Origin of the sequence: Erwinia sp. MMLR14_017, from assembly GCF_033657285.1 — a bacterium.
GTDB lineage: Bacteria > Pseudomonadota > Gammaproteobacteria > Enterobacterales > Enterobacteriaceae > Erwinia.
Window position 1 is genome coordinate 1 of sequence record NZ_JAWVWP010000012.1, and the last position, 115,343, is coordinate 115,343.

The window sequence follows — 115,343 nt, forward strand, 5'->3', positions numbered from 1 at the left end:
TGAAACCGTCCCAGGTTTTGCGTTAAATTCCGATTTGAACGCTTTATGTGAAAAAGCGATTGTGATGGGCCGGGCTGTCCGAAACGGTCTGCCTGCCACCGGCTTTACCACGCCAGAAATCCTGATGCTGGCCGAAAAGTATATTCACTGTTCAGCTAACTGGAACAGCGTGGTGCGGGATGGTCGGGGTCTGGTCAGCGGTGCGGTCAAACCGGCGAAGCTGGTGACGTACACCAACCGGCCGGACGAGCGCTGGCAGCATACTGTTTACGATATGGACGGAAATAAAATATGGAAATAACCCGCGTGACCTGGCTTATTCTTTTACTGAGCCTGACGGCCTGTCAGGACAACTCTTTGTCCGACACTGCCGTTCAAAACGCTGTACCAACAGAGTGGACCTTTGATTTTTTCACGCCCAAAGCGCTGCCGGCACTGGTGACGTTCGCCGTTGTTCAGGATGCAGATGGTAAGGTATATGAGTTTAATACCCTGAACCGTACATCCAATCTACCCGGGATAGTTGGCGGCTGGAATGACAAAGATCGTGCCTCTGGTGGCTACTGGAATCATGTTAAACGTCCCCTCAGACCTTTTATTTTTTGCTGGGACTCGATTATTGATAAAAGGGTGTATGAAACCCATCTGACTATCACTAAACCTGTACTTGAGAAAATGCTCAGGCCGGGTGAGTACAGGGATTATCGGGGAAGAACTGCGTATTGCGACAGAGTGCAAATTGGTCTGGCTCCAGAGGAGAAAGTGGCCGTCTGGTTACAGAGAAGTGGTTCTGAGCCTAATTACCGCATCATCCAGTCAATTCTGAAAACCGTATCAGGGGATAAATTAGATATTTGCAAAGGGGTAATGCGGTTTTCTAACGGCCAGGAGTACGGAAAAGAGACTGAGGACTTTATCAAAGGGAAAAAATACCCTTACGGTAGTTGGTAACCTACCTCTTAAACCCTAAGGGATCTTGCCGGGATTCTTTGGGGCTTGATGGTCATTTATAGCCTTAACTTACAATAATTTTTGATATCCAAACTGAACCTTAAATTTTTACTCGCGGTATAAATAACCAGCGGTACGACCTTTCCTGGGTGTGTTGGTACGCCAGGCGGATAACCTTTCATCGTCCGGTCGCTGCTGGCAAGCACAAAGCGACGGCATGACGTTGCTGCTACGGCTTCAGGAAAATAATTGACGTAAAATATTAACAGGCAGCGGCTGCGCGCAGGCGGCATCAGCAATGCCCGCCAGATAAATCACTCTCACCGCAACCTCCGGCCATAATAACGGCTTCTTATGTTACGAATTAATTGTGAAGATCAAACAAGCGCAGATGCCAGGCTGAAGAAATTGAGCAAGATTAAATCAAAAAATAATATTATTTTCATATAACGATAATATTTTGGTTTCTGATTAGCCGGAAAAAAATAGTGCTGGAGGGGGAGAGAAGGGTAAAAAGCTAAAAACCCGCACAAGGCGGGTTTTTAGTTTCACTGGAAGTCGTTGCTCAGGCCGGAGCCATCATCGCTAACGTCATTCTCAGTAAGGTCTGACTTACAGCGCTACTACATTAGCAGCTGAAGGACCTTTAGCACCGTTTTCAATGGTGAATTCAACAGTTTGACCTTCGTCCAGCGTTTTGTAATCAGTACCCTGGATTGCAGAGAAATGTACGAATACATCTTTGCTGCCGTCCTGAGGAGAGATAAAGCCGAAACCTTTTTCAGGGTTAAACCATTTTACTAAACCAGTCATTTTGTTAGACATAAATATTTCCTGTTATTTTCTGAGCCACTCAGTGTGGCGATTGAAACCTGATTTGAAGAGATTTTCTTATTGGGCACTTAGGAGGAGGCTCATGAGAAAGGATATCTATGGATAGCACTTAAACGAGGACTGCTTTACTAAAACTGCTTTCATAAGGTCTGTGTTCCAAACCGATGACCTATAAAAACACGCCAGCTAAAATAATGCAAGGCCTAATAAACTTTAAGGCTGAAGAGAATGATTATCCCGAATAATTCAGCAGCCCTTTTTCCAGCAGCAGCAGGTTTTTTTCTTTCAGGCTCTTTTCCTGCCAGACCAGATAATAGGTCAGCGATCCGCAATTAACAGCATACTCTTCCATCGCCATCAGCGACCCATCTTCAAGCTCTCTTTCCACCAGTACGCGCTGTGCCAGCGCCATACCCTGGCCTTCAAGAGCCGCCTGATACGCCAGCGCGGAGCTTTCCAGATCTCGCCAGGCTGGAAAATCAGCAAGGTTCAGGTGCCAGGCTTCAGCCCAGAGCCGCCAGTCGTCTGGCCTTCCCCGAACGCGAAGCAGCGTTTGCTTTGGCAAATCGTGCAAATTCAGCATGGTTTTTCTCTCTGGCGTGGGACGACAGACCGGCAGCAGAATATTTTCAACAAGAGGAGTGGCGTGCATCTGCGGCCAGTCACCGTTGCCCAGACGAATAGCCGCGTCATAGTGGGTGGCGTCATCCCAGTCAGAAGCCGTGGTCAGCCTGATATCAATGTCCGGATTCGCCAGCTGGAACGCCGTCAGGCGTGGGATCAACCAGCGGGTGGCAAAAGTTGTAAAGGAATGCAGGCGGATCACAGATCTGCCTGCGGTGCGGTGTAGTACCTGTCCCGCCAGCCGCAGCCCTTCAACATGTTCCCGGATCTGCTGGTAGTAGGCATTCCCTGCATCTGTTAACAGCAACCCGCGACCATGACGTTGAAAAAGTGAGGTGCCGAAGTGTTCTTCAAGCAGGCGTAACTGGCGGCTTACCGCGCCCGAGGTCACCGACAGGGCATCTGCCGCAGCATGGACGCTGCCGGTGCGGGCAACCGTTTCAAAAGCCAGCAAAGCATTCAGGGGAGGCAGATCGCGCATAGATATAACCGTTTAGTTTTTCTCAATGTTTGCGTAATTTTAATCGATTGTGCCGGTAAAGCTATCATTGCAAGCTGTTCCCTACACAAAATACTCAGGACCGTTCTGAGAAGGGTAACACTCCAGATAGTGAGAAAACTTATGATTACCGTATTTAATCCCGCAGACGGCTCTGTAGTCGGTGAAACACCTTTAATGGCCGCTGAGGAAGTGGCTGCTGCCATCAACCGCACCTGTGAAGCTTTTCCCGCCTGGTCAGCTAAGCCCGCAAAAGAGCGTAGCGATCGCCTGCGCCGTTGGTATGATCTGGTTCGTGCCGACAGGCGCGTGTTTGCAGAGTTGATGGTGAAAGAGAATGGCAAATGTTTAACGGAAGCGCTGGGGGAAATTGAGTATGGCTTAGGGTTTATTGAATGGTACGCCGAGGAAGCGAAACGCGTAAATGGAGAAACCCTTCCTTCTCATGCGCCGGATGCTTCCGTGCTGGTGATGAAAGAGCCTGTGGGGCCGACGGCCGCCATTACGCCCTGGAACTTTCCTTTTATGATGATTGCAAGAAAAGTGGCAACCGCCCTGGCTGCGGGCTGTACGATGGTGATCAAACCTGCTGAAGAAACGCCGTTAACGGCCTGGAAGCTGCTGGAGTACGCCCGTGAAGCGGGCATTCCCCAGGGCGTCTTTGAAATGGTCACGGGAGACCCGAAAGCCATTGGCGAGGCTTTTACCAGCGATGAGCGGATCCGTAAAATCTCCTTCACCGGATCGACGCGTGTGGGCAAACTCCTGGCCAGCAACTGCGGCGCCCAGCTCAAGAAAATGACTCTCGAGCTGGGCGGAAACGCGCCCTTTATTGTCTTCGACGACGCCACACTCACCGATGCCGTTAACGGGCTGGTTAGCGCCAAATTACGCAACTCAGGGCAGGTCTGTATTTCCCCCAACCGGATCTTCGTTCAGGAGGGGATCTATGAGGACTTTGTGGCGCAGCTCACGACGGCCGTTGCAAAAATCAGTGTGGATCAGGGGATGCAGGATGAATTCGTTGTCGGGCCGCTGATCAATCAGCAGGCCGTGGAAAAAGTAACCTCGCTGGTCAGCGATGCCATATCCCAGGGCGCTACCGTGCGGCTTGGGGGAAAACTGGCAGATCGGGGCGGGTTATTTTATCAACCGACCATACTGTGTGATATGCGTGATAGCTTTGCCATGCATAACACGGAGATCTTCGGACCCGTATTTGCTCTTTATCGTTTTAAAACTGAAGAAGAGGCGATCCGCCGGGCCAATAATACCGAATATGGTCTGGTCAGCTATGCCTGGACGACCGATCTGGGACGCGCGTTCCGGCTGTCCAGATCGCTTGAGGCAGGGATGGTGATTATCAATTCGGGTTCGGTGGGAACAGCGTCGGTGCCGTTTGGCGGGATTAAGCACTCCGGCTATGGGCGTGAAGGCGGGCACTACGGCATTGAAGAGTACGTTCAGGTAAAATATGTGCTGATGGCGGGACAGCAGCGCTAACCGTGAGGGGACGCTGAAGCTTTAAGGAACAACTCAGTCCCAGGCCAGGTAAAAAAGGGCGGAGAATAAAGGGCATCCCGTCGGAGGCGCTGCCACTCTGATGGGTGCTCTTGAGTTATTCCGCCCTTAACAGAGCTGGCGACAGGTGTTACTCCGTTATACTTTCACCACCTTCAGCAGATGATCCGCCAGCCGCAGACTTAATGCGGCACCGGTCAGCGTAGGGTTCATGCAAGAAGCCGATGGCATCACGCTGGTTCCGGCGATAAACAGGTTGGGATGATCGTGCGTCTGGCAGTGGCGGTTCACCACCGAGTTGCTGGCATCATCTCCCATAATAGTGGTACCCATAATGTGCTGACGATCCTGATACCCCGTATCGATTTTCGAAACGTCGGCGTTGAGCAAGCGCGCAAAATTATCGAAATCCTTCAGTCCCTCTGCTTTTCCGGCGTGCCAGTAATCGGTCACGCTGTAGTAGATTTCGGGCACCGGAAGGCCAATCGCATCTTTTTTGGTTTTACTCGGGACAATTCTGTTTTCCGCCAGGGGCAACGTCTCGAAATCGATGGCGAAATTCAGCGATCTTGCGGACATCCTGCGCAGCTCTTCATCCAGTTTTGAACCCAACACGCCTTTTTTGATAAGACCAGCAGCATAGTCCGCAGTAGGAACGGTGTTGCGCACTTTAATTTTGTAGCTCGGAAACGTCTTGCGGAACTCACCGTCACGGTTATTCAGATACACCAGCAGCTCAGTTGGTCCCTGTCCCGGCCAGACATCCTCTCGCATCATCACATTCATACTGATGCCGGTATGCCCCATCAGATTGCGACCTACCTGATCGGAGCTGTTGGCGATGCCGTTGGGATAACGTTCTGAAGTGGACATCAGCAGCAGCTTGGGAGACTCGATTCCGTAGGCCGCCAGCACAAAGTACTTTGCCGTCAGGTGATGTTCTGAACCGTCCGGTTTCTTATACCAGATGCCGGTAATGTTGCCGTCATCGCCTGCTTCAAGGCGACAGACCACCGAATTATCCAGCAACTTCGCGCCGTGCCGTTCTGCCTCATCGATATGCATCGATCCATCATATTTCGCGGCAATGGGACAAACCGGATTGCAGTTATTGTTGCCCGCGCATACCGGACGCTTGCCATAAGGACGGGTAGCCCGGCCATTCGGCTCCATCACCGGGTTATAGCCGCCTGCAGCAAGCAGCGTGGAGAGGCGTTTAAACAGGTAGCTTGGTTCCAGCCCTTCCATCGGGAAGGGGGTGGAGCGGGGTGGCCAGGCCTCACCGCCATGCCCGCTTTCATCCTGACCCGCCATCCCGGAGACGCCCAGCTCCCGCTCCGCTTCGCCATACCAGCTTTCCAGCTCGTTATAGCCAAACGGCCAGTCACGTCCGCGTCCGTAGAGGCTTTGCAGCTTAAAGTCATTAGGGATCATCCGCCACAGGGCCGATCCAAAGTGCCAGGTTGTCCCGCCCACCACGCGCAGATACTTGGTGGGATATTTTACTGGCCCGGTTTGTTGCAGGTAATCACCATAGGTGGAGGGCACATGCGGCAGATCGGGATAGGGCGAACCCACCCCCTGAAGCTTCATGTTGGTCAGCGACATTTTAAACGGCGAGTTGCGGAACCTCTCCACAATGTCCTGACGTTTAATGCGCGGGCCAGCTTCAACAATAATCACCGATTTACCCGCTTTAGCCAGCTGGGTCGCCACCAGACCGCCCATGACACCCGATCCGATAATGATCACATCAGCATCAACGCTGTTCATGCCGTCACTCCTTTATTTGTCTGCCGACTGGCAGGTTTACTGCCCCATGAATCGGGGCCGCCGCCGTAGCTGGGCACCACCAGAATGCCTTTGGTCGGCAGATACATCATGGCGTCTGAGTAGGCGATAAGTTCACTTTCCGCCCCTTCACCGACAACGCCCGTGTACCAGCTACCGATAATCAGTGCGGCAGTCTGCCTGAGCGGATCGTTATCGCCCACCGCCTGTAAAAAGCTATCGACATGCGTAAAGGCGTGCGCAGCAAGATAGTCGTCCAGGGCTGAGAGACGCTGGGGGAAATCCTTAAAGTGACGTTGTAACGCCTGATAATAGCGCTGGCTCAATACCGGACTGACCGGACGACTCACTAAAAAGGCGGAGACGGCAGAAAAATTGCTTTCAACGCCTTCACGCGCCTGAGCCATCTCCACTGGAAACAGCGTGGCGCAGGCGGCACTCAGGGATAGCACCGCCATGCCTTGCAGTAAACGGCGGCGGCTTAACGACCGGGGAGAGGAATTAACGGCTGACATGCTGCCTCCTTTTACGGCTGAGAGAGATAAATGCCGCGATTATCAACAGCAGAACGACTGCACCCACACCCAGAATCCATGGGCGTGTGAGGCTGACCAACAGCGGCTTTTCTCCGCCCTCGCGCAGGGCTTTAACTTGTTCTTCGCTGACGCTGAGTTGGGGATTGCCATAGTGCTTCAGCACATAATTGCTGACGTCGGCGATCTCTCTGTCACTGAGCCGTGTAGTGAAATCTGCGTCAGGGCCAAAAGCAGGCATGGCGATCGTTTCACCATTCACCGTGCGCTGTACACCATAGAGGATGGCTGAGACCAGATTATCCGGGTTATCCGCGCCGGTTGCGGTGTTGTGGAACAGTGACGGATAGCGGGTATTGCCCTGGCCGTCAGGCTGATGGCAGTTAGCACAACTGCCGCTGAAGACCTTCCAGCCAGCGTCCTGTTGCTCTTTATCCCCACGGAGCTGCTGTTCCGAAGTTGAAGGCTGACCGTAACTCTCGCGGGGCATGACCGCACCCGTATTGACGGCAGGAACCTGACGCAGATAGGCCACCATCGCCTGAATATCCTCTTCAGAGAGATGTTGAAAACTGTGCTCAACGGCTTCCGCCATCGGTCCCGCGGCCTGGGCTTTACCTGCTACATGACCGGACTTAAGATAGGTCGCCAGTTCATCTGCGCTCCAGTTGCCGATGCCGGATTGCGGATCTGGCGTGATGTTGGGCGCATACCAGCTGCCAAGGCTGCCGCCGGAGAAGGCGCGATCGTCCTGCTGGCCCATCAGTATGTTACGCGGCGTATGGCAGGTATCGCAGTGCGCCAGCGCATTCACCAGATAATCGCCACGGTTGAGTGATTCAGACCGGGAGGCATCGGGCGTAAAGGGCTTCGCCTGTGAAAAGAGCCAGTTCCAGACGGCCATCGAGCTGCGGATACTGAACGGGAAGGGTAATGCTGTTTTCGGCGGGTCGGACTCTACCGGCGCAACGCCCTGCATAAAGTAAACATATAAGGCATGCATATCCTCATCGCTGATCCTGGCGTAAGAGGGATAGGGCATTGCCGGATAAAGATGCTCGCCCTGTTTATTGATGCCTTGCCGTACCGCACGGGAGAACTCTTCTTCGCTGTAATCTCCGATGCCATGCCGTCTGGAAGGCGTGATATTGCTGGCAAAAATGGTGCCCATTGGGGAAGAGATCGCGTATCCGCCCGCCATGGGTTCGCCCTGATGGGGTGAAGTGTGGCAGGCCCCGCAGTCGGCTGCGGTTGCAAGGTATTTTCCTTTCGCTATCAGCGCCTGCGCTTCCTGCGGCGCAGAAGCAGCAACGCTTCCGGCCGTGAAAAGGCTCAGACTGATGGCGAAAGGCAGACAGAGTCGTCTCAACTGACATGCTCCTGTAAAAAGAAAAAAGGACGTTTATAGGGTAAAAAGGCGCTTCTGCGTGCGCTTCTTGACACAAATACAGCCCCGCTTCCTGAGGAAGCGGGGAAAAAATCAGAGGAGGATCAAAGCAGTTCGTAGTCGTTGAACACCAGAGGCGTTTCGCCGCCGTTGGTCAGCTCGATTTTATCCGCCTGCGTCAGGAAAGCGTCGCCGCGATGTATCCACTGCTCTTTATTACGGTTAGGCTGACCCGGTACAGAGGTCAGCAATCTTCCCTCGGTAAAGAACACCCTGACGCCAGGCCCATGCTGGGTATAGAGGGTGGTGCTCTCGCCAGGTTGCAGCGTGACTTTCCAGCCTTTTACCGTTTTCTCATCCAGAACCAGTTGGAATGGCGGAATAGCCGGGCGCGTGGCCCCGCCGAAATTAAGCGGGCCATGCTGTTTAATCTCAAAAGAGACCTGATGATTCAGCGTGGTGCCAGTATTGGTAACCTTGTCGGTTTCAGACTTGCCCTGATGCGCGCCAAATTTGACGTTGCCGCTTTTCATCTCGTGATCTTTAGCCGGTTTATCCGGGTAAGAGATATGGACCATGCTGCCATTCACATGGGTGTTGACGTAATCCAGATGCTGTTCATGGAACATCGTGGACTGACCTGGCCGGAGCATTACCCGCATCACCGTCACATACTCATTTTCCAGAATCACGTGGTGCAACGGCTCCAGGTTGGTAGCAATCACCTGTTCAGCAGCCTGGGTGGCGGGGGCAGCGCTCAGCGCCAGGAAACCTGCGCTCAGCAGGCAGGGCAGCAGTTTACTTTTCATAATAACTCCAGTTAGCAGAGTGGCAGCCCGGTACAAAGCCATATATCGGGCCTCAAAAAACGTTACCTTTCAACCATCGAGATCCAGTTCGCGCCTTTGCCTGTCGGATAGCGTCCCACCAGCGTCAGCGCACCGGTGTTGCCGTTGATGGTGTAGAGAGAAAGCTGCGTGGATTTCTGTCCGGACTCGATCAGAAAACGGCCGCTGTTATCAATGGCGAAACCACGCGGCTGCTGTTCGGTCCTGATACTGGTGAGATAAGTTAAATGCCCGTCATTGGGGTCAACCGAGAAGGAGGAGAGGGTGCTGCTGGTGCGTTCCGTCGAATAGAGATAACGGCCATCTGGCGTCAGATGCAGGTCTGCCTGCCAGATGCGGGGTTTGTGTGAAGGCGGAAGATCGTCATCGCCGGTTAACGGACGGGCTTCGCCCCGCTGCATATCCTCTTTCGGCGAGACTGAATTTACCACTTCAGCGGGGGTGGCAGTGCCATCCTTGTTCAGCGTCAGGCGGCTGATATTGCCCGCCATCTCGGTAAGGATATAGAGTGAACGCTTGCCCTGTTTATCCAGTTTTGGCGCAATAACAAAGTGGCGGGGGCCGGTTGCCGCTTCGCTCTGAATATTGATAAATGGCGGATCGTTTGGCGTAACCTGCCCGGTCGAGGCGTTGAAATGGTACTGAAGCAGCTGATCGGCACCCAGCAGCGTCACGTAGAGCGAGCGGTTATCCGGGCTGACCTGTATGGCGTGCGCCCGTTTACCGGTATGCACCACCTGCACCGGTTTTGCCTCGACTTCGCCCCGGCTGTTGATGCGGTTAATACTGAAAAGATCGCCGCCGTAGGAGGCGCTCAGCAGAAAGTGCCCCTGCCTGTCCATCGACAGATAAGCCATGCTTTCCGGCAACGGTGACTGGCTGGTTTTCACCAGCTTGCCATCTGGCTGAATATCATAGACCATCACGCTGTATGGCTTACTGCGCACCGAGACATAGAGTTTTTTCTTGTCGGGTGAAACTACCGAAGACATCGCCTTGCTCCCCGCCGGGAAATCCCCCAAAGGGAGCAGCGTTATCTTCTCTTTATCCAGTTGATAGCCGGTCAGGGTACCGCTGTCGGCGTTGGAAACGTAGAGCAGACTTTGCGCCTGCGCGCCAGCAGACAACATCATCACTGACGCTACCATGCCTGCATAAATACTTTTTTTCATTGTTATATCCTTGCTGTAGGGAAGAGATGTTTACCAGCGGGTAGAAAAAACCTCGCAAAGTTCCTGTACCGCCTCCTCGCTGAGCGGTTGCGGTTTGGTCGCGGCCAGCAGCCATAATCTGGCGGTCTCTTCCAACTCTTCTAAAGCTGCGCAGGCGGTGGAAACGGTGGGTCCCCAGATAACCGGGCCAAGACGCTCAAGCATCACTCCGCGCACTTTGCAGGCTAATTCAGCCACCTGTTCAGCCACTTCTGGCGCCCCAGGGCGACGGTAGCTGATAAGCGGAATGCGGCCCACTTTCATCACCTGATAAGGCGTGATGGGCGGCAGAATGCTCTCTGGCTGCCAGACTCCCGCCAGCGTCAGTCCGACAAGATGAGTGGAGTGGGTGTGAACCACGCCGTTTACCTGCGGATTGTGGTCATAGGCCTGCCGATGAAGCTGCAGCGTTTTCGACGGTTTATCACCGGAAACCCATTCGCCACTGGCAGAGACTTTGGCAATGCTGGCCGGGTCAAGACGACCCAGACAGGCATCCGTTGGCGTAATCAGCCAGCCATCTTCCAGCCTGGCGCTGATATTGCCCGCCGTTCCCACGGTATAACCCCGGTTAAACAGGCTGCTTCCTGCCTGGCAAATTTCTTCACGCAGCTGGTTTTCGTTTTTCATCAACATCCTCACAAACAACTTAACGATCGGCGGTGGCTACTTCATTCACCGACTGCGCATTTTTGATATCAAGCGGCTCAACTTTGCCCATGATGAACAGGAAGTTGAACGCGCCAAACAGACAGATCCCACCAGCAACCAGCAAGGGCACCACAAAAGAGCCGTGGCTCAGGGTCAGCATCAGCCCGGTAAAGGAGGCCGTTACAATTCCGGCCAGGTTTCCGGCAAAGTTTTGAATACCGCCCAGCGTGCCCACGTAGCCAGAGCTGGGCGCAACGTCTGCGGGCAGAGTCCAGATATTGGCTGCGGTAAAGGCCAGGCCGGCATAGGTCAGAGAGAAGAGGGTGAGGATCACGGCAATGCTGTCAGTAAAGGCGGCGAAAGCAATCACTGACGAGAGCAGCATTCCGGCAATCAGACAGGTTTTTCTGGCGGTAGTGAGCGAGAAGCCTTTGCGGTACATCCAGTCCGAGGCCATGCCGCCCAACAGACTACCAGGGATCCCCATCAGTGCAGGAATGGCCCCCAGCGTGCCCAGCTCTTTCAGTGAAAAGCCATGCGCCATGGTGAGGTAGGTTGGGAACCAGGTGACAAAGAAATAGGTGGCGAAGTTCATGCAGAAGAAGCCGATCATCATGCCCCATACCGTTCTGTAGCGGAACAGGGGAGCAATGCGCACTTTTTCTGTTTTATCCACCACGTGAACGCTGCGATCTTCCAGCAGATTCTGCCGCTCCTGCGCGTCCAGATTCTTCATCTCTTCGGGTTCACGGTAAAACGCCAGCCAGACGACAACCCAAATCAGACCCAACGCGCCGGTCACAATAAAAGAGGTTTCCCAGTTCCAGGTGCTGATCAGCCAGGCGACCAGCGGTAAAGCGAGCGCGCTACCGGCACGTGGGCCTGCATCAAAGATCCCGCTGGCGGTACCACGCTCCTTTTTGGCAAACCAGGAGTAAACCACTTTGGCGCAGCCAGGATAGCCGCCGGATTCACCCAGGCCCAGCATCAGACGTGAAGCGAAAATCGAAGTAAATCCTTTGCCGAAGGCAGTGAAAACGGTGAAAAGCGACCACCATCCCACGGCAATAGCCAGTCCGGCGCGGGCGCCTAACCGGTCAATCAGGCGGCCGGCGGGGATCTGCATCAGCGCATAGGTCCAGAAAAATGCGCCGAGAATAAGGCCCATACTGGTGTCATCCAGCCCCAAATCCGCCTTAATGTGTGGCGCAGCGATGGCCAGATTAATACGATCTATATAGTTAATGGCGATGGCGAGGAAACAGAACGCAATCATCAGCCAGCGAACCCTCGGGTATCTACGCATGGTGAATTCCTTTATTATCTCGGTGTTTGAGGGCGGGGTAACTGCGAGATAATCTCACTGCTATCCGCTTCTTTGTTATCAATTAGTGATGTGGTGGGCTACTTTTGATAATATGATGTTAAAAGTAAGCGATTACAAAAATCAGTCAAGTCAAAAGTAAGCGCTTTCAAAACGAAGCTTTGGTTGTCTGCAAATTTTGTGGGCGATATCACTAAATTTAGCCTGGAGTTCGATCATGTCCGATAAGCCTTCTCCCTCTTCACGAGTTTCTCTGGAAGATGTTGCCCTGCGATCGGGCGTATCGACGGCAACGGTTTCCAGAGTGCTCAATGGCAGCACGACGGTGCGACAGTCGAGGCGTGAGGCCGTTGAACGTGCCTGCGAGGAGCTGGGTTATGTGATTAACCGGGCTGCCCGCACCCTGGCATCGCGACGTAGCATGTCTATCGGTGCCGTGGTGCCCACCCTTGCCACCGAGACCTTCTCCCGCCCGCTGGCCACTTTCCAGCAGAAGATCCACCACTCCGGCTATACGCTGCTGCTGGCAAATTCAAACTTCGATCCTGACACTGAGCTGAAAGAGGTGAACAAACTGGTGGAGTACGGAATTGATGCCCTGATGCTGGTGGGGAATTCACACCATCCCAAACTGTGGGAGCGGATAACCCGGCAGGGCATACCCTGTATCCAGACCTTTTCCGTGGATCGGCGCTATCCCAGCGTGGGGTACGATAATGAACAGGCTGCCGCAGAAATGACCTCGCATTTGCTGGCGCTGGGCCACACTAATTTTGCCATTATCGTAGGTACGCCGCCGTCAAACGACCGCGTTTCAGACCGTATTACCGGCACAAAACAGGCGCTGGCCGCAGCCGGGCTGACGCTGGATGAGAATCAGTTGATTAACAGCGCCTTTACCATGAACGATGCGCGCCAGGCGATGTTTAAACTGCTGGAGAGGCCCAACCCGCCGACTGCGGTGATTTGCGGTAACGATTTGCTGGCATTTGGGGCGATGCGGGGCGCCAGTGAACGCTATCTGCGCATACCCACCGATATTTCAATCACCGGCTTTAATGATTATGAGTATGCGGAACACCTTGAGCATCCACTGACCACCATGCGGGTTGAACTGGATTCGATAGGCCTTTGCGCTGCGGAATTCCTGCTTGCAGAGCTGAATGGTGAAGAGGCTGCCCGCCAGACGGTGTTAAAACCGCAGCTGATTGTGCGGGGCAGCACAGGTTCGGCTCCCCGTATACCGCGTGGTTAAACGCGCCACTGTAGCCCGAACGCTTCAAATGCGCTGCGGGCCTGCTCTGAGCGCAGTGATTGCAGCAGTAACGCTGCCCCTTCAGGATCCACTGCCTGCCTGAAAATCCCGCCGGAAAAAGAGGTCACTTTTTGCACCGCTTCCGGCAGCGGGCCGATCACTTTTATACCTTCCACCATCAGCAGTTCGCTGATCTGCTGCACGGCAATATCCGCGTTACCTGCTGTCAACTGGCTGGCCGTAAAACCTTCAGGGATCGTGGTGGCGCGCGCCATAATCTGCTCTTTAATGCCCAGTTTTTCCAGCAGCGTCAGAAAGTAGATCCCACTTGCCCCGCCCAGGGTAATAGCTACCGAGCGGGCATGCAACAATGCCGCGGTTAAGGCCTCCACGCTGCTGATATCGGGCGCTTCAGCGTCGGGGAGCATCGCCAGCCCTACCTGGGAGTCCACCAGCTCAACGCGGCTCGCGGGATCGATCAGTCCTTCGGCAATCAGCCTGTCCATCACCGGCACGGTAAGGATCACTGCATCTGCCTGTTCGCCGCTGGCGATTTTCTTTTCAATGACCGTGGTGGGATTCCACTCTATCGCCAGCGCTTTCTCCGGGTGCTGTCGGCCCCATTCTGCCTCAAGCTCAATGAATGGCGCGCGAATGGCTAAAGCGCTGAACACGCGAATTGGGTGTTGATGACTCATTTTTACTCTCCTGTGGGGTCAGAACATGCGTTTAAGATAACTGCTGTCCAGCTCCGATGGGGTTCTGACACCAATCAGCGCCAGATCGCGATCTATCTCATCGCGTAAAATATGCATGGCATGCTCAACGCCAGCCTGGCCGCCAATCACTGCGCCGTAGAGGAAAGGGCGCCCGAGGAAAACAAAATCTGCGCCCAGCGCCATCGCTTTCATCACATCGGTACCGCGACGAATGCCGCTGTCGATAATCACCTTCATTGACCCTTTCTTCTCTGCGATTTCCGGCAGGGAGTAAAGCGGAGGAATAGTGTGATCCAGCTGACGGCCGCCGTGGTTGGAGAGGATCACCGCGTCTGCGCCCAAATCGCGGGCAATAAAGGCATCTTCCGGGGACATCAGACCTTTGATGACCAGATTACCTTTCCATTTTTTGCGGATCGCCTCTACATGTTTCCAGTTCAGCTTGTCACGCGCCTGCGTGTTACGGACTTTGCTGGACATCATCGGAGGGCCGCGCTCCGCGTCGGTATTTTCAAAATGGGGCGCGCCATGACGTAGGAAGGTTTGCGCTACGGTGCCCAGCAGCCAGCGGGGGCTTATGGCGCTTTCAAATGCAACCTTCGGCGTGATTTTGATCGGCATACTGAAGCCGCTACGCGTGTTGTGCTCGCGGTTGCCCAGCATTGGCGTGTCACCTGTGACAACCAGCGTCTGGTAACCCGCAGCGGCAACGCGGTCGACCAGACGGTCAATACGCGGCTGATCGCCAGCCAGATATGCCTGGAACCAGGCATCCGGGTTAGCGGCATGCACATCCTCCAGCTTCACCAGCGACGAGGCGCTGAGGATCATCGGAACGTTCATTTCCCGCGCGGCCCGCGCCATCGCCACATCCGCCTGATAAGCCACAAACGAAGCGCCGCCCAGGGGAGCGACGCCAAAAGGATGATGCCAGGTATGGCCAAACAGGGTGGTGCCCTGGTCACGTCCGGAGACATCGCGGAACATGCGCGGGATAAAGGTATAGCGCTGGTAGGCTTCGAAATTACCGGCGATGCCGCGTCCGGTTTCCACTCCTCCGGCGACGTACTGATAGATCATGTTAGGTAATCTGCGGCGGGCATGGCGTTCAAAATCGTCCAGCGCCAGCAGGTCACGAAACTGCCTGGGTAATGTTTTTACCGCCGGGCTGGTCACGGTCTGTCCGGGGCTGGAAGCCACGGCTTGAGATAAAGAAGAGTTGGCAGGGGATGTCATAAGGCGTTCTCACACTCCGTAAGTAATTAGCGCCAGGGCGTACCGTAAAAGAGGTCATGGCGGATTAAATTTTGTAAGCGCTTTCAATTCTGGTCAATCATCGCTAACATTTCAATAACAACCAGGCGTTACCAATACGATTTTATGTGATCTGGTTCACTTTACAGAGACAATTGTAAGCCCTTACATTTAAGGGGTGCCTTCCGCCTGCATATTTATCCGCTGCGCGAGTGCGACCCGACACCCATTGCCAGGAGTTAATAATGACTGTTCGAATAGTCCTACTGCATGCCACCCCGGTTGCGATGGCACCCATTCATGCCGCTTTTAATGAAGTCTGGCCCGAGGCTGAGCTGGTTAATTTACTGGATGATGGACTCTCTCTTGATCGCGCAAGAGAGCCGGATCTTAGCCCGGCCATGATTGGACGGTTTGTCCGCTTCGGCCAGTACGCTTATGAGATGCAGGCGGACGGCATCCTGGTGACATGCTCCGCTTTTGGGCCAGCGATTGACCAGCTTGCCGCAAAGCTGCCCGTGCCGGTGCTGAAACCCAATGAAGCGATGTTCCATGAGGCGGTAGCGCAGGGGAAGAACATCGGCATGCTTGCCACCTTTGGCCCGGCGGTTGAAACCATGACCGAAGAGTTCAACGACTATATTGCTCAGCATAATTCTCAGGCCACGCTGACCACCATTCTGGTGGCAGATGCGATCGATCTGCTGAAAAAAGGCGATGCGGAGAGCCATAACCGGCTTGTTGCCGCCAGGGCCAGAGACCTTGCTCATTGCGACGTCATTATGCTGGCGCATTTTTCTACCTCCCGCGCCGCCGATGCCGTGCGCCAACAGGTCTCCATCCCGGTGCTGACCGCGCCTCACGCGGCGGTAAAACGCATCAAAGCCAGCGTACTGGCCGGACATCAGGAGTAAGCCATGTTAATTGGAGTGATAGCGGATGATTTTACCGGGGCCAGCGACATCGCTGTTACGCTCTCGAAAGGCTTGAAAGGGGAAGGTGGCCTCTGCACTACGCAATATCTTGGCCTTCCCTCCCGGCCCGCCACGGCTGAGGTGGAAGCGGGCGTGATCGCCCTTAAAAGCCGCTCTGTCCCCGCAGATCAGGCCGTGGCTCAGTCGCTTGCTGCCTGCCGCTGGTTACTGGACCAGGGTTGCGAGCAGATTATCTTTAAGTACTGCTCAACCTTTGATTCAACGGATGAAGGCAATATAGGCCCGGTCACTGATGCGCTGGCTGAAATGCTGCAAGCCAGCAGCGTGGTGGTCTGCCCGGCTTTTCCGGCTATGGGGCGTACGGTTTATCAGGGACATCTGTTTGTTCATGATCGGCTGCTCAACGAATCGGGAATGGAGCATCATCCGCTGACACCGATGAAAGATGCCGATTTGCGTCGGGTTTTAGCCCGCCAGAGCAGAAACCGCGTGGCGCATATTGGCTGGAATAGTGTGGTGCAGGGGAGCCAGGCGTTGCGGGAAGTTCTTCAGCAGCAGGCTGAAGAGGGGCGCACGCTGGTCATTGTTGATGCTGTCAGCGAGCACGATCTGGTGGCAATTGGCCGTGCCTGCCAGGGCGCTGCGCTGGTAACTGGTGGGTCGGGCATTGCGATGGCGTTGCCGCACAATTTTATTGCCGCCGGACGGGCAAAAGGCAAGGCGGCCAGCGTTCCCCAGATTACAGGGCCAGAGGCCATTCTGGTGGGAAGCTGCTCAGGCGCTACCCGCCAGCAAATAGCAGAGCACCAGAAGCATTATCCGGTGATGATGGTTGAAGTGAAGGATGTGCTCAGCGGCAAAACCGGCGCTGAGGAACTGGTGGCCTTTATTCAGGCTAACCAGGGCAGATTGCCGCTGGTCTACTCATCGGGCGATCCGGAATCGGTGAAACAGACTCAGCAGCAATATGGTCGCGAGAAAGTCGCTGAAGCACTGGATACGCTGTTTGGCAGTACGGCACAAAAACTGGTCGCGGCTGGCGTGCGGCGGCTGGTGGTAGGCGGCGGAGAAACTTCCGGTGCGGTAGTCAGCGCGCTGGATCTGGGGGCTTTAACCATCGGCGAAGAGATTGATGTGGGCGTACCTGCTCTGGTTTCGCAGGGGGAAAGTCCCATCGCGCTGGCGCTGAAGTCTGGCAACTTCGGCGGCAAAGACTTCTTCGCCCGCGCCGTTAACACGCTCAGCGGCTGACGGAGCACGACGAACAGGGGCAAATGGGTCTGCTTCAACAAGCCGAAATGGCTGATGCGGCAAACGCGAGCTTCAGCCATTTCGGCTTATGAGGTAAAGATGAGCGGATTACGTTTTTGTGCCAATCTGAAGTGGCTGTTTACCGAGCTGCCTTTTACAGAACGCTTTGCCGCGGCAGCAGAGGCGGGCTTCACGGCGGTGGAGTATGCTTCTCCTTATGCTTTTTCACCCGCCTTTCTGCAGGATCTGCTGCAGGACAACGGCCTGAAGCAGATCCTGATCAATACGCCAACCGGCGCACCGGACTCGCCCTTAAGAGCCGGTGCGGCTTGCCATCCTGACTTTCGGCCCGCTTTTCAGGCCGCTATGCTACAGGCGCTGGAGTATGCCGCAGCATTAAGCTGTCCGTTCATCCATTTGCAGGCAGGCATAGAGCCGGAAGGGGTTTCGCCCGAGCGTGCGCTACGCCAGTTTGAAGAGAACATCTGCTGGTCGGTTGAAAAGGCGGAAAAGCAGGGCGTTATCCTGCTGCTGGAAGCGATTAATTTACGCGATATCCCCGGCTTCTTTCTGCATGATTATTATCTGGCCGCAGAGATTGTGCGCCGAATCAACCATCCCTCACTACGCCTGATGCTGGATCTCTACCATTGCCAGGTTTTGCATGGCGATATCAGCCATAACCTCAGCCGCCTGTTACCTCTTACTGAGCATATACAGATTGCCGACGTTCCCACGCGCAGCGAGCCGGGCAGCGGGGAGCTGCACTGGCCGTTTATCTTCCGGCAGCTGGAGCAGCAGGGCTACAGGGGATGGATTGGCTGCGAATATCGCCCTTTACACCACAGCAGTGAGAGTTTTAATTGGCTCAGGCAATATCAAAATCAACAGGGCAGCTAACGTATTTCGCAGCTAAAACGCAGGGCGAACGGCCATTCAAAGCAGGCCTGTCGAATCCGGTTACGGATGATATCGACAAATAGCAGAAGTGCATGTTGGGAAGGGACACTATCGGAAATATTGTTGGGGCTATGCAGCCGCCGTCCATTCAGACTGCGACTGCATGTTTTATTACCAGCTAAGCTGTTTGCCAGCGTAGTCCAGATAATGGTGACCGCCTTTGCCGGACCAGAGCTCCAGCTGATCGGCAATGCCTTTGGTGCTCTGCTCAACGGTCAGCGTGGCGTTTTCCCCGCCCATATCGGTTTGCACCCAGCCAGGATGGACATTCAGCAGCGTCTGGTTTGGGGCTAAACGCCCGCTCAGCCCACGTGAAAGCATATTCAGCGCGCTCTTGCTGGCGGAATAGAGCGGGTGAGTGGCGGAAGGATTTTCATTCAGGCTCGCCAGCTGTGAAGTCATTAAAGCCAGCACGCCATGCATCGGGGAAAGCAGAGGCAACAGCTCTGTCGCGCAGCGAACCGGTGAGATAGCATTGGTCAGGAACAGGGCGCTTAACTCTTCATCTTTTGCCTGCTCAATATCCTGATGGTCAGGGCCAAAAATGCCTGCATTGATGAAGATCAGATCGAAAAGCCGCTCTTCAATCTCATTTTTCAGGGTTTGCCGTTGTGTCGGCTCGTTAATATCTACCGTCAGCCAGTGGATAGCAGAATCAGAAACGGGCGAGGAGTGACGGCTGGTCGCGAAGACTTTCCAGCCACGGTGCGCCAGGGTGTTTGCCAGGCCCAGGCCCAGCCCGCGAGAGGCACCAATAATCAGCGCTTGTTTTTGGGTTTCCATAAGCTTTCCTTTGGTGAAAGAATAAAAAGAGTCGTTAACACTGTAACCGATCGGCCAGCGTTCTACGTCGGAATCCCAGATTTTTCCGTCCCCCGTAGCACTCCGTAACCAAATTTCCGTGTCGCTGTTATTTTCCTGGTTAGCTTCTTTCTGCTGACTTTGGCGACTACGGCGCGTATCTGGTGATAAGATTCAGTCCGATGCCGGAAGCGATGGATATTACATTCCACTCGCTAATCACGCAGAGACAATAGTCAGTAGTTTATGCCCGAAATTGAAATAACCAGATAAACGCTGTAGACGCATATACCCCTGATGGTCAACTGCGCTCTGAAGGAATAAGGCTTCATAAAATGGGCTGGGAAAAAATTAAATTAATGAAGTAAAGCTACATCGCCCTTCCTTAAGTGTTCAAATTTTGATCAGTGTCATTTTATCAGCAGAACTAAGGATATAAATTGCTAAAAAAAATTACATTTACTAAAGAAAATGAAAATTGGAATTTATTGCACCGTTAGTAAAGACGAGTTGAAGCTTGCTCTGGCCACCTTGAATTTTGCCGGATTATCTGACTATGTTTTTAAGATAGCAGTCCTGATAACTGAAGTTAGACCAGAGATGCCGAAAAAACTCACAGAAAAAATCACGGTCTACAGTCAGGATTTCGGGGCTGGCTATAACCTGGCTGTCGCGACTGGAGGATATGACCAGATCGCTGCAAGAAATTTTTTGATCGAAAAACTTAATGTTACTGAAGTCGACTGGCTCATGATGCATGATGCAGATGACCTCTATGATCCAGATTATTATCGCTATATTTCAGAACAATGTGGAATGGCAGATGCAGTGACCTGTTCCTGTTTTTCATTGAGGCCTGGCCCAGAAATATGCGTTCCAATGGGAAAAGCAAGGAGTATTAAGGGCCGAACGCTATATGATCCTCATACACGGATCTGGAAAAAAAACTTGGGCTTAAAATATGAGAAATCAGTGGGTATTGAAAAGATTTTTGCCAATCACAGCCGACATTGCGGTGTTAAATTTTCTGAGCATATGAATATTTTCTCTACTGACGGATTATATCATTTCCATTTGCATGGATTACTTAACAAGCGACACAGCAAGAAAATTTCAACCTATTCAAGTCATAATTGTATTCTTCCGGAAAGTATTGGATGTTTTCTTAAAAAAAATAATTGGCTTTTTTCTTCATCATAGGCAGGTCTCTTATGGATGAGAAAGTAAATACTGAAATGTATTACTTTAATGGTGATGATGGTTTTATATACCTGCATTTCCCTATTCGGGGATATGCACTGAAAACACATCAGGATAATGAGCTATTAGTCAAAAAACTCGCACAGGGAGGTACTCTCACTGAATGGGAATATAATCATCCTCTTGCTATCGGATTGAGACAAAAAACATTATTGGGGAATGAATTAAATCCCCCACTGGTCATGCAGGACCTGGCAGATTTCAAACCCATTGAGGCAACTCTTCTCCTGACCGAGAGCTGTAATCTTGCCTGCAACTACTGTTATGCAAAAGCAACTACACACAAATCTTCTCCAATGCCCAGGGAGATCGTAAAAGGTGCCATCGATCAGGTGATCGAAAATGCCAAAAGACATAAACACAAAACCGCCGAATTTCGTTTTCTTGGCGGTGGTGAACCTACGCTTGAATGGGATTTAATCGTTTGGCCCACACATTATATTCGTTATCGGGCGGATGAAGCGGGCGTAAATCACTGGATCCGCCTGATCACTAACGGTGTGTTAATCAATGATGAAAAAGCTCGCTGGATTGCAAAAAATATTCACTACGTGACGCTTTCCTGCGACATTCTTCCAGAGTTGCAGGTTAACCGCTCATTCCCGAATGGAAAAAACTCGCATAAAGCCGTTATGCGTGCGGCTCAACTGCTATGTAATCACGGCGTACCCTGTCATTTCCGCACAACCATTTATTTTACGGCTTCTGAACGACTGCGAGAGATGGTGGAATACACCCATAAATACACCGGAGTTAAAACCATACGCTTCGAACCAATGGCGGAAATTGGCCGCGCCAATGACACTGAGATGAATAAACCGATACAGCAGGATTTCGTTGATGCATTTATAGCAGCCTATGGGCTTGGGAAGAAATATGGAATACTGGTTACCTGCAAAATGATGACCAATATTCAACGCCGCTCAAACCGCTTCTGTAATATTGAATTTTCTATTACCTCTGAGGGTAACGTCGTGGGATGCCACCGATACAGCCGAAAAAATAATAGCGATTTCGACTTTTATCATGTCGGGGCCTGGAATGGCCGAAAGTTTAATTTTGATATCAAAAAAATCAACTATTTGCGTCGGGTGAACACCCGAACATTCCAACAGTGCCAGAATTGTTTCGCCAGGTGGAGCTGTGCGTCAGGTTGCCTTTCTGCCCGTCTGCAGAACGGTGAAATTAGCCAGACCGGACCACTGTGCCATCTGACACGGGAGTTGCTGAAGTTCAGCATCAAGGAAGCATTGCGAGCATAACATTGCGCACAATGCAGTCATTATGGCTTTATTGGAGTGATTCGTTATGAAGAAAGAAAAGCTGGAAGACGTAAAAAAAACACCAGTCAATGCGGATAAAGACATTGACTCGGTGAAGTTTATTTCTACGGATGAAGACGAAAAAGAGGGGAATTTCGAGTTCCTTTGTTGCCGTGGCGGTAGTATGACTGGCAACTCCCGTGGGGGAGGGGGTAGATGGTAATGAAAACCATGTTGTAGCTGTCGAAGCTTATAATGATGGCAACTCCGGTTGCCATCATTATTTCCCGTGAAGGAAAATATATGTGCGAAAACCTGTTCCGTTTTTTTGAAAATTTACTTAATCCCTTTCAGGATAAGGATGCTGCTTTTCAGCAGCACAAGCAGGGACTCTGGTATTTCATCAAAAAAATTAAAGTTATTGTATTGCTGGTTGCTCTGGCCGGATTGATTAAAGCAGTTGTAGATGTCGGTGTGATCTATACCGTGGGTCTGGTTATTGACTCCCTGAACGGCACGCTGTCATCTGCCCTTGTTTATCAGGTCACACAGAACCAGCTACTGATGATGGCCGCGTTGCTGTTTCTTGTCGTTCGTCCGATCACATCATTAAGTCTGGGGTTACTTTGCGATCAGTGTCTCCGTGCCCGTTTCAGCCCGATGGTCCGGTGGATGTTTTACACTAAGGCCGTCAATAATGACCTGGATTTTTTTAACCGTAATCATGCCGGAAAAATCGCGTCATCGGTCTGGCAGGCCGGGCAGGCGGTAACCGAGTTTTTACTCAGCGCACTGCAAATGATATGGGCGAATGTGGCTTACGTCATTCTGACTCTGGGATTTATGAGTACTATCAATATCTGGTTTGCGGTAGTGATCATGTTCTGGCTGGTGCTTTACCTCTGCCTTTCGGTGAAATATGCCCCGGAGATCAAAAGGCGCTCCCGTAAATCAGCCGATGCTTCAAACGTGATTAATGGTCATCTTGTCGACATTTTCACCAATATTATTAATGTGAAATCTCTGTCACCACACGGCGACGATCGCGAATTTGTCCGTGAGAAACTGAGCGATTTTATTGGAAAAAATGAACGCTTCCTACGGACAATAACTACCGCCGAAACTCTCCTGCTGCTGACCAGTTCCACTGCGATGGTGGCAACCGGATATATTGCTATTTTCTCATGGCACGCGGGTTTGCTCTCGGTGGGCGAAATTTCGGTGGTCTTCGGGCTTGTTTTTCGCCTTGAGGGCCAACTGACCGTTCTGATGGAACAACTCACTGGCGCGATGCGCGCGCTGGGGCTGTTTAATGCCTCCATTGAAACGGTACATCACCAGAATCAGATGATCGAAGGAAATACCCCAACGTCCAGGGATGGCGCCACAGGTGACATCAAACTTTGTGATCTGCGCTTTCAGTATGAAGCCGGAAAACCGGTGATCCGGGGAGTGAATATACATATCCGGCCAGGAGAAAAAGTCGCTATCGTGGGAGAATCGGGTTCCGGAAAATCTACGCTAATCAGCCTGCTGATGCGGTTTTACGATCCTACCGAAGGAAAAATCATGCTGGATGGTACGGATATCCGGCAAGTATCCCTGAGTGACCTTCGTCATCAGTTCAGCATAGTTACTCAGGATAATGTGCTGTTTAATCGTACTATTTATGAAAATATTACTTTTGGTTGCCGCAACTTCAGCGAAGAAGATGTTCGGGCTGCGGCACAAAAAGCTAAGGCACTGGATTTTATCCTTCAGGCAACAGACGGCACCCATACAGGATTTGAGACCCTGATCGGCGACAGAGGTGTCAGATTGTCTGGAGGGCAGCGGCAGCGGCTCAGCATCTGCCGGGCCATCTTGCGCAATGCCCCTTTACTGATTCTGGACGAAGCCACCTCTGCGCTCGACTCGCTGACGGAGGCTGAAATCCGTGATTCACTGAACGAGGCGATGGCGGGTAAAACAGTGATAGCGATCGCGCACCGATTGTCATCAGTGATCGGTATGGACAGGATTATTGTGCTGCAGAAAGGTCTTGTGGAGGAAGAGGGTACTCACAATGAGCTGGTTCAACAGGGAGGTAGCTACTACTCCCTGTGGAAAGAGCAGGCCCGTTTATGACGGCACATCCATTTAAACTGCCCCCGGAACTTCTGGCTTCTTTCGCCTATCAGTCACAGTGGCATCTGCACGGACGCACGGTAGACGGCCAATGCTGTCGCTCAGTGAATGCAGAACAGGCGTGGTGTCATCTGAATGGCTATGGCCGTGAGGAAATCATCATCGCGTTTGCGGATGATGGTTGTCAGATGGACGTTGTCGCCTCAAGAGCTGACAATAAATTTGCGGCAGCCGCCTTCCTGGAGCAGGGCAGACTGATTTATGCCACTCCGCAAGAGATTAAAACGCAGATGTTTATTCCTGGCTACCGCCACGGAACCGCACTTGCCGGGCTGATCGCTGGCGCTGTGAATGCAGATCGTCCGGTGGGGGTTGCTCCGGGATGTCGTTTGTTGCCTGTGCGCTGGGAGTACGACAAACGATTTCACATCACCTTGCAGGGTTTTCACACTATTCTTACGGCGCTGGAAGATAAAATAGATATTTTTATCAACACTTGGGCCAGCCTGCCACATATGAAATTCCCGGATAAGACTATCAGTCTGATACGTGAATTGTCCCGGTGCGGAGGTCGGCGCGGCAAGGGCATCCTTTTTATCTGGGCGGCTGGAAATTCGGGATGTCCTATCCACTTTCAGGCAGACTCGCCTGTACCTTATGCAGGGTATGTGGAGAATAACGTATTCTGTGATGGGCGGTATTCCGCTGTATTTACACACTCCTTGTGTAATATTGAAAATGTGCTGACTGTTGCGGCTGTTAATCTTTATGGTCGCCGCGCTCACTACTCAAGTTACGGACCAGGCATTGCCCTGTGTGCTCCCTCAAACAACCGACACTGCTTTGATGCATTTCCTTTCAGTGAGCCGGGCTTAACTACACGCTCAGGTGATATCGGGGGGTACACCCATAATTTTAAAGGCACTTCCGGCGCAGCCGGACTGGTAGCCGGGGTTGCAGCACTGACGTTAAGCGCGAACCCACAACTAAATGCCTGTGAACTGGCTGACATACTGCGTTGCACTGCAGCCAGGGATCTTGACTGCCGGCCTTATGAGGAACACCGTTATCCTGCACCAGGCTCTGCCGCTGGTGAGGTAACAGATTTGCCTCTGTTTCCGTTCCGACATGGGGGATTCGATTCCTGTGGATGGAGCCCCTGGTTCGGCTACGGTCTGGTTGATGCCGAACAAGCGGTCACTGCAGCGCTGGCTATGGATAAACGTTAGTAGGGTACCATAGCTTACCCATACCAACATGGCCTGCTGGATAACTCTTTATAAATTAAATCCTTAGCTTGTACCACTTGGGACAGAGCTAAAGGTTATCTGGACTTTGGCAGCCTGACTTTTGTCGCAGGCCATTTGCAGCGCGCTGACCACCTCCTGCTGCGGGTAGACGGCAGAGAGCAGGGGCAGCGGGTTGATGCGGCCGCTTTCCAGCCAGCGCACCGCAATGGCAAACTCGTTGATAAAACGGAAGGAGCCAGCCAGCTCAATCTCCTTCACCAGCAACAGACCGAGCGGAAAGTCGAGAGAAGCCGCACCCATCCCCAGCTGCACAATGCGGCCTTTCGGACGGGTGAAACCTACAGTGGAGGCGATGGCAGCAGGCGCGCCAGAGGCTTCAAAACAGAGATCAAAATAGCCGCCATTCTCCTGCCATTTGCCGGTAGTCTCCCCATCCGTGGGATCAACAGCCTTTGAGGCGCCCATAGCAAGCGCCAGCGTGCGGCAGCGTTCGCTCATGTCGGTGGCAACAATCTCAGAGGCGCCAGCGGCAAAAGCGGAAGCGATCACCAGGCAGCCGATAGGGCCGGAACCGGTCACCAGCACTCTCTTGCCCACCAAATTCCCCGCCTGATGCACGGCGTGAAGAGCAACGGCCAGAGGTTCGGCAAAGGCGATAACTCTGGCATCGGCCTCTTCAGCATAAGGAACACACTGCTCAGGACGGACAGCAACGTAGCTGGCAAAGCCGCCCTGAACATGCGGGAAGAACTGTGCGCTCCCCATAAACTTCATGGTGCGGCAGTGATTCTGTTTACCGGCCAGACAAAATTCGCAGTGATTACAGGGGCTGGAGGGATTAATGGCTACGCGCTGGCCAATTTTCAGCGTACTGTTCGCTGGCGCTTCCGCAACCTGGCCGATGAATTCATGGCCGAGGATCATCGGCTCTTTCAGAACGGACATACCTGCGCGGCCGTGCTGGTAATAGTGAATATCTGATCCACAGATCCCGCCGCGCTCCACTTTTACCAGCACCTGATCGTCAGAGTATTCCAGCGTTCGCGACTGATTGCTGACTTCCAGCGCCGCGCTGACCACGGTGGCAGTGACTTGTTGCTGCTTCATGACTCCTCCTCAGGGCTTAAACGGTTCCTGCTCTACCTGAAAGCGTAGTCGAGGTAACAGGAAGCGTGGTATCACCTGCACCCAGCGTACACTGCATCATGACAGTATCCAGCCAGCGGCCATGCTTGAAGCCAACCGACTTCAACACGCCGGTCAACTGGAATCCGAGCGCGCGGTGCAGTGCCAGGGATGCCGCATTTTCGCTGTTGCCAATAATGGCCACCACCTGACGAAAACCGTCAGCTTCCGCAAGGTTAAGCGCTTTACCCAGCAGTGCACGCCCGATACCGCGACCGGCTGCCCCCGGATGCAAATAGATGGAGTCTTCAAGGGTAAATCGGTAAGCGTAGCGGGGACGGTAGGGCGCAAGGTAGCAGTACCCCAGCACCCGATCTGCTTCCAGCGCGACCAGCCAGTAGCCGCCGCTCTGCAAAACGTTGCTCAGCCTCAACTGCATCTCTTCTGCCGTTGGCGGCTCTGTTTCAAACGTGGCCAGGCCGTGTTCAACGTGCCAGGCATAAATCTCTGCTATTCCTGCAATATGATCCGGGTGCGCCTGCGTTATTTCCATTATTTTCTCGTAGTTGGTGATGCTATGCCTCTCCTGCCGCTGAATCATTCAGAGCAGGTATGGCCGTTGGTCTTTCGGCTAATGTGTTGTGACGGGCGTGACTTTTATCCCCTCAGCAGGCAGCCAATGATTCCACATTTCCCAGAACACCTCTGCAACGACTTCCTTGAGAGCTTGAGGACGGAACTCAATACCTTTATATGCCGAACCTATCTTTGCATCAATCCGCGCATCGCGTTCATTGGTGCCGAGATTCATAATAAAAAAATCACAATTCATCGTTAACCAGATGATCCTGCCGCAGGTGCAGGAGGAGGGGTTGTGAAGCGTAATGTCTGCTGTAGTGATGTTCATAGTAAGGTTATCCCGGTAATTAAAAGGGAGATAAGGCCGACGATGCACCGGCCTGTATTTATCGACGCAACCCGCTATTTCAGGATCAGAACCGCCATCCTGCTGCTGATTTCGCCAGGCTACTTTTGCGGGCTAAGCTGTAGCGTTTAGCTTAATTTCTTTGAGCATACTGAATGCCAGCTTTAAATGGTCTTCACTGACCACAAAGGCCCGGAAGATGTCGTTTCTGTCATATCCTTTTGCGATAAGGCCAGCGGGAGATATCGCTATCTCCCATCGGTAAGCAGGATTAGCCGGGTCGCCTGCAAGATGAAGAGGCAGATCGGGCGTTTTAACGTTAATAAGCAGGGTGGGCAGGGTGAGCTTTGCTGCACTACCGGTCAGGTTCCTGGCAAGGGTCATCGCTGCGAGTGTGGCCGGTTGCAGATAGGGCATCAGTTTTCCCCCGATTTCTGCACAGTCACCCAATGCATAAACATCGGCAGCCGATGTTGCGAGCGTCTCATCGACGACAATGCCATGACGCACCTCAATGCCCGCAGCGCGCGCAAGCGTAAGATCCGGGCGTAAGCCGATGGCACACACAACGGCATCAAAAGTTCTCTTCAGCCCATTGCTGAATGAAGCCTGCAGGGCGTCCTGATGTCGGGAAAGTTCACTGAGTTCATTTCTGAAGACGAACTCAACACCGTTGTTCATTAAACGGTTCTGCAGACGGGCAGCGATCTCCGGCGGCAGCAGCGCCGACAACAGACTACTGCTGCGATCCACTACCGTCACAGATTTACCCGCGCGGCTAAAGTCCATCGCAAGTTCTGTTCCGATAAGTCCACCGCCGATCATCAGTACCCGCTTAGCCTCAGCCAGCCCGGCCTGGTACCTGCGGTATTCCTGCTGACTGTTCAGCGTGCAGATTAAATCACTGCCCTTTACGGTCGGAACGATAGCCTGAGCACCGGTGGCCAGCACCAGCTTGTCATAGCGGAAGTCGCCAGCGGAGGTTTTGACGACATGCGCTGCGGTATCAATTGCACTTACAACGGTATAAGGGTGCAACATGATGCGCTGACTTTCAGCCCACTCTGCCGCCGTCTGCCGCGTCAGTGCATCAGCATCACAACCCCTGGTGAAAACATGACTTAGCTCGGGCTTACTGTATTCATCACAGCTGTCGGCAGCGAAGAGACGAACCGGCACGTTTTTATCCAGAGAGCGTAAGTTTTTGATCAGCTGCCGGGCCGCGAAGCCGGAGCCAATAACAACAATTTCTGCTGACACAACGTTAGCCCTCGCAGGGATCGAACACGGATTTACCCAGCGCGCATCCGGGACATAAGAAATCATCGGGAACTTCTTCCCACGGGGTTCCTGGCGCGACGTTCTGATCTGGCTCGCCCTCTGCCGGATCGTAAACCCACTGGCAGACCGTACAGATCATTTTCTGCCCGAGTGCTTCGCCCGCTTCAACCACGCTAACTCCATTACCGTTAGCGGGCGCAGCGGCTGCCATAGCGGCGGCGCTGTTATCTGCTATCGGGACTGGCGCAGGAAGTGGCGATAGCGCCCAGTCACGGGCGATTTTACGGCCATGCTCCCGGCACGTTTCCAGAGCGGAAAGATCGGGGCGCCACTTGGTTTTGAGGGCGATGGTCATATCAAAACCGGCATCCTGCAGACGGGTCGCCACACGATCTACCGCACCGCCCGTCCAGCCATAAGAGCCGAAGGCAGAGGCGCGTTTATTGCGGAATTTCAGGCCGGTCATCTCTTCAAGCATCCCCGCAATTTTTGGCATCATCACGTTATTCATGGTGGATGATCCCACCAGGATGCCTTTAGAGCGGAAGCAGGAGGTGATAATTTCGTTTTTGTCATGGCTTGAGACGTTGTAAACCTTCACGGCGACACGCGGGTCGATTTCCCGGATACCCTGGGCAATCGCTTCTGCCATCCTGCGCGTATTGTCAGACATGGCATCATAGAAAAGGGTGATTCGGTCTTCCTGGTAATCGGCAGCCCATTTCAGGTAAAGCTCAATAATCTGTGCAGGATTATCGCGCCACACAACGCCGTGGGAGGTAGCAATCATGCTGACCGGCAGGTTGAAACCGAGAATTTCGTTAATTTTCGGCGTAACCAGGCGGGCAAAAGGGGTAAGAATATTGGCAAAGTAGCGCTGACACTGGTCAAACAATTCGTTCTGGTCAACTTCATCGTTGAACAGATGTTCATCGCAATAGTGCTGGCCAAAAGCGTCATTACTGAACAGCACGGCATCTTCAGTGATGTAGGTCATCATGCTGTCAGGCCAGTGCAGCATCGGCGTTTCAACGAAGATAAGCTTTTTACCGTTACCGATATCGAGTGAATCACCGGTTTTAACAACGTTGAAATTCCATTCAGGATGATGATGATGCCCGTTGATGGAGTCGACGCCGTTTGCCGTGCAGTAAACCGGGGTTCCCGGGATCAGCGCCAGCAGTTCAGCAAGTGCGCCAGCATGATCTTCTTCCGCATGGTTAATCACGATGGCATCAATGGTTTTAAGATCGATTTCTTCCGCCAGATTGTTAACGAAATCGGTGCGGAATCTGAGATCAACGGTATCGATAAGGACATTTTTTTCTTCGCGGATCAGGTAGCTGTTATAACTCGTCCCGCGCTGCATTTTGTATTCTTTACCGTGAAAATGCTCAACTTCCCAGTCTCTTTTACCTACCCAATAAATGTTTTTTTTAACGTGAATATTCATCTGATGCCCTTTTAGCGTAAATTGATTTCACGTAAGGGTTTGCATTAAGTGTGCCAGTTTTTAATTAGTTGATTTATATGCAATTTCACAAAATTAATTGTCTGTTTAACAAAGATTATTTTTGTTATAAATACAATGCTTTGTTTTAATGACAATGATTGCTGCATAAAAAAACCCGCCGAAGCGGGCATCCTTCATGCGGTTGTTATTATGATGCCGGGATATTGACTTCTCGTTCAAATCCCTCTCCCTCCAGTATTTCATCCGGAGCGGCAAAAAAATCGATATTGAAGTAGGTGTCATCACTCTGAAGCTTGATGTAATGCCAGTATTGCGGCGGGCTGATGCCAAATTCTCCTGCCATGATGGTAAGTTCTGTTTCGTGCTGCTGATCGTGTTCACTGGCGAAACCATAATATGTTACGGCGCCGCGCATAACTGAAAGCCTGCCGTAAACGCCTTTTTTAGTGTTGTGATGCTTCAGGAGCGCTTTTGGCACGCTCTCTTTATTCCAGAAAGGGGTTGAACGGGTATGGATAAAATTTTCAGGGATGTGATAAGTCATTACAGATCTCCTGTTAACGAATGATGCCGCCGTGGGTAAGCCAGTTACGGCGCTGTTCGGCCAGCTCTTCTTTCTCGCTGGTGTGTCTGAAAACGGCCAGACGCAGGCGTTGTTGCTGCTCAAATCGCTGCTCACGCGTGAGCCTGTGATCGTCGCTCAGCTCACACAAAAGCACATTCATATCGCGGATCACATTCTTCCGGATGGCGGCATTCACCGCTTCAACGATTTCATCTATGTGTGTCATCTTTTACCCTTGAGTATGTAGCTGTTGCAAAATAAGCGCGCCGGCGACCAGCAGAGATAAAGGCGTGTAGGGGATATCCAGTTCCACCCAGGCTTTTCGTCCCTGATATTCAGTTTCGAAACGGAGGCGATCCGGCGCGCCTTGTTTATATTTCAGGGCTGGACCCCGGCGGTAACCGCCAAAGGCCGCCCACCTCAGCGCCCTGGCGGCACAGGCAATTTGGTCCGCATTAAGCGATGCAGCGGTTTTGGGATTGAACATTTTCATGCTCCTCAAGTGGATTATCTGACCAGATACTGCATATTACGTGCCATTGATTAAGTTATTGATCTTTATCAGCAGCACCAAAGGTAAGTTGTTATATATACAATATCGTTATTGTTATAAAAACAATTCATGTAAAGGTGACAATATGACGTTATCTGTCGGGACGCTGGCTTCACTTGCTGTCGATATTCAGAATGGTGTGCGCGGCCGCGATCGTTTTATGCGGATGATTAACAGTATCCACAGCGCGTTAGGCTGTGATGCGACTGCGCTTTTACGTTATGAAAATCAACAATTCCGGCCACTGGCCACAGCGGGTCTGGCACCGGATGTGCTGGGCCGACGGTTCAGCCTTGAAGCCCATCCGCGGCTTGAAGCCATTGCGCGCGCCGGCGATGTGGTGCGCTTTCCCGCTGAGAGTGATTTACCCGATCCCTATGACGGACTTATTCCTGAACAGGGCGATTTGCATGTCCATGCGTGCGTTGGCATGCCTCTTTTTTCGGGACAAACGCTGATCGGCGCTCTGACCCTGGACGGCATGAACGCCACCCAGTTTGATAATTACAGCGATGAAGAATTACGGGTTCTGGCAAGCCTCACTGCGGGCGCGCTGAACAACGCATTACTTGTTGAACAGCTGGAAAAACCAGCCTCTTCATTTACTCCACAGCCACACCGGCCGGAAGAAAATGAGGAGGTTGAAATTATCGGGAAGTCAGCGGCATTAACTCATCTGAAAAAAGAAATAAGTGTAGTCGCCCCCTCTGATTTAAGCGTACTGATAATGGGCGAAACCGGCACCGGCAAAGAACTTATCGCCCAGGCTGTTCACCGACAATCACACCGCGCTGCACAGCCCATGATCTATCTGAATTGCGCAGCGTTGCCGGAAAGCGTGGCGGAAAGTGAACTGTTTGGCCACGTTAAGGGGGCTTTCACCGGGGCTATACATGACCGGCCAGGAAAGTTTGAGCTGGCGGATAAAGGGACGCTATTTCTGGACGAGATAGGGGAGTTGCCGCTGGCTCTTCAGGCCAAACTGTTACGCGTGCTGCAGTATGGCGATCTACAACGGGTTGGTGAAGATAAGCCACTTACTGTAGATGTGCGGATTATCGCAGCCACTAACCTGAATATGCGCATGGCCGTTACGGAGGGTAAATTCAGGGCCGATCTCTATCACCGACTGAGCGTCTTCCCTCTGTTTGTACCGTCGCTTAATGAACGTCGCGACGATATTGTGTTACTGGCTGGCTACTTCTGTGAAAAGTGTCGGGTTAAATTTGGCCTGATTAGCGTCGCGCTTAGCCCTGCCTTCAGCGCTATGCTTGAAGCAGCAGAGTGGCCGGGAAATATTCGCGAGCTGGAACATACCCTCTATCGCGCGGTAATCATCGCGCAGGCAGAGTCGCACAGCGGTGAAATCATTCTGCTTCCCCATCATTTCAATTCAGAGGGCGGCAAGACTGTTTATTCCGCGCCGGTCAATTCACAAAAGAGAATGCCAGAGATGAGCTTGCATGATGCGACCCGTCAGTTTCAGTACGATTACATCAAACAAGCGTATGAGAGCAGCGGTCGGGTGTGGGTCAGAGCTGCGCGGAAGCTTGAAGTTGATCCTGGCAATCTCCACAGGCTGGCCGTGAAACTTGGTCTCAAATAAACACAGAAGAATTACCTGATACGTGGAGTAGTATTGCTCTTATCCCGGTTGATAAATGCTGTTCTGACCTTGAGGCTTGCTGGTTAGCCATCTTATATTTTGCTTGCCGGAACAGCGCCTGGCTACGGCAAATCTGCGAAAGCGTGTATCCCGTTGCGTCTGCCGTTTCACGGATAGTGCGTTTCCTTACCTGCCCACGCTGCCCGCATGTTCTGAGCTAAATATCCCTGCTTTCGTCTTTGTGTCATACACTATAAGTCACCTCGTTTTACCGCAAGACCTGAATGTTACCAGCGGCTTAAGATGATGCTTATCTTCGCACTTTTACAGACTCCGCTGGCGACCCGTACTACGAACGAAATTAAAAAGAGATCAGCCCTGTGAAACTGTCGATGCTTGATGCGGTAAAAGGAAAATTAATCGTCTCCTGTCAGGCGCTGGAAGAGGAGCCTCTGCACAGCGACTTTATTATGAGCCGGATGGCGCTTGCCGCCCAGGCTGGCGGCGCGGCTGGTATTCGCGCCAACAGTCCAGTGGATATCAGGGCGATAAAACAGAGTGTTGATCTGCCGGTTATTGGGATTCTGAAACGCAACTATCCCGACTGTGATGTCTATATCACCGCCACGATGCGGGAAGTGGATGAACTGACGATCGCCGAACCGGAAGCGATCGCCCTGGATGCCACTTCTCACGCCAGGCCGGATGGCGTATCGCTCTCTCATCTGGTAATGCAGATCCGCCAGCGCTATCCCCGGCTGTTACTGATGGCCGATATTGCTACCGTGGCTGAGGCAGAAACAGCTTCTTCACTGGGTTTTGACTGCATTGGCACCACGCTTTATGGCTATACCCGTGAAACGGCAGGCAAACTGCTGCCGGATGATGATTTTGCTTTTCTTCGCGCGGTACTAAGCGTGGTGAATAAGCCAGTTATTGCCGAAGGCAATATCAGCACCCCGGCGATGATGGCGCGCTGCCTGCAACTTGGCGCGCATGCGGTGGTGGTAGGCGGCGCGATAACGCGTCCACAGCAAATTACCGCCCGCTTTGTTGAAGCGTTACCCTCACAAACCTGAATTCATCCGGCAGAAATCGCAGGCTGCTTAAAGACATAAAAAAGCCCCCCATTCGGGAGGCTCTCTTTCAGACTGCCAGTGAGATTCACGGATTACAGCGTGCCTGTGCCGCCATCGGTGCACCAAACCTGCCCGGAAGTGTAGCTGCTCTCGGTAGAAGCCAGCGTCACGTAGAGCGGGGCGATTTCTGCAGGCTGTCCGGGGCGGCCCAGCGGGGCAGAGGCACCAAACTGTTTTACTTTTTCCTGAGGCTGACCGCCGCTTGACTGCAACGGTGTCCAGAATGGGCCTGGCGCTACCGCATTAACACGAATGCCTTCTTCACCCAACTGTTGCGCCAGGGATTTAGTGAAGGCAACGATACAGGCTTTAGTTTGCGCATAATCCAGCAGAATATCGCTGGGCTGATAAGCCTGGACGGAAGAAGTATTAATTATGGAGGCACCGCGCGGTAAATAATCTACTGCTGCTTTAGTGATCCAGAACATGGCGTAAACATTGGTTTTAAATGTCGCATCAAAATCTTCAGTGCTTAAGGTACGGATAGATTCATTAAACTGCTGACGGCCGGCGTTATTAACCAGAATATCCAGACCGCCCAGCCTGGTTGCCGCTTCTTTTACCAGGGTCTGGCAGAAAGCTTCGGTACGAATATCGCCCGGAATGGCAAAAGCTTTACGTCCTTCAGCTTCAATCAGCTTAATAACTTCAGCCGCATCAGACTCTTCTTCAGGAAGATAATTAATAGCGACATCGGCCCCTTCACGGGCATAAGCAATAGCTACCGCGCGACCAATACCGGAGTCACCGCCGGTGATCAAAGCCTTACGCCCCGCAAGGCGGCCAGAACCACGATAGGACGTTTCGCCATGATCGGGTACGGGGATCATTTTACTTGCCAGGCCTGGCACCGGCTGTGGTTGCTCCGCAAATGGCGGTGCAGGATAATCCACGGATAAGAGAGATTTTTTATCGTTGCTGGACATATATAGCTCCTTCTTTATTCATTCGAGTAGCAATAAGCCTGGCACAATTGTGAGGTTTGTCACATATAAACGTAAAAAAAATCGCGCTGCGCCAAATATTTTTTCCTGCGCCGACCACTGGAAAATAATTCATTCTCCAAAGTGCGACTTCTGAAGGTAGTTATTTTATACAGAGCGGTTCAGGCCGGTGTGGAAGAGAAAAGAACAACGGCTATAATATTTTTCGGGCCTGATTTTTGCGTGGTGGTAATAAAGGTTAAGTAAGTTTTACAAAGAGTGTTGCTGCTTGTTTACTCTCTGATTATTTGCCAGGGTCAGGTAATAACGGTGTGAAAAACGGTAAAAAGGAACAGCTATGAAACGTGATGTGCTGAGTGAAGAGTATTATGACGAAGTCTGCCGGGTTATTGGTGATGCGGTCATTGTACTGGCGGAAAGCGGATATAATACCCACCGCGAAGTGCTGACCAATCTCTTAATGAAAACCCGACATGACCGCGCCGACGCGGACAGGGATGAGCAGAAGGTTCTTGAGCACGCTATACGTCTGATTAAACCAGAATGACGGAGAGCCTTGCTGGTCGCCTGACGTACCGGCAGCTCTTTTAACCCGAGCGGGTTATTTTATAAGGAAAATTTCCGCCGGTGTGCCAGGCTTAAAGGAGACACATCGAGCAGGGCATAGCCTGAGACATTAAGGAGACAGAATGAAAAAGATGCTGGCACTGGCCGCAATACTTGCCTTCACGGGCCATGCGATGGCTGCGGAAGGGGGATTCAAAAGTGGTGAAACACCGCCTCCGGTTCATAAAAAAGATGCCGGTTATAAAGGCTCTGAAGATACCGGAGAAAGCACAATCCACTCCCTGTTCTCACAGCGTGACAATGCCTGGGTTACCGTTGAAGGCTACTTGATCAAAAAGACTGATGACAAGAGTTACATCCTGCGCGACGACACCGGCAAAATTACCCTTAAGGTGCCGACGCCAGCCTGGGACGGTAAAGAGTACACCTCAAAAGATATGATCAGGGTAAGCGGATTTGTGAAAGGCAAAGGGGATGCGCGTTATCTTCAGGTACAGAGAGTTGAAAAACCTTAAACCTGGCCAGACTGCTGTCTGACCTGTGCTATACAATTATTGAAAGCCCTGTGGCGTTAAAACCACAGGGCTTTCTGGTTTCTGACCCGCTCTAATGAGCAGGCAAGGCGTAGGCCATTACTGCATCTCCGGAAGGTGTACCCAGACCGCCATGGCCACCCGCGGCGATGACCACGAACTGCCTGCCATCGCTGCCGGTATAGGTCATCGGCGTCGCCTGACCGCCTGCCGGCAATCTTGCCCGCCAGAGTTCCCGTCCGCTGCGCTCGTCGAAAGCACGCAGGTAGTCATCGGCCGTTGCGCCCATAAAGATCAGGCCACTACCGGTAATCACGTTTCCACCCATCATAAAAATACCCGTAGGTAGCGGGGCGTTAGTATGCGTGCCAAAGATGTTCATATCTCTGGTGGTGCCCGCTGGCCTTTCCCAGGCAATTTTGCGGGTAGTCAGATCAATCGCCACCAATTTGCCCCACGGCGGGGCGCTGCATGGCGCGCCGAGCGCGGAAAGCCAGGGCTTAACAATCGCCGCCCAGGGCGTGCCATATTGCGGCCCGACGGCGAACTCTTTGGGTTTAGGGTAAGCCTGTTTGCTGCCCCAGCCAGCCCAATCCTTCATCAGGCCCTGTTGTTTGGCCTCGCTGGCTTTCATCATTTCCATGGTGAAAGGGATATAGCTGGTATTAGCAATCAGCAGGTGCCGTTGCGGATCTACCGACGCACCGTACCAGTCCATCACACCGTCAAAGGCCGGATAGGCAATGGAGGTGCCTTCAGCTGGCGGCGTATACTGCCCCTGATAGCGATAACGATGAAACTGAATGCGGCAGAGAAGCTGATCCACGGGCGTTGCTCCCCACATATCGCTCTCTTTCAGATCGGGTGGCGAGAGGTTGGGCATGCCAACTGAATCTGGCTGTGTAGGTGACAAATGTTCTCCTGGCAGGGCTGGCGAAGTAGCTACCGGCTTCTCAACGACCTGCGCCAGCGGTTTACCTGTTTCACGATTCAGCAGGAACAGCTGGCCCATTTTGGTGGTCTGTACCAGTGCAGGAACGGTGGCACCTTTGCCATCGGGCAGATCTACCAGCGTGGGGCCAATGGGAAGATCGAAATCCCAGACATCGTGATGCACCATCTGATAATGCCAGCGCTCCTCACCGGTATGGATATCCAGTGCGACCAGTGAAGTAGAGTATTTTTCATCGAAGGGACGACGTTTGCCGCCAAAATAGTCGGGCGTGGCGTTCCCAAGCGGGATATAGATCAACCCCAGCTTCTCATCTGCTGTATAGGTTCCCCAACCGTTAGGCGTCCCGCGGGTGTAAGTTTCGCCCGGTTTCAGCGGCGCATTTTGTGGCGTTCTGCCCATATCCCAGGCCCAGGCGAGCTTTCCGGTTTTGACGTCGTAAGCCCGCACCACCCCGGAAGGTTCACCCGTTGACTGATTATCATAAATCCAGCCTCCCAGCACGATCTTGCCATCCATAACCATCGGCTGAGAGGTGATAAAGTGAAAACCAGGCGGTACTTCGCCCATCCGATCGGTCAGGCTCACAAAGCCGTTCTGACCAAAAGAGGCGCAGGGCTTGCCCGTTTCCGCATTCAGCGCCACCATCCTGGCATCGCTGGTTGTGGTAATGATTTTGTCAGGGCAGGTGGTGTCAGTCAGCTCCTGGCTCCAGGCGACCCCACGGCAGGCGAGATATTCATTGGCTGAAGTATCAGCCTGAGGATCAAACTTCCAGCGCTGTTTTCCGGTAGTAGCATCCAGAGCGATAACCTGACGATGCGGCGTACAGATAAAAAGGGTGTTGTTGACCTTGATTGGCGTGACTTCAAAATTGAACTCTCTGCCAGCTTTGTCTTCCCCTTTGCGCATGACGTCGCCGGTATTGAACTGCCAGGCGGGTTTTAGCTCACTGACGTTAGCTGGCGTGATCTGCTCCAGCGCCGAGAAACGCTGTCCCGCCGGGTTATGCCCATAATATTTCCAGTCGGAATTTTTCTCTGCCGCCGTCAGAACATCACCGGTTGAGGCGGCTGGAACAGGGTGAAGATGCACAAAGCGCGTGTCGGTCACGTGCCAGCCGGTATAGACGATCAGCCCAATAGTCAGCACGTAGAACATGCCCGCGAGCGTCCCGCTGCGAGCCTGGTTTCGGGTTGCCATCACCTGGCGTGTTACCCAGGGCAGACTTACCCAGATGCCCAGCAGCGACAGCGCAAACAGGCGCGGCATCAGTTGCCAGCCATCCAGACCCACTTCCCACAGTGACCAGCCCAGACAGATCAGATAAGTCAGCAGATAGAGCCAGATACCCGCTGCACGCCTGCGGAGAATAAAGAAACCGCTGAGCAAGAAGCCTGCGCCAAAAAGAAGATACCAGAGGCTGCCGCCAAGCACAGCCAGCCAGCCTCCCAATAACAGAAAAGCCAGCCCGAACAGACCGACAACTATCCCGGTAATTGAAGACCAGGAAAAGAGAGATTTTTTTGTCATGCTTTGTCAATTTAAGTAGTAAAGGGTAAATCAAGCGTATGCGGTAAGCGACAGAAAGGTGGAAGAAGATGGCCGCAACAGGGCGTAAAGTCATAAATAGTTGATTAACAACAATATAATAATTAAAGATTATTGTCTCAAAGTTTTACTGCCACGAAAAATCCAGGTACTCTTCTGGAAGGAGATGTTCCCTCTCTTTCCAGAAGTTACTTTGGTTGAAAGGCTGTTCGCTAACTTTTGCGGTCTGCTTCTGAAAGCGCCTGCGCCGCACAAATCAGCGCCAGATGACTCAGCCCCTGAGGCAAATTGCCTCGCCAGCTGTTGCTACGCACATCAAACATCTCATTAAAGGTTTCCACATTACCCTTATCACACAGGCAGGAGAGGATCTCATCCATCGCCTTTTGTGCACGCTCTTTTTCACCCATTGAGGCAAAGGCCTCCGCCAGCCAGAAAGAGCAGGCTACAAAGGTGCTCTCTTCCTGTTCCATGCCGCTGTAGCGGTAAATCATCGCGCTGTTGTGTCCCAGCTCGCTGTATATTGCTTCATAGGTCGCCAGCATTCTTTTAGGGTTAACACTATTGCCGTAGTGATAAACCAGCGCCAGGGAAGCATCCAGCCGCTCCTCACTCCCGGCATAAAACAGATAGGTCTGGCGCTCCTCAGACCAGCAGTGGGTTTCAATCCATTCACTGATACGGTCGCGCTCACGCTCCCATCGCCCAACCCAGGTGGGTTCGATATGTTTCTCATTCGCCATCGCCGTTGCCCGGTCCAGCGCCAGCCAGCAGGCCATTTTGGAATGGGTATAATGCTGTTCTTCAGGCAGCTCCCAGATCCCGGAATCCTTTTGCCGCCAGTGGTCAGCGCAGCAGTTAGCCAGCTCTCCCAACATGCGCGAGGTGGCAATATCTAAAATGTGTCCCGCCTCCACAAACAGCTGCGCGGTTGCCAACATATCGCCATACATGCTCAGCTGAACCTGATCCCGTGCATTGTTGCCGACCCGAACGGGCTGCGATCCCTTATAGCCTTCCAGCGGCAGAAAACGTTCTGCGGGCACCACATCACCCTCAAGGGTGTAGCAGGCACGAAGCTTCACGCCATGGCGAATAATGGTATGGGTCAGCCAGGAGAAGGCGGCTTTGGAGTCTTCAAGCGCGCCGAGATAGATAAAGGATTTGATAATCAGGCAAGCATCGCGCACCCAGGCGTAGCGATAGTCATAATTTTTCTCGCCGCCAATGCCTTCCGGCAGGGAAGTGGTTGCCGCCGCAGCAAGCGCGCCGGTTGGGGAGTACCAGAGGAACTTTAATGAGAGCGCAGAACGTTTTACATGAAGCGGGAACAGGCCATTGTAGCTGAGGCTTTTGACCCAGTCTCGCCAGGCGAGGTGACTGGTTTCAATTCTTTCGTCAATCGCCTTTAGCGTGGGGACAGCCAGCGGCTCCTTTTCGGTGGCCAGCAAAGCCACCAGCGAACTGGAACCGGGGGAGGTAGTGACTTTCCCCTCTACCTTTTCATCGTCGCAATGCGTGAGCTGGATATCTTCACTGGTACGCAGCATTGCCAGCAGATCGGCAATATGGAAAACCGTTCCCTGTGCCGTCTCGGCCAACCATGGCGAGCGCGTTTCAGCGGCGGTGCCAAAGCGCAGCCTGAGATTCAGCACTACTTCGCCCTCAACGCCTTCAATACGCCGTGCCAGTTCACTCCACGGCAGCCTGCCAGCCAGCGTACTGTTGATAGATTCGGTGATTAACACGCTGCCGGTTTCAGTCTTAAAAGAGGTTTCAAGGATATTACTGTCTTTGCGGTAGCGACGCTCTACGCTATAGGGCTGATTGGGTTCCAGCTGAAAAAAGCCGCCTTTACCGCTGTCAAGGATGCGGTCAAACAGGGGCGGTGAATCAAGGTTGGGGGCGCACCACCAGTCAATCGATCCGTCGGGAGCAATTAACGCCACGGACCGGCCTTCGCCGATAGCGGCGTAGTCGCCCAATTCGGCATAACCATTATCCCGCTCTGGCTTGTTATAGCTTTTATTCTTCATAGTTCGTTCATCCTTGTCAGGGAAAGTTATACGCCTTGAAGGGAACTGGCGTAACTGCAACGGGTGCCTGAAAGGAAGAGTTCCCGGCTCCTGATTGAAAAGTATAGATAAAGGAGCCGGGAGTGGTGGAGTAATGCAGCAATCATTTTACTGTGACAACGTCACCTGTTCAGCCCTGCCAGCGCGACTGCCGTATGACCTCACAAAAGTTACCCGCTTTAAAACCCGGTTCTTTATCCGCTATAACATCAGCCTTGACATTGCCGAAGGTAGTTTGCGGTTTCTGTTTGATGCCGTCATAAAATGCCTGAATGATCTCCTCCTTAAATGCCTCAGGACGAGGATGTAAGCCTGTTACCGCTCCGATCTCCTGAGAAGTAAACTGGTCGAACCCGATTCCCAGCACATCCATCTCCACCCCAGCAGTTACCAGCGCGATCTCGGGGGCCATAAACTCCGGGATACCGGGCGTGGTATGCAAGGCAATCGCGGTCCAGACCTTGTCAATATCCTGCCGGGCGATGCCGTAACGTTGCAGAAAATCTCTTGCCGCATTCGCCCCGTCTACTTCAAACCGCTTATCGCAGCTACAGTGATCGTGCGTCAGCCCCATATCATGAAACATGCAGCCAACATAGAGCAGCTCCGCATCAACCTTCACTCCCCGCTGCTGGCCCGCCAGTGCTCCCCAGTAATAAACGCGGCTGGAATGATGGAAAAGCAGGTCAGATTCCGTATCACGCACTAATTCGGTGACTTCCTGCGCCATCTTACTCTGTGGGATTTGTACGCCATTAATCGACTTGGTCATTTTTTTTACTCTTCAGGGTTGATTTACCCCAGTCTGAAGAAGATCATTGCTGTCTTAAAGCGTCTCTTTACGACGAAATGAGACAAAACGATCGTTAAGGACAGGGGAAGAGCAATGCCACAGGATATGGTCATTCTGGCGGTGCCTGGCGTACAGTTGCTGGACGTTTCAGGGCCGCTGGACGTCTTTACAGAGGCCAATCGCATCCTGAAGCGTCAGGTTTACAGAACCAGCGTGATGTCGACAGATTCGCTTACCATCCACTCATCTTCCGGAGTAAGAGTGCTGGCAGACCGGCTCCTCAGCGAAAAGGAAGCCGTTTCTGCCAACACCTTTCTTGTGGCGGGCGCGCCTGAGATGGCTGACTTCCTGCCTGAAGCGGCGGTGCTGGCCGCCCTCAGCCGCTACTGCCTGCAAAGCCAGCGCTATGGCTCGATATGCAGCGGCGCTCTGCTTCTGGCGCAGACAGGATTGCTGAAGGGAAAGAGGGTGACGACGCACTGGGCCTGCGCCAGCGAGCTGGCGCGTTATCCGGAGGTCAGAGTGGACGCGGATGCGCTGTATGTTGCGGACGGGCGGCTACGGACTGCGGCGGGCGTGACGTCGGGTCTGGATCTTGCCCTCAGGCTGGTTGAAGAGGATCTGGGACGTGAAGTCGCTCTGGACGTAGCGAATAACCTGGTAATGTTCTTTCGTCGGCCAGTTAATCAGGCTCATTTTATGAGGAGCGCAGCCGTTACGCTGAGTGGCCGTTCCGCTTTCCAGGATTTGCTGCGCTGGAGCACCAGCAACCTGCAGAGCGTGAAAAATGTCGCCATGATGGCGGCGCACATCAACCTCAGCGAGCGGCATCTGAGCCGGCTGTTCCGGCAGGAGCTTTCTGTAGCGCCCGCCCAGTGGCTGGAGCGAGAGCGGGTAGCGAAAGCTAAGCTGCTGCTGGCGCGGGGTCTCCCCGCTAAAGTGGTCTCATCCGAGTGCGGATTTTCAGGAGTGGATGTGATGCGCAGAGCGTTCACCAGGGTAACCGGGATGACGCCAGGGGTTTATCTGCGCTTCACCGCCGCCGGAAATAATTCTTAAGATTGTTAATGCGCTTGCCAGCGGGTGGAATTCGCCTTCATGCTGCAGGCTGGAAAATATTCCTTTTACTACAGGAGACCTGAGTCATGAAAAAAATTGGATTCCTCTCGTTTGGCCACTGGACGCCCTCCCAGCAGTCGGCAACGCGATCGGCTGCCGATGCGCTGTTGCAATCCATTGATCTTGCGGTCGCGGCTGAAGAACTGGGCGCTGACGGCGCCTATTTCCGCGTACACCACTTCGCACGTCAGCTAAGCGCGCCTTTCCCGCTGCTGGCCGCGGTGGGCGCTAAAACCAGCCGGATTGAAATTGGCACCGGTGTGATCGATATGCGCTATGAAAATCCTCTCTATATGGCTGAGGACGCGGGCGTAGCAGATTTGATCAGCGGTGGGCGTTTACAGCTAGGCATCAGCCGGGGTTCTCCGGAGCAGGTGGTGGAAGGGTGGCGCTATTTTGGCTATCAGCCAGAGGAGGGAGAGAATGATGCGGATATGGGCCGTCGTCACACGGAAAAGCTGCTGGAAGTGCTGCGTGGTGAAGGTTTTGCCAAACCCAACCCTCAGCCGATGTTCCCGAATCCTCCCGGTCTGCTGAGGCCTGAACCCTTCTCGGCAGGACTGCGTGAGCGTATCTGGTGGGGATCGGGTTCTGACGCCACTGCCGTCTGGGCAGCAAAGCTGGGCATGAATCTGCAAAGCTCAACGCTGAAGGACGATGAAACGGGCGAGCCGTTCCATATACAGCAGGCCAGACAGATCCGTGCCTACCGCGAAGCCTGGCAGGCAGCAGGGCATGCACGCACGCCACGGGTGTCGGTCAGCCGCAGCATTTTTGCGCTGATGAACGCCACCGATCGGGCTTACTTTGGCGCCAGCCGTGAGGGGGGCGATCAAATCGGCTATCTGGATGAGAAGACGCGCGCTATTTTTGGCCGCAGCTATGCAGCGGAGCCGGAAGCGTTGATTGCGCAGTTAGCGAAAGATGAAGCGATTGCGGAAGCTGACACCCTGCTGTTAACCATTCCAAACCAGCTGGGGGTGGAATACTGTGCGCATGTGATGGAATCGATTCTCACCCATGTTGCACCGGCGTTGGGCTGGCGCGACTGATTTCTGCCAGGTGAGAAGCGAGGAGGCGGGAGAGCCTCCTGTCAGGCGCGCCGTGACGGGGCGCTCCGCCGCGTCAGAACGGTTATTCGTTGCTGCCCGAGGTCTGGGCGGTGGCAAGCGGGGTGGTAGCTGACTGCTCAGTGGTAGTGCTCTGAGTAGTTTCTGTAGACGTTGCCGAAGGCTCCTCTGCAGTGGTGCTCTGAGTCGTTTCCGTCGTGGTCGCAGGCTGAGAAACCGGGGCGCTCTGCGAAGAGGCCGCAGGTTGAGAAGCAGCTGCATTCTGCTCTGTTTCCGTGGTGGTCGTCACTGGCTGTGTAGCGGTGGTGCCCGGCGTACTCTCCGCTGTGGTTGCTGGCTGTGAAGACGCCGTGCTCTGCGTGGTCTCTGCTGTCGCAGCAGGTTGTGCAGCCACCGGACTTTGTGTTGTTTCGGTGGTGGTGGTGGTTTGAACGGCCGGAGCGCTGTCAGTCGCCGTAGAGGCTGGCTCTGCTGGCGATGTAGCCTGCGTTGCCGCCGCAGGAGCCTGAGCGGTAGCGCTGTTTTCTGTTACGGTCGACCCTGCTGTGCCAGTGGCTGTTGGTGCCGCGCTCTGATCATCCTGTGCCGGAGCAGCTTCCTGTTTAGCCGGTTCAGGGGCCGGGGCAGGTTTAGCAGGCAGCTTCGTGACGCCCTCTTTGACAAAGACTGGTTTATCACGGGTAACAGAATAGGCAAGCTGGGTGACTTCACCAGGGTTAGTGGTGACTTCCAGAGACTGGATAGTTACGCGGCCAAGGCCAAGCAGCGTCTGAGCATAACCGCCCACCTGATGCTTCCCGGCTGGGATCTGCACCTCGGTGTTCTTGCCGGGCAGCAGCGGGCCGGCATCATTGCCATCAACCGTCAGGAAGATGGAGGAACCATCGTCAGCACGAGTCATCACATGAGAGACAGCGATCTGCGATGGGCCATTAAAGAAATCATCTGGCGTAGCGGCCTTCTGATGTTTAGCGCAACCGGTGAGGGTTAAAGCGGCCGTTAAAGCGGCCAGAGTGAAACGATAAGACATTATACCTCGCTATCCTGTGTTGCTTTGAATCGACCATTTTACCGTGACTGCAGAAGGAATACAGCAGGATAGCGTTAAGGTTCGTCTCAAAAATTACCAGTAACTGTTTCAGCCATGCGTTAAACCGGCGTCCTGATTTAACCCAATAAGATCATTTTTACTGATTCTCTGCATAAGGTGCGGACTCCCTTGCACTCCTTAACAGGGCATCGAGCTTAACTTTCTGCTCTCCTTCAGCCGTAAAATTGTCCTCTGCCAGCCAGGCTCTCAGCGCTATATTGATCGCTGGCCACTCTGCGTCAATAATCGACAGCCAGTCCGTATCGCGATTACGCTGTTTACGAACCATAGCCTGACGAAAACGCCCTTCGTAAGTGAAGCCAATTCTCTCTGCCGCGCGGCGCGATGCCTGGTTCAGCGAATCACAACGCCAGGCAACGCGGCGATAGCCCGTTGAAAATGCGTAATTCAGCATCAGAAACACGGCTTCCGTACCGATTGCCGTGCGTTGCATAAGCGGAGACCAGGTGACATGGCCAACCTCGGTAAGTCCATGTACCGTGTCGGTCTCGGCGAAGCAGACTACCCCCACGGGCATCTCCGTTCTTGCATCAATCACGGCCCAGGAAACCAGGCTCTCATCCTGAATTTTATCCGTTATCCATGCGCTCATCTCCGGCAGAGAACGCGGCATCACCGTGCCAAGCCAGGTCCAGTCACGATCGTCACCGTTCAGTGAGTAGGCTGCAAATAACGCTTCTGAATGATCCAGCGTAAGAGGAACCAGATCACAGAACCGGCCATGTAAGGTGCTGCGAACCAGCCTGGGCACCGGTTGCCAGTCGGGTAAGTCAAATCCTGTCTGCTGACCATACTGATTGACGCTCATGTTTTGCACTCCTTATCCTGTGTTCGTTCTGATATAGCGTTAATTTACTGTTTCTCTTCAGATTAAATACACGCAGGACAGATCGACTGCAATAAAAAAGCCGATAACAGATGTTATCGGCTTTCAGGCGCGGAAGGCTGAGAAGAGCGATTAGCCCGCCAGCAGGCTTTCCGCTGTGCTCTCAACCAGTGCCAGCAGGACTTTGATATCCTCCAGGGTCACCGTTGGGTTCAGCAGGGTCAGTTTCAGGCAGGTCACGCCGCCTGACTCGGTAACGCCTACGTTGGCACGGCCGGAATCGAGCAGGGCATCACCAATCTTCTGGTTCAGCAAGGCCACCGCCGCATCACTCTTCAGCGAGGCGTGCTCCGGACGATAGCGGAACAGCACGCTGGCCAGCTGCGGCTGCATCACCAGCTCCAGCGATGCCTGTTCAGTGACATAGCTTGCCACTTCCTGGGCCAGCGTCACGCCGTGATCGATAATTTCGGCATACTGTTTCTGACCCAGCGCTTCCAGGCCCATCCACAGTTTCAACGCATCAAAACGGCGGGTGGTTTGCAGTGATTTCGACACCAGGTTCGGCACGCCCTGCGCTTCATCAAACTCGGAGTTCAGATAAGCAGCCTGGTAACGCATCAGTTCATAATGACGGGCTTCTTTCAACAGGAAGGCGCCACAGCTGATGGTCTGGAAGAACTGCTTGTGGAAGTCCAGGGTGATGGAGTCCACCAGCTCAATGCCGTCCAGATAATCACGGTACTTCTCAGAGAGCAGCAACGCGCCGCCCCAGGCGGCATCAACGTGCACCCAGATCTGCTGTTCAGCAGCCAGAGTGGCGATGGCTCGCAGCGGATCAATCGCGCCCGCATCCGTGGTGCCTGCAGTGGCAACGATAGCCAGAATCTGCTCGCCGTTGGCTTTCGCCTGCGCCACTTTCTCCGCCAGATCGTTCAGATCCATACGTGAGAAGCGATCGGTTTTTACCAGGGTAACGGACTGATAACCGAGACCCAGCAGCGCCATATTCTTCTGCACAGAGAAGTGTGCATGCTCAGAACAGAAGACTTTGATCTTCTTCAGGTCACCGATCAGGCCATCCTGCTGAACAGAGTGACCCTGACGGGCAAAGAAGGCATCACGTGCCAGCATCAGGCCCATCAGATTACTCTGCGTACCGCCGCTGGTGAACACGCCCGCATCGCCAGGCTGATAGCCAACCTGAGTACGCAGCCATTCAATCAGCTTCATCTCAATGATGGTGGCTGAAGGGCTTTGATCCCAGGAGTCCATGCTCTGGTTGGTGGCGTTGATCAAAACTTCAGCCGCCTGGCTGACCACCAGGCTTGGGCAGTGTAAGTGCGCCACGCACTGCGGGTGGTGAACCGACAGGCTGTCTTTTAAAAAGTACTCAACCGCACGCTCAATAGCGGCCTGGTTGCCCAGGCCCTGAGGATTGAAATCCAGCTTGATACGTTCGCGGAGTTCAGCAACGCTTTTACCCTGATACATCTCAGGCTGTTGCAACCACTGCACCACGGCACGGCTACTCTGTTCAATTGCTTGCTGGTAGGCTTCAGTGCTTTGCGCTGAAGCAGCCAGAATTGGGTTTGACCCGGACATCCACTTCACTCCATTCAGACAGGTTTGACGCCAGCTGATAACAGGGCGCTTTCAAACTTATCAATGAAAACAGCCAGTTCTTCCTTAGTGATCAACAGCGAAGGTAACAGGCGCAGCACGCAACCGTTACGACCGCCACGTTCGAGGATCAGACCAGCCTCAAAGCATTTTTTCTGCAGCAGGGCAGAGAGCTGGCCGTCGGCTGGGTAGCAACCCATGTGATCCTGCGCTTCATCTGGTTTAACGATCTCAATACCAATCATCAGACCCAGACCGCGAACGTGGCCGATAACCGGATAACGTTTCTGCAGTTCAGCCAGCTGGCCTTTCAGCCATTCACCCTGTGCCGCCACTTTGTCGGCAATATTATTTTCTTTCAGCAATTTCAGCGTGGTCAGGCCGGTAGCCATCGCCAGCTGGTTGCCGCGGAAGGTACCGGTATGGTGACCCGGTTCCCAGGCGTCAAACTGCTTTTTGATGCCCAGTACGGCCAGCGGCAGGCCGCCGCCCACAGCTTTAGACATCACGATAATGTCTGGCTCAATGCCTGCGTGTTCAAAGGCGAACTGTTTGCCGGTACGGCAGAAGCCAGCCTGAACTTCGTCGAGGATCAGCAGAATGCCGTGCTCCTGCGTCACTTTACGAATGCGCTGCAGCCATTCAGCCGGAGCCGGGTTCACGCCGCCTTCGCCCTGAACCGCTTCCAGGATCACCGCCGCTGGTTTGCGTACGCCGCTTTCCACGTCGTTGATCAGGTTGTCGAAGTAGTAAGTCAGCGCTTTCACGCCAGCTTCACCGCCAATGCCAAGCGGGCAGCGGTACTGATGCGGATAAGGCATAAACTGCACTTCCGGCATCATGCCGTTAACGGCTTCTTTCGGTGACAGATTACCTGTGACCGCCAGAGCGCCGTGCGTCATGCCGTGATAACCGCCAGAGAAGCTGATCACGCCGGTACGGCCGGTGTGCTTCTTAGCCAGTTTCAGGGCTGCTTCAACCGCATCTGCGCCAGAAGGGCCGGTAAACTGCAGGCAATACTCTTTACCCTGACCCGGTAATAAGGAGAGCAGGTATTCAGAGAACTGATCTTTTAATGGTGTAGTAAGATCCAGGGTATGTAACGGCAAGCCGCTGGTAATGACATTTTGGATGCTTTGCAGGACATCAGGATGATTGTGTCCAAGCGCCAGCGTTCCCGCACCGGCAAGGCAATCAAGATATTGATTATTCTCAACATCGGTGATCCATACGCCTTCCGCTTTCGCAATGGCGAACGGTAATTTACGGGGATAACTCCTGACATTCGACTCCATTTCAGCCTGTCTGGCTAAATAGGTCTCATTGTTAGCATTAGCAGAATTCGCACCTAAAGTATCAATACGGACTTTATCCGTCATCATATCTCTCCTACAACCCGAAACGTCGTCGTTCCTGGTTGAAAAAATGGTTAAAAAAGTAGCAACTCGCTGTAAAAGCGCGCCCAATATAGGACTTTTCTGGCCTGACCTCAATGATTAATTTTGTTAAGAAATGCTTACATTTTTTCTATAGGAATCATAACGTTGCATTGAACGCACTTTTTGTATGGTTATCGTTCAGTTGTTACAACTTGTATAACTTGTCCTAAACCCAAATATTCAGGCTTACTGTCAGGAAGATAACAACCTGGATCAAACGGAATTCGTAAGGAGCAAAGAGCAAAGCAGGAGGAAAATTTTAGCTTTTTGTCAGCTTTTCATTAATCGAAGCGGCTCTAATTTCTTAACATCAAGCGCGAACTAAAAATTACGGTCTTGAAAAATAATTTATTTTTTTATTAAAACAGGATGAACAGGGGGTGTTGTCGCCTTTTTCAGGACCAGTTAATTATATCTTCCGGACGGTATTAATCTTAAATATCGTTAATAAGTCTTATTTGCCTTATGTTCACATGGACGCCTCCGCCGTTAAGTGATGATATTACTTCAGCCCCACCTCTTTACGCCCGTTAATAAACATTCCTAAAAACTGACCATGATGTCAGTGACGCTGGGTGCCCGACATTTTTTCTCTGGAGGAAATGATCATGTTTAAATTCCATCCCCTGGTTATTAGCTTTATTACCGCATATGGATTAATGAATCCGGCCACGCACGCCTGGTCGGCCGTTCTTAAACCCTTTACCCCGGAACTGAATGACAACCGAGCCGGTCTGTTTTGCGTTTGTAATGGCTCAACTCAGACCCTCAGTGGAAGTCAGCAATTTGCTCCAGGCAGGCAGGGTCTGCAGGGCATTACAGTAGGGGAGTTACTCAGCACCGGCAGGCTGATTTCCGATGATAATCTGATAGGGGCCGATCGCCTCTCGCTCGGTGGACAGAATGCCACTATTACCCTGCCTGACGCTAACGGCAGCGGTAGCAACAGGGTTCAGGTTTATAACTCCAACCTGATGAGTGCGCTGCCTTCTGTCGATACAACCACTGAGCTTCCCAATTACCTGAACGTCAACGATGGACAATATATCGATGCACGTGTAGCCCAGGTCAGCAACGGCACCATTAATGTTGAAATAGGGGAAGCGGGTGCGGCAACGACTGCCGCTACCAACGGCTGGACAATGGCAGCGAAGCAGAGCCAACTCTTTACCGCCAGCGGCAGCGGTAATATGAACTGGAATGCCGATAATCGCATTACATTCACCGGTGCCTACACGCCCTATGTTTATCAGCTTGGCTACAGCGTCGATAATGCTGTCACTTATAACGGCGCGTTCAGCGTTACCACGCTGGATAATGCGACCACACAATTCAGGGTCTCCAGCCTGAGCGATCTGCAAAGTTATAATGACTGGCTGGTGGATCAGCTACGTGCGGGAAATCTGAGTGGCAGCAGTTATAACAGTGAGTTTAATAAGGCCCTTTCCTTCAGCAGCGGCGTGATCGCTTATGTGATTGATGCCGACGATCTGAATGATGAAATTGCTCAGCCGGTGGGCGACCGGGTAGTTTTAAGCGCCGACGGACCGGGCGCAAAGGTAAAAATCAATGCCGGTAAAACGCTTGAGGTAGTGAATGCCAGTAATGGTGCGGTAAGGGCTACCAACGGCGCTACGGCCATTATTAACGGTAAGCTCGCCATTACAGGTGATCCCTCCGAATATAACAGTGCGCTTGAGCTGGCCGGGGGCAGCAAGGGCATTAATAACGGCGTGATTAACGGCGGCTTTTTTAATCAGGCCGACGGGACTGGCGTGGATGGCTCAACGCTGGGGGATGGCGGAAATACGGTTTTTGCTCACGATAACTCGCAGTTTACCAATAATGGCGTCATCAACTATGTGATCTCTCCCTCAAGTTACGGCGCAGCGCTGTGGCTGACGGATTCCCGCGCCATCAATAACGGCAATATCAATCTGGGCGTCACCGGGGCGACAGCAGGCTCTCTGGTGGCGGGCGTCATGCTGGACAGAGATGGCTCTTCTTTTGAAAATGCTCAGGGCGGGACAATTTACCTTGGCCGCACGCCGCAAAACAGCCTGACGGATGTGACCTCGGATGTGGCAATTAATCGCAGTGGCGAAACCAGCGCACTCTTCTAATTCTTTAATTCCAGCGCGATCAATAATGGTCATATTGTGATTGGCAGCGGCGTGCAGAATGCTACCGGGATGCATCTGGAAGGCGGCCCGGATGCCACCATGCTGAACAACGGCACTATCGACGTCAACGGCAGAGCACAGTTCCAGCCTGTGGAGAATGTCGCGATGCTGGTGGTTGACTCCGGCACGGGTGGAAAAGTGGGGAATGCTGGAACAATAAATCTTAACGGCGACAACAGTACGGGTCTGAAAGTGATCGCCAGAGGGGAGAGCAGCGCCAGCGCCTGGTCCAGCGGCGCTATCAACGTGACCGGCAATGCGGATGAGGCAAACGGCACGCGTAATACCGCCGTCTGGGTCTCGGGACAGGATGGCGGACACGCCTCCGCGACCTTGACGGGACCTGTTACTTTAAGCGGCGAAGCGGCAATTGGTATCCGTGCGGAGGGGAACGCCACGGTCAACGTCGACCAGAACGCCGTGCCCCGTTCCGGCGGCGGTCAGTATCAGATCAATTTTCTGGCGATCGGCCCGGATGCAAAAATCGAGCTGCCCACAGAGGGTAATTATTCAGTTTCAGGCTGGCACTCCACTGTTTTTCGTTACCAGGAGGGGGCGGATTTTGATGGCGCAGGCCTGACGATCGTCCCTGATGCCTCATTCTCAACGGGGATCATCGGTAGCGGTAACGGGACGGATATCAACACGAACGGCGCAGTGCTGAACGTGGGCCTTTACTCCACAGGGGTAGTGGTTGAGGGCGGGGCGCAGGGTATGATTGATTCCGCTACCACGCTGAACCTCACCAGCCTGAACTCAACGGCGGCCATGGTGGATGGCCTTAAGCACGATCTCACCGGTTATATCACCAATATCAGCTCGCCAGATGCCACCACTTCACTGATTAACCACGCCGCTATAAGCGGCATGGCTGACCGTCAGGTTGGGCTGATAGCGCAGAATCGGGCTCAGCTTACCAACACAGGCGACATTACTCTGGCAGGTGACAGCACAACGGGAATAATGGCGAGCTACGGCGCGAAGGTCACCAACAGCGGCGATATCAGCGTCACCAGAAGCGGCACAGGCATCCGTTTATTCGATGGTTCTTTTGCTGATTCCGCCGCGTCGCCAACGGTAGTAACCAATAACGGCAACATTGACGTCGGTGCTTCCAGTGAGGCGGTGCTGCCAACCCAGGGTATTTCACTAAGCGGTCTTCGTGGGCAGTTTTACCAGAACGGAACTATCAGCCTGCATGGCGATAATGTGATAGCCGGTGAGGTCTATGACAATGCCGTGCTCTATCTGGGCGACACCAGTACGGTAAAATTCAATAATCCTGGTCAGACCGGATATGTAGGGTCGGATAATGCGGTGATCGCCAGCTATGGCGGCAGCGTGGAGGTCAGCACGGCCGGGTCGACACTCTATAATCTGCGCGGCGGCACCCTGTTTAACCCTCTTGCTGCGGCTGATATCACGCTGAATGGCGCGAACTCTGTCGGGACCCTGGCATCCGGTGTCGGCACCACGCTGTTTGGCACCGACCGCTATCTGGTCAACGGCAACGGGGCCACGGCTGTTCTGATTGCGGAGGGGGCTCGCGCATCGATAACCAGTCCCATTGTGCTGAACGGTGCAAATACCACGGGCGCGGTCAGTGATGCCGGAGGCGCAACCCTGTTTGGCCTGGCCCCCATCACCGGCAGCGGCGCGAAGGCAACCGGCTATGATGTGGGCAACGGCGCCTCGCTGGATAATCACTCTCAGGTGGATCTGACCGGGGAGGAGAGCACCGGCGTTCGTCTGCACTCTGGCGGCAATTTTACCAACCGCGCACCCGTAACGGTCGCTTCCGGAACGGGGGTGGATCTCTCTTCAGGGTATGGCAGTTATACCCCGCTTAACAGCGAGCTGCGCGCCAGTGACGGTACGGCGGCAATGCGGGTGGGAAACAGCGCCGTGCTGGAGGTAGTGGGTGATGGGCTCTATCGCAGCACGATTGTCAGCGAAGGCCGCGCAGATGGAATTTTGCTGGATAAGGGCGCTTCCTCCTTTACGGCCAGCGATATCATTATCGGATCTTACGGCAGCGGCAGCGCAATCAATAACCGGGCAGAAACCGCCGGTATCTCGCTAAATAACGTCTTTATTGATGCGAGCGGCAGCGGGAACGGTTTACGCTCAGCCACCTCATTCGACTATGGCGGAAATGCCTATATTAACGTTACCGGCGATGCCACAGGTTATCTGTTCGGTAATGAAGATGGTTCCGTCACCAGTAACGATCTGGTGATCGGCCCGAATTACACCATCTTTGTTACCGGCAGCGGATCTGCCATTCGTGCCAATACCACCGGACGGGTGATCTCTGACGGCTTTGTCACTATATACAGTCAGAACGGCGGATCGGCCATCGTCACCAGTACCGCCAGCGAAGTGATAAACCGGGGATCGATTTTCTCCTTCAGCACGACTTCGCCCATTATCGATCTGCGCGGCGGCCAGTCCGTTTTTATCAATGAAGGCGACCTTACCGCGCCCTTCCCGGAAACCGTGGTGGTAGCCGGTGGGGCCGCTAACGATACTATTGCACTTCTGGACGGTAACGTGGTCGGGGATGTGAATACCGGCAACGGCACCGACAGCGTGGCGATCACCGGTGGCCGGATCAACGGCAGCCTGACCATGGGCAGTGGCATAAATAACCAGGCGCTGATCAAAAGCGTGGATCTGAAAAACGTCAGCCATCTGACCACGGCGGGAGGCAAAGGCAGCACGCTTAGCCTGAGCGACATTACCGCGCAGGGCGGCTCGTTCAGCGAAGGTGATAATCTGACGAAAGGGGTTAATCTGGGGACGGGCTGGAGCACGCTTAATCTGCTCAATACCAACTGGACGCTGACCGATAACCTCAAACTGGCGCACAGCACCCTGAACATCGATCGGACCTCAACGCTGTACGTGGGCAATCAGGTAGATCCGGTTCTTGCGGGCGGCACCAACGACTCACTGGTGGTCAATAACGCCGGGACGCTTGATCTCACTAACGGCAACGGTGTGGCAGGCAATAGCTTGACTCTGAACGGCGGGCTGGCTTCGGCCGGTGGCAGCCTGAGGCTGAATACGTTGCTGGGCAGTACGCTGAACAGTCAGCAAAGCGATACCCTTCGGGTTAACGGCAACGCTACCGGTACCACGCTGCTGGAAGATTCCTTTACCGCAGGCAGCACCGCCATGCAGGCTGATAGTGACAGCAATGGCGTCCTCAGCGCAGACGAAGGGATCACGCTGGCGCAGGTTTCCGGCAGGGCCAGCGCCAACAGTTTTGCGCTGAAAGGCGGCTATGTTGCTGCGGGTCCCTGGCAGTATGGTCTTTACAGCTTTGCTCCAGGCTCAGCGGATGCCAGCCAGCGACTGGTAAGCGGCAGCGGGGATCAATTCTGGGACTATCGTCTGGCTAACAATTACATTTGTGAAGCGGGTTCGTTGTGCCAGCCGCAGGCCGGAAACAGCAGTGCTGCCGTTTCGCGCCCTGCAGTGGTTCCCCAGCTGCCATCCTATCTCTCCGCGCCGGTGGGGCTAGCTTATTCTACGCTGGCGATGCTGGACGATCTGCATAAGCGGCTTGGCGAGCTGCGCGACTCAGAGAGCGATCCGCAGGGAATAGGCGGCGAGATGTTCCTCCGCTACACCGGCTCTAATCTGAAATATATGACCAACGTGGCGCAGAGCAAATATGGTTATGATTTTGATCTGGACTACAACGCGTTGCAGGTAGGCGCCAATCTGATGAAATTTGAGGGTAATAATCAGAGCCTGCGTGGCGGCATTGCCTATACGCGAGGCAATACGCGCATCAGGCCTTATGCGGCTGACGGCTACAGTTCTACCTCGTTTGACAGCGACAGCCTGGCGCTCTATACCACCTGGCAGCGCGATAACAAGTTCTATCTGGACGGTACCTTAACCTTCGACTGGCACCGTGGCGATACGGATATCGCGCGCCAGAAAGAGGTGGCAACATTAAAAGGCAAAGGGTGGAACGCCTCACTGGAAACCGGCTATCCCTTCGAACTTGGCAGCGGTATCCGTCTTGAACCGCAGGCCCAGCTGACCTGGCTGCATCTGAAAATGGATAATTTTACCGATGAAGATCGTACCACCGTAAACTATGACAATTACGATCAAACCCTTGGCCGCGTGGGCGCAAGGCTCGATCGCACCTGGCAGGATGAAGCGGAGCGGCACTACACCCCTTATCTGCGCACTAACTACACGCGTGGCTGGGGCGGCACGGCAAAAGTTACGGTTGGCGCAGCCGATACGGCTATCAGTCAGAGCTTCAACAGCGGCAAGTTTGGTCAGATGTGGGATGTGGGCATCGGCGGTACCACCACTTTTAAAAATGCCGTATCGATCTACGCAGAAGCGGATTACAGCAAAGAGATAGAGGGCAATGGCGCAAAAGGTTGGGGCTATAACGCGGGCGTGCGCTGGACCTTCTGAGTGGGGCGGCCAATTATTGTAAACCTGAGCGCACCGATTCTGTCGGTGCGCTCTCAAGTATACATAGTTCGCGGTGTTTGCATTCTGTTAATAAGACAAAGCTGCACGCGCGCAGCGATCAGGCAGCGGTCAGTTCATGGCTTTCAGATAAAAGATCGTGTATTTCCGGTGGCGATAACGGGCCGGATAAGAGAATGCTGATCCAGTGCTCTTTATTCATGTGATAAGCAGGCAAAATCCCCTCTTTCTTTCTCAGGGAACCGATCTGCTCCGGCCTGACTTTCACCTTCAGGAGGTCAATTTTCTCTTCTGTTTCCAGACCAGGCTTTGTACCCGTCACGTGCATGACTATGCCGAACCATTTTTTTCCCTCATGATGCCGGAGAACGGCATAGCCAGGAAGATTGCTCCATAAATACTCTGGCTCTGCTTTGTAGCGCTCGCGGGCATATTTGAACAGCGCTTCGCGTTTCATCGTCTCTCCTCTCCCTGTAAGTAGAATTGTGCACAGAGTAGTACCGCACCTCAAAAATCACTATTTCCCAGAGTAATTTATCTTTCTGCCCGATTATTTTATTTATTCGCTTATCTCTTTTTTGACTTCATATTTTCATATTTATTGTTTTACTAAAAATAAGCGCCGCCTCACACTTGCCTTTAAACGAGATTAATGAGGGAGAGGTGAATGGCCTATCGACTGAGTTTATTAGATAAATCGCCGGTTATGTCCGGCGAGACGGCAACTGCCGCGCTTCAGCGAACCCTGCATCTGGCGCAACAGGCTGAAAAGTGGGGCTATCATCGTTTCTGGCTGGCGGAGCATCACAACACAGAACAGTTAGCCGGCCCCTCACCGGAAATACTTATTGCCTGGATAGTGGCACAGACGCGCTATATTCGCGTGGGTTCTGGCGGCGTCATGCTCCAGCATTACAGCCCCTATAAGGTGGCGGAAAACTTCAATTTGCTGGCCTCTCTGGCTCCAGGAAGAATTGATTTGGGGGTGGGAAAAGCGCCAGGAGGAATGCCGCTTTCCACCAACGCTTTACAGCTGGGTATTGATGCGGCAAAAAAAGGAAACTTTGCCGACCAGTTACGCTTACTGAATAGCTGGCTGCAACCTGTTGAGCAAGATGGCGATGAAGAGATATTACGCGCCACGCCTCAGCCAGCACATGCGGCGAGTCGTTTTCTGCTGGGAGCCAGTGAAGAGAGCGCGCGACTGGCCGCAGAGCAGGGTTGGCAATTTGTATTTGCAGCGCATCTTAACGGTGACCGGCAGCTGCTGGAGCACTCTCTGCAAACCTATTCCCGTTTAAGCGACGGCCAGCGTGCGCTGGTAGCCGTACAGGTCGTGGTGGCGGACTCCCCGGCAGAAGCCAGCCTGCTGACTGCGGGCCTCAAACAGTATCACGTTCAGGTAAAAGGGGGGCAAGGGGTGAATGTCGCCACGCTGGAGCAGGCGGAACGCTATGTTCGCCAGGGTGGCTATACCGACTATCTGATAGAGCCACGTACGCCTTCGCTGATCAAAGGGACGGCGGCTCAGGTGCATGCACAGCTTCAGGCGCTGCATCAACATTTTGCCATTGATGAATTTGTAATTGATACCCCAATTAATGACGCAAAGGCGCGGTTAGCCTCGCTGGAGTCGCTGGCGACTCACCACCTGGTCGCTGCCTGAGATGGGCCTGTTAACAGCGTTACCTGACATCACGGAAGAGGCTCAGCTGATCGCCTGGCGTCGGGAGCTGCACACCTGGCCCGAACTCTCTGGTGAGGAATTTGCTACCACTTCCCGGCTGCGGGAATGGTTAAAGAGCGCGGGCATCCGTCTGCTTGATTACCCGCTGGCAACCGGCCTGGTTGCTGAAATTGGTTCTGGCGAAACGCTTGTGGCGCTTCGTGCCGATATTGACGCGCTGCCGATCAATGAAGCGAGCGGCGTGAGTTTTCATTCGCGTCAGCCGGGCGTAATGCATGCCTGCGGCCATGATCTGCACAGTGCGGTTATGCTGGGAGCGGCGCTTAAGCTCAAAGCGCGTGAGTCAGAGCTAAACGGACGGGTGCGGCTGCTGTTTCAGCCTGCCGAAGAGATTGCACGCGGCGCCAGAGAGTTTATTGCGGCTGGCGTGCTGGACCAGGTGCAGGCGATCTTTGGCATGCATAACGAACCCAATCTTCCCACCGGAACTTTTGCCACCCGTGGCGGCGCGTTCTATGCCAACGCAGACAAATTCAGAGTGAAGGTGACGGGAAAAGGCGCTCACGCCGGACACCCGGAGCAGGGCGTGGATACGATCCTGGTCGCCAGCCAGATTATCCAGGGGTTGCAGGGGCTGGTCAGCCGGAATTTTAACACCCTGGAGAGCCTGGTGTTGAGCATCACCCGCATAGATGGCGGCAAAACCTGGAACGTATTGCCAGGAAGCGTGGAATTTGGTGGCACGGCTCGCACGCATGATTCCGGGGTAAGAGCTGAACTTGAACAGCGTGTTCGTCAGCTGGTTGAGTCTTTCGCCGAAGCCAACGGTGCGCACGCCTCCTTAATCTGGCAGGCTGGCCCGCCGGTGCTGGTCAATGATGAGCGCTGGGCAAACTTCAGTAGCGAAGTAGCGCAGCAGGCGGGTTATCGGGTGCAAAAAGCCGATCTGCACCTCGGCGGTGAGGATTTTGCTTTTTATCTTCAGTCCGTTCCGGGAGCCTTTGTCAGCATCGGCAGCGGCAGCGCCGCCGGGCTGCACCACGCTGCTTTTAATCCGGACGAGGCGTCCATTGCGCCAGCCGCCCGCTATTTTGCCGAGCTGGCCGTTCAGGCCATTCAGCACCTCAACGCGCGATGTTGATCCTTCTTTAACCCTTACCTCCTGATCCGTCCGGGCGCAGATCGACTCGATCCCGCCAGGCTTTTCACCGCCTGCAAAGAGAGAACATCATGACCACAAGAGAGCTTCGACTGGGCACCATTTTACATGGGGCTTCGGGGAATATGTCTGCCTGGCGCCATCCGTCTGCCCAGGCGGATGCCAGCATCAACATTGAATTTGCCAAACGCATTGCCCGCAAAGCCGAGCAGGGAAAGCTCGACTTCCTGTTTATTGCTGACGGTCTTTATATCAACGAAAAGTCGATTCCCCATTTTTTAAACCGTTTTGAACCGCTCACGTTGTTATCGGCACTGGCTGGCGTTACCGAGCATCTGGGGCTGGTCGGCACGGTATCCACCTCCTACAGCGAACCTTTCACGGTAGCCAGGCAGTTTGCCAGCCTTGATCACCTTAGCGGTGGCCGTGCCGGATGGAACGTGGTGACCTCACCACTGGAAGGATCGGCAAAGAACTTCTCGCGTCAGCAGCATCCCGAACATGCATTGCGCTATCGTATTGCCGATGAATATTTGCAGGTAGTGAAAGGGCTTTGGGATTCCTGGGAAGAGGGCGCCTTTATCCGCAATAAACAAAGCGGCCAGTTTTATGATCCCGATAAGCTGCATACGTTAAATCACCACGGCGATTTCTTCCAGGTTCAGGGACCGTTGAACATCTCCCGTACGCCTCAGGGAAGGCCAATTATCTTTCAGGCCGGGGCATCCGAACCCGGTAAAAAACTGGCTGCGCAGCATGCGGATGCCATTTTTACCCATCAGCCAACCCGCGAAGAAGCCCAGGCTTTTTACCGTGACGTTAAGCAGCAGCTGACGGCGGCAGGCCGGAAGCCTGAAGATCTGCATATCTTCCAGGGAGTGAGCGTGATAGTGGGCGATGATGCAGACCACGTAGAGCAGCAGTATCAGACGACTGCTGCGCTGGTTTCCATTGAGGATGCGCTGAACTATCTGGGACGCTATTTCGATCACCACGACTTCTCCCGGTATCCGCTTGACGATCCTTTCCCTGAACTTGGTGCTATCGGACAAAACAGCTTCCGCAGCACCACCGATGAGATCAAACAGAAGGCCCGTGAGAAAGGACACACTCTGCGCCAGGCGGCGCTGGAGGCCGCAACGCCGCGCCCCCTGTTCCACGGCACGGCAGAAGAGGTCGCGGATGGGCTGCAACTCTGGTTTGAAACTCACGCTGCCGATGGCTTCATCATCAATGGCGGTACTCCGGATACTTTTGAACGCTTTGTTGACACTGTTGTTCCCGTTTTGCAGGCGCGTGGTCTGTCACGGCGGAACTACCCCGGCAGCACACTGCGTGAAAACCTTGGGCTTAACCTGCCCGTAAACCAGTTCACTCAAGAGTAAGAGCGCGCTATGCAGAATAAGAAGACAGTTGTCGCCCTGTTACTGATCGCCCTGAGCGGAAGCACGGCAGCCGCAGAGACGGATGTTGCTTACAACGGTCAGCATGTCAGCCTGGAAGCAAACAAAACGCCGGTAAATACCGCAAAAAATCCTCAGGCGGTCGCCCGCCTGCCGCAGGGATTTCACTTTGCCGTGCCGGGTTCATTCACCGTGGCCGTAGCCGCGCAGAATTCCCCGCCCTTAACGGTCTTCGCGGATGACAATAAAACCCTGCTGGGCAGCGAGGTGGATATCGCCCGCCTGGTGGCAGAGAGCCTGGGACTCAGGCTCAACGTGGTGCCTACCTCCTGGGAGGATTGGCCGCTGGGCGTCGCTTCCGGCAAATATGATGCCGCGATCACCAATATTACGGTGACCAAAGATCGCAAAGAGAAATTTGATTTTGCCACCTACCGCAAAGACTCGCTCGGCTTCTATGTGAAAAACAGCAGTCCGGTTAAGTCGCTGAGCAAAGCGGAGGATATTGCCGGGTTACGCATTATCGTCGGTTCAGGGACTAACCAGGAGGCGATCCTTCTGGCGTGGGATAAGGAAAACCAGAGCAAAGGGCTGAAGCCGTTCACGCCTGTTTATTCCAAAGATGATGCTGCGCAAACGCTGGCGCTGCAATCTGGACGCGCCGACGCTTATTTCGGTCCTAACGTCATTGGCGCATGGAAAGCCGCCTTGAAGGGGCAAACGCGGCTGGTGGGCAGCGTGGATGGTGGCTGGCCAAAAGCGGCGCACATTGCGGTCACCCTGAAAAAAGGCAGCGGGCTGGCCGAACCGGTGAGCATCGCGCTGAATGGCGTGATAGCCAATGGTGACTATCTGAAGGTGCTGAACCGTTGGGGAGAGGGCGTAGAGCGCATTGAGCGCTCTGAGATCAATCCGCCGGGTTTGGGTGATTAAGGAGGCATTATGAGCCAACAACTGTTTCGTGAAGTGTCCCCAGAAGCGCCAGAACTGCAACCCATTCTGAGCGGATTGTTTGGCGAGTATGCCCAGCGCTACGGCGACTATTTCTCCTCTAAGCAGGAAGTGGAGCAGACCGAGTGGTATCTGCCGCCTCAGGGGCTGTTTCTGGTGCTGGAACAGGACAATGAGATTATCGCAATGGGCGCTTATAAGCCCTTTGATAGTGAAACTGTTGAGATGAAACGCATCTGGACACGGAGCGATCTGCGCCGTCAGGGGCTGGCACTGGTGGTGTTAAACGAGCTGGAAAGGCGGGCCAGACGGGCCGGTTATCATAAAGCCTTTCTGACCACCGGCTTTCGCCAGCCGGAAGCGGTGCGGCTCTATGCCGGACACGGTTATCTGCCGCTGTTTGATCTCAGCGGCGATCTCGAGCGTTACGGCCAACCGCCACACGACGGCCGCTTGCGCTTCACCAAGGTGATTAACGTCTTCAGTAATGAAAAATCAGCGGAGGAGAGGGTATGAAAGAGCCGGGTCAGCTGGAGGTTGTTCCGGCACGTTATCCTGCGCGGCTGACAGGCGCGCTGATTGCCCTGTTTATCCTGGCAGGCGTAGTGCAGTCCGTTGCATTTAATCCGCGATGGGAATGGGGCGTGTTTGCACGCTGGTTTTTTGATCCGGTCATCCTGCACGGGCTGGGGCAGACGCTGCTGCTGACCCTGCTGGGCGCTGTTTTCAGCCTGTTACTGGGCGGCGTGCTGGCGCTGGCCAGGCTCTCCTCATCCTGGCTGCTCAGCAGCCTGGCCTGGGGCTATATCTGGCTGTTCAGGTCGCTGCCGCTGATTGTGGTGCTGATCATCCTCTACAACTTCTCCTATCTGTATGAAACCCTGTCGGTTGGCGTGCCGTTTACCACGCTCTCGTGGGGGCATTTCCAGACCATTAACGTGCTGGGCCAGTTTCAGGCTGCGGTCATTGGGCTGACGCTGGTACAGGCGGCCTACAGCGCGGAGATCATCCGTGGCGGCATTCTGGGCGTCGATCACGGACAGTTTGAGGCCGCTTCAGCGCTGGGCTTATCCGCCAGCCGCCGGACGTTCAGTATTATTCTTCCGCAGGCGTTGCGGGCAATTGTCCCGACAGCCTTCAATGAAATTATCAGTCTTGCCAAAGGCACCTCGGTGGTTTACGTGCTGGCGATGCCTGAACTCTTCTACACCATCCAGATGATATACAACCGCAATCAGGAAGTGATCCCGCTGCTGATGGTCGGTGCGGCCTGGTATCTGATTATTACTACCGTACTCTCAGCTATCCAGCACAGCGTTGAACGCTGGCTGGCCCGTAGCGTCAGCCGTGAGCCACAGCCGTCACGCTGGCGTCAGTGGCGCAAAACGGCCACGCCACTTATCTCAACAGAGGAGACCGCGCATGTCAGAGGCCATTGATTATCGCCATGCCCACGCTACCGGCGCTATCAGCATTACCGGCGTCAGCAAAAGTTTTGGCAAACATAAGGCGCTTGATAACGTTTCGCTGGAGCTGGCTCCCGGTTCGGTGACGGTGATCCTGGGGCCTTCTGGCTCGGGGAAATCGACGCTGCTGCGTACGTTGAATCATCTGGAGCGGGTGGATCAGGGGTTGATCCAGATAGACGGAGATTACATTGGTTATCAGCGGCGCGGTGACAAACTCTTTGAGCTGAAAGAGAAGGCTATTCTTCGCCAGCGCATCAACGTGGGTTATGTGTTTCAGAACTTCAACCTCTTTCCCCATATGACGGTGCTGGATAACCTGATAACCGCGCCCGTTGCGCATCGTCATCTCGCAAAAAGTGACGCCGTCACAAAAGCGGGCGAGCTTCTGGAGATTATTGGCCTGCGACACAAGGCAGATGCCTGGCCGCGCCATCTTTCCGGCGGCCAGCAACAGCGCATCGCTATTGCCAGAGCGCTGATGCTTAACCCGCGAGTGATGCTGTTTGATGAACCCACTTCGGCGCTTGATCCTGAACTGGTCAGCGAGGTGCTGGATGTGATTAAAAAACTTGCCCGTTCCGGTACGACGCTGGTGATTGTGACTCACGAAATTGGTTTTGCCAGGGAAGTGGCAGACAATATTGTGTTTATGGATGAGGGGAAAATAGTGGAAAAAGGCAGTGTACATCAGGTTCTTTCGCAACCCCGCCATGAACGTACACGACGCTTTCTGGCGAGGGTGCTCTGATATGGCTGGAATGTTGACTCTGGCAACAAGGCCTGTCAGGAGAGGGATCAGAGAGTTGTCCGTCACGCTGGCTCTTACCCTTTTATCGGGCAGTCTGAGCGTTCAGGCTGCTGCCCAACTCAACGCTTTTGATAATGAAACGCCCATTCATGCTCCCGCCAATGCGGAGGCTGTCAGGAAAATTCCCGCTGGTTTTCATTTTATCGAACCGGGAACGCTGACGGTGGCCACCTCGGCCACTAACTCACCGCCGCTGGCTTTACTGGGTTCGGATAACGTGACGCGGACAGGCAGCGATCCCGATATTGCCCGTCTGCTGGCCGATAGTCTGGGGCTGAAACTCAAACTGGTGCCCGCCTCCTGGGAGGAGTGGCCTTTAGGGATCAGCGCGGGCCGCTACGATGTCGCTATGTTTAATATTGCCGTCACCGAAGAGCGTAAGAAAAAGTTCGATTTTGCGACTTACCGCGCCGACAACCACGCCTTTTCTGTAAAAACAGAGAGTCCGGTAACCTCCATTAACTCCCCGGCAGAGATTGCCGGAAAGCGTATTATTGTCGCCTCCGGCACCAATCAGGAACGCATTCTGCTGAGCTGGGATCAGCAGAACAGGGCAAAAGGGTTGCCGCCTGTCCAGCCGGTTTATCTGATGGATGATGCTTCAGCTACTTTATATCTGCTTTCCGGGCGGGCGGATGCCCTGTTTGGCCCACACTCCATAGCCGCCTGGAAAGTCGCTTCCCGTGGGCAGACCAGGCTGGTGGGCAAGGGGCCTTTCCGCGCCTGGGTTGCGGTGACCACGAAAAAAGGCAACGGGCTGGCAGAAGCGTTACAGACGGCGCTGAATGGCGTCATCACCGGCGGTGAGTATGAAAAAGTGCTTCAACGCTGGGGTGAGCAGGATGAAGCCGTCACACGTTCAGTTGTGAATCCGCCGGGGATTGTTTATTAGAGAGCAAAGCAGATCGCTATGTTGGGGCCAACTGTGGCGTAATGCCTGGATAACGCACTGAACTGCCGACAGGTTTAACGGCCTGCCGGAAAGGGCACCTAGCTGACTTTTCCGTGCAATACCCAAAATGCCCAACTGTTATAGATTAGCGTAATGGGGATCGCCAGGGCTGTGCCACCCAGCACAAAGGCACGGGTTGCCTCCGGAGCCGCCGCATCCTGCAGGCTGAGCACATCGGGGATCAGCCAGGGGTAGACGGTGCGCAGCGTCAGCGCGATCAGACTGGTGACCATCAGCAGTGCTGCGGCCAGCGGCAGCAGTCGCACCTGACTACGCAGTGCCACGGGGACAAGAAGCGCAAACAGCGTGCCGGCAGCTACTATCAGCTTAGCGCCAGGCAACGCCATGATTGTGGGTAACCGTTGCTGTTGCAGCAGCAACAGCGCTATTACCAGCAGAACGGTCAGCGCTAAAAATGGCCCGGCTAAACGGCTGGCTTGCCGTGCTGGCTGGCCCTCTGTTCGCCAGTGTACCCAGCAACAGCCCAGTAAAAGATAGCCCGCTATGGTTGCTGCGCCAAAAAGCACGCTGAAGGGAGAGAAGACGGCCAGCACGGAGTCCAGCGGCTTACCTGCCACAATGCTGCCAGCCAGTAAGCCCTGAATAAAAGCTACAGTGGTTGAGGCGATAATGCATACCCTGTCCAGCAGAAACTTAACCTTCAGAGAAGCATCCCGCCGGTACTCAATACCCACCGCCCGGAAAATCAGCGCCAGCAGCATGATAATTATCCAGGGGTAGAAACCGGTCAGCAACGTACCATAAGCGGCCGGGAACAGGGCGAGCATGCCGCCTCCCAGCAATACCAGCCAGGTTTCGTTCGCATCCCAGACCGGAAGAATAGTGGCAATCAGCTTATGCCTCTCCTGAATTTCAGGGAAAAAGGCCAGCAGCATGCCTACGCCTAAATCGGTTCCGTCCAGCAGCACATACATCAGTAGCGTAAAGGCAAGGACGCCTGCAGCCAGCGTTACTGAATCAAACATGGGTTTTCACCTGCTGTTCACTGCCATGCGTGGAGACATAGCGCAGAAAATAGTAAAGCCCAGCGAAAAAGGCGATGGCATAAACCACCAGGATTGCCACGCCTGAAGCAATAATCCAGTTCGCGGGGTGGGCAGAAACACTCTCTTCGGTTCGCAGATGCCCCCAGACGGTCCAGGGTTGCCGCCCTGTTTCCGTCACCACCCAGCCTGCCAGCATGGCTATAAAACCGGCCGGCGCCATCAGGGTTATCCATTTCAGCAGCGCTCTTGACTCATACAGACGCCGGCGAAGCCGGAGATATAACGCTGTCCCGCTAAGAGTCAGCATCATTATTCCCATCCCCACCATCAACCGGAAACCGAAAAATACCGGTATTACCGGCGGGATGTCACTGGCCGGGAACTCACTAAGACTTTTGATATGGCTGGAAAGATCGTGCTTAAGATAGAGCGAGGCTATCTGGGGTATCGCCACCTCGGCGTGGTTACGCTGTTCCTGCTGGTCCGGTAACGCAAACAGGCGCAGGGGTTCGCCCACGCCTGGCGGGGGGCTTTTCCAGCCACCCTCCATCGCGGCCACTTTTTGCGGCTGATATTTAAGCGTGTTCTCGCCATGCAGATCGCCCACAACAATCTGTACCGGCATCAATACAACAGCGAGCCACATGGAGGAGGAGACCATGAGTTTCGCCGCAGGGATGTTTAACCCTCTCAGCAGACGCCAGGCTCCCACGCCGCCCACCATAAAAGCCGTTGCCAGCAGAGCGGCGATAACCATATGCGTCAGACGCCAGGGCAACGAGGGGGAACTGATGATGCTCCACCAGTTATCAGGCCGGAAATGGCCCGCCGCATCTGTGCTGAATCCGGTGGGCGTCTGCATCCAGGAGTTGGCCGCCAGGATCCAGAACGCACTGATAACCGCACCTATCGCAACCAGCAGTGTGACGCAGAAGTGCAGCTTTGGGCCAATTTTGTTCAGGCCGAAGATCATCACCCCGGCCAGCGCGGATTCCATAAAAAATGCCACCAGAACTTCATAAAACATCAGCGGGCCAACGACAGCACCCGCTTTGGCGGACAGCGGCCCCCAGTTGGCACCAAACTGAAATTCCATCAGCACGCCAGTCACGGCGCCCACGACAATCGTAAGAGCAAAGACTTTTAACCAGAAGGTATAGGCCTCGAAATAGCGTTTCTCCTTGCGAATAAGCCAGACTGCCTCCAGAAAAGCCAGAAAAGAGGCCAGCCCGAGTGCAAAAGCAGCCAGGATGATATGCAGGCCAATGGTCACGGCAAATTGCCATCGTGAGAGCAGTAGCGAGAGTGCGGCATCAGACATGGCTTTTTTTACCGGAGTAACGGGTGATCGGTTTCTCCGGCGGCTTTTCCATTGAGGCCGCAAAAGCACGGAATCCTTTCAGTAACGGCGAAATACCCTGCCAGACCTCATCATCCCGCAACAGCCTGATCACCCCTTTGATCCCCGGCGCGCCCTGTTTTTCAACATTTTCGGACTCCTGGCTAAGGGCATTGGCAGCATCGGTGATGGCCATCAGCAGCTGATTAAAGCGTTCGGGCGGCACGCGTGAGAGTGCCATCAGCAGCAGCGAGATATTCTGGATTGCCGTCAGAGAACCGGGTCTGTTTACCCCCTCTACCAGCACCTTCGCAATATCGGTATTGGCGCAAACAATATCGTTGGCCAGGCGCAAAAAACCGTGCTGATGCAGATTCTCAATCAGCTTATCAAGGGACTCTCTGGCATTGGGTTCTGTGCGGGTTGGAGGAACCTCATACTTCATACGTTCAGCCATTAAAACTTCTCCGGGTGTTCAGTGTGTTCAGGTGGAAGGGTGTAACCCTCCTGCTGCCATTTCTCTTCAATCGGCAGATGGACAAGGGGTGTCCGATCGCCATAACGGAAGTTTTCACGCGGAAGCGGGCTTCGGTTTAGCGAATGGCCGAGCTTACGCAGTGAAATGGCTATCTCTTTATAGGCGGGGGTATTCACATCCGGATCGTGATGTTCGCCAGTCAGCCCGTTGATACCGGGTTTACCATGATGAATAGGAATAAACAGCACGTTTCCCTGCACACGGTCGGTGATCAGCACCGGAACCTCTAACGAGCCTCTGCGGGAAGTGAGTGAAACCCAGTCGCCTTCACTCAATCCCCGCTCTTTCGCCAGCTCCGGGCTGATCTCCACATACCATTCAGGGGAGAGTGAGAGCAGTCTGCCGCCCCGACCGGTCTGATTGGTGGACTGGAAATGCTCCAGCATCCGGCCATTGTTCAGCAACAGATCGTACTGCTCATCGGCACTTTCTGCCGGTGGTTGCCACTGAAGAGGGTAAAGCTTTGCTTTACCGTCAGGGAATTTAAACTTATCCGTATAAAGCAGCGGCGTATCGCTGCCGTCAGCGTTGACCGGCCACTGCTGCGACTGCCATCCGCTAAGGCGGTCATAGCTCACGCCGGCAAACATTTCGGCAATGCCTGCCACCTCAGCCATGATTTGCGAGGGGTGGGTGTAATACCAGGGGTGGCCCAGATGCGAAGCGAGATCGGTCAGGATCTGCCAGTCCGGTCGGCTTTGCCCCAGCGGCGGCATCACTTCATAAAAACGCTGGATGCGCCGTTCCGTATTCACAAAGCTGCCCTCTTTTTCCACGCTCGGGCAGCCCGGGAGCACTACATCAGCGAACTCTGCCGTACGGCTCATAAAGATATCCTGCACCACCATAAATTCCAGCCCGCTAAAGGCCTGATGAACGTTGGAGGAGTCAGCATCGGAGAAGGCGGTTTCTTCGCCGATAACATACATCGCTTTCAGCTTACCGGCATGGGCCTCCTGTACCATCTTGAAGTTATCCGCTCCGGCCTCTGCGGAGAGTTTCTCCGGGTCCACACCCCAGGCTTTGGCCCATTTCTCACGCATGGCCGGGTCAGTCACTTTTTCATAACCGGGATAAATGTTGCTCAGGCAGCCGAAGTCACTGGCACCCTGGACGTTGTTGTGTCCACGCATCGGGTAGCCACCCGTGCCCGGACGACTATAATTCCCGGTCACCAGCAACAGGTTAGAGAGGGCGGTACTGGTATCGGCACCGTGGCTGTGCTGGGTTATCCCCATTGCCCACAGGATGCAGACGCTCTCCGCCTGGCCAATCATCTCTCCTGCCGCCGCCAGTTGTTCCTCGCTGAGTCCGGTCAGCTCACTGGCATACGCCAGGCTGAAAGGGGTGAGCGAGGCAAGATATTTATCCCTGTCGTTAACTTTCTCCGCCAGAAACGCTTCATCAGCATAGCCGTGCTCAAACATGTAGCGTGACATGGCGGAAGCCCAGGCGAGATCGCTGCCTGGTTTGATACGCAGATAGCAGTCAGCCCGGTCAGCCATCTCATGCCGGCGGGGATCGACTACCAGCAGTTTTTGCCCCTGATACTTATGTGCGTGCTTGATACGAGCGGCGATCACCGGATGATTTTCTGAGAGATTGCTGCCCACAACCACGATCAGCGAGGCTTTCTGCAAATCCTCAATACTGCCCGCATCGCCGCCGTAACCTACCGTACGAAACAGGCCTTCCGTCGCCGGGTTCTGGCAGTAGCGGGAAGAGTTATCGACATTATTAGTACCAAAAATCAGACGGGCTATTTTTTGCGTCAGGTAGGCTTCTTCATTACTGGCTTTGCTGGACCCGATAAAGCCAATGCTGTCACCCCCATGCTTTGCAGCCACACCTTTAAGCTTTTGCGCGACGGTTGCCAGCGCCTCTTCCCAACTGGCCGGACGGAAGCGGCCATTTTCGCGGATTAACGGGGTGGTCAGACGCTCTTTGCTGTTGACAAAATCCCAGGCGAATTTCCCCTTGATACAGGTAGAAATGCCGTTGGCGGGCGCTTCTGCCACCGGCTGCACCTTAAGAATGTGCCGGTCTCTGGTCCACATTTCGAAGCTGCATCCCACGCCGCAGTAAGTACACACGGTCTTGGTTTTTTTGATCTCATGCTGGCGCATCGCCATGTCCATCACCGAAATGCCGGTGATCGGTTCCATCCCGATGCTGTTTTCCAGTGATTTGACGAAATCGATCATCGGTCTTTTGAGATCTGTCGGCATGTCGGTAAACGGCCCCGCGTCCGGCTGCATGGTTTTCTCCAGCAGCGCGTTACAGGGACAGACGGTGACGCAATGTCCACAGCTGACGCAGCTTGAACCGGCAATTTGTTCTCCGCCGTCCCACAGCACTCGCGGATGGTCGCTGTTGTAATCAATAGAGAGCGTCTCGTTAACCTGCACGCTCTGGCAGGCTTCCACGCAGCGGCCGCACAAAATGCACTGGTCGGGATCGTAAGTATAAAAAGGGTTGCTGTGATCTTTTTCCGAGGGCTTGCGTTCGTAAGGATAATATTGAATGGGGATATGCATATCGGCGACGGTGTTGTGCAGCGTACAGTCACCGGTGTTATGTTCACATACCGTACAGTAAAGCTCATGCCGGTTAAGTATCCTGTCCATTCCCTCCTGCTGGGCTGCCTTAGCTGAGGTGCCGGTACTGGTTATCTCCATGCCTTCTGCAGAGCGGAGCGTACAGCCCCGAACCAGCTCGCCGTTGTGCTTTACCCAGCAGACATCACAGGATTGCAGAGGAGGGAGCGAAGGGTGGTAACAAACGTGGGGAAGCATCTTACCCTGGGCGGTCAAAAAATCGATAAGGGGCTGATCCGCTTTGCCGGTCAGGGCCTCACCATCAAAAAGAAGGGTGCAGTAATCTGTCATTATGGTTATCTCTTATCCACGACATTGAAAATTGCCTCCTGCAACCGAGCCTGTCCCTGGGTGTTTTGTAAAGTTACGTGGCTAAAGCCTGGTAGCTTTCTGGAGATTTGTCACGGCAGAGACAGAAATCGGGGCTGAAGGTACAGAGGGGAACAGATAAGGAGGGGAATAAGAGGGCGGAAAAACAGACCCGGACGGCTGCCGGATCTCTGGTCAGCAGAGAATTACTCCTCCAGCAGTTTTCGTGCAGTAGGATAATCCACAATCAGCACGTTGATGTAGTGCCCCACCAGCGCGCCACGAATGGCACTGGCCTTGCTGATGCCGCCAGCCAGCGCCACTACCTGTGGGCAGGCGCGGGCCTGTGCCAGCTCCATACCGATCACCGGATCTTCATCGGCGCTGAGCACCGGTTTACCGCTGGCGTCGTAATAGTGCAGACAGATATCGCCCACAGCCCCGCGTGAAGCCAGCGTTCTGAGCATCTCCTCATCGTAATAGTTACCGGAGCTTTTCAACTGTTGCGAAGGCTCCAGTTCACCAATGCCTACAATAGCAACATCAACCTCGCCAAATTTACTGACCACTTCCGCAACTTCGGCATTGGTTGAAAGACGCAGACGTTCCTCAACCGAGCGCTCAATGCTTTGCGAGGGGAGCAGCCAGGCTTTACAGCTCATATAAGCAGCCAGCGTTTGTGTGAGAATGGTGGCCTGCACATTGCCGTTAGCCCCGACGCCGCCTAACAGCTGGATCACTCCCCGTGCCTTAACGCTTTGCGGATGCAGGGCGTCCACCATGGCGCGAATGGTATCGCTCCAGGAAGAGATGCCCACCAGATCGTTAGCGCGGATGCGCGTTTCCATGTAATGCGCGGCCGCAGAGCCTATCGCATAGCGGATCTGCGCTGGTGTCGCCTCTTCAGCGGCATCCACCACTATCGCCTGTTTCAGGCCATATTTTTTCTCAAGACTTTTTTCGATGGCGGGAAAAATATTGCCGGGCGGAATAACGCTAATCTTCACCACGCCTTCGTTCAGGCAGCGCACCAGCATGCGTGAAACAAAGGACTGAGATAAACCCAGCATTTTAGCAATATCAGACTGCTTCATCCCCTCGCTGTAATAAAGAGTGGCAATTTTTACCATCAGGCGTTGCTCATCCTGTTTAGACATTGTTTCTTCCTGGTTTTGCTCTGTCGATTTTCCTGAAAGTCATAAAAATGACGCCCCACGCCCATTTCCGATCAAATCCCTTAGCGAGCTGTGATCCTGTTCGCTTTTCTGCACACTTTATCTGGCAGGGAAACCAAGTGTAAATCATATTGAATGAATAATAAATCACGATTGAATATATATTCATAACGGAGATAATAAATGAAACGTACCCTGCTCACCGGTTTACTCTTATCCACCATGACCCTTTCTGCCGCTGCACTGGCTGCCGAAAAAGGGTTGATCGTCATTATCACCCCTTCACACGATAACCCTTTCTTTAAAGCGGAAGCCGATGGCGCAGAGCAAAAAGCGAAAGCCCTTGGCTACTCCACGCTGGTAGCCTCCCATGATGATGACGTTAACAAGCAGAATCAGCTGATTGAAACGGCTATAGCCCGCAAAGCACAGGTTATTGTGCTGGATAACGCAGGTGCAGATGCCACCGTCGGACCGGTGCAGAAGGCTAAAGATGCAGGCATTCCTACTTTCCTGATCGATCGTGAAATTAACAAACCGGGGATTGCCGTGGCCCAGATTGTTTCTAACAACTATCAGGGCGCGCAGTTAGGGGCAGAGAAATTTGCCAAACTGTTGAACGGCAAAGGTGAGTACGTAGAGCTGCTGGGTAAAGAGTCCGATACCAACGCCGGGGTTCGCTCTCAGGGCTACCACGATGTGCTGGATGATTATACCGATATGAAAATGGTAGCGCAGCAAAGCGCTAACTGGAGCCAGACCGAGGCCTTCAGCCGCATGGAAACTATTCTGCAAAAAAATCCCAATATTGTCGGCGTGATCTCCGGTAACGACACCATGGCGCTGGGCGCTGAAGCGGCGCTTAAAGCGGCCGGTAAGAAGAATGTGATTGTGGTGGGCTTTGACGGCAGCGATTACGTGCGGGACTCCATCATTAACAAAGGCAATATCAAAGCCACCGTCCTGCAACCTGGCTGGGCACAGGCGCAGATGGCTATTGAGCAGGCTGACTATTACCTGACCCACGGTAAGGCGCAGAAGGAAGAGAAGCAGCTGATGGACTGCACCCTGATAGATGAGTCCAACGCCAGCAAGCTGAAATTGTTCAATCTCGCACCGTAAGTCAGGGAGCCAACAATGCTGACTAAACGTGCCCATTGCGGGCTGCTGTTCACCGCCGCGCTGCTGTTAAGCGCCTGTACCGTGGTCGATCTCGATGCCAGCGGGCAACCGATTATTCCCAAAGATCCTGCGGTGAAACAGGGCTATCGGGATCAGACGGCGCAGCAGATAGCGGAAGCCACCTGGCAGAGCAAAGTGCTGGCCGAAGCCGACAGCCACGCCCTGAGCTGGGCCGATATGAAAGTGCGTAGCAGTACCGTTAAAGCGGGCACCAGTGACAGCCTGTTCGTTCGCGCTACAGGAACGGTCACGGCGGTGAGTGCGGCCAGCGAGCGGGAACGCATTGTGACCGTGACCCTGAACGGGGAAGCGGTACCTGTGGCTATCGGCCCGGTTATTCGTAGCAATGCGATACGCGATGCCGCGGGCTTCCGGTTTGAAGAGTTCACTAACCAGGTTCAGTACGCTCAGCTTACCAGAGCGCTGAACCGCCACGCGGTAAAACAGCTGCCGCCGGTTGAGGAGAGTTGGGTTGGTAAACAGGTGCAGTTGCTGCTTGCCGTCACGTTACAGACCAACAAGGTGCAGGACGTGGTCGCCGTTTCCCTGAAACAGGAGCAGCCATAATGACGCAGCCCGATCCGATTATTTTGCAGACCCGAGGCGTATCGATGCTGTTTCCCGGCACGCTGGCGCTGGACAATATCGACTACAACGTCTGGCGCGGTAAGGTGAATGTGATTATTGGTGAAAATGGCGCCGGTAAATCCACGCTGATGAAAATTCTTGCTGGCGTGCAGCAACCTACCAGCGGAGAGATCCGCCTTAACGGCGAGCTGATAACCCTTAACAGTACGCGTGAGGCGGCGCGGCGCGGTATTGGTATGGTGCATCAGGAGCTGAACTTGTTTGAGAACCTCTCGGTGGCAGAGAATATTTTTCTGGGCCGTGAGCTTCAGCATGGTCTGAAGCCGATTGACGAAAAAACGCAGGAGGCCCGTACCGCTGAGCTGATGCGGCGCCTGGATCAGGCTATCTCACCCCGTGAGCAGGTCGCCAATCTCAAGGTAGGACAACAGCAGCTGGTGGAGATTGCCAAAGCGCTGGCAGAAAACACCGATATTCTGATCCTCGATGAACCCACCTCAGCATTAAGTAAAACAGAAGTGGAGATCCTGTTCCGGGTGATCCGCGAGCTGACGCGCCAGGGGGTGACGATTATCTATATTTCCCACCGGCTGGAGGAGTTAATGGCCATCGGGGATGTGATAACGATCCTGCGCGATGGACGTTTCCAGGCACAGGCAGAGGTCAGCGACATTGACGTGCCGTGGATCGTGCGTGAAATGCTGGGGAGTGAACCCGTCACCAGTTTTCTCTCGCCGGGAAGGGAATTTGGCGTGCCGGTTCTGGAGGCGGAAAAAATCACCTGCGTTGGCCCGGCGGGCATTGCGGTGGTGGATGACGTCTCCTTTACCGTGCGCGCAGGGGAAATTGTCGGCATATATGGCCTGATGGGCGCGGGGCGTACCGAGCTGTTTGAATGTTTGCTCGGCACTCAGCGTAACTATCTCGGCAAGCTGTGGCTTGACAGCAAACCGGTGCCGCAACGGCTGGAGCCTGCAGAGCGCATCCGGATGGGAATGAGCCTGGTGCCGGAAGATCGCAAACGTACCGGCATCTTCCCGGTCTCCTCGGTGGCCAGCAATCTGACTATTGGCAGTTTGTGGCAGCGCCTTGAATACCGGTTTGCTATTTCCCGACGGCAGGAACAGGCGGTCGTCAAGGATACCGTCAGCAATCTGTCGATCAAAATATCCTCCCCGGAAGTCACTATTAATGCCCTTAGCGGCGGTAATCAGCAGAAGGTGGTGATTGGACGCTCGCTGCTGACCAATCCCCGTCTGCTGCTGCTGGATGAACCGAGCAGGGGAATCGATGTGGGGGCAAAAGCGGATGTATTCCGCATGATGGTTAGTCTGTCGGAGCAGGGTATTGCCATTCTCTTTTCCACCTCCGATTTGAAAGAAATTATGGCGGTCTCGGATCGCATTCTGGTGATGTCCGGCGGGAAGCTCACCGCCGATATTCCTCGTGCGGCGGCAGAAGAGTCGGCGCTGGTAAAAGCAAGTGCTCAGGGGTTCTGACATGAAAAACAGCCACACGGCCGCGCTGGGCATCCCGCCGGTAAAAGCCTTTAATTCGCGGGAAAGCCTGATTCTGCTGCTGTTAAAAATGCGCACCTTTATTGCGCTGATCCTGATTGTGGGTTTCTTTGCTGTCACCGTGCCCGATTTCCTCGCGCTGGGCAGTATGGTGATCATGATTAAACATATCGCCATTAACGCCTTCCTGGCGCTGGGCATCACGTTTGTGATTATCACCGCCGGGATCGATCTCTCCATTGGCGCCACGCTGGGGCTGTGCGGCATGATTGCCGGCTGGCTGATTACCAAAGGTATTGTACTGCCGATGTTTGGTATTGCGATCTTCCCGAGCGTTTGGGTGATTGTGCCGCTGGTCCTGCTGGTGGGGGCGCTGATAGGGGCCGGAAACGGCTGGATTATTACACGCTATAACGTGGCGCCATTCATCTGCACGCTGGGCACCATGTATATTCTGCGCGGTGCAGCGATGCTGACTTCGGGAGGCGAGACGTTTCCGGGGCTACAGGGTAATCCGCAGTTAGGCAATACCGGGTTTGATGATATCGGCGCGGGCTATTTTCTCGGCCTGCCTTACGCTATCTGGATGATGGTTGTGCTGGCACTGGTGATTGCCTATATCGCCAGACGTCTGCCGTTTGGCCGCCATGTCTACTCGATTGGCGACAATGAGCGTGCGGCGGAACTCTCTGGCGTAAGGGTGAAGCGGGTCAAAATCATGGTCTATGCCATTTCCGGTTTCTGTGCGGCGATCGCCGGGATTGTGGTTTCCTCACAGCTGGTGGCGAGCCACCCGGCGAACGGCACCTCATTTGAGATGAATGCCATTGCAGCGGTGGTGCTTGGCGGCACTTCACTGGCAGGCGGAAGGGGCACCATCCTGGGCACGCTGATTGGTGCCTTTGTGATCGGATTTCTGGCTGACGGACTGATTATGATGGGCGTCAGTGAGTTCTGGCAGATGGTGATCAAAGGTATCGTGATCATCATTGCCGTCATTATCGACCAGATGCAGAACCGCATGCAGCAGAAAGCTGCCGTGGTCGCGCAGAAGGCGCTGATAGAGGAAGGGGAAGCCAGCCGGCCTGGCTGAGAGGGGAATCTCCCTCATTTTTTTACCCGTCATGAATATATATTCAATGGTAAATTAAAATTCAAAGGTGGCACGATGAACCCGTTCAATCTCTCTGTAGAACAACTGAACAGCAAAGCGCGGGCCGTGCGTCGGCGCATTATTCATCTTAATGCGGGCAGCCCGGCTGGTGGGCATACCGGCGCCGATCTCTCGCAGGTTGAGATCGTCACGGCACTCTATTTCCGGCTGCTTAACTGCGCGCCGGACCGAACTGAAGACAGCACGCGGGATATCTATATCCAGTCCAAAGGCCATGCCGTTGGCGGTTATTACTGCGTGCTGGCTGAAGCCGGTTATTTTCCCGAAAGCTGGTTACCCACTTACCAGCATGCAGACTCTCATCTGCCGGGACATCCGGTTAAGCAGAAAACGCCTGGCGTTGAACTGAATACGGGCGCGTTGGGCCACGGTCTGCCGGTAGCCGTAGGGATTGCGATTGCCGCTAAAAAAGAGGGCAGTTCACGCAAAGTGTTTGTGGTCACCGGGGATGGTGAGCTGGCTGAGGGCAGTAACTGGGAAGCCGCGCTGGTTGCCGCACATTACGGCCTCGACAACCTGATCATTATTAATGACCGCAACAAACTCCAGCTTGCCGGGGCGACCAGCGAAATCATGAATACTGAACCGCTGGCGGAGAAGTGGCAGGCATTTGGCCTTAACGTCACTGAATGTGCCGGTAACGACATGGCTTCGGTGGTCAGTACGCTGGAAAACCTGCCTGCTAATGGCAGGCCGAACGTGGTTATCGCCAATACCGAAAAAGGGTATGGCGTCTCATTTATTCAGAGCAAAGCTGAATGGCACCACCGCGTGCCCAAAGGCGAAGAGATTATGCTGGCACTGGAGGAGTTGAAAGATGAGTAATGCACAACATCTGGCCACGGTAATGGTGGATACGCTGATAGCTGCAGTAGAGCGAGGTCTTGACGTGGTGCCTGTGGTAGCGGACTCCACTTCAACCGCCAAGATCTCCCCGTTTATTAAGGCGTTTCCCGATCGGCTGGTGAATGTGGGGATCGCCGAGCAGGTTCTGGTCGGCACCGCCGCTGGCCTGGCGATTGGCGGAAAGATAGCGGTGACCTGTAACGCCGCGCCGTTTCTGGTTTCGCGTGCCAACGAGCAGGTGAAAGTGGATGTCTGCTACAACAACACCAACGTCAAACTTTTTGGGCTGAATGCCGGGGCAAGCTACGGTCCGCTGGCGAGTACGCACCACAGCATTGACGATCTGGCCGTGATGCGCGGCTTTGGCAACATCCAGATCTTCGCCCCTTCCTGTCCGGTGGAGTGCCGTCAGATCATTGAGTATGCGCTTGATTACCAGGGGCCGGTTTATATCCGTCTTGATGGCAAAGCGCTGCCGCAGCTGCATGACGAGAATTATCAGTTTGTGCCGGGCGCTATCGATCTGCTCAGTGAGGGAAGCGATATCACCCTGATCGCTACGGGATCGACCGTCCATGAAATCGTGGATGCAGCAATCGCCCTGGCCGGACAGGGTATTTCCGCCGCCGTGATTTCTGTTCCGTCAATTCGTCCGTGCGACACGCAGCAGCTGCTCAGGCTGTTGCAGCGTGCACCGGCGGTGATCAGCGTCGAAGAGCACAATATCAATGGCGGCGTGGGCAGCCTGGTTGCAGAAGTTCTGGCGGAGAATGGGTGTGCCATCCCGCTTCTGCGGCTTGGCATTAAAGATGGCGATTATGCCATTGCTGCCGATCGCGTTGAGATGCGCGCCCGTCATGAAATTGACGCCGAAGGTATTGTCCGCCACGCGCTCAGGATCTGTAAAGAGCAGGGCGATCGCGCCACTCAGCGGTAAGGGGCAGCGCCCAACCCGTCGGTTAACCAGAATTTTCTAACTCACGCAGCCGCGTGCACTTTTTTTATGTCGATATGCATGGAGAAGAACAGATGACAGCTTATAACTATCCCAAATTCGGCGCAGGATTGTGGCATTTCGCCAACTATATTGACCGCTACGCGGTTGATGGTTACGGTCCGGCGTTAAGCACGCTGGAACAGATTCAGGAAGCGAAGAAGGTAGGGGACCTCTCTTACGTGGATATTCCCTATCCGTTCTCGCCGGGCGTCACCTTAAGCCAGGTGAAAGAAGCGCTGAAAGAGGCGGGATTGCAGGCCATTGGCATCACGCCAGAAATCTATTTGCGTAAGTGGTCACGCGGCGCTTTTACTAACCCCGATCCGGTGGCGCGTGCAGAGGCGATGAAGCTGATGAATGAAGCCGCTGACGTGGTGCGCGAACTGGGCGCCAGCTATGTCAAAGTGTGGCCGGGTCAGGATGGCTGGGATTATCCCTTCCAGGTGGATCATAAGCAGCTGTGGAAACTGGCCGTTGATGGTATGCGTGAGCTGGCAGCCGCTAACCCCGACGTGAAATTTGCCATTGAGTATAAGCCGCGTGAACCCAGGGTGAAAATGACCTGGGATTCAGCAGCCCGAACGCTATTGGGCATTGAGGATATTGGCCTGGAAAATGTCGGCGTACTGCTCGACTTTGGTCATGCGCTGTTTGGCGGCGAATCCCCGGCGGATTCCGCTCAGCTGATCATCGATCGTGGCCGCCTCTTCGGCATGGACGTCAACGACAACCTCCGCAGCTGGGATGACGATCTGGTGGTCGGTACCGTGCATATGACAGAAATCTTTGAGTTCTTCTATGTGCTGAAGATTAACAACTGGGATGGCGTCTGGCAGCTGGATCAGTTCCCTTTCCGCGAGGATAACGTTGAGGCGGCACGACTCTCTATTCGCTTCCTCAAACATATCTATCGCGCTCTGGATAAGCTGGATATCCCGGCATTGCAGGCTGCACAGGAGCGTCAGGATGCCATGCAGGCGCAGCGGATCATTCAGAACGCGCTGCTCTCCTCTATTGAGGATGAGTCATAACCCAGGCGATACCTTGAAAAAAGGATCTCAGGATCCTTTTTTATCATCGCCATCAGAGCGGCTTACAGCGATTTTTCAAAGATGGCTGCACCAGCAGGGTGCGCTTTAGCCTGCGGCTGCAACTGGTAAATCCATGCCGTTATTTTTTGCTCATCGTCGGTGGTCACTTCAGCCGGCACGCGGTCATAGCCCTCTTCAAACTCATCCAGCAGAGTCCAGTGAGCATCCAGTTTCTCCGAGATAAAGAGGAAGCCATTCACTGCTGGTGCGTGCTCGTCGAGCACAATCCCCGGAAAGTCTGCAGCGGCTCCCCAACCACGCTCGTAATAGAATCCCGCGACAGAGCCGGGGTGCCATTCCCCGCCAATCTCCTCCAGGATATGCGCATTTGAGCGGCCAGGGCAAAGCGTGCCATAGACAAACAGACGTTTCATTTTTTTCCTTTGTTCAGCGCAGAAGCGGGCAGCAGCTAAATTAGCTGAAAACTTTCAATGCGTTAATCAAATTATGCCTGTTATCATAAAAATATATAGACGGTCGGTCTAATTGGGCTTATTATAGCGCTATGACAACTTCAACGCACTCTCACAGAAATGATATCCGCGAGCATATCCTGGCAACAGGCCAGCGTATTATGGCCAGCAAGGGATATTCAGCGGTCGGCCTCAATGAAATTTTGAGTGATGCCGGCGTGCCAAAAGGCTCATTTTATCATTACTTCGGTTCCAAAGATGCTTTTGGCGTGGCGATGCTGGAGAGTTATTTCGATGACTATCTGGCAGGACTTGACGCGACGCTGAGCCTGCCCGACCGCACGATGGCGCAGCGACTGATGCATTACTGGCAGCAGTGGCAGGAGACGCAATCTTTTCTGGATTGTCAGGGCAAATGCCTGGCGGTGAAGCTGGGTGCGGAAGTGGCTGACCTCTCTGAAAATATGCGGATTACGCTTAAAACGGGTACCACCGGCATTATTCAGCGTCTGACCAGGGCGATTGAATTGGGTCAGGAAGAGGGCTCACTCAGCATCGACGATAAGCCGGCAATAGTAGCCGAGAGCCTTTATCAACTCTGGCTGGGTGCCAGCGTGATGGTGAAGATTGTGCGCAATAAAAAACCTTTTGAGTCAGCGATGCAGCTGACCAGACAGAGTCTCCATTTAGCTCCTTAAACCGGGCGATGATTAAAGCACCGGAAGGTGCTTTTTTTATGTCCCAGGCCTGACGAATTTTGGGTTGTAAGGATGTGCAGAAAAGCTTTTTCGGGCGACAAATGTCTTCTCTCTTAATAAGCAGTAAGGCGTTTTAAGAATAGCGATATTCATCCTCTTTCATCTGCTTACATTAAGCTCTCTTTACAGGGCAAATACGGTTAAGTTTAGCGGCGACGCTTTTGTTAATGTTACTTTTCCAACTCAGGAGACATTATGAATTCCATTATTAAAAATTTCACCAGCCATAAGAGTGAACGCAGTTTTACAGAGCAGCCAGTGGATGAAGAGGTTTTAAACCGCATTATCAGCACGGCTTACCACGCGCCAACCTCTGTTAACTCGCAGCAGGTTTCGGTTATCGTGACGCGAAATGCAGAAAAACGGGCAAGAATTGCTGAAATTGCCGGGGGCCAGCCGTGGATTGCTAAAGCGCCTGTCTTTATTACTTTTGTTCTGGATATGCATAAATCTTATACTGGCATGGCCGCTGTCAATCAAACCCAGATTGCCCATCAGAGTATTGAGAGCATTGTTTCCGGATCAACAGACGTGGGCATCGCTTTAGGTTCAGTGATGGCGGCAGCCCGCGCGGAAGGTTTAGGCATTGTGCCGATTGGCGGTATTCGTCGTGATCCTCAGGCTTTGATTTCTCTGCTTGAATTGCCGGAACTCACCTTCCCGGTTGCGGGCGTGGTAATTGGTCATGTTGATCAACCTTCCCATATGAAACCACGCCTGCCAATGGAGACTTTCCGCCATGAAGAAGCCTACCGCAGCGCAGGTATGGAAGAGCAAATTGCCAGATATAATGAGGTGATGGTTCAGCACTGGAAAGAAACTGGGCGCAACGATGGCGAAAGCTGGAGTGAAAGCGTCAGCGGTTACTACAAGAACATCTATTTCCCTGAAGTCCTGCCCGCGCTGAAAAAGCAGGGCTTCGGCACCGACAAATAACGGACACTCCAAACGTCGCTACGTGAATTCTGCGTAAAAGGCAGGGGAGTTATCCCCCAGAATTTACGTAGCAGCGCCTTTCTGAAGGCGCTTTTTCAGGATCTGGCGCTAGCTGTTGCTCCCCTTCAGAAGATGCTCAGACATCCAGCCGATGAATGACGTTAACGAACTGATGTACACCGCTGTTAATTTCCCGCAGGCTGCGCGAGAGATCGCTGATTTTATCCTGCTCTGTCACCACAAATTTTTCTACCGCATCCAGCTGTTGGTACATTTGCTGGATCAGCGTGCTGTTGACCTCCACCACAGCCGTAATTTTTTGCGTGGCGCTTGCGGTGGATGCTGCCAGACGGCGAACTTCAGCGGCCACCACGCTAAAACCGCGTCCCGCTTCGCCCGCTCTGGCTGACTCAATGGCGGCGTTCAGCGCCAGAATGTTAGTTTGTGCAGCAATGACGTTGATGGTGTCGACCACCTCGCTGATGCTTTTTGCCGACGCATTTAGCTGCGCACCAATTTCGGTAGCCGCTTTCACCTGCAGAGCAACCAGGCCGGAATTCCGCACCGTCTCATCCAGCACTTCGTTGGCGTTATGCGTTATTTGCGACGTTTCTTCCGAAGTTGTCACGGCGATATCCGCCACCCGTTTTGCCGCTTCAACCCTGGCAGTAATATCCGAGGCGATTTTGATGACCTTGCAGACTTTGCCGTCGGCGTCATAGATCGGGTTATAACTCGCCTCAAGCCAGATGCGTTCGCCGCTTGCCGTTTTACGCTCAAAGCGGCCAACAGAGTGCTGCCCTTTAGCCATCTTCTGCCAGAAATCGGGGTTTTCCTTATAAAAACTGTCGAAGCAGAAAATGCGGTGATGCTGCCCCTCCAGATCAGACAATGCATATCCCATATGGGTAAGGAAGTTGCTGTTGGCCGTAATAATCCTGCCGTCAGTGGTAAATTCAATAACCGCCATAGAACGATCCAGCGCGGTGATCACTGCTTCTTTATGCTCCAGCTGCTGATGACGGGCGGTAATATCCGTCGCCACTTTGATTACCTTATAGACGTTCCCTTTATCATCGCTGACCGGAAAATAGGTAGCGCTGAGATAGAAGCGCTTTTGCTGTTTGCTGAAGCGTTCGAATATCCCGGTGATCGACTCGCCCGATGCTAAAGTCTGCCAAAATGTGCTGTAAGCTGATGAGCGGCAATAATCTGGTTTGCAGAATATCCGGTGATGTTTTCCCTGGATCTCACTGAGTGAGTAACCGGTCATCTCAAGAAACTGCTGATTGGCGCTAAGAATTTCTCCATCGGGCAAAAACTCAATCCATGCCACATGCTGCTTTATCGCATTGATGTCCTTAGCTATGCCGTTACCTTTAGATAAGGGCAGAGAAATACTCGATTTTTTCACACCAAACATAGTGAACCTCAGGAAGTTTTTATTTATCTCAATGACTCGTGTGGGGCGGCCAGCGTAATGGTCACCTCTGTCACCAACGAGTTCTTCACGGCTCCGGGCCGCATAATTTTTCCCGGCAAGGCGCTTTATCATTCACCGTGGTGGCTGAAAGACCGCGTCTCTTCGCGTACTGGGATACTGGCTCTGTTACTTGCCTGGTGTATAAATTGTGAAACGGCAGACTCGTTAAATTCTCTTCTCAAATTGATATCGGCAGCGCCGCAAAAAGTTTGAGGGGTAAGTGCAAAAGATGAGTGCGGCTACACAATTATGGCGGCTTGTTGCGTCTGTATCCCCAGGTTTGTGGGAAGAAAAGGGGATACTGTCGGCTGTACCGGAAGATAAGGACTGGCTGAGTCGCCGCCAGCGGCAAAAACAGGGAGTTGAACGGGCGCATACGCTGGTTAAATACCGGGGCAGGCCGACAGTAGAAGGTCCTTTACTGCCGACTGTTTAAGAAAATGAGTATCAGAGAAAAGCGGATCTCTGGGGATAGGGTCCTTCGCAAATCTGCCGTATCCAGCGTTATACCGGCAGTCAGTAGCTGAAGATTTTGGTTAAGTCATGAATAAGGTAATATGCACTGGTTTTATAACCACTTTATTCATGAGGGATTATGGCTAAAGGATTTTTTCTCTATCACCTGGATAAAACCACCTGCGGGGGGCGCATTCTTTCCGGTGCGTCTGATGATACCTACGAAATCGGCGGCATCGAGCGTCAGCAGGTCAGGGAGGGCGACCCGGTGACCTGCGGGAAGCATGAAGGACGGTTTCGGGTCTGTGGTGGCATGGGCGATACGTATGAAGTCGGCGGTGCAGCGAAAGAGTGGGCGGGCTCTCTCGACAGTTACAGCTCCTGCCCGTGTCGGGCGCGATTCATCCCTTCCGTCGAGACGCACACCTACGAAAGCGACTGTAATACCGGACGTGTGGCAGAACGGGCAGAGACAGCAAGGAAAAAAGCGCAGCAGTCAGAACCTGAACAACGAGCACAGGCCGCGAAGAAAAAACGGGAAATCACGCTGACGATCGGTGTGTTCTTCGACGGCACCGGCAATAATGCCAATAACAGTGCAGACCGTCAAAAGGCCTGTACCAGTGATCATTACGGGATGAGTGATGCAGACGCCCAGTCCGCTCAGGCTCAGTGTGTCCGGCTAAAATACGGCTATAGCGGCACCGCTGCAGGAAGTCATCTTGGTTATTACACCAACGTGTACTGGCTCAATACGCTGTATAACCAGAAACTAACTCCCATTGAAGGAGCCGGTCAGTATGCGATTTATATCGAAGGTATCGGTACGGAAGACGGCGCGGGCGACAGCACTTACGGGATGGGTACCGGCCGTGGCGACACCGGCGTGGTGAGGAAAACCGACAAGGCGGTTGCGGCGCTGGCTGCCGGTATTCAGGAGTATTTCAACAGTCACACCGATGCCCGCGCATGCACCATCAAAGAGCTGCAGTTTGATATTTTTGGTTTCAGCCGGGGGGCAGCGGCGGCGCGACACTTTGCCAACCGGGTATTCCTTCAGGACAGCGCGATTATTGCGGCGATTAAGACCGGACTGGCTGGCACTGAATTTTCCGGTACGCCCGGCGGTAAAACCCGCTTTCTGGGGATATTTGACACCGTGGCCGCTATCGGGACGCCGGTTAACGGCCTCAACCCGCACAGCGCGGACACCGGCGAGGTTAATCTGGTGCTGCGTCCGGGCGTGGCGGAGAAGGTTTTCCACATCACCGCGCAGCACGAGTGCCGGTTTAACTTCGCACTGAACAGCGTGAAACCGGCGTGGCCGGAGCTGGCCCTGCCCGGTGTTCATTCTGACATTGGCGGCGGCTACAACCCTGACGAGCACGAAGCCTGCTTCCTGACCCGGCCGGAGTTTGAAACCGTGCCGCTTTCCACCCCGGATACGGAAACGCGGATTTACCGGCAGACCTGCACGCAGCTTACAGCGCTGGACGGCTGTCCGGCGATAGCGCCATTGCTGAATGCGGTGGCGGTGAATGCGGACACCTGGCATGACGACAGGCTGCCCGCCGACCGCGACGGCACGCTGCAAAAGCGCAGCGGTGCCGCGCTGGTGATTGACCGCCCCACGCATAATGACTGGTCGATGGTGGTGCTTCGGGTAATGCTTGATGCGGCGCAGGATGCGGGCGCGGTATTTGATCCTATTCGAGATACAAATGCAGAATTAAAACTCCGGCCAGAACTGAACAGCCTGTGTGAAAAAGCGATTGTGATGGGCCGGGCCGTCCGAAAAGGGCTGACTGCCCCCGGTTTTACCACGCCGGAAATCCTGATGCTGGCCGAAAAGTATATTCACTGCTCGGCCAACTGGAACAGCGTGGTGCGGGACGGTCAGGGGAGGGTCAGCGGAGCGGTAAAACCGGCGAAGCTGGTGACGTTCACCAACCGGCCGGACGAGCGCTGGCAGCGTACAATTTACGATATGGACGGTAATAAAATATGGAAATAATTCGTCTGGCCGGCCTGCTCCCGGCGCTTGTGCTGACGGCCTGCCACGGTACTGACCAGCCCAATACCTCTGTCAAAAATGATGTGCCGACGGAGTGGAAATTTAACTTTTTCACGCCAAAAGCACTGCCCGCAGTGGTAACGTTCGCGGTTATTCTTGATACAGACGGAGGAGCATCCCGGTTTGTTACGCTGAACAGCACCCCGGATATGCCCAATGTGGTAGGAGAATGGAACGACCGGGATCGGGCACCGGGAGGACACTGGAATCACGTCAAGTATCCACCCAGGCAGTTTTTTTTCTGCTGGGATTCGGTGATAGATAAAAAGGTGTATGAAACTTACCTGACCCTGCCTGATGACGTTGTGGAAAAGATGCGCAGCCCCAGCGGGAAAAGTGATCCGTACCATAGCACCTATGACACCTTGCAAATTGGTCTGGCCCCGGAAGGCAAGGTTGCTGTCTGGCTTGATGGTATCGGATTTGAGCCTAATTACCGCGTCACCCCGTCAGTCCTGAAAACCGTATCAGGGGATAAATTAGATATATGCAAAGGGGTAACCAAGAGCGATTTTTCTTATGGATATGACAAAGATATAAAAGATTTCATCAAAGGGAAAAACTACCCTTACGGTCACTGGTAACCCACCAATTACCCTCGAAGGATCTTCTTAAAATCCTTTAGGGCTTAATGGCCAATTTTTAGCCTTAACGTACAATATTTTCCGTTTCCCAAACGGAGCCCAACTGGAACAGCGTGGTGAGGGATGGTCAACGGAGCGGTAAAACCGGCAAAGCTGGTGACCTTCACCAACCGGCCGGACGAGCGCTGGCAGCGTACAATTTACGATATGGACGGGAATAAAATATGGAAATAACCCGCGTGACCTGGCTTCTTCCTTTACTGAACCTGACGGCCTGTCAGTGTACTGGAGAAAATGCTCAGGCCGAGTGAGTACAGGGATTATCGGGGAAGTACTGCGTATTACGACAGAGTGCAAATCGGTCTGGATCCAGAGGGAAAAGTGGCCGTCTGGTTGCAGGTGAATGGCGCTGAGTTTAATTATCGCGTTACTCCATCAGTCCTGAAAACCGTATCAGGGGATAAGTTAGATGCACCCTGACATTGAATGAAATGACGCTCAAAGTCGTTATTACCGCCGATCAGATTTATCGGGTTGATGGCGAAAGCTATGAGCCGGTTGGGGCTATGCATAAAATTGACGATCCGTCGCCAGTGACGATAGCCAACGGATCATTGCTGGAGAGCTATTCGCGTACCATCGATCTATGTAATGACAGTCAGCTTATGAAAGATGAAAACGGTTTCTGGAAAATTACCGGCGTTCCTACAGAAGGAGCGCTAAAGGAAAAATACCGGCAGTAATAACGGAGCTGCGGAGTAAAATTCCTTTTGATTCTCAGTACAAATATATGTCTACGCTCTACCGCATTGGTGACGAAGAACGCATTCTCATTACCGGCGCACCGGATGTTTTGTTCAGACTTTGCCAGCTGCAGCAAACGGAGAGCGGATTACAACCACTCGATCTCGCCTGGTGGGAAGCCAGAATTGAAGAGTACGCAAGGGAAGGGTTGCGCATGGTCGCTGCCGCATGAAAACCCGCAGCGCCGGGACAGACTGAATTATCGCATCAGGATCTTCAGCAGGGTGTGATCCTGTCAGGAATTGCCGGAATGATGGATCCGCCACGACCCGAAGCCATCTCCGCCATTAGCAACTGTCTGCAGGCGGAAATTCGCGTCAAAATGATCACCGGCGACCATCCGCAAACGGCAATGAGTATTGGTCAGATGCTGGGTATCAATAATGCCAGCACCGCCATCACTGGCCGCGAACTGGAGATCATGGACGATCAAAAAGTACGGTGTTGTTACAGATGCTGGTAACTGCATAATGGTTCTATATGCTGAATTGCCGTGTTTCTGACGGTTTCTCTTTAAGTAGAGGATTGCTGCTGAACAGAGGCATCTGGATTGTGAGCGCCGTTCTGCTTGGGCTACAGCTTCTGATAATTTACGCGCCCTTTATGCAGCTACTTTTTGGCACGGAAGCGTTGCCTTTCCGCTACTGGGTTATTACGTTCATCATCGGCTTCGTGATATTTTTGATAGGGGAGATCGAAAAGCCTTTAACCCGCAAATTCAGAACAGCCTGACTAATATTAATTATGCTCTGCTGTTTTACGGCAATCCCGGATTGAAATGCGATATATCATGTTCGGGATTAACTTCTACAGAATTAACGATCTCCCCGAGCCAAATCCTCAATCTCCAGTTTCGTCGTCTGACAGATGGAAATCAGGCTGGCGGCGGCCTCGCTTAGCCGAACAAAGGTATGGCGCATAGTGCTGTCGATATAGGCGCTATCGCCTTTAGCCAGTCGTAGTGGCGCATAGAGCTGCGTATGCAGTATCACTTCGCCTGACAGGACATAAATAAATTCTTCACCTGCATGTTGTGACCAGGCCTCCTTAGGAGGCAGTTCGCGCGTATCAATGTTCATGATCACTGGGATCATGCCTTTCACCAGTAATTCAGCAGCGTGTACTTCATAGCGAAAAAAAGGATTAGTAAAAGTCAGGCCTTTGCCCGCCAGCGTATAGGTACGACGACCCTGAATTGCCGTACTGGCCACCGGTTGGCCTGGCAATTCGTCGGTAAAGAGTTCGGCCAGCGAATAGTCGAAAGCGCTGGCGATTTTGGCGATGGTATCAAACGACGCCGACACCTGACCTTTTTCAATCTTGGAGAGCGTGGAGATCGATACGCTGCTCAACTCGGCAACCTGCTCCAGCGTTAACTCTCTTTCCTGACGTATAGACTTGATACGTAAACCAAAATCCTGCTCGCCGGTTAGAGCGTTGCCCAGTCCGGAGGCTTCATGCTGTCGGGTTGTTTTCATCAAAGTAGCTCAGCCGTGGATAAACGGGAAAACCAATTTCTCATATATGACAAAAAATTTCACATAAGAAAATTGTATTGGTCATAGTGTGAGCGACATTGCACTTTAGAGAAAAATAATCGGGAGCTGCCATGACTATCACGACCATTGCTAGCATCACCATGCCAACTTTTTATGATAAAGCACGCAATCTGAATAATCTGATGAGCTGGATGGAACGCGCTGCAAGAGCAGGTGCCGAGCTGGTGGTTTTTCCTGAACAGGTCCTCCAGGGTTACCTGCCGGATACGCTTAACTGGGACGGAAAAGTTGTGGCCTGGCAGATGGCGCAGGCTGAAACGGTGCCTCAGGGTGAAAGCGTGCAGGCACTGCAACAGTTGGCCATACAACTCAATATTCATGTGGTATTTGGCATGACCGAACGCCATCCCGAACGCGCTGAGGTGCTGTTTAACAGTGCGGTATTACTGGGACCAGCGGGGTTAACGGGTATTTATCGCAAAGTACATCAGCCGGGTGATGAGAAGCATGTTTATTATCCTGGCAGCGATTTTCCGATATTCGATACGCCAATCGGCCGCATCGGCATGCTGATTTGCTATGACAAGGTCTTTCCGGAAAGCACTCGCGAACTGGCGTTGAAAGGCGCCGACATCATGATTATGCCAACCGCCTGGGGTTACACAGGTGACGGCAGCCTGGGCGACAACGATCCCATGGTCGATAGCTACACACTCTTTGGCAGGGTGCGAGCGCTGGAAAACCAGTGCTGGATGATTGAATCCAACCTGTGCGGGCAGCTCGGCAATCTGCACTATCACGGCCACAGCCGCATTATCGATCCGCTTGGCAAAATTGTGGCAGACAGCGGCACTACAGAAGGTATGGCACTCGCCAGCGTTGCCGTTCAACCCGCTATTTTGGGCGCCCGCAGTAGCGATTATCTCGGTTATCACTTTTTGAAAGATTACGTCCCGGTGCAGGCTCCACCTTCACCGCTGACGGTTCATAATCGCCACGCGCAACCTTTGGGGGGAAACCATGAGTAAGGTTCTGGAAGCCGCAGGCATCTGTAAAAGTTATCCAACGCGTGAGGGTGAAGTAGCGGTGCTGCGCAACCTTAATTTTCATGCCAACCGTAATGAGTTTGTCTCGTTCGTCGGCCCGAGCGGTTGTGGTAAATCCACACTGTTCAACATAATTACCGGCCTGCTGATGCCGGATAGCGGCAGCATTTTGCTGAAAAACCAGGAAACTACCGGAACGCCATCACCTGACCTCGGTTACGTTCTGCAAAAGGACCTGCTGTTTCCCTGGCGTACGGTTATCGACAACGTCATCCTCGGACTGGAAGTTCGGGGCACACCCAAAGCGAAAGCGCGTGCCCATGCCCGAGAACTGTTTGAACTCTATAAAATGACCGGCTACGAGCAGAAGTATCCGTCACAGCTCTCCGGCGGCATGAGACAGCGTGTGGCGCTGATGCGCACCATGGTGACCGACCCCGAAATCATCCTGATGGATGAAGCCTATAAAGCGCTCGATTATCCGCTGAAAATCGCACTTGAGAGCGAACTGCTCAGCGTGGTGAAACAGCAGCATAAAACGGTAATCTTCATTACCCATGATATTGAAGAAGCGGTAACGCTCTCCGATCGCGTTTACGTCATGAAAGCTCGTCCTGGTGAGATTGTTCAGGAGATCAAGGTCGATCTCGGCACCAATAGTTTGTCGATCCCTGAGCGCCGCTTGTCGCCTCGTTTCAACGAATATTACGAACACATCTGGCGCAGTATCGGTATTCAGCCTGAACCGGTTAATTAACGAGAGGACGATATGACAATAAATACGGTGTCTGCGCGCCCGACAGTGGGCGCCACAGCTAATCGCAGTGCGCGCGAAACTTTCTTCCGTTCGGTCAACGCTCGTCGCTATACGCTGCTTTTTTTGCAGGTTGCAATTGTAGTGATGCTGATAGGCGGTTGGGAACTTGGCACGCGCAGCGGCAATATAAACGCGTTTCTGTTTTCAAGCCCGTCACAGGTATGGGAGGTACTGCTACAACGTTTTCAGTCTGGTGAAATGTTCACCGATATTAGCGTCACCGCGAGTGAAACTGTGGTCGGTTTTGCTGTTGGCGCTATCGGTGGTTCGATGCTCGGCCTTTTGCTGTGGTACTCGCGCTTTATCTCGGATCTCGCTGCGCCCTTTATTGCTGCAATTGGTTCTATCCCGGTGCTGGCAATTGCACCGATGACCATCATCTGGTTCGGCACGGAAATGTTGTCGAAGGTTGTTATTGTGGCGTTCTCTTGTGTAGTGGTATCGCTCACCACCTCCTATAAAGGGGCGATGCGTACCGATCCTGATTTGATCAACCTGCTGCGTTCCTTCAACGCCGGGCGTGGCACCATCTTTTTCAAGCTGGTAGTGCCTTCGGCAATGTTGTGGGTGCTCTCCGGATTGCGTCTTAACGTTGGCTTTGCGCTGGTAGGTGCCATTGTCGGCGAATATATCTCTTCTGATAGCGGCGTGGGGCACATGATCCTGCTCGGCAGCTCCAACTTCGGTATGAACATTGTGCTGGCTGGCATCGTGCTGGTCATGCTGATGATGCTCTGTTTTAACGCATTAGTGGCTTTTCTTGAACGCCTCATTCTCTCCTGGGACAGGAAATAATTATGAAAAAATACCGTTTGGCTACGATCTCTGCCGCTGTTTCGCTGGCTTCACTGATGTGCGTTAACGGGGCAAATGCAGCTGATACGCCTGTACGTATTAATCAGGCTTTTCAGTCATTGCTGTATCTGCCGCTTTACGTGGCTCAGGAGCAGGGTTTTTTCAAACAACAGGGCGTTGAGGTCAAAATCAGTACTGGCGGCGGCGGGGCGCAGTCATGGGCCGCAGTGATAGGGGGGTCGGCCGATTTCTCTATTCAGGATCCAGTATTTGTACCAAAGACCCGGGAAAATGGCGGTAAAGGCGTGGTGGTGGCGGGGGTGCAGAACGCGCCAACCATTTTTGTGTTTGGTGAAGAGGCCGCATCGCTACAGGACAATTTATCGTTGTTGTCCGGTAAACGTGTGGTCACCAGCCCGCAGCCGGATACTACCTGGGCGTTTATGAGTTATCTGATCAAGCAAAACAATCTCAAGGACGTGAAGCTGGTACATGTGGCGATTGGCAATGAAATTCCGACGGTAGCGGCAGGACGTGCCGATTATGCCCTGGCAGCTGAACCCCAGGTCACAATGGCGGAGCAGCAGAATGGCTTGCACGTGGTGTATTCGTTCTCAGCTACGCAGTCCTGGTATCCGTTTGCTTTCTCCAGCCTCACCACCACCCAGCAGTACATCGACAAAAATCCGCAGGCAGCGCAGGCGATAGTTACCGCGTTTGAACAGGCTTCGCGCTTTATCTATAAGCATCAGGATGAATCGGTAATAATTGCGCGCAAATACTTCCCAGCGCTGCCCGAAGCTGTCGTCAAGGCTGCAGTACAGCGTGAAATCGATGCTAAAGGCTACCCGGACAACGTTCTGGTTTCGCAGAAAGCCTGGGATAACAACATGAATATCGCGCTGTATGCCAAAAACATTAAAGCCTATCCGTCTGAGGCAACCGCTTATCAGAATAACGTCAACACTGCGCTGGCAACCAAAGCCAAAGAAGTGGTAGATGCGATGGGCGATAAATAAGGAGCTGACATGAACAATGCGATTGTACTCCGTCTGGCAATGATCCAGCGTCACTGTGCGGCCGAAAAAACTGAACTGGAACATCTGCTCACTGATTGTGAAGCCCGTGCGGCGGGTGTCACCGCTTTTGCCACGCAGAATTTTGCTCCAACGCTCTTACCGGCCCACGCCTGGGTTTCAGCTTTGCAACCGCCGCTGGAGTTACCCCATGAGTGAGTTAATTGATGAGTCAATGGTGATACTGGCGCAGCAATTGCGTACACGCCAGACCAGCGTGCCGGAACTGGTTGAAGCTTGCCTGGCGCGGGAAGAGACGAGCCACGACCTTAACGCCTTCAATGAAGTTTATCTTTCTCAGGTGCAGCAAGCGGCAAAAGCCAGCCAGCGGATGCTGGAGCAGGGTTACGACCTGGGGCCACTGCACGGCATGCCGATTGCTATCAAAGCTAATATCGATCTGGCGGGCGAAGAGATGCATGCCGGTAGCCAGATCCTCAGCGGCAATATTGCTCAGCGTGACGCGACGGTTGTGAAACGCCTGAAGCAGGCAGGGGCGCTGATAATCGGCAGCACCAACATGCACGAGTTCGCCTGGGGCGGCACCACCAACAATCCCCATTATGGTGCCAGCAGTAATCCCTGGGATGACACGCGCATTCCGGCAGGCTCCAGCGGCGGTTCTGGGGTGGCGGCGTCGGTGCGCAGCGCGCTGGCAACGCTGGGTACAGATACTGGCGGCTCAATCCGCCTACCCGCATCAATGAATGGCATTACCGGTTTGCGCCCCGGAGTGGGGAAACTCCCGACCGACGGGATCTTTCCGCTGGCAACCAGCCTGGATACCGTTGGCCCACTGGCGCGGTATGCTGAAGAGTGCGAAGTGTTGTTTAACGTGCTGGATGCACAGGCGGAATCGGGTAAACTCAGCGGCTTGCCGGATTTGGCAAGCCTGCGTATCGGCCTGCTGCCTGATGTGCATCATCAGGTACAACCGGATGTCGCTGCCGCTTATGAACAGATGGTGCAGTGGTTCAGCAGGGCAGGCGCACGTTGCCAGACATTGAGTCTCACCGGGCTGGATCAAGCGGTGAACGCGCTGATGCTGATTAATCTCGCCGAGCCAGCCTCGCTGCACGCCGTATGGCTGGCAGAGAGACCGCAGGAATACGGCGCTGATGTACGCAAATTACTGCAGGCAGGTCTCAGTATCAGTGCCGTAGAGTATCTGCAGGCACAGCGCTTTCGCACCGGTTTACGTTTGCAGTTGTTACAGCATCTGAGCACAGTGGATGTAATATTGGTGCCGACGCTACCTTTCACTGCGCCACGTAAGGGTTCAGAAGTCGTTCAGATGAGCGAACGCGAAGAGAGCGTTCTGACTGGCAATATGCGTTACAACGCGCTGGCGAGTTTGTCAGCGCTGCCTGCTATCAGCCAGCCCGCAGGATTTGACTGGGAGGGTATGCCGGTTGGTATGCAACTGATTGGTCGCGACGGTGCCGAGCGCCAGTTGCTGGCCCTGGCGCGTTGTTTCCAGTTGGAACACGATTATCATCAGCAAACCCCAAACCTGCTGCGCTCGTGAAAATGCTCTCGCTGCCGATATGCTGCCTTTGCTGTTGGCTGATGCGGATATCCGCACGGCTGGCATTCATTGATGATACCGGTGGGCAGTCCAGACGGGAGATGGTCGCCAGCCAGACGCCGCGCACCGGCTCCTGATTTTGCGCTGATGGCTGTGGAAAAGATTATTTAGCCAAGGGAGGAAGCGGGGTGACATTCTCTTATTATTTGAATTGAAGCCAATAAAAGAGGTGCTCAGGCGAAGGGGATTAACCAGATGACAGAATCAGGAGGATGTACCCATAGATCTCATTTAACATAATATACATTATGCGAACCAGGGTACCGACCGGCGGTAAGATGCCCGATGTGTGTAATCAAGTAAGGATTAGCATGACGGCTCTCGCAGCGAAGTTTTTCACTTTGGATGACGTTAATCGGCTCAAGATAATTCAGGACGTCATCGACCGACGGCGGCCTGGTATCTCCGACCGTCAGTACCGCCTTCTGCTTGCGCGTTATCGTGAAGATGCGACCCGGACTACATTGCAAACCACTGGCACTGTACAGCGACAAAGCCAGTGTATTCAGGATCAACAATAAAAACACCACTGGTGACGATGGCTATAGCCAGTTTGACCATGTATGCGTGAACTGAACATTCAGACAACTTGTGCAAAAACCAGCTCTGCCAAAGGCCGTGTTGAGCGAGCGCACCTGACACTTCAGGACAGACTGGTCAAGGATCTCATGCTTCAGGGTATCAGCTCCATGGAAGCTGCAAACGCATTTGCCGAAGAGTTCATGGAACTGGATGTCGATGATGATCTTGATATGGTGTTTTACTGGCGTGAAGCTCGCCGGGTGTCAAAATCACTCACTGTGCAGTACGACAAGGTGCTTTATCTGATTGAAGGCAATGAGCTCAGTCGTTGGGTGATTGGCAAATACATCGATGTCTGGCATTACCCGGATGGACATAAAGAACTCCGGCTTAATGGCGCATCCCTTCCCTACTCCACCTTTAGGCATCAGGCGGTGCCCACCGTTTAATCATGGCGGTAAATAACTGTCTGAAAATCGTGATTCATGATTTTTTCCCCCAGCCATTTTTTAACGAATGGCAGTTTTGAAACGCCGCCATTTTTGAGCCAGAAATAAATTTGTACGGTTCCTGCCGATATAATCACAGCCGCCAGCGCATCGAGAGCTTTTTCTCGGTAATCCAGATGGTTTTCTAAGTCGTAGAGAAATAAAAAACCCCGCCAGGGGCGAGGTTCATAATATTTAAGTGGAACATGCATAAAACTCCCACTCTGGGCAAATAATACGCCGCTATCGGACAAAATCAACCTCTGATTGATGTGTGTTAAGTTTTATTTAACTTTGTATTCTTGTACTGGTAAAACTTTACGTGCTCTTGCTATTTATTAACGTAAAAGGAATTTTTAACCAGCAAACACAATAAGGAAATAACATTATGGCTATTCCAGCTTATCTGTGGCTTAAAGATGATGGCGGCGCTGATATTAAAGGATCAGTGGATGTGCTGAAAAGAGAAGGAAGTATTGAGGTTCTCAGTTTTATGCATGGCCTCTCAATCCCTACAGACGACCACACAGGCAGACTCACCGGAGCACGTGTACATAGCGCTCTGGAATTCGAGAAAGAATTCGACTCATCCAGCCCGTACCTTTACAAGGCCGTGGCAACAGGCCAGACGTTGAAAAGCGCAGAAATAAAATGGTATCGCATCAACTATGCCGGACAGGAAGAAGAATATTTCAATATGCTCATGGAGGGCGTTAAAGTTGTTTCAGTTTGCCCAATTATGCACAACATCAAAACCAACGAAATATTAAATCACCTCGAATCCGTCACAGTCCGTTACGAGAAAATCACATGGAAATATTGTGATGGGAATATTCAGTTTTCTGACTCATGGAAAGAGCGAGCATAACAAGGAGGCGGCTAAATGACCTGGATTTATGACGTGAATAAAAATGCATTCTATCATAACGGGAAGTTTGCATTTTATGCATCATATGCTGGAGCTCCTGGGTATAAAAATAAGACAGAATATGAATGTGTCAGAGATAAAGGGCCATTACCAAGAGGAAAATACAGAATCGTGGGGACTCCGTTCAAACATCATAAGGCAGGCCCTTTTACGTTACGGCTTGAGCCACACCCGAGTAATAACATGTGTGGACGCGCAGGGTTTCTAATCCACGGAGATAGCAGACGGGTCCCAGGTACAGCATCAAATGGCTGTATAATTCTGGACCCTAAATATCGAAGAGATATCTGGGACAGCCTGGATAAAGAGGTAATTGTAAAGTGAGATTATTAATATTTTCTCTGGTGTTGTTTTGCGTTAGTTCTTTTGCTTCTTCAGTGAAAGATGATAATTGCAAATCACCTATTTCTGGCATTTCATCATCATTAATGAATGACATGTACAATACAATGCGTATTGATACTGATGGTTTAGATAAACAAAAAACCACAACTGAATTACTGTTTAATGAACCTGTGGATGATAATCTGGCACATCAGTATGCAACGCAGGATTTCAGGGCAAGCCCCGACGGGGGAACTACTGCTATGGATTATTTTAATATTTTTTCCAGTTACAATCCAAGAAACCTGATAATAAAGTTTACATTTTTCAACCATGAAAACAAAAAAGATATTTTTTTAGTCTCAGCTATCGTCAATGACTATGAATGTAGTGTGAGATATAATGGTTATATCATAGTCAAACGTGAATACTGACCTAACCACCCCCATGCTCGTGCATGGGGGTTCAATTAAAATCTAGCGTGTTGTCTTTTGAAATTGAATATCCGCGTGATTTTGTTCAATATCACATTTTAATTGTTCTCAATATTACTGCATCTGACGCAGAGCAACTTGCTATACCCCAGAAACTATGGCGTGTAATTGAGGAAACGACTGGCTGGTTCAACATTCGGTAGCCCCAGAACAAGCCCGGCTGATGCCAGGCTTTGTTAAGGCATGATAAAACTAAGCGTTAACCCTATTTTACGACCAAAGAATATCCCGATCGGAAAACTGATGCTGTTAAATTACAATGTAAACAGTGAATTATCTTGAGAGTTCGTTTCGGACGATCTCTGCGCCAGCACTCAAAGCATTGAGCTTACCTCTTGCTACGCGACGGGATAACGGAGTCATGCCACAGTTAGTAGATGGATAAAGCTTGTCGGCATCGACAAACTGAAGTGCTTTTCGTAGCGTGCTGGCGACTTCTTCCGGCGTCTCAATAGTATTGGTTGCCACGTCGATGGCCCCTACCATCACTTTTTTACCCCGGATGAGTTCAATAAGATCCATCGGAACGCGAGAGTTATGACATTCAAGCGAGATTATATCGATATTGGAAGTTTGCAGTTTCGGAAAGATTTCTTCATATTGCCGCCATTCTGAACCCAACGTCTTTTTCCAGTCGGTATTGGCTTTGATGCCATAACCATAGCAAATATGCACAGCAGTCTCGCATTTAAGCCCTTCAATCGCCCTTTCTAAAGCGGCAATGCCCCAATCATTTACTTCATCAAAAAATACATTAAATGCGGGTTCATCAAACTGAATGATATCAACACCAGCAGCCTCTAATTCTCTGGCTTCCTGATTAAGTATGGTGGCAAATTCCCAGGCAAGCTTTTCGCGACTTTTATAGTGACTGTCATAAAGCGTATCTATCATAGTCATGGGGCCTGGTAATGCCCATTTAATCGGTTGTTTGGTTTGTTGACGTAAAAATCGGGCATCTTCAACAAAAACGGGCTTTTGGCGACTTACCGCCCCAACCACTGTTGGTACACTGGCATCATAGCGATCGCGGATCCTGACGATCTCGCGTTTTTCAAAATCAACGCCGTTGAGATGCTCAATAAAGGTGGTGACAAAATGTTGGCGCGTTTGTTCACCATCACTGACAATATCGATCCCTGCCTGAAGCTGATCTTCCAGGCACAAACGCAGAGCATCTTGTTTGCCCTCAATCAGCTCCTGATCCTGCAATTTCCACGGGGACCAAAGTGTCTCAGGTTGTGCAAGCCAGGACGGTTTAGGTAAACTGCCCGCTGTCGACGTGGGTAACAAAATTTTCATAACAGGTGACCTTATATTTTTAATTAATCAAAGAACGTAATCAGCAGACCATTGCTCAAGAAGAGTTCGATAGGGTTTGATGAAGTGCTCTTCTGTAAATTTACCCTGCTCTATCGCCAGGTGACTACGCTCTTCCCGATCATAAACAATTTGAGTTAATGAATAATCCTGATGATTTAAAGATGGCTGATAAATTTTCCCTGCTACAGAGTGAGCATTATAGATCTCAGGGCGATAAATCTTTTGAAAAGTCTCCATCGTGCTGATGGTGCTGATAAGCTCAAGATTTGTGTAATCGTTAATTAAATCACCAGTAAAATAAAACGCTAAAGGTGCAACGCTATCAGTCGGCATAAAGTAACGAGCCTGTAACCCCATTTTATTGAAGTAATGGTCGGTCATGGAAGGTTCATTTTGCTCGTATTCTACACCCAATACAGGATGTACATATTCAGTGCGATGATAACTGTTTTTACTTGACACACTCAGGCATATTACAGGCGTTTTATTAAAACGTTCTTTGTAAGATTTTGAATGGATAAAAGCTTTGAACAGCTTGCCATGCAAATCGCCAAAATTATCAGGCGTGCTGAATTTGGCCTTGCTCTTGTTGTGCTCTGACAGTACTACGCTAAAGTCATAATCTCGTACGTAAGAGGAAAAATTATTCCCCACTATACCTTCAATGCGCTCGTTGGTTTTTTGATCAACGATATTGGTTTTCAATATTTCAATCACGGGAAAGGTGTGGCCTTTGCCTTCAACATCCATCTCAACGGAAATTATTTCAAGCTCAACAGCATAGCGATCGCCTTTTGGATTATCCCCATGGGCCAGACTATTGAAGCGATCGTCAATCATCCTTAAGGCATTACGCAGGTTTTCCTGGCGTTTCTCGCCTCTTGCCAGGTTAGCAAAGTTGGTGGTGATACGCGTATTTTCGGATGGATTATAATTTTCATCGAAGGCAAGGCTCTTAACTGAAAATGTAAATTCTTTATTCATGGTGATCGGGTGCCCTAATTTTTTGACTAAAACCTGAATTTATTTTTACTCTTTCGTGTGTTCAGATTTTTCTGTTTTCAAATGTGTTGCATACTTTATGCCAGAGTCATGGATTGAGTAAAAGTGATATAATTTCACCCAATATGAGACATATTCATGATGTGGTCTGGGGCGGGTCGATGTTGCGGCTAAAGCGCCCTATCCACAGGATCTATAGCTGGTAAAAGGTGCTGAGTAACCAAAGACAAGCGGGGAGTGATTTCTCACTCCCCGCTATTGCAAATAAAAATGGCAATGATGTGCCGTCAACCAACACCAGCCAGAATGGGATGTTGGTTAAGCAGGCTTATTTATTTACGCGCATCCAGCAACTGCTGCGCATTCTCTGGGGTTACAGTCGTCCAGGGAATGTAATAGTGTTTTTTGGTGCCGCCATCCCATGCCAGTTCTTTAGCGTACTGTTTCCAGATATCAGATTGAGGCTTATAGCTCTCGCCTTTAGCGGCACGCATGGCAACGTCAATCGCCCCCTGCATCTGCCCTTTTGCATCCTGCAGAATGGAAACCATTTCGCCCGCCTGCACCGCATGGATGGCATCAGAAACGCCGTCCACGCCAGCGATGGCAAAATCTTTCACGTTCAGGCCTGCACCTTTAATTGCTTCGATTGCGCCAAGTGCCATTTCATCGTTCTGGCCAATGACGCCGTTGATCTTCCCGCGATGCTTCTGCAACCAGTTCTCCATCAGCGGCTGAGCTTCAGCGCGTGACCAGTTAGCGGTCTTACGCTCCAGCACGGTCACCTGACCTGCGCCACATTCGGCGATCGCTTTGTCGTTGCCCTTTCCACGCTGAATTTCACCGCTGCCACCCTTCGGCCCTTCGATGATCACCACGTTGACCTTTTTGGTTTTGCATTGCAGCTTATCCAGCACCGCTTTCGCTTCCAGATAGCCGCCCAGCTCGTCGTTAGATACCACTTCCGACGTCATCTCTTCGGTATTAAGGCGTGCATTAGTCACCACCACCGGAATTTTTGCTTCATTAGCATTGGTCACGATGTCGATATTGGCTTCAAAGTCCATTGGGTTAACGATGATCGCATCAGCGCGGGTTTGAATGGCAGTAGAAGCCTGATCATTCTGCACCGAAGCGTCGTAACGGCCATCATAGAACGTCAGCACCGCTTCGCCGCTTTTTACTGCCGGATGCTCTTTGCCGTAGCGCTCCATCAGCTGGACAAATTCCGCTTTGTTGCCGTACATCAGTACCGCAATCTTCACCGGCGCGGCCTGAGCAATCGCCATGCCCCCCATCATCATTGCCGAGGTAAGCAACGCAATTTTGGTCAGTTTCATTCTTATCTCCTGGTAGGGTTTTATTATTTAAGCAGGGTTAATCGCGTTGTTGTTTACGCGAAGGGTCGAGCAATACAGCCACTACAATCAGGCCGCCTTTAATAATCTGTTGGTAATAGGACTGCACGCCCAGCAGGTCGAGGCCATTATTCATTACCCCAATAATCAGCACGCCGAAAAAGGTGCCCACCAGCGTCCCGACACCGCCAGCCATACTGGTGCCGCCAATAACCACAGCGGCAATGGCATCCAGCTCATAACCGGCACCCGCGCTGGTCTGTGCAGAGCCGGTGCGGGCAGTAAGGATCAAACCAGCAACGCCAGCCAGGGCGGCGCACAGGGTATAAACCAGGACTTTGATGCGCACTACGCTGATGCCGGAGGTACGGGCGCTTTTAGGGTTACCGCCTACTGCATAGACGTAGCGACCAAAGATGGTTTTGTTAAGCAGCAGCCAGGCAAGGCCAAACAGCACCACGAAGATGATTACCGGTACCGGAATAGCGGCGACATAGCCATTCCCCAGCCAGCGGAAGTCGCTGTTCAGCTGTGAAACCGGGTTGCCATCGGTAGTGAGCATCGCCAGACCGCGAGCTGCCGAAAGCATGCCCATAGTGACGATAAAGGGTTGCAGACGATAGCGAGCCAGAACCGTGCCGTTAATCAGACCGCAGACAATGCCGATCCCCAGCGCGATTATCAGCGGCATCATGACCGCATGCGCGGTATCGCCAATTGCCAGTCCGCTGTTATTGGTAGCGAAACGCGCGGCGACAATGCCGCTTAACGCCAGTACCGAACCCACAGAGAGATCCACACCAGCGGTGATAATCACGAAAGTCATGCCGATGGCAAGAATGCCGTTGATCGACACCTGGCGCAGTACGATCAGCATATTTTCATTACTGATAAAGTAGTTGCTGCTCCAGGCTCCCTTCGCCACCTGCACCTCGCCAACTGCCGCAACAATCAGGCAGAGCACAAAGAAGGCGATAATGATGCCGTACTTATGCATACGGCGTTTGTTACGCGTTAAAAACGAAATCCCGGGTGTCATTGAATGTGTACTGTTCATCTTATTATCTCTCTGTTATACCGCCAGCTTCATCAGCCCGGTCTGGGTAGCCTGCGCCGCAGTGAGTTCTCCGGCTAATTCTCCGTCGCGAAACACCAGAATGCGGTCGCTCATACCGATAATTTCCGACAGTTCGGAAGAAACCATGATGATCCCTTTGTTTCTGAGGGCAAATTCCGACATAAAGCGATAGATCTCTTTCTTGGCACCAACGTCGATTCCGCGTGTTGGCTCATCCAGCAGGAGAACGTCAGGATCGAGCAGAGCCCAGCGTCCCAGCACCACCTTCTGCTGATTACCGCCGCTGAGATTGCCCACTATCTGATCCCCGTTCGGTGTTTTGACGTTAAAGCGCTTAATCATCTCACTGGCACGTTCCCTCTCCTGCTTTTCATTGATAAAGCCCGAACGGCTGATGGCGCCAAAAGAGGAGATGTTGATGTTCTCGCTGACCGATCGACACAGCACCAGGCCTGTCTGTTTGCGATCTTCGGTGACATAGGCGATACCGCATTTGATCGCCTCTTTTGGGGAGTGGCGACCCAGAGTGGTATTCCCTAACTGAATGGTGCCGCTGTCGGCATGGTTAATGCCAAATACCAGATCGAGAAACTCGCTGCGCCCTGAGCCGACAAGGCCATAGATACCCAGGATCTCGCCGCGCTTCAGATGCAGGCTGATATCCTTGATTTTGTTACGCCAGCAGAGGTTTTTCACCTCCATCATCACCTCTTCGCCCGGCTGATTGAACTTGGCGAATTCGCTGTCATACTCCCCGCCGATGATATGTTCAATCAGCTGCTCACGGGTGATATCGGCGATAAATCCCTCATGGACATAGGCACCGTCACGGAAGATGGTGTAGCTGTCGGCAATCTGGAATATTTCCGAGAGTCGGTGCGAGACGTAAATAATCCCCTTACCTTTCTCTGCCAGCCGGGTGATGGTCTGGAAGATCTTCTGCGCGTCCTCTTCACCGATAGCTGAAGTTGGTTCATCCATAATGATGATGTCAGCATTCGCATGGGAGAGCGCTTTGGCAATCTCAACTAACTGCTGCTCGGCGACGCTAAGATTGCGCATCTTCTCGGTGGCAGAAATATGGAAATCCAGCTCCTTCAACAACTCCCGGGTGCGTTGATTCAGGGTGGTGAAATCCACAAAGCCCAGACGGCGCGGCTCGCGTCCCAGCCAGATATTCTCCGCTACGGTCAGATCGGGAATGGCACTCAGCTCCTGCTGGACAATCGCCACGCCTGCGGCCAGCGCATCTTTCGGATGATGAAACTCGCAGCGTTCGCCGTTAATGAAAATGCTGCCGCCGTCAGGCTGGATAAAACCCATCAAAATACTCAGGAAAGTGGATTTCCCGGCACCATTGCCACCGCACAGCGCATGGATAGAACCACGCCGCAGGGCAAACTCGGCATTTTTCAGCGCCACCACCGGACCAAAGGCTTTTTTTACGCCGGTCACTTCCAGCAGATAAGCGGGTTGTTTCGTTTGCGGATCGCGCGTCACAGTTGAACCTCCGGGTAAGCCTGCTGCAGGCGTTGCAGGTAACGCTGATAACGTTGGTCGTACTGCGCCTGACGTTCAGCATCTGGTGCTGTTCGGGTTGCTTCATCAAGCGAGACGAAGCGCTGGCAAAGATGACTGAGCACACTTTCTGCTTGCTGGCCGGGATCTTCTGCCAGCGCCGTGGCCCACATTGCCTGAATAGCGCCGCCCAGCGCCGCCGTCTCCTTGACGTTAAGGCAGACCACTGGAGTGCCCATAACATCCGCCACAATCTGCCGCCAGAGCGGGCTGCGAGCGCCGCCGCCAGTCAGACGAATCTCTTGCGCCTTAATGCCCTGGCGACGAAACAGCTCAATACCGTAGCGCAGACCGTAGGTAGCGCTCTCCACTACCGCCATGCAGAGGTTGGCGCGGGTAAAGTTGTCGCTGTTCAGGTTATGCAGGCTGGCGCGGGCAGCAGGTAATTGCGGCACACGTTCACCGTTGAAGAATGGCAGCATCTCAACCCCGCCAGCGCCAGGCTCTGCCTGAGCCAGCAGTTGGTTAAAGCCTGCGACATCCTCTTCCAGCAGCGACTGCACTGAAGTGGTCGCCGAGGTGACATTCATGGTGCAAATCAGAGGTAGCCAGCCGTTGGTGCTGGAACAGAAACCGGCAATCATTTCTGATTCTGCTACTACCGGCGTATCAGACCAGGCGAAAAGCGTGCCCGACGTGCCCAGACTCATGGTCACAGTGCCGGTAGCGATATTACCGGAACCGATAGCCGCCATCATATTGTCGCCGCCGCCGGTGGCCACGCGTGTGGCAGTAGAGAGGCCCAGACTCTGCGCCGCTTCCGGACGCAGCCTGCCAATGCAGCTTTCAGCGCTTTTTAGCGGCGGCAGCGCATTCCACAGCCGACCGCTACTGTCGATCAGATCGACGGTACGACGGTCCCACTCACGAGTGCGAACGTTCAGCAGCCCGGTACCGGAGGCGTCGCCATATTCCGCCACGCGTTCGCCGGTAAGCCAGAAGTTAAGATAGTCGTGCGGGAGCAGTACCGTGTGCAAACGTGCCCAAAGCTCGGGATGCTGTTGTTTAAACCAGAGGATTTTCGAGGCGGTATAGCCCGTCGCCACCATCACGCCAAGCTGAGCCAGTGAACCTTGTACGCCGCCCAACTGCTCCAGCAGCGCTTCGTTTTCTGCGGCAGTTTCGGTGTCGCACCACAGCTTGACGCTGTGTAGCACATTGCCCTGTTCATCCAGTGGAACAAAACCGTGCTGCTGACCGGAAACACCAAGCGCGAGGATCTGATGCGGATCCACTCCCGCCTGCGAAACTGCCTGATGAAACGCGGCAATAAGTGCCTCAATCCACCAGCCAGCTTCCTGCTCCCGGCGACCGTTCTGGTCGCTGATGAGCCGGTGAGCAGCGCTGCCCTCACCGAGGATTGCACCCTGCTCGCTGTCGACAATCACCACCTTGGTGCCTTGTGTACCACAGTCAATGCCAGCATAGAGCGACATGTGTTACTCCATTTCCAGCATGATTTTGATATCAGAGGCGTTCCCCGCAGCGGCGCGTTCAAAGGCGGCAACGCTTTCTGAGAATTTATAGGTCTGACTGATCAGCGGCTGAATACGCAGCTTACCGCTGCTTAACAGGCGCAAAGTGCGTGGGTACATGTTGGCGTAGCGGAAAATAGTTTTGAAGGTGATCTCCTTCGCCTGAGCCGCCACAATATCCATCGGAGCCGCATCAACCGGCATGCCGACCAGCACTGCTGTAGCACCTGGCGCAGCATGTTGCGCCAGAGTGGCGATGGCCGCTTTGGCACCACTGCACTCAAACACCAGGTCTGCGCCGTTGCCGCTGGTCAGCCCGGCTACTTTGGCAGCCAGGTCACCGCTCTTGATGTTTACCGCGTGAAGGCCATCATATTCAGCGGCAACTGCCAGCTTCTCATCAAACAGATCGCAGATGATGACGTCTGAACAGCCGCCTGCCAGCGCAGCCAGCGCCGTAACCACGCCTATAGGGCCTGCGCCAATAACCAGCGCAATATCGCCCGGCTTGATACCCGCTTTGGTGGCAGCATGCATGCCGATTGCTAATGGCTCCACCATAGCGCCTTCAGCAAAACTGACGTTATCCGGAAGCTTGAAAGTGAACGCGCCGGGATGAATGACGGTTTCGCGCAGGCAACCATGCACCGGCGGCGTCGCCCAGAAACGTACGGCGGGATCAAGATTGTAGATACCAGCTCGTGACTGGGCGGAATTCGGGTCAGGAATACCCGGCTCCATGCAGACGCGATCTCCGGGTTTAACATGAGTAACATTTTTGCCCGTTGCCAGCACCACGCCGGCGGCTTCATGACCCAGCACCATCGGCGCTTCCACCACGAAAGGACCGATGCGACCATGCTGATAGTAGTGAACGTCGCTGCCGCAGATGCCTACGGAATGGATTTTAATCTCGACATCGTTGTCGCCCAGCGTTTCATCAAATTCGCGATCTTCAATAGCAATTTTGCCCGCTTCTGCCAGAACTAACGCTTTCATATTCGCCCCCGGTAAAGTCATTTTAATGGTATCGGTATCATTTAACTGCGGCGATACTGGCGGAAAAAATGCTGCAAATCTGTGATGGTTGTTAAATATTCGTCAAATAGGTCATTACCAACGAGGCCTGTGAACAGAGAACATTGATGGCGATCACAGATTGTCCCTGCCAGGCCCGTGTTTAATGATACCGATACCATTATCCTGAGTGAGAAAATGATGAGCCACACCAATGTTTATCTGCAACGCACGCTGAATATCCTGCAACAGGCTAATATTCTGCTCACTGAAGATGAGCAACAGCGGATTGAAATCGCCACGTTTGGTCTGCCGGATTATCCCGCTTCCGGTCTGCAACTGCTGACCTATGTGAACTCTCCACGCTACTGCGCCAAGGAGCTGGTGCTGTTCCCCGGACAGACCTGTCCGGAGCATCTGCATCCGCCGTTCGGGGGAACGCCAGGAAAACAGGAAACCTTCCGCTGCCGCTGGGGCGAGGTATATCTGTTTGTCGATGACACCACTCTGACGCAGAAAGATGCCGACATGGACTGCCGGCTACCTGAAGGCAGTGAAGCGTGGTACACCTGCACACACTACGTCTTACTGCGTCCCGGCGAGCAGTACACCATTGCACCTGGTATGCGCCACTGGTTCCAGGCGGGAGATTCAGGTGCGGTCGTCTCAGAGTTCTCCTCCGAAAGCCGTGATGAGCTGGATATTTTTACCGATCCCCGCGTTAACCGGCTGGCATGAAAATCAGCGTTCGCTTCATAAGTAAAGATCTGTCATGATTCAAAAATGATACAAAATGATGTACTTAAACCAAGGAGCCGAAATTGGCAGCAGGTCGGGGACGAAAGGCGACACTGGCAAGCGTCGCTGCGCAGGCGAACGTCAGTAAAATTACCGCTTCGCGGGCTTTTTCACAGCCGGAGAAAGTGCATCCTGAAACGCTGCGACGCATTCGCGATACGGCTGAACAGCTTGGCTATGTGATGAATACTGCTGCCCGCAACCTGCGGGCAAAAGCCAGTAAAACTATCGGTATCGTCAATCCCGATATGGCTAATCCATTTTTTGGCGGCCTGACGCGGCTGATGATGCTTGAAGCGCAAAAGATGGGTTACGACACGCTGGTGTTTGACTCTTATGAATCGCAGGAGGCGGAAGACCGCATTATCGACAAGCTGATTGGTTATAACGTTGATGCCATTATTCTGTCAGTGATTTCCAACGATCTTAACTACCATCCCGCCTATATGAAGCGGCTGGAAATTCTTAATATCCCGGTCGTGCTGGTGGATCGCGAACTCCAGGCTGCACATTGTAGCGGGGTCTATATCGATAATCTGGACTGCGGTTTGCAAACCGGACGCTGGCTGCTTGAACAACAGGCAGAGCGCGTAGTGGTGGTGTCCGGGCCAGAGAATTCTAATGTGGCGCGAGAAAGGGTGACAGGATTACAGGCGGCTTTGCAGGGTAAAGTAGCGTCGTTTGAAGTATTGTATGCCGATTTTTTTATGGACGTCGCCTGGCAGGAAACCAGCCGCTGGCTGAACAACAATGAGGCACCGGACTACTTTGTTGGCTGTAATAACCAGATTTCCCTTGGCATTGTCAAAGCCTGTATTGAGCATCAGCTGCAACTTATGACTCAGGTTAAATTGTTCAGTATTGACGCGGTGTCCCACGCCGGGATTTACGGTTTCCATTTCCCCTGCGTCACGCACGATCTGCAGGAGATTGCCTGGCAGGCTCTCAATCTGGCTGTCCGTCGCATTGCAGACAGTGACAGCAAACCAGGGAAAGTGATTGTACGCGGTAAGGTGGTGTCATAAGTGGGCAGATGGTCTGAAGCGGTAAATATGTTCTGAAAAATTTCAAGCCTCATCCTGATGGCTGCCAGAAAGCTATATTTAAACATTACCGAAAAATTCAGCGAGCATTATCCCGAAGATAAGGTTTGCCAGACTATTTTTGAAAATGAGAAGCGCAGTCATCAGGAGAAAATATGAACGATAAAATCAGATTCAGCGATCCCGCTCGCTCAGACATGTTACAACGCCCGCCGCTTTTGCAATCATCATTCTCAACGACGAAACCCCTGATCGTGACCCCAACGCTTCTACGTCGAAGCGATAATACGCCTGAAAGCGTGCGTCCGCATGATAGTGGCTCGGGGGTTGATTCTCAGGGGAATGAGGTCACAGATCCAGAACATCATAGTGACCGGCTTGCGCTGGAGGCTGAGCCAAACCTCGCGTTTGAGCATTACGATGAGTACTGGCGTAAAGTTCACGGTCCCAAGTTCGCCTTGGCCGGCCCGGATACCCAGAATGAGACGGTGCTGCGATACGATCAGGTTCACCGGCTGCCATCCGGCCCCTCCTCTTCTTTTTCTCCACCCTATCGCGCTATGGTTGATGACGAGGGACGGTTGTTAGCGGACCCCGCCGCTCACGTGCCGCCATATCGCCGCCCTTCCTGGGATGGATTTGCCTATATCGCTTATCAAAGTGAAGAGGATGTAGAAGAGACGCTTGCTCAGGAGCAGTATGCAAAGCGGATTGTCGCTGATGAGCAAACGGTTTTTCGCAAAGTCACGCGGCAACTGGCACGGGAGTACATCATCATTCCCAGCATCCGCCATCGGGATCCCTTCAGTCTGGTTAAAATCCACTACCGCCAGGATTCACTTTCCCGCGAAGATTTTCAACGTCAATGGTTGCATGAACATGCCGATCTGGTGGTTTCTAAGGCAGCGACCAAAGAGTATGTCCGCCGCTATGCTCAACTTCACTCTTTCAGCATGACTCAGGAAGATCCGGAAGGAGAGAAAATAGATGGGATTAGCGTATTCTCTTTTGACTCCCTGAATGACCTGGAAGATTACCTCTGTACGGAAGAGTGGGCAGAAATCGAGAAGTCTGAACATAGCATTGCCGATGCCCAAGCCTCTGAGTTCTGGACGTCGGTAAACTACAGTGTTATCAACCGTCTGATGCCGGAACAGGCTACAGAAAAATAGGTAATAGCAAAGGCCTGATTTTTTATTGTGGCTTACAGGCGCACGGGTACCTTAAAAATTAAAAAGGCCGCACTCCGGTGTGGCCTTTGCTCCTCACGCTTATGCCTGCAGTTACCAGCGGCGCTCTGTCTACGGGATGGCCATTATGAAACGTTGTTTCATAATGTGAGTGCGATCACCGTAAAAAAAATGCCTCTACCGCATACTAGAATGGTAGGAACGACTCAAGTTCTGTCACAGTAAGCGCCTGCTGTAGAGATAACAATACGCGGGTTTTGCCCCAGGCAAAATAGAGATAGTTGCCTAAAGCGGGAAGGTTCCTTCCATTATTTAAAACCAAACATAAAGAATTGTGTAAAATTCTTAAGGATGATTATGTCACCTTTAATCTCACTCGGATGGGTACTGGCTGGTATTGTATTGGTAGTCGTGCTTACTATAAAATATAAATTTCATAATATTTTCTCATTACTTATTTCGGGGATATTTGTTGCTGTAGCAGTAGGCATTCCATTAGACAAAATAGTTGCCACCATACAGCAAGGTATTGGCAGTATTATGGGGCATTTGGCACTGATTATTATATTCGGTGCAATTATTGGGAAATTTATGACGGAATCAGGGGCCAGCCAACAGATAGCCGATACGGTTATCCGTCACTGCGGCACTCGTTTCCTTTCCGTAGGGCTGATTTTTATTGGTGTGATATTTGGTATTGCAATGTTTTATGAAGTGGCCTTTCTTATCGCTATGCCACTGGTTATGAATATCGCAAAAAAGGCAAACATTCCTTATATGAAGCTGGTCATACCCACAGTGGTTGGCGCAACAATGGGACACAGCTTATTCCCCCCACAGCCAGGGCCGGTCGCACTTATTAGTGCATTCGATGCTGATATGGTGCAGGTTTACTTATATGGCGTGTTAGTAATTATTCCGGCATTATTTTGTGCAGGCATTCTTTTGCCAAGGCTGCTGCCCGGCATTAACAACATGCCGCTTAATTCGATGATTAAACCTATTGAAGAGCTGGATTCAAGTATTTTGCCCTCCTTCCGGATCAGTATCCTGATCCCACTGATACCAGCGGTACTGATGATTCTGGCCTCAGTGATAAAACCATTTGCAGGGAAAGACTCTGAGCTTACGCGCCTGTGTCAATTACTGGGTAGTGCGGAGATCAGCATGTTGTTAGCCACTTGCGCTGCAATCTGGTTTCTGGGTATTAAGCGAGAATTAACACCCGAGGAGATTACCAAAAAAATAAGCGTGTCGATTTCTCAGATTGCTAATGTGCTGTTTGTCATCAGTGCAGGTGGTATTCTTAAACAAGTTATTATTGATTCAGATGTGGGAGACAGCATTGTTCATATTATGAGCCATGTTCCCTTTTCGCCATTTATTATTGCATGGTTAATTACGGCTGTTATTCGAATACTTACTGGTCAGGGAGCTGTGGCAGCGATCACGTCAGCAGGTATTGTCTCACCTATGGTTGGTGCTTTTGATCTCAATCCTGCCTTGATGGTCCTGGCAGTAGCATGTGGCAGTAATACCATTACGTTGATGTATGATGGAGGTTTCCTGTTATTTAAGGAAACTTTTGGTTTATCAATGAAAGATACTTTTAAGACCTGGGGTTTACTGGAGCTGATCAACTCTGTGGTGGGTTTGGGTATGGTCATACTTATTAATGAATTTATCTGATTATATTGAATCAGCAGAGGTAACCAGCCTGGAAAGCGCGCATAAACGAAGCGGAGAGTGATCCTTCGCTCTTCGCTCTTCGCTCTTCGCTCTTCGCTCTTCGCAGCAACTATAAAAAAATAATAAGCCGTAAACCAGCAGCTGCCAGAGATTATTCTCTGGCAGCGCTCTGCTTGTGGCGTGACCGCACCAGCCCTATGCCGCAGCGCCTTTAGGCTGAGCTGCAACGTGCCCGGCCCACAGGCTGGCAACCCATTTCACCCCTTTGGAGGTGAAGCGCGCCTGAGAAAAGGCGTGTTGGTTTTCTCCCACGCCAGAGTGCAGCGTGAAGTAACCAGCCTGCAGATGGTGATGCTGCGGCGTCAGGGTGCCTTTGACACGGTACATAATATTGCGCTCAAGCAGGAACTGGCGGAACTCCGGCTCTTTCACTTTGAGCAGTTTGCAAAGCTGACGAAAGCCGAGGGAATCCTGGACCTCCATAAAACTGTCAAAGAACGCCGCCTTTGGGGCAGAAAGCGCCAGCTGCTGCTCGGCAGCCTGACGCTGTTCAAACTGCTCAGCCCAGGCGCGTGCCGCTTCGGCCGGATTGGTGAAGTCAGGCAAATGGGTGGTTTTTTCGCGATCCTGCCAGCGGTCCAGCACCTCAGCCGTAAAGCCTGGCGATAAACGGGCGACTGCCAACAGCGAATCACGTTTATTCAGGCGATATTCCTGACGCACTTCCCCTTCCCGCTCATAGTCATTGACGATAATGGGCTGCGACAGACGCTGGGCAGTTTCCAGACTTTTAAATAACCGCTTAACTTCTCCATGCGTGATGCCGGTCATCTCAGCCAGTTCACGGCTGCTCATTGTGACCGATTGTTCCAACGATTTAAGGCTTTCAGTCGAAATCATCATGGGTTTACCCCTCACTAACCTTACCAATACCCAGCGGGCAGTTGGATTATTATACAAATACCTGTTCAAATATCCAGTATTTTTTTTGAGCGATGTTGTAACAGGAGTCTGTAATGGGATCAGGCGTGGGTGATGATGGCCCGGTTGTTGCCGGTTACCCTCCTCGGTGTTGAGCATCCTGTGCTCCAGAGATGACAACCTCGTTTCCTTTCAGACTTTACAGGGATACCGAAAAATAGGATGTGCCGTCTTCGCCCTGGTAAACTGAAAACACGATAACCTTTGTCACTGTTTCTCTGTTTCATGACAGAGAGTCTGAGTTAATTAGCAACCAGCCTGATTCGCCATTACTACTATTTATCAGCCAGGAAATTATTCAATGCGGCAGTGAGCCTGTTCTTAAGGCTTTCATTTTATTATGGTAAATTTTCCGGCAACAGGTTAATCAAATTTATCAAAATAGCGATATAACTCACCACGTGTAACCTATTGATTTATAGAATATATAAACCCATACAACACTTATTCGGCTTAATCTCATCCTCCGCTGAGAGCACGCTTAAATATTCAATGCTAAGGTTAATATGATTTTGATTAACCAGAAGGGAAATATATTATGCGTCAAAAAACAGCATTGATTACCGGAGCTTCAGGTGGCATTGGTTTTGAAATTGCAAAACTTTTCGCCAAAAATAATTATGACATTATTGCCGTGGCACGCAACGAAGAAAAACTGGAAAAGGCCTGTGCAGAACTGAAAGCATTTGGTGGCGCAGTTCACTCTTTTTCAGCAGACTTAAGCCGCTATGATGCCATTGAGATGTTGAAGGCGAAAGTGGATGAAGCGGCTTTTGCCATTGATGCACTGGTGATTAACGCTGGTCAGGGTCTTGGGGGACGGTTTATTGGCGAGCCGGACGGGACTGAACTGGCAAAAGAGCTGGATCTTATTCGCCTTAATGTCGATTCCTACGTTCATCTGTCAAAAATATTTTTGCCTGAAATGATCAAGCGCGGCAGCGGTCACGTGCTGATGACCTCATCCATTTCCGGCACAACCCCGGTCCCGTTTGAATCCGTGTATGGCGCCACCAAAGCCTTTGTGAACTCTTTCTTTTGGGCTGTACGCAATGAGCTGAAAGGGTCTGGTCTGAATATGACTTTGCTGCTACCAGGCGCAACCGAAACCAACTTCTTTAAGAATGCTGGTCAGAGTGATACCCAGGTTGGCGCCAGCCAGCCAACGAAACCCAGTGAAGTCGCCGCGCGGGCCTGGTATGCGCTTATGAGCGGTCACGAATATGTTTACGGCAGCGATGATGCTGAATATGAGGGTGATATCATGAACCGCATGCAGAGTGAACCACAGAAAGCACAGCGGCACCGCCTGCTTTCGGAACCGGGTTCAGCGTCAAAATAGAGTAATCTGTGAAGGCCCTGTCGGATGTTGCCGGCAGGCATTACATTCCCACCGGTTATTATCAACTCCTTGTAGCCATCTGGTCAGTTGCGCCAAAATAACTCAGTCGCGTTTTGTGCGCCCCCAACCGTTTAAAATCTCTGGCGCATTTTTAAAATAGCAGAGCAGACAAGCGGGATTTACCGATGTTTCGTAATGAAAATTCCTTTTCCCAGCCGGGATACATACCTTATATAAATGCTGAACCTGACCCTGTCATAATGGTGAACCAGCTGAGTGCAAAGAGGGATTTTCTACATACAGGTAACCAATCCCTAAAAGCTGGCTCGCCCGGTCCAATTCGCCAAAATGGATATTAGTCGCGCGGCTTTTCAGGTTGTCGCCGGGATCAAAAGGATTAAAATCAATTTGCCTGATAATGGCCTGACGCCAGCTTTCACCAAAGGCGCAGCTCCGGCCATAAAGCCATATCTGGTTGATATTCAGTGTATTCAGGAAATTATACAGGCTCATACCGATGGCTTCGGCTGCATGATTTACCCAGGCCGCGATCCAGGGTTCCCCTTTCTGCCAGGCGGCAAAAAGCTGTCGGTTTGTCTGAGGCGGTACTTCACTGTTTTTCGAACGTGCAGCCTGTTTAAGCGCGCTTAGCGAGGCGACCGTTTCAAGGCACCCCTGGCGGCCACAGCTACAGCGTGCCCCCTGAGGATCCACTATCGTGTGCCCTATCTGCCCGCTGCCGTATAAATTGCCGCGAAAAATTTCGCCATTGATCACAAAGGATGATCCTATCCCGTAATCAACGTTAATCACGCAGAACTCACGCTGCTGATTACTGTTAAGCCACTTCTCTGCAAGCGCCAGCATAATGCAGTCGTTATCGACTCTGACTTCAATCCCTAATCGCTCCTCCAGCAGATATTTCAGCTCAACAGGCGCTTTCCACGCCGCCTGGGGCATATGTTGAGAAACGCCGGTAGTGGGATCAACCTGTCCATGTACCGCCAGCGCCAGGTTTATTTTTTTGCCGGGCCATTGCTGGCAGACCGTTCGCCATAGCGCTTCTGTCTCTGTCAGAAGGGCTTCAGGCGAAACCACAGCAATGGTTTTTTGCTGACATTCTCCCCTGGCCACCAGCTGCGCATCCGCCAGCTGGAACTCAATGCGGGTGGGCGTGATACACATGCAGAGCGTCCAGGGACCACTTGCAGGAAGCTGAAAACTGCCAGCGTTATGCCCACGATGGCTCAGCGCTACATCAGTACGATCGATTTTTGCTTCATCAATCAGCTCCTGAAGAATTTTACTGGTGGCCGGAATAGTCAGCCCGCTTAGCTGGGCCAGCTGTGATTTACTCAGCCGTTTATGTCGCCACATCAGCCTCATAAAGAGCGCTTTGTTGTGCTTACGCACCTGAGAATTATTTAACCCCTGCTGGTTCATTAGTGTTGCCCGTCTGATTTGGCCTGTTCTGAGTATGCCCGTTTCAGTAAACAGTGTTAACTGACTTCTGTGACTGTACCTTCAGCCATGCCGCTGTGATTGCTTTAAAGTCCGTCTTCATCAAGCAACGAGGAGGGATTATGGCATTTATACTCAGAGACCCAGTCTGCCTGGCAAAGGAGCTGGTTAACACCTGCGTTGCCGCCAATGCGCTGGCTATCTGGAGCCTTGGACAGGCAGGTATCATTATCAAAAATCATGCAGGTGATTTGCTGGCCATCGATCCTTACCTGAGTGATGCCATCGAACGTCATAATCCTGGTACGGAGTTTGTACGCCGCTTCCCGCCCGTGCTGCCGCCGGAAGCGCTGGCAGTCTGCAACGCTATCCTGATTACCCATTATCATGATGACCATATGGACTGGGGCACACTGGAGCCGCTTGCACTCTGTTCACCGGAGCTGCCGTACTGGATCCCGGCTCCTGATGGCCGCGCCCTGCAAAGGGAGAAGCCAGCCATGGCCAGTCAGATACACCTCGCAAAAACCGGGCAACTTATTGAGGCAGGGGAATTTCAAATTTTGCCTGTAGCAGCGGCGCATAGCGATTATGAATGCGATGAGGAAGGTAACGATCGTTATCTGGGTTACCACATTACCTGTAACAACCTCAGTCTCTGGCACAGCGGCGATACGCTGGTTACACCGGCATTACAGGCTCAGATGCACTCTCTTAAACCTGACATTGCCCTGCTCCCCATTAACGGCGGCGACGCTGCGCGCAAAGCACGCGGCATCATGCCTAACATGAGTTTTCGTGACGCCGCGGACCTGCACCATGCGATAGGCAGCGATCTCCTGCTGCCCTGTCATTACGATCTCTTCAGCTGTAACAGTGACAATCCTGCCTGGTTCGTTGATGACATGCTGACCCGTTACCCGGGAAAGAAATTTCATTTGCTGATGCCGGGTGAACGTTTCATTTACCAGGCCTGATACATAACCCTACAAACGGAACCACCTGCTATGACAACTACAACATCACCGGCAGCCTCTTCTCTGCTCGTTCGGCTCGGCATCCCGCCTGCGCTGGCATGGGGTTATATTGCCGTCCTGCTTTTTATGATTGGCGACGGCGTCGAGTCTAACTACCTCGCCCCCTATTTAAGCCATAACGGTTTTACGCTGGATATTGCCGCCACGGTCATCGCCTTCTACGGCATCACGGTGACGCTTGGCTCCTGGCTTGCCGGCTCGCTCTCTACCCTGATAGGCCCGCGTAAAGTGATGTTGCTGGGCGGCACTATCTGGATAGTCTTTGAGATTTTATTCCTGGCGTTTGCTCTGCCGGCGCAGAGCTTTGTCGGCATTGCTCTCACTTATGGCGTGCGTGGCGTTGCCTATCCGATGTTTGCCTATGCCTTTCTTGTGTGGATACAGTCGGCCGCTCCCACGGAGATGCGCGGCTCGGCAACGGGCTGGTTCTGGCTGGCATTTACCGGCGGTTTGCCGACGCTGGGCTCGTTAGTGGCCATTTTCTCTATCAGAGCGATCGGCGAGTATGGCACCTTCTGGCTCTCGCTGGTCCTTGTGGTGCTGGGCATGGCGATCATGCTGCTGGCCGTTAAAGAGCGAAGCGGCTACAGCTCTCTGCTGGACGATCAACAGCGAAGCCAGGGCACGTGGCGAACTTTGATGGGCGGTATTGATATCCTGTGGCGTGAGCCGCGCATTGCCGCCGCTGCCGTGGTTCGCATCATTAATACAACGCCCTATTTTGGCTTCTTTATTTTCCTTCCTGGGTTTTTCACCGAGCGTATTGGTTTTTCCCAGACAGAATATCTCAGCCTGATCACCATCATGGGTCTGGTGGGCATGAGCTTTAACCCTATTGTTGGCAAGATAAGTGACCGCATCGGCTGGCGCAAGGTGCTGACTTTCTTTGGCGGCCTGGGGTCGGGGATAGCGATGCTGTTGATGTATTTCGTGCCGCAGTGGAGCGGTGGAAGCTTCATCCTCAGCGTGATCTGCGCCTGCCTTTATGGCATTACGCTTTGTGGTTATGTTCCAGCAGCCGCGCTCTTCTCCTCGCTTTGCGCCACTAAAGACAAAGGCAATGCGATGGCTATCTACTGCTTCGCGGCGGGACTCTCTACTTTCTTCGGCCCGGCGCTTTATAGCGGATTAAATGCGCTGTTCGGTACAGAAGGCGTTATCTGGTGTTATGCCCTGCTCTATCTCATTAGCGCAGTGACCTCATGGTGCTTCCTGCTCAGCCCGCTTGATCCGGGTGAGCAGAATAACCCCGCGGCCAGACGCTTACGCAAACTGGATTCAGTGACCTCGGAATAAAGGGAAAGAGATGAAACGTTTTGACTACATCATTGTGGGAGGTGGCAGCGCTGGCTCTATTGTGGCCTCGCGGCTGGTCAAAGAGAGCAATGCCACTGTTCTGCTGCTGGAGGCGGGCAGTGATGAGTATCACCCCGTTCTGAAAATGCCGGCTGGCTATATGAAATATCTCGCCAGCGATAAATATCTTACTCTCCACAAAACCCTGCCGCAGCCGCAGCTGAATGGCCGCGGCGTCATTGTGCCGCAGGCAAAAGTGCTGGGAGGCGGCTCTACCGTCAACGCTATGGTTTATATGCGCGGACATCGCCAGGATTATGAGGAGTGGAACCAGGCATTGCAGCATGAGGGTTATGACTGGTCGTGGGACTCGCTGTTGCCGCACTACACGGCCGTTGAAGATAACGATCATCTGGGCGCGCCCAATCATGGCACCGGAGGACCGCTAAAAATATCTCACCTTGGCCACTTCAGTCCTCTCAGTCGCGCCTATGTGAAAACGATGCAGACGCTGGGTATTCCCTATACGGCAGACTTCAACAGCGGTAATCCCTTTGGCGTTGGGTTTATGCAGCACACGATTGACTGGCAAACCCGCAAGCGCTGTAGCGTGGTGGATGCCTTTATTA

102 protein-coding genes and 7 pseudogenes (1 of these 109 running past the window's edge) are annotated in these 115,343 nt (G+C 52.9%); 60 read left to right on the plus strand and 49 right to left on the minus strand.

What is annotated here, in order from left to right:
- Nucleotides 1–301 (plus strand): annotated as a pseudogene (locus SD961_RS17625) (type VI secretion system tube protein Hcp); the annotation flags it as partial.
- Nucleotides 292–951 (plus strand): DUF2931 family protein, encoded by a 660-nt coding sequence (locus tag SD961_RS17630; protein ID WP_318791641.1) that lies wholly within the window; start codon nucleotides 292–294, stop codon nucleotides 949–951. The pseudogene SD961_RS17625 and the gene SD961_RS17630, both read left to right, overlap by 10 nt.
- Before the next feature lie 612 nt (nucleotides 952–1,563).
- On the opposite strand, the gene cspA is transcribed toward SD961_RS17630, so the two are convergent.
- Nucleotides 1,564–1,776, minus strand: coding sequence for an RNA chaperone/antiterminator CspA (gene cspA, locus SD961_RS17635; protein WP_306212832.1), 213 nt, complete (start codon nucleotides 1,774–1,776; stop codon nucleotides 1,564–1,566).
- 241 nt (nucleotides 1,777–2,017) lie between these two features.
- Entirely contained in the window at nucleotides 2,018–2,890 is an 873-nt protein-coding gene (locus SD961_RS17640; RefSeq protein WP_318791642.1) for a LysR substrate-binding domain-containing protein, read from the minus strand.
- 141 nt (nucleotides 2,891–3,031) lie between these two features.
- Here SD961_RS17640 and SD961_RS17645 point away from each other — a divergent pair, with 141 nt between their 5' ends.
- On the plus strand, nucleotides 3,032–4,411 hold the full coding sequence (locus tag SD961_RS17645) for an NAD-dependent succinate-semialdehyde dehydrogenase (RefSeq protein ID WP_318791643.1): 1,380 nt from the start codon (nucleotides 3,032–3,034) through the stop codon (nucleotides 4,409–4,411).
- A gap of 156 nt (nucleotides 4,412–4,567) precedes the next feature.
- On the opposite strand, the gene SD961_RS17650 is transcribed toward SD961_RS17645, so the two are convergent.
- From SD961_RS17650 to SD961_RS17680, 7 genes are all read right to left on the minus strand, one after another.
- Nucleotides 4,568–6,202: a GMC family oxidoreductase gene (locus SD961_RS17650; RefSeq protein ID WP_318791644.1), complete on the minus strand. Its 1,635-nt coding sequence runs from the start codon at nucleotides 6,200–6,202 to the stop codon at nucleotides 4,568–4,570.
- On the minus strand, nucleotides 6,199–6,735 hold the full coding sequence (locus tag SD961_RS17655) for a sugar dehydrogenase complex small subunit (protein ID WP_318791645.1): 537 nt from the start codon (nucleotides 6,733–6,735) through the stop codon (nucleotides 6,199–6,201). Before SD961_RS17655 ends, SD961_RS17650 begins: the two co-directional genes overlap by 4 nt.
- The gene (locus tag SD961_RS17660) at nucleotides 6,722–8,122 is read right to left on the minus strand and encodes a c-type cytochrome (protein ID WP_318791646.1); all 1,401 of its coding nucleotides are present in this window, start codon (nucleotides 8,120–8,122) and stop codon (nucleotides 6,722–6,724) included. Before SD961_RS17660 ends, SD961_RS17655 begins: the two co-directional genes overlap by 14 nt.
- Nucleotides 8,123–8,244: 122 nt before the next feature.
- Nucleotides 8,245–8,949: a hypothetical protein gene (locus SD961_RS17665; protein WP_318791647.1), complete on the minus strand. Its 705-nt coding sequence runs from the start codon at nucleotides 8,947–8,949 to the stop codon at nucleotides 8,245–8,247.
- Nucleotides 8,950–9,011: 62 nt separating this feature from the next.
- Nucleotides 9,012–10,160 (minus strand): lactonase family protein, encoded by a 1,149-nt coding sequence (locus SD961_RS17670; protein WP_318791648.1) that lies wholly within the window; start codon nucleotides 10,158–10,160, stop codon nucleotides 9,012–9,014.
- Between the two features lie 30 nt (nucleotides 10,161–10,190).
- Nucleotides 10,191–10,829: an aldolase gene (locus SD961_RS17675; RefSeq protein WP_318791649.1), complete on the minus strand. Its 639-nt coding sequence runs from the start codon at nucleotides 10,827–10,829 to the stop codon at nucleotides 10,191–10,193.
- A 19-nt stretch (nucleotides 10,830–10,848) separates the two neighbouring features.
- A complete protein-coding gene (locus tag SD961_RS17680; RefSeq protein ID WP_318791650.1) occupies nucleotides 10,849–12,156 on the minus strand; it encodes an MFS transporter in 1,308 nt (435 codons plus the stop codon).
- A 235-nt stretch (nucleotides 12,157–12,391) separates the two neighbouring features.
- Between SD961_RS17680 and SD961_RS17685 the strand changes: the two genes are divergently transcribed.
- Nucleotides 12,392–13,429, plus strand: a complete 1,038-nt coding sequence (locus SD961_RS17685) for a LacI family DNA-binding transcriptional regulator (protein WP_318791651.1) — start codon at nucleotides 12,392–12,394, stop codon at nucleotides 13,427–13,429.
- Here the strand turns inward: SD961_RS17685 and SD961_RS17690 are convergent.
- Together SD961_RS17690 and SD961_RS17695 are read right to left on the minus strand one after the other, a co-directional pair.
- Nucleotides 13,426–14,127 carry a substrate-binding domain-containing protein gene (locus SD961_RS17690; protein ID WP_318791652.1) on the minus strand — a complete coding sequence of 234 codons (702 nt, stop codon included), beginning with the start codon at nucleotides 14,125–14,127 and terminating at the stop codon, nucleotides 13,426–13,428. The genes SD961_RS17685 and SD961_RS17690 overlap by 4 nt on opposite strands.
- 18 nt (nucleotides 14,128–14,145) lie before the next feature.
- Complete coding sequence (locus SD961_RS17695; RefSeq protein WP_318791653.1) at nucleotides 14,146–15,384, minus strand: alpha-hydroxy acid oxidase; 1,239 nt, start codon at nucleotides 15,382–15,384, stop codon at nucleotides 14,146–14,148.
- A gap of 263 nt (nucleotides 15,385–15,647) precedes the next feature.
- Here SD961_RS17695 and SD961_RS17700 point away from each other — a divergent pair, with 263 nt between their 5' ends.
- From SD961_RS17700 to SD961_RS17710, 3 genes are all read left to right on the plus strand, one after another.
- Nucleotides 15,648–16,316, plus strand: coding sequence for an aspartate/glutamate racemase family protein (locus SD961_RS17700; protein WP_318791654.1), 669 nt, complete (start codon nucleotides 15,648–15,650; stop codon nucleotides 16,314–16,316).
- Nucleotides 16,317–16,319: 3 nt separating this feature from the next.
- Nucleotides 16,320–17,588, plus strand: coding sequence for a 3-oxo-tetronate kinase (otnK, locus tag SD961_RS17705; RefSeq protein ID WP_318791655.1), 1,269 nt, complete (start codon nucleotides 16,320–16,322; stop codon nucleotides 17,586–17,588).
- A 99-nt stretch (nucleotides 17,589–17,687) separates the two neighbouring features.
- Nucleotides 17,688–18,488 (plus strand): hydroxypyruvate isomerase family protein, encoded by an 801-nt coding sequence (locus SD961_RS17710; protein WP_318791656.1) that lies wholly within the window; start codon nucleotides 17,688–17,690, stop codon nucleotides 18,486–18,488.
- Nucleotides 18,489–18,659: 171 nt separating this feature from the next.
- Here the strand turns inward: SD961_RS17710 and SD961_RS17715 are convergent, their stop codons facing one another.
- A complete protein-coding gene (locus SD961_RS17715; protein ID WP_318791657.1) occupies nucleotides 18,660–19,331 on the minus strand; it encodes an SDR family oxidoreductase in 672 nt (223 codons plus the stop codon).
- A 489-nt stretch (nucleotides 19,332–19,820) separates the two neighbouring features.
- Between SD961_RS17715 and SD961_RS17720 the strand changes: the two genes are divergently transcribed.
- The 5 genes from SD961_RS17720 to SD961_RS17740 all read left to right on the plus strand — a co-directional run bounded on the left by SD961_RS17720 (nucleotide 19,821) and on the right by SD961_RS17740 (nucleotide 25,227).
- Nucleotides 19,821–20,549 (plus strand): hypothetical protein, encoded by a 729-nt coding sequence (locus SD961_RS17720; RefSeq protein WP_318791658.1) that lies wholly within the window; start codon nucleotides 19,821–19,823, stop codon nucleotides 20,547–20,549.
- A gap of 11 nt (nucleotides 20,550–20,560) precedes the next feature.
- Nucleotides 20,561–21,871, plus strand: a complete 1,311-nt coding sequence (locus SD961_RS17725) for a radical SAM/SPASM domain-containing protein (protein WP_318791659.1) — start codon at nucleotides 20,561–20,563, stop codon at nucleotides 21,869–21,871.
- A gap of 46 nt (nucleotides 21,872–21,917) precedes the next feature.
- On the plus strand, nucleotides 21,918–22,094 hold the full coding sequence (locus tag SD961_RS17730) for a hypothetical protein (RefSeq protein WP_318791660.1): 177 nt from the start codon (nucleotides 21,918–21,920) through the stop codon (nucleotides 22,092–22,094).
- Nucleotides 22,095–22,126: 32 nt separating this feature from the next.
- Nucleotides 22,127–23,998, plus strand: a complete 1,872-nt coding sequence (locus SD961_RS17735; protein ID WP_318791661.1) for an ABC transporter ATP-binding protein — start codon at nucleotides 22,127–22,129, stop codon at nucleotides 23,996–23,998.
- A 104-nt stretch (nucleotides 23,999–24,102) separates the two neighbouring features.
- Nucleotides 24,103–25,227 (plus strand): S8 family serine peptidase, encoded by a 1,125-nt coding sequence (locus tag SD961_RS17740; protein WP_318791662.1) that lies wholly within the window; start codon nucleotides 24,103–24,105, stop codon nucleotides 25,225–25,227.
- 63 nt (nucleotides 25,228–25,290) lie between these two features.
- Here the strand turns inward: SD961_RS17740 and idnD are convergent, their stop codons facing one another.
- The 8 genes from idnD to SD961_RS17780 form a co-directional block, all read right to left on the minus strand.
- Complete coding sequence (gene idnD, locus SD961_RS17745) at nucleotides 25,291–26,355, minus strand: L-idonate 5-dehydrogenase (protein ID WP_318791663.1); 1,065 nt, start codon at nucleotides 26,353–26,355, stop codon at nucleotides 25,291–25,293.
- A gap of 16 nt (nucleotides 26,356–26,371) precedes the next feature.
- The gene (locus SD961_RS17750; protein ID WP_318791664.1) at nucleotides 26,372–26,926 is read right to left on the minus strand and encodes a GNAT family N-acetyltransferase; all 555 of its coding nucleotides are present in this window, start codon (nucleotides 26,924–26,926) and stop codon (nucleotides 26,372–26,374) included.
- A 78-nt stretch (nucleotides 26,927–27,004) separates the two neighbouring features.
- Nucleotides 27,005–27,280 carry a hypothetical protein gene (locus tag SD961_RS17755; protein WP_318791665.1) on the minus strand — a complete coding sequence of 92 codons (276 nt, stop codon included), beginning with the start codon at nucleotides 27,278–27,280 and terminating at the stop codon, nucleotides 27,005–27,007.
- A 132-nt stretch (nucleotides 27,281–27,412) separates the two neighbouring features.
- A complete protein-coding gene (norW, locus tag SD961_RS17760) occupies nucleotides 27,413–28,558 on the minus strand; it encodes an NADH:flavorubredoxin reductase NorW (protein WP_318791666.1) in 1,146 nt (381 codons plus the stop codon).
- A 4-nt stretch (nucleotides 28,559–28,562) separates the two neighbouring features.
- Nucleotides 28,563–30,032 (minus strand): anaerobic nitric oxide reductase flavorubredoxin, encoded by a 1,470-nt coding sequence (gene norV / locus SD961_RS17765; RefSeq protein ID WP_318791667.1) that lies wholly within the window; start codon nucleotides 30,030–30,032, stop codon nucleotides 28,563–28,565.
- Nucleotides 30,033–30,240: 208 nt separating this feature from the next.
- Nucleotides 30,241–30,597, minus strand: coding sequence for a DUF1971 domain-containing protein (locus SD961_RS17770; protein ID WP_318791668.1), 357 nt, complete (start codon nucleotides 30,595–30,597; stop codon nucleotides 30,241–30,243).
- A 13-nt stretch (nucleotides 30,598–30,610) separates the two neighbouring features.
- Nucleotides 30,611–30,844 (minus strand): DUF2526 family protein, encoded by a 234-nt coding sequence (locus SD961_RS17775; RefSeq protein WP_318791669.1) that lies wholly within the window; start codon nucleotides 30,842–30,844, stop codon nucleotides 30,611–30,613.
- A 3-nt stretch (nucleotides 30,845–30,847) separates the two neighbouring features.
- Nucleotides 30,848–31,105 carry a hypothetical protein gene (locus SD961_RS17780; RefSeq protein WP_318791670.1) on the minus strand — a complete coding sequence of 86 codons (258 nt, stop codon included), beginning with the start codon at nucleotides 31,103–31,105 and terminating at the stop codon, nucleotides 30,848–30,850.
- Between the two features lie 151 nt (nucleotides 31,106–31,256).
- On the opposite strand from SD961_RS17780, the gene norR reads away from it, so the two are divergent.
- On the plus strand, nucleotides 31,257–32,777 hold the full coding sequence (norR, locus tag SD961_RS17785; protein WP_318791671.1) for a nitric oxide reductase transcriptional regulator NorR: 1,521 nt from the start codon (nucleotides 31,257–31,259) through the stop codon (nucleotides 32,775–32,777).
- 106 nt (nucleotides 32,778–32,883) lie between these two features.
- Here the strand turns inward: norR and SD961_RS17790 are convergent.
- Nucleotides 32,884–32,970 (minus strand): annotated as a pseudogene (locus SD961_RS17790) (resolvase); the annotation flags it as partial.
- A 199-nt stretch (nucleotides 32,971–33,169) separates the two neighbouring features.
- Here SD961_RS17790 and SD961_RS17795 point away from each other — a divergent pair.
- A complete protein-coding gene (locus SD961_RS17795; protein ID WP_318791774.1) occupies nucleotides 33,170–33,856 on the plus strand; it encodes an N-acetylmannosamine-6-phosphate 2-epimerase in 687 nt (228 codons plus the stop codon).
- Nucleotides 33,857–33,948: 92 nt separating this feature from the next.
- On the opposite strand, the gene SD961_RS17800 is transcribed toward SD961_RS17795, so the two are convergent.
- Nucleotides 33,949–34,842 (minus strand): SDR family oxidoreductase, encoded by an 894-nt coding sequence (locus SD961_RS17800; protein ID WP_318791672.1) that lies wholly within the window; start codon nucleotides 34,840–34,842, stop codon nucleotides 33,949–33,951.
- 355 nt (nucleotides 34,843–35,197) lie between these two features.
- Between SD961_RS17800 and SD961_RS17805 the strand changes: the two genes are divergently transcribed.
- Nucleotides 35,198–35,407 (plus strand): DUF2767 family protein, encoded by a 210-nt coding sequence (locus SD961_RS17805; RefSeq protein ID WP_318791673.1) that lies wholly within the window; start codon nucleotides 35,198–35,200, stop codon nucleotides 35,405–35,407.
- Nucleotides 35,408–35,549: 142 nt separating this feature from the next.
- Nucleotides 35,550–35,942: a NirD/YgiW/YdeI family stress tolerance protein gene (locus SD961_RS17810; protein WP_318791674.1), complete on the plus strand. Its 393-nt coding sequence runs from the start codon at nucleotides 35,550–35,552 to the stop codon at nucleotides 35,940–35,942.
- A 91-nt stretch (nucleotides 35,943–36,033) separates the two neighbouring features.
- On the opposite strand, the gene SD961_RS17815 is transcribed toward SD961_RS17810, so the two are convergent.
- The 3 genes from SD961_RS17815 to SD961_RS17825 form a co-directional block, all read right to left on the minus strand.
- Nucleotides 36,034–38,445 (minus strand): membrane-bound PQQ-dependent dehydrogenase, glucose/quinate/shikimate family, encoded by a 2,412-nt coding sequence (locus SD961_RS17815; protein WP_318791676.1) that lies wholly within the window; start codon nucleotides 38,443–38,445, stop codon nucleotides 36,034–36,036.
- A 230-nt stretch (nucleotides 38,446–38,675) separates the two neighbouring features.
- Complete coding sequence (locus SD961_RS17820; RefSeq protein WP_318791677.1) at nucleotides 38,676–40,499, minus strand: glycoside hydrolase family 15 protein; 1,824 nt, start codon at nucleotides 40,497–40,499, stop codon at nucleotides 38,676–38,678.
- A 169-nt stretch (nucleotides 40,500–40,668) separates the two neighbouring features.
- The gene (locus SD961_RS17825) at nucleotides 40,669–41,310 is read right to left on the minus strand and encodes an HD domain-containing protein (protein WP_318791678.1); all 642 of its coding nucleotides are present in this window, start codon (nucleotides 41,308–41,310) and stop codon (nucleotides 40,669–40,671) included.
- Between the two features lie 114 nt (nucleotides 41,311–41,424).
- Between SD961_RS17825 and SD961_RS17830 the strand changes: the two genes are divergently transcribed.
- Nucleotides 41,425–42,390 (plus strand): AraC family transcriptional regulator, encoded by a 966-nt coding sequence (locus SD961_RS17830; RefSeq protein WP_318791679.1) that lies wholly within the window; start codon nucleotides 41,425–41,427, stop codon nucleotides 42,388–42,390.
- Between the two features lie 86 nt (nucleotides 42,391–42,476).
- Nucleotides 42,477–43,502 carry an LLM class flavin-dependent oxidoreductase gene (locus tag SD961_RS17835; RefSeq protein WP_318791680.1) on the plus strand — a complete coding sequence of 342 codons (1,026 nt, stop codon included), beginning with the start codon at nucleotides 42,477–42,479 and terminating at the stop codon, nucleotides 43,500–43,502.
- A gap of 82 nt (nucleotides 43,503–43,584) precedes the next feature.
- Here SD961_RS17835 and SD961_RS17840 read toward each other — a convergent pair whose 3' ends face one another.
- The 4 genes from SD961_RS17840 to SD961_RS17855 form a co-directional block, all read right to left on the minus strand.
- Nucleotides 43,585–44,550 (minus strand): hypothetical protein, encoded by a 966-nt coding sequence (locus SD961_RS17840; protein ID WP_318791681.1) that lies wholly within the window; start codon nucleotides 44,548–44,550, stop codon nucleotides 43,585–43,587.
- Nucleotides 44,551–44,707: 157 nt separating this feature from the next.
- Nucleotides 44,708–45,439, minus strand: a complete 732-nt coding sequence (locus SD961_RS17845; RefSeq protein WP_318791682.1) for a GNAT family protein — start codon at nucleotides 45,437–45,439, stop codon at nucleotides 44,708–44,710.
- A 150-nt stretch (nucleotides 45,440–45,589) separates the two neighbouring features.
- Entirely contained in the window at nucleotides 45,590–47,062 is a 1,473-nt protein-coding gene (locus tag SD961_RS17850; RefSeq protein ID WP_318791683.1) for an aspartate aminotransferase family protein, read from the minus strand.
- Between the two features lie 14 nt (nucleotides 47,063–47,076).
- Nucleotides 47,077–48,459 (minus strand): diaminobutyrate--2-oxoglutarate transaminase, encoded by a 1,383-nt coding sequence (locus tag SD961_RS17855; RefSeq protein WP_318791775.1) that lies wholly within the window; start codon nucleotides 48,457–48,459, stop codon nucleotides 47,077–47,079.
- 668 nt (nucleotides 48,460–49,127) lie between these two features.
- Here SD961_RS17855 and SD961_RS17860 point away from each other — a divergent pair.
- Both SD961_RS17860 and SD961_RS17865 read left to right on the plus strand, forming a co-directional pair.
- On the plus strand, nucleotides 49,128–50,642 hold the full coding sequence (locus SD961_RS17860; protein ID WP_318791684.1) for a hypothetical protein: 1,515 nt from the start codon (nucleotides 49,128–49,130) through the stop codon (nucleotides 50,640–50,642).
- A gap of 36 nt (nucleotides 50,643–50,678) precedes the next feature.
- The gene (locus SD961_RS17865) at nucleotides 50,679–55,154 is read left to right on the plus strand and encodes an autotransporter outer membrane beta-barrel domain-containing protein (protein WP_318791685.1); all 4,476 of its coding nucleotides are present in this window, start codon (nucleotides 50,679–50,681) and stop codon (nucleotides 55,152–55,154) included.
- A 118-nt stretch (nucleotides 55,155–55,272) separates the two neighbouring features.
- Here SD961_RS17865 and SD961_RS17870 read toward each other — a convergent pair whose 3' ends face one another.
- On the minus strand, nucleotides 55,273–55,629 hold the full coding sequence (locus SD961_RS17870; protein ID WP_318791686.1) for an MmcQ/YjbR family DNA-binding protein: 357 nt from the start codon (nucleotides 55,627–55,629) through the stop codon (nucleotides 55,273–55,275).
- 210 nt (nucleotides 55,630–55,839) lie between these two features.
- Here SD961_RS17870 and SD961_RS17875 point away from each other — a divergent pair, with 210 nt between their 5' ends.
- The 8 genes from SD961_RS17875 (at nucleotide 55,840) to SD961_RS17910 (ending at nucleotide 63,541) form a co-directional block, all read left to right on the plus strand.
- Complete coding sequence (locus tag SD961_RS17875) at nucleotides 55,840–56,838, plus strand: MsnO8 family LLM class oxidoreductase (protein WP_318791687.1); 999 nt, start codon at nucleotides 55,840–55,842, stop codon at nucleotides 56,836–56,838.
- Nucleotide 56,839: 1 nt separating this feature from the next.
- The gene (locus SD961_RS17880; RefSeq protein WP_318791688.1) at nucleotides 56,840–58,000 is read left to right on the plus strand and encodes an amidohydrolase; all 1,161 of its coding nucleotides are present in this window, start codon (nucleotides 56,840–56,842) and stop codon (nucleotides 57,998–58,000) included.
- Nucleotides 58,001–58,089: 89 nt separating this feature from the next.
- Complete coding sequence (locus SD961_RS17885) at nucleotides 58,090–59,403, plus strand: LLM class flavin-dependent oxidoreductase (protein ID WP_318791689.1); 1,314 nt, start codon at nucleotides 58,090–58,092, stop codon at nucleotides 59,401–59,403.
- 9 nt (nucleotides 59,404–59,412) lie between these two features.
- Nucleotides 59,413–60,354 carry an ABC transporter substrate-binding protein gene (locus SD961_RS17890; RefSeq protein WP_318791690.1) on the plus strand — a complete coding sequence of 314 codons (942 nt, stop codon included), beginning with the start codon at nucleotides 59,413–59,415 and terminating at the stop codon, nucleotides 60,352–60,354.
- Nucleotides 60,355–60,363: 9 nt separating this feature from the next.
- Complete coding sequence (locus SD961_RS17895) at nucleotides 60,364–60,888, plus strand: GNAT family N-acetyltransferase (RefSeq protein ID WP_318791691.1); 525 nt, start codon at nucleotides 60,364–60,366, stop codon at nucleotides 60,886–60,888.
- A complete protein-coding gene (locus SD961_RS17900; protein WP_318791692.1) occupies nucleotides 60,885–61,811 on the plus strand; it encodes an amino acid ABC transporter permease in 927 nt (308 codons plus the stop codon). Before SD961_RS17895 ends, SD961_RS17900 begins: the two co-directional genes overlap by 4 nt.
- Nucleotides 61,795–62,589, plus strand: coding sequence for an amino acid ABC transporter ATP-binding protein (locus SD961_RS17905; RefSeq protein ID WP_318791693.1), 795 nt, complete (start codon nucleotides 61,795–61,797; stop codon nucleotides 62,587–62,589). Before SD961_RS17900 ends, SD961_RS17905 begins: the two co-directional genes overlap by 17 nt.
- 46 nt (nucleotides 62,590–62,635) lie before the next feature.
- The gene (locus SD961_RS17910) at nucleotides 62,636–63,541 is read left to right on the plus strand and encodes an ABC transporter substrate-binding protein (protein WP_318791776.1); all 906 of its coding nucleotides are present in this window, start codon (nucleotides 62,636–62,638) and stop codon (nucleotides 63,539–63,541) included.
- A 98-nt stretch (nucleotides 63,542–63,639) separates the two neighbouring features.
- Here SD961_RS17910 and SD961_RS17915 read toward each other — a convergent pair whose 3' ends face one another.
- The 5 genes from SD961_RS17915 to SD961_RS17935 form a co-directional block, all read right to left on the minus strand.
- A complete protein-coding gene (locus tag SD961_RS17915) occupies nucleotides 63,640–64,587 on the minus strand; it encodes a cytochrome d ubiquinol oxidase subunit II (RefSeq protein WP_318791694.1) in 948 nt (315 codons plus the stop codon).
- A complete protein-coding gene (locus tag SD961_RS17920; protein ID WP_318791695.1) occupies nucleotides 64,580–65,929 on the minus strand; it encodes a cytochrome ubiquinol oxidase subunit I in 1,350 nt (449 codons plus the stop codon). Before SD961_RS17920 ends, SD961_RS17915 begins: the two co-directional genes overlap by 8 nt.
- Nucleotides 65,922–66,404, minus strand: coding sequence for a DUF1641 domain-containing protein (locus SD961_RS17925; protein ID WP_318791696.1), 483 nt, complete (start codon nucleotides 66,402–66,404; stop codon nucleotides 65,922–65,924). The genes SD961_RS17920 and SD961_RS17925 overlap by 8 nt, the downstream gene beginning before the upstream one ends.
- On the minus strand, nucleotides 66,404–69,373 hold the full coding sequence (gene fdhF / locus SD961_RS17930; RefSeq protein WP_318791697.1) for a formate dehydrogenase subunit alpha: 2,970 nt from the start codon (nucleotides 69,371–69,373) through the stop codon (nucleotides 66,404–66,406). Before fdhF ends, SD961_RS17925 begins: the two co-directional genes overlap by 1 nt.
- 224 nt (nucleotides 69,374–69,597) lie before the next feature.
- Entirely contained in the window at nucleotides 69,598–70,548 is a 951-nt protein-coding gene (locus SD961_RS17935; RefSeq protein WP_318791698.1) for a sugar-binding transcriptional regulator, read from the minus strand.
- A 201-nt stretch (nucleotides 70,549–70,749) separates the two neighbouring features.
- On the opposite strand from SD961_RS17935, the gene SD961_RS17940 reads away from it, so the two are divergent.
- The 7 genes from SD961_RS17940 to SD961_RS17970 all read left to right on the plus strand — a co-directional run bounded on the left by SD961_RS17940 (nucleotide 70,750) and on the right by SD961_RS17970 (nucleotide 77,901).
- Nucleotides 70,750–71,688: a D-ribose ABC transporter substrate-binding protein gene (locus tag SD961_RS17940; RefSeq protein ID WP_318791699.1), complete on the plus strand. Its 939-nt coding sequence runs from the start codon at nucleotides 70,750–70,752 to the stop codon at nucleotides 71,686–71,688.
- Between the two features lie 15 nt (nucleotides 71,689–71,703).
- The gene (locus SD961_RS17945) at nucleotides 71,704–72,315 is read left to right on the plus strand and encodes a DUF2291 family protein (RefSeq protein WP_318791700.1); all 612 of its coding nucleotides are present in this window, start codon (nucleotides 71,704–71,706) and stop codon (nucleotides 72,313–72,315) included.
- Nucleotides 72,315–73,835, plus strand: a complete 1,521-nt coding sequence (locus SD961_RS17950) for a sugar ABC transporter ATP-binding protein (RefSeq protein ID WP_318791701.1) — start codon at nucleotides 72,315–72,317, stop codon at nucleotides 73,833–73,835. Before SD961_RS17945 ends, SD961_RS17950 begins: the two co-directional genes overlap by 1 nt.
- Before the next feature lies 1 nt (nucleotide 73,836).
- Nucleotides 73,837–74,946, plus strand: a complete 1,110-nt coding sequence (locus tag SD961_RS17955; RefSeq protein WP_318791702.1) for an ABC transporter permease — start codon at nucleotides 73,837–73,839, stop codon at nucleotides 74,944–74,946.
- 75 nt (nucleotides 74,947–75,021) lie between these two features.
- Nucleotides 75,022–75,852 carry a transketolase gene (locus tag SD961_RS17960; RefSeq protein WP_318791703.1) on the plus strand — a complete coding sequence of 277 codons (831 nt, stop codon included), beginning with the start codon at nucleotides 75,022–75,024 and terminating at the stop codon, nucleotides 75,850–75,852.
- Nucleotides 75,845–76,810, plus strand: a complete 966-nt coding sequence (locus tag SD961_RS17965) for a transketolase family protein (RefSeq protein WP_318791704.1) — start codon at nucleotides 75,845–75,847, stop codon at nucleotides 76,808–76,810. Before SD961_RS17960 ends, SD961_RS17965 begins: the two co-directional genes overlap by 8 nt.
- Before the next feature lie 92 nt (nucleotides 76,811–76,902).
- Nucleotides 76,903–77,901 (plus strand): sugar phosphate isomerase/epimerase family protein, encoded by a 999-nt coding sequence (locus SD961_RS17970; protein WP_318791705.1) that lies wholly within the window; start codon nucleotides 76,903–76,905, stop codon nucleotides 77,899–77,901.
- 62 nt (nucleotides 77,902–77,963) lie between these two features.
- On the opposite strand, the gene SD961_RS17975 is transcribed toward SD961_RS17970, so the two are convergent.
- Nucleotides 77,964–78,335, minus strand: a complete 372-nt coding sequence (locus SD961_RS17975; protein WP_318791706.1) for a gamma-glutamylcyclotransferase family protein — start codon at nucleotides 78,333–78,335, stop codon at nucleotides 77,964–77,966.
- 131 nt (nucleotides 78,336–78,466) lie between these two features.
- On the opposite strand from SD961_RS17975, the gene SD961_RS17980 reads away from it, so the two are divergent.
- A complete protein-coding gene (locus SD961_RS17980; RefSeq protein ID WP_318791707.1) occupies nucleotides 78,467–79,072 on the plus strand; it encodes a TetR/AcrR family transcriptional regulator in 606 nt (201 codons plus the stop codon).
- A gap of 255 nt (nucleotides 79,073–79,327) precedes the next feature.
- On the plus strand, nucleotides 79,328–80,068 hold the full coding sequence (locus SD961_RS17985) for an NADPH-dependent oxidoreductase (RefSeq protein ID WP_318791708.1): 741 nt from the start codon (nucleotides 79,328–79,330) through the stop codon (nucleotides 80,066–80,068).
- 136 nt (nucleotides 80,069–80,204) lie between these two features.
- Here the strand turns inward: SD961_RS17985 and SD961_RS17990 are convergent, their stop codons facing one another.
- Nucleotides 80,205–81,491, minus strand: coding sequence for a PAS domain-containing methyl-accepting chemotaxis protein (locus SD961_RS17990; protein ID WP_318791709.1), 1,287 nt, complete (start codon nucleotides 81,489–81,491; stop codon nucleotides 80,205–80,207).
- 361 nt (nucleotides 81,492–81,852) lie between these two features.
- On the opposite strand from SD961_RS17990, the pseudogene SD961_RS17995 reads away from it, so the two are divergent.
- The 5 genes and pseudogenes from SD961_RS17995 to SD961_RS18015 form a co-directional block, all read left to right on the plus strand.
- Nucleotides 81,853–82,074: pseudogene (locus SD961_RS17995) on the plus strand (resolvase); the annotation flags it as partial.
- A gap of 72 nt (nucleotides 82,075–82,146) precedes the next feature.
- Entirely contained in the window at nucleotides 82,147–84,021 is a 1,875-nt protein-coding gene (locus SD961_RS18000) for a phospholipase effector Tle1 domain-containing protein (protein WP_318791710.1), read from the plus strand.
- Nucleotides 84,012–84,665: a DUF2931 family protein gene (locus SD961_RS18005; RefSeq protein ID WP_318791711.1), complete on the plus strand. Its 654-nt coding sequence runs from the start codon at nucleotides 84,012–84,014 to the stop codon at nucleotides 84,663–84,665. The genes SD961_RS18000 and SD961_RS18005 overlap by 10 nt, the downstream gene beginning before the upstream one ends.
- Nucleotides 84,666–84,938: 273 nt before the next feature.
- Nucleotides 84,939–85,133 (plus strand): annotated as a pseudogene (locus SD961_RS18010) (DUF2931 family protein); the annotation flags it as partial.
- Between the two features lie 5 nt (nucleotides 85,134–85,138).
- Nucleotides 85,139–86,201 (plus strand): annotated as a pseudogene (locus tag SD961_RS18015) (cation transporting ATPase C-terminal domain-containing protein); the annotation flags it as partial.
- Nucleotides 86,202–86,284: 83 nt separating this feature from the next.
- Here the strand turns inward: SD961_RS18015 and SD961_RS18020 are convergent.
- Entirely contained in the window at nucleotides 86,285–86,947 is a 663-nt protein-coding gene (locus tag SD961_RS18020; protein WP_318791712.1) for an XRE family transcriptional regulator, read from the minus strand.
- A gap of 131 nt (nucleotides 86,948–87,078) precedes the next feature.
- Between SD961_RS18020 and SD961_RS18025 the strand changes: the two genes are divergently transcribed.
- From SD961_RS18025 to SD961_RS18050, 6 genes are read left to right on the plus strand one after another with little or no spacing between them, the layout of a single operon-like run.
- Nucleotides 87,079–87,996, plus strand: a complete 918-nt coding sequence (locus tag SD961_RS18025) for a carbon-nitrogen hydrolase family protein (RefSeq protein ID WP_318791713.1) — start codon at nucleotides 87,079–87,081, stop codon at nucleotides 87,994–87,996.
- Nucleotides 87,989–88,771, plus strand: coding sequence for an ABC transporter ATP-binding protein (locus SD961_RS18030; protein WP_318791714.1), 783 nt, complete (start codon nucleotides 87,989–87,991; stop codon nucleotides 88,769–88,771). Before SD961_RS18025 ends, SD961_RS18030 begins: the two co-directional genes overlap by 8 nt.
- A gap of 12 nt (nucleotides 88,772–88,783) precedes the next feature.
- Nucleotides 88,784–89,626: an ABC transporter permease gene (locus tag SD961_RS18035; RefSeq protein ID WP_318791715.1), complete on the plus strand. Its 843-nt coding sequence runs from the start codon at nucleotides 88,784–88,786 to the stop codon at nucleotides 89,624–89,626.
- Nucleotides 89,627–89,628: 2 nt separating this feature from the next.
- Nucleotides 89,629–90,645, plus strand: a complete 1,017-nt coding sequence (locus tag SD961_RS18040; protein WP_318791716.1) for an ABC transporter substrate-binding protein — start codon at nucleotides 89,629–89,631, stop codon at nucleotides 90,643–90,645.
- Between the two features lie 9 nt (nucleotides 90,646–90,654).
- Nucleotides 90,655–90,861: a hypothetical protein gene (locus SD961_RS18045; RefSeq protein WP_318791717.1), complete on the plus strand. Its 207-nt coding sequence runs from the start codon at nucleotides 90,655–90,657 to the stop codon at nucleotides 90,859–90,861.
- On the plus strand, nucleotides 90,854–92,230 hold the full coding sequence (locus SD961_RS18050; RefSeq protein ID WP_318791718.1) for an amidase: 1,377 nt from the start codon (nucleotides 90,854–90,856) through the stop codon (nucleotides 92,228–92,230). Before SD961_RS18045 ends, SD961_RS18050 begins: the two co-directional genes overlap by 8 nt.
- A 25-nt stretch (nucleotides 92,231–92,255) precedes the next feature.
- On the opposite strand, the pseudogene SD961_RS18055 reads toward SD961_RS18050, so the two are convergent.
- A pseudogene (locus SD961_RS18055) lies at nucleotides 92,256–92,384 on the minus strand (glycoside hydrolase family 10 protein); the annotation flags it as partial.
- A 368-nt stretch (nucleotides 92,385–92,752) separates the two neighbouring features.
- On the opposite strand from SD961_RS18055, the pseudogene SD961_RS18060 reads away from it, so the two are divergent.
- Nucleotides 92,753–93,234: pseudogene (locus tag SD961_RS18060) on the plus strand (ISNCY family transposase); the annotation flags it as partial.
- A 23-nt stretch (nucleotides 93,235–93,257) separates the two neighbouring features.
- On the opposite strand, the gene SD961_RS18065 reads toward SD961_RS18060, so the two are convergent.
- Nucleotides 93,258–93,554 (minus strand): hypothetical protein, encoded by a 297-nt coding sequence (locus tag SD961_RS18065; RefSeq protein ID WP_318791719.1) that lies wholly within the window; start codon nucleotides 93,552–93,554, stop codon nucleotides 93,258–93,260.
- A 134-nt stretch (nucleotides 93,555–93,688) separates the two neighbouring features.
- On the opposite strand from SD961_RS18065, the gene SD961_RS18070 reads away from it, so the two are divergent.
- Genes SD961_RS18070 through SD961_RS18080 form a run of 3 tightly spaced genes read left to right on the plus strand, consistent with a single transcriptional unit; the run spans nucleotide 93,689 to nucleotide 94,986 of the window.
- Nucleotides 93,689–94,168: an Hcp family type VI secretion system effector gene (locus SD961_RS18070; protein ID WP_318791720.1), complete on the plus strand. Its 480-nt coding sequence runs from the start codon at nucleotides 93,689–93,691 to the stop codon at nucleotides 94,166–94,168.
- A 15-nt stretch (nucleotides 94,169–94,183) separates the two neighbouring features.
- Nucleotides 94,184–94,552, plus strand: a complete 369-nt coding sequence (locus SD961_RS18075) for a tlde1 domain-containing protein (RefSeq protein ID WP_318791721.1) — start codon at nucleotides 94,184–94,186, stop codon at nucleotides 94,550–94,552.
- Complete coding sequence (locus tag SD961_RS18080) at nucleotides 94,549–94,986, plus strand: hypothetical protein (protein ID WP_318791722.1); 438 nt, start codon at nucleotides 94,549–94,551, stop codon at nucleotides 94,984–94,986. The genes SD961_RS18075 and SD961_RS18080 overlap by 4 nt, the downstream gene beginning before the upstream one ends.
- A gap of 333 nt (nucleotides 94,987–95,319) precedes the next feature.
- Here the strand turns inward: SD961_RS18080 and SD961_RS18085 are convergent, their stop codons facing one another.
- The 7 genes from SD961_RS18085 to SD961_RS18115 all read right to left on the minus strand — a co-directional run bounded on the left by SD961_RS18085 (nucleotide 95,320) and on the right by SD961_RS18115 (nucleotide 103,859).
- Nucleotides 95,320–96,348, minus strand: coding sequence for a methionine synthase (locus SD961_RS18085; protein ID WP_318791723.1), 1,029 nt, complete (start codon nucleotides 96,346–96,348; stop codon nucleotides 95,320–95,322).
- 27 nt (nucleotides 96,349–96,375) lie between these two features.
- Complete coding sequence (locus tag SD961_RS18090) at nucleotides 96,376–97,353, minus strand: DUF1852 domain-containing protein (RefSeq protein WP_318791724.1); 978 nt, start codon at nucleotides 97,351–97,353, stop codon at nucleotides 96,376–96,378.
- Nucleotides 97,354–97,703: 350 nt separating this feature from the next.
- The gene (locus SD961_RS18095) at nucleotides 97,704–98,711 is read right to left on the minus strand and encodes a substrate-binding domain-containing protein (protein ID WP_318791725.1); all 1,008 of its coding nucleotides are present in this window, start codon (nucleotides 98,709–98,711) and stop codon (nucleotides 97,704–97,706) included.
- 37 nt (nucleotides 98,712–98,748) lie between these two features.
- Nucleotides 98,749–99,768, minus strand: coding sequence for an ABC transporter permease (locus tag SD961_RS18100; RefSeq protein WP_412916709.1), 1,020 nt, complete (start codon nucleotides 99,766–99,768; stop codon nucleotides 98,749–98,751).
- 33 nt (nucleotides 99,769–99,801) lie between these two features.
- Entirely contained in the window at nucleotides 99,802–101,307 is a 1,506-nt protein-coding gene (locus SD961_RS18105; RefSeq protein ID WP_318791727.1) for a sugar ABC transporter ATP-binding protein, read from the minus strand.
- Nucleotides 101,304–102,821: a xylulokinase gene (gene xylB, locus SD961_RS18110; RefSeq protein ID WP_318791728.1), complete on the minus strand. Its 1,518-nt coding sequence runs from the start codon at nucleotides 102,819–102,821 to the stop codon at nucleotides 101,304–101,306. The genes SD961_RS18105 and xylB overlap by 4 nt, the downstream gene beginning before the upstream one ends.
- Nucleotides 102,822–102,824: 3 nt before the next feature.
- Nucleotides 102,825–103,859 (minus strand): NAD(P)-dependent alcohol dehydrogenase, encoded by a 1,035-nt coding sequence (locus SD961_RS18115; RefSeq protein WP_318791729.1) that lies wholly within the window; start codon nucleotides 103,857–103,859, stop codon nucleotides 102,825–102,827.
- A 219-nt stretch (nucleotides 103,860–104,078) separates the two neighbouring features.
- Here SD961_RS18115 and SD961_RS18120 point away from each other — a divergent pair, with 219 nt between their 5' ends.
- The 4 genes from SD961_RS18120 to SD961_RS18135 all read left to right on the plus strand — a co-directional run bounded on the left by SD961_RS18120 (nucleotide 104,079) and on the right by SD961_RS18135 (nucleotide 108,597).
- Nucleotides 104,079–104,615: a D-lyxose/D-mannose family sugar isomerase gene (locus tag SD961_RS18120; protein ID WP_318791777.1), complete on the plus strand. Its 537-nt coding sequence runs from the start codon at nucleotides 104,079–104,081 to the stop codon at nucleotides 104,613–104,615.
- A gap of 83 nt (nucleotides 104,616–104,698) precedes the next feature.
- Entirely contained in the window at nucleotides 104,699–105,700 is a 1,002-nt protein-coding gene (locus SD961_RS18125; RefSeq protein ID WP_318791730.1) for a LacI family DNA-binding transcriptional regulator, read from the plus strand.
- Between the two features lie 173 nt (nucleotides 105,701–105,873).
- Complete coding sequence (locus SD961_RS18130) at nucleotides 105,874–106,890, plus strand: EthD domain-containing protein (RefSeq protein WP_318791731.1); 1,017 nt, start codon at nucleotides 105,874–105,876, stop codon at nucleotides 106,888–106,890.
- 375 nt (nucleotides 106,891–107,265) lie between these two features.
- Nucleotides 107,266–108,597 carry a gluconate:H+ symporter gene (locus SD961_RS18135; RefSeq protein WP_318791732.1) on the plus strand — a complete coding sequence of 444 codons (1,332 nt, stop codon included), beginning with the start codon at nucleotides 107,266–107,268 and terminating at the stop codon, nucleotides 108,595–108,597.
- Nucleotides 108,598–108,792: 195 nt separating this feature from the next.
- Here the strand turns inward: SD961_RS18135 and SD961_RS18140 are convergent, their stop codons facing one another.
- Entirely contained in the window at nucleotides 108,793–109,500 is a 708-nt protein-coding gene (locus SD961_RS18140) for a phage antirepressor KilAC domain-containing protein (RefSeq protein WP_318791733.1), read from the minus strand.
- Between the two features lie 616 nt (nucleotides 109,501–110,116).
- Here SD961_RS18140 and SD961_RS18145 point away from each other — a divergent pair.
- The gene (locus SD961_RS18145) at nucleotides 110,117–110,920 is read left to right on the plus strand and encodes an SDR family NAD(P)-dependent oxidoreductase (protein ID WP_318791734.1); all 804 of its coding nucleotides are present in this window, start codon (nucleotides 110,117–110,119) and stop codon (nucleotides 110,918–110,920) included.
- A gap of 255 nt (nucleotides 110,921–111,175) precedes the next feature.
- Here the strand turns inward: SD961_RS18145 and SD961_RS18150 are convergent, their stop codons facing one another.
- Nucleotides 111,176–112,363, minus strand: coding sequence for an ROK family protein (locus tag SD961_RS18150; RefSeq protein ID WP_318791735.1), 1,188 nt, complete (start codon nucleotides 112,361–112,363; stop codon nucleotides 111,176–111,178).
- A gap of 140 nt (nucleotides 112,364–112,503) precedes the next feature.
- Here SD961_RS18150 and SD961_RS18155 point away from each other — a divergent pair, with 140 nt between their 5' ends.
- The 3 genes in view from SD961_RS18155 to SD961_RS18165 are tightly spaced (at most 30 nt apart) and all read left to right on the plus strand, a layout consistent with a single transcriptional unit that may run on beyond the window.
- Nucleotides 112,504–113,358, plus strand: a complete 855-nt coding sequence (locus SD961_RS18155) for an MBL fold metallo-hydrolase (RefSeq protein WP_318791736.1) — start codon at nucleotides 112,504–112,506, stop codon at nucleotides 113,356–113,358.
- Between the two features lie 30 nt (nucleotides 113,359–113,388).
- On the plus strand, nucleotides 113,389–114,714 hold the full coding sequence (locus tag SD961_RS18160) for an MFS transporter (protein WP_318791737.1): 1,326 nt from the start codon (nucleotides 113,389–113,391) through the stop codon (nucleotides 114,712–114,714).
- A gap of 10 nt (nucleotides 114,715–114,724) precedes the next feature.
- Nucleotides 114,725–115,343, plus strand: partial view of a GMC family oxidoreductase gene (locus tag SD961_RS18165; protein WP_318791738.1) — the 5' end (the start) only. It continues 1,034 nt past the right edge of the window; only the first 619 of its 1,653 coding nucleotides appear in the window; the start codon lies at nucleotides 114,725–114,727; its stop codon lies off the right edge, out of view.

Coding starts and splice junctions, on each gene's coding strand:
- SD961_RS17805 (WP_318791673.1), top strand. CDS start 35,198: ATGAAACGTGATGTGCTGAGTGAAGAGTATTATGACGAAGTCTGCCGG.
- SD961_RS17665 (WP_318791647.1), bottom strand. CDS start 8,949: ATGAAAAGTAAACTGCTGCCCTGCCTGCTGAGCGCAGGTTTCCTGGCG.
- SD961_RS17980 (WP_318791707.1), top strand. CDS start 78,467: ATGACAACTTCAACGCACTCTCACAGAAATGATATCCGCGAGCATATC.
- xylB (WP_318791728.1), bottom strand. CDS start 102,821: ATGTCGCTCTATGCTGGCATTGACTGTGGTACACAAGGCACCAAGGTG.
- SD961_RS17730 (WP_318791660.1), top strand. CDS start 21,918: ATGAAGAAAGAAAAGCTGGAAGACGTAAAAAAAACACCAGTCAATGCG.
- SD961_RS17870 (WP_318791686.1), bottom strand. CDS start 55,629: ATGAAACGCGAAGCGCTGTTCAAATATGCCCGCGAGCGCTACAAAGCA.
- SD961_RS18145 (WP_318791734.1), top strand. CDS start 110,117: ATGCGTCAAAAAACAGCATTGATTACCGGAGCTTCAGGTGGCATTGGT.
- SD961_RS17685 (WP_318791651.1), top strand. CDS start 12,392: ATGTCCGATAAGCCTTCTCCCTCTTCACGAGTTTCTCTGGAAGATGTT.
- SD961_RS17850 (WP_318791683.1), bottom strand. CDS start 47,062: ATGTCCGGGTCAAACCCAATTCTGGCTGCTTCAGCGCAAAGCACTGAA.
- SD961_RS17855 (WP_318791775.1), bottom strand. CDS start 48,459: ATGACGGATAAAGTCCGTATTGATACTTTAGGTGCGAATTCTGCTAAT.
- SD961_RS17810 (WP_318791674.1), top strand. CDS start 35,550: ATGAAAAAGATGCTGGCACTGGCCGCAATACTTGCCTTCACGGGCCAT.
- SD961_RS17895 (WP_318791691.1), top strand. CDS start 60,364: ATGAGCCAACAACTGTTTCGTGAAGTGTCCCCAGAAGCGCCAGAACTG.
- SD961_RS18025 (WP_318791713.1), top strand. CDS start 87,079: ATGACTATCACGACCATTGCTAGCATCACCATGCCAACTTTTTATGAT.
- SD961_RS17695 (WP_318791653.1), bottom strand. CDS start 15,384: ATGACATCCCCTGCCAACTCTTCTTTATCTCAAGCCGTGGCTTCCAGC.
- norR (WP_318791671.1), top strand. CDS start 31,257: ATGACGTTATCTGTCGGGACGCTGGCTTCACTTGCTGTCGATATTCAG.
- SD961_RS17900 (WP_318791692.1), top strand. CDS start 60,885: ATGAAAGAGCCGGGTCAGCTGGAGGTTGTTCCGGCACGTTATCCTGCG.
- SD961_RS18050 (WP_318791718.1), top strand. CDS start 90,854: ATGAGTGAGTTAATTGATGAGTCAATGGTGATACTGGCGCAGCAATTG.
- SD961_RS17825 (WP_318791678.1), bottom strand. CDS start 41,310: ATGACCAAGTCGATTAATGGCGTACAAATCCCACAGAGTAAGATGGCG.
- SD961_RS18020 (WP_318791712.1), bottom strand. CDS start 86,947: ATGAAAACAACCCGACAGCATGAAGCCTCCGGACTGGGCAACGCTCTA.
- SD961_RS18140 (WP_318791733.1), bottom strand. CDS start 109,500: ATGATGATTTCGACTGAAAGCCTTAAATCGTTGGAACAATCGGTCACA.
- SD961_RS17755 (WP_318791665.1), bottom strand. CDS start 27,280: ATGAACATCACTACAGCAGACATTACGCTTCACAACCCCTCCTCCTGC.
- SD961_RS18120 (WP_318791777.1), top strand. CDS start 104,079: ATGAGCCACACCAATGTTTATCTGCAACGCACGCTGAATATCCTGCAA.
- SD961_RS17875 (WP_318791687.1), top strand. CDS start 55,840: ATGGCCTATCGACTGAGTTTATTAGATAAATCGCCGGTTATGTCCGGC.
- SD961_RS18150 (WP_318791735.1), bottom strand. CDS start 112,363: ATGAACCAGCAGGGGTTAAATAATTCTCAGGTGCGTAAGCACAACAAA.
- SD961_RS17960 (WP_318791703.1), top strand. CDS start 75,022: ATGAACCCGTTCAATCTCTCTGTAGAACAACTGAACAGCAAAGCGCGG.
- SD961_RS18160 (WP_318791737.1), top strand. CDS start 113,389: ATGACAACTACAACATCACCGGCAGCCTCTTCTCTGCTCGTTCGGCTC.
- SD961_RS17955 (WP_318791702.1), top strand. CDS start 73,837: ATGAAAAACAGCCACACGGCCGCGCTGGGCATCCCGCCGGTAAAAGCC.
- SD961_RS17890 (WP_318791690.1), top strand. CDS start 59,413: ATGCAGAATAAGAAGACAGTTGTCGCCCTGTTACTGATCGCCCTGAGC.
- SD961_RS18135 (WP_318791732.1), top strand. CDS start 107,266: ATGTCACCTTTAATCTCACTCGGATGGGTACTGGCTGGTATTGTATTG.
- SD961_RS17965 (WP_318791704.1), top strand. CDS start 75,845: ATGAGTAATGCACAACATCTGGCCACGGTAATGGTGGATACGCTGATA.
- SD961_RS17920 (WP_318791695.1), bottom strand. CDS start 65,929: ATGTCTGATGCCGCACTCTCGCTACTGCTCTCACGATGGCAATTTGCC.
- SD961_RS18155 (WP_318791736.1), top strand. CDS start 112,504: ATGGCATTTATACTCAGAGACCCAGTCTGCCTGGCAAAGGAGCTGGTT.
- SD961_RS17770 (WP_318791668.1), bottom strand. CDS start 30,597: ATGACTTATCACATCCCTGAAAATTTTATCCATACCCGTTCAACCCCT.
- SD961_RS18045 (WP_318791717.1), top strand. CDS start 90,655: ATGAACAATGCGATTGTACTCCGTCTGGCAATGATCCAGCGTCACTGT.
- SD961_RS18030 (WP_318791714.1), top strand. CDS start 87,989: ATGAGTAAGGTTCTGGAAGCCGCAGGCATCTGTAAAAGTTATCCAACG.
- SD961_RS17925 (WP_318791696.1), bottom strand. CDS start 66,404: ATGGCTGAACGTATGAAGTATGAGGTTCCTCCAACCCGCACAGAACCC.
- SD961_RS17795 (WP_318791774.1), top strand. CDS start 33,170: ATGCTTGATGCGGTAAAAGGAAAATTAATCGTCTCCTGTCAGGCGCTG.
- SD961_RS17835 (WP_318791680.1), top strand. CDS start 42,477: ATGAAAAAAATTGGATTCCTCTCGTTTGGCCACTGGACGCCCTCCCAG.
- SD961_RS18040 (WP_318791716.1), top strand. CDS start 89,629: ATGAAAAAATACCGTTTGGCTACGATCTCTGCCGCTGTTTCGCTGGCT.
- SD961_RS18085 (WP_318791723.1), bottom strand. CDS start 96,348: ATGAAAATTTTGTTACCCACGTCGACAGCGGGCAGTTTACCTAAACCG.
- SD961_RS17630 (WP_318791641.1), top strand. CDS start 292: ATGGAAATAACCCGCGTGACCTGGCTTATTCTTTTACTGAGCCTGACG.
- SD961_RS18115 (WP_318791729.1), bottom strand. CDS start 103,859: ATGAAAGCGTTAGTTCTGGCAGAAGCGGGCAAAATTGCTATTGAAGAT.
- SD961_RS17675 (WP_318791649.1), bottom strand. CDS start 10,829: ATGAAAAACGAAAACCAGCTGCGTGAAGAAATTTGCCAGGCAGGAAGC.
- otnK (WP_318791655.1), top strand. CDS start 16,320: ATGTTAATTGGAGTGATAGCGGATGATTTTACCGGGGCCAGCGACATC.
- SD961_RS18095 (WP_318791725.1), bottom strand. CDS start 98,711: ATGAAACTGACCAAAATTGCGTTGCTTACCTCGGCAATGATGATGGGG.
- SD961_RS17645 (WP_318791643.1), top strand. CDS start 3,032: ATGATTACCGTATTTAATCCCGCAGACGGCTCTGTAGTCGGTGAAACA.
- SD961_RS18130 (WP_318791731.1), top strand. CDS start 105,874: ATGAACGATAAAATCAGATTCAGCGATCCCGCTCGCTCAGACATGTTA.
- SD961_RS17940 (WP_318791699.1), top strand. CDS start 70,750: ATGAAACGTACCCTGCTCACCGGTTTACTCTTATCCACCATGACCCTT.
- SD961_RS18070 (WP_318791720.1), top strand. CDS start 93,689: ATGGCTATTCCAGCTTATCTGTGGCTTAAAGATGATGGCGGCGCTGAT.
- SD961_RS17950 (WP_318791701.1), top strand. CDS start 72,315: ATGACGCAGCCCGATCCGATTATTTTGCAGACCCGAGGCGTATCGATG.
- SD961_RS17640 (WP_318791642.1), bottom strand. CDS start 2,890: ATGCGCGATCTGCCTCCCCTGAATGCTTTGCTGGCTTTTGAAACGGTT.
- SD961_RS17845 (WP_318791682.1), bottom strand. CDS start 45,439: ATGAGCGTCAATCAGTATGGTCAGCAGACAGGATTTGACTTACCCGAC.
- SD961_RS17915 (WP_318791694.1), bottom strand. CDS start 64,587: ATGTTTGATTCAGTAACGCTGGCTGCAGGCGTCCTTGCCTTTACGCTA.
- SD961_RS17970 (WP_318791705.1), top strand. CDS start 76,903: ATGACAGCTTATAACTATCCCAAATTCGGCGCAGGATTGTGGCATTTC.
- SD961_RS18005 (WP_318791711.1), top strand. CDS start 84,012: ATGGAAATAATTCGTCTGGCCGGCCTGCTCCCGGCGCTTGTGCTGACG.
- SD961_RS17975 (WP_318791706.1), bottom strand. CDS start 78,335: ATGAAACGTCTGTTTGTCTATGGCACGCTTTGCCCTGGCCGCTCAAAT.
- SD961_RS17985 (WP_318791708.1), top strand. CDS start 79,328: ATGAATTCCATTATTAAAAATTTCACCAGCCATAAGAGTGAACGCAGT.
- SD961_RS17650 (WP_318791644.1), bottom strand. CDS start 6,202: ATGAACAGCGTTGATGCTGATGTGATCATTATCGGATCGGGTGTCATG.
- SD961_RS17780 (WP_318791670.1), bottom strand. CDS start 31,105: ATGTTCAATCCCAAAACCGCTGCATCGCTTAATGCGGACCAAATTGCC.
- fdhF (WP_318791697.1), bottom strand. CDS start 69,373: ATGACAGATTACTGCACCCTTCTTTTTGATGGTGAGGCCCTGACCGGC.
- SD961_RS17935 (WP_318791698.1), bottom strand. CDS start 70,548: ATGTCTAAACAGGATGAGCAACGCCTGATGGTAAAAATTGCCACTCTT.
- SD961_RS17885 (WP_318791689.1), top strand. CDS start 58,090: ATGACCACAAGAGAGCTTCGACTGGGCACCATTTTACATGGGGCTTCG.
- SD961_RS17725 (WP_318791659.1), top strand. CDS start 20,561: ATGGATGAGAAAGTAAATACTGAAATGTATTACTTTAATGGTGATGAT.
- SD961_RS18075 (WP_318791721.1), top strand. CDS start 94,184: ATGACCTGGATTTATGACGTGAATAAAAATGCATTCTATCATAACGGG.
- SD961_RS17990 (WP_318791709.1), bottom strand. CDS start 81,491: ATGTTTGGTGTGAAAAAATCGAGTATTTCTCTGCCCTTATCTAAAGGT.
- SD961_RS17690 (WP_318791652.1), bottom strand. CDS start 14,127: ATGAGTCATCAACACCCAATTCGCGTGTTCAGCGCTTTAGCCATTCGC.
- SD961_RS17840 (WP_318791681.1), bottom strand. CDS start 44,550: ATGTCTTATCGTTTCACTCTGGCCGCTTTAACGGCCGCTTTAACCCTC.
- SD961_RS17815 (WP_318791676.1), bottom strand. CDS start 38,445: ATGACAAAAAAATCTCTCTTTTCCTGGTCTTCAATTACCGGGATAGTT.
- SD961_RS17905 (WP_318791693.1), top strand. CDS start 61,795: ATGTCAGAGGCCATTGATTATCGCCATGCCCACGCTACCGGCGCTATC.
- SD961_RS17880 (WP_318791688.1), top strand. CDS start 56,840: ATGGGCCTGTTAACAGCGTTACCTGACATCACGGAAGAGGCTCAGCTG.
- SD961_RS17860 (WP_318791684.1), top strand. CDS start 49,128: ATGTTTAAATTCCATCCCCTGGTTATTAGCTTTATTACCGCATATGGA.
- SD961_RS17670 (WP_318791648.1), bottom strand. CDS start 10,160: ATGAAAAAAAGTATTTATGCAGGCATGGTAGCGTCAGTGATGATGTTG.
- norV (WP_318791667.1), bottom strand. CDS start 30,032: ATGAATATTCACGTTAAAAAAAACATTTATTGGGTAGGTAAAAGAGAC.
- SD961_RS18100 (WP_412916709.1), bottom strand. CDS start 99,768: ATGACACCCGGGATTTCGTTTTTAACGCGTAACAAACGCCGTATGCAT.
- SD961_RS18090 (WP_318791724.1), bottom strand. CDS start 97,353: ATGAATAAAGAATTTACATTTTCAGTTAAGAGCCTTGCCTTCGATGAA.
- SD961_RS17680 (WP_318791650.1), bottom strand. CDS start 12,156: ATGCGTAGATACCCGAGGGTTCGCTGGCTGATGATTGCGTTCTGTTTC.
- SD961_RS18035 (WP_318791715.1), top strand. CDS start 88,784: ATGACAATAAATACGGTGTCTGCGCGCCCGACAGTGGGCGCCACAGCT.
- SD961_RS17830 (WP_318791679.1), top strand. CDS start 41,425: ATGCCACAGGATATGGTCATTCTGGCGGTGCCTGGCGTACAGTTGCTG.
- SD961_RS17710 (WP_318791656.1), top strand. CDS start 17,688: ATGAGCGGATTACGTTTTTGTGCCAATCTGAAGTGGCTGTTTACCGAG.
- SD961_RS17820 (WP_318791677.1), bottom strand. CDS start 40,499: ATGAAGAATAAAAGCTATAACAAGCCAGAGCGGGATAATGGTTATGCC.
- cspA (WP_306212832.1), bottom strand. CDS start 1,776: ATGTCTAACAAAATGACTGGTTTAGTAAAATGGTTTAACCCTGAAAAA.
- SD961_RS17775 (WP_318791669.1), bottom strand. CDS start 30,844: ATGACACACATAGATGAAATCGTTGAAGCGGTGAATGCCGCCATCCGG.
- SD961_RS17655 (WP_318791645.1), bottom strand. CDS start 6,735: ATGTCAGCCGTTAATTCCTCTCCCCGGTCGTTAAGCCGCCGCCGTTTA.
- SD961_RS17715 (WP_318791657.1), bottom strand. CDS start 19,331: ATGGAAACCCAAAAACAAGCGCTGATTATTGGTGCCTCTCGCGGGCTG.
- SD961_RS17750 (WP_318791664.1), bottom strand. CDS start 26,926: ATGGAAATAACGCAGGCGCACCCGGATCATATTGCAGGAATAGCAGAG.
- SD961_RS18000 (WP_318791710.1), top strand. CDS start 82,147: ATGGCTAAAGGATTTTTTCTCTATCACCTGGATAAAACCACCTGCGGG.
- SD961_RS17735 (WP_318791661.1), top strand. CDS start 22,127: ATGATGGCAACTCCGGTTGCCATCATTATTTCCCGTGAAGGAAAATAT.
- idnD (WP_318791663.1), bottom strand. CDS start 26,355: ATGAAGCAGCAACAAGTCACTGCCACCGTGGTCAGCGCGGCGCTGGAA.
- SD961_RS17945 (WP_318791700.1), top strand. CDS start 71,704: ATGCTGACTAAACGTGCCCATTGCGGGCTGCTGTTCACCGCCGCGCTG.
- SD961_RS17800 (WP_318791672.1), bottom strand. CDS start 34,842: ATGTCCAGCAACGATAAAAAATCTCTCTTATCCGTGGATTATCCTGCA.
- SD961_RS17700 (WP_318791654.1), top strand. CDS start 15,648: ATGACTGTTCGAATAGTCCTACTGCATGCCACCCCGGTTGCGATGGCA.
- SD961_RS17720 (WP_318791658.1), top strand. CDS start 19,821: ATGAAAATTGGAATTTATTGCACCGTTAGTAAAGACGAGTTGAAGCTT.